This window comes from Proteus faecis (assembly GCF_003144395.1).
GTDB lineage: Bacteria > Pseudomonadota > Gammaproteobacteria > Enterobacterales > Enterobacteriaceae > Proteus > Proteus faecis.
Genome location: NZ_PENZ01000030.1, coordinates 1 through 115,343 on the forward strand (window position 1 = coordinate 1; position 115,343 = coordinate 115,343).

Genomic DNA, 115,343 nt, shown 5'->3' on the forward strand with positions numbered 1-115,343 from the left:
AAGACGGTTTTTATCTTTGTCCGCAGTGGAAGCCATCACCGCACCATCAAGTTGAGTGTGCTCTTTGACGCTGACATCAAAGCCACCTTTGCCGGCAAAAATACCGGTTTGTTCTTTCACACTGTCGTAGTTGCTGTGTATCTTGTCTTTGCTTGCACTGATGTTGATGTTTGGTGTGCCACCTATCGTGTAGCCACCACCGACGCTGACTTCTTGCTGTTTGGCATCATAGCGGTCACTGTCTTGCTCACTTTGTAAGGTGAGGTCGCGACCGACATTGACGGTGACTTGCTCACCGCTGACCTGTGCGCCTTTGAGGGTGGTGTCCTGTCCGCTGTTTAAGGTGAGTTTATGGCCGGCATCCAGCGTGGTTTCGGTGTGGGTATGGCCATTGCCTTTTTCATGCCCCTTACCAACATTAACCCCCGCAGAAACGGTAATGCCATACCCTCCTGAACCGACGCCAATACCGATACCCACGTTACTACCCTGACTGCTGTTTTTACCGGTGGTCTGTTCGGTATTTTGCGCGGAAACCAGATTGATATCTTGTGTGGCAGACAGTGATAAGTCTTTTCCGGCTTTGAGTTCACTGCCGGCGACCGTGATATTGCCGCTGTCTGGGTTGCTGTCTTTATTTTTACCCATTGCGGTAATCGACAGGTTCTGACCCGCGTTTAACGTGCTGCCTTGGGACTGACGGCTATTAGTATAGGTTTCACTTTTCGATGACTGGCTACCGTAAGACACGCTGACGCCAACTGTATTGGTCTCGCCTTTTTGGTAGCCGTCATTGCTCGGTTTGAGATTATTTGCAGTATTGTAGTCATTGGCGGCCTCGGTTTTAAGACCATCCAGTTCATAGGCTTGCTGAGCCTGTACACCGGATAAGACCGCTTTGGTATTTTGCAGAGCACTTAATCGACCATCACTTTCTTTTCTCGCCTGCTGAGCGGTACTCACCGCAGTGTTGAGAGCACCGCCAACCGTGCCTGATAACGCCAGCGTCAGGCCACTTTGTTTGGTTTCAAAGGTTTCAGTACGGGTACGCTCATCATAACCTGGATCTATTTGGACGCTGTCACCGGTGAGGTTTAAGTCTTTCTGGGCAATCAGGTCAGCACCACCCACATGCAGTTTATTCCCCGCGGTGATATTGACATCACCTTGTGTGCTACCAATAGTGCTAACACTCTGACTTTGTGTGGTGCCTTTCTCATCCACTTCATGACGGGTGGATTGTTTACCGAAAGTAAATCCGAGCCCACCGCCACTAAACAGACCGCTTTTCTTCTTCTCTTCCAGAAAGTAATGCGAGTCCGTTTCAGTGGCCGCCGTGATATCCACATTATTACCCGCATTTAACGTGACATCCTGTTCAGCAACCACGGAAGACCCTGTTACAGTTAAGTTATTACCTGCATTAACAGTCACTTTTTCTCCGCTCAGGAGACTCTCTCTTTCACGTGTGGTTTCATCGTTTTGGATAGTATGCTCACTGCGGGAGCTTAAAAAGCCTTTTTTGCTGCGGTGTGTTTCCAGATAGGATTGGGTTTCTTCGGTCGCTGTGTTCAGCACCACATTATTCTGAGCATTAAGATTGACGGCGCCTTTTTCACTGTGAATAGCACTGCCTGTCACGGTAATATCGTCAGCACGCGCCGTGATATCAACACCCTTCTGCCCGCTGAACGTACTACCGGTAACAGTGTGTGATGAGGTTTCATCAATTCGTGAGCCATTGCTCTTCCGACTGAAACGAGTTTTCTCATAATCCTGTGCGGAGATATCCTGTGTAGCAGCAGTAATACTCACCTCTTTCGCACTGACAGCGACGTTTCCTTCACGGCTGTCAACCTGAGCACCTTCTGCGAGGAAATCATTACCTGCATTTAGGGAAACACCTTTATCTCCGCTTAATGTACTGAGTAATAAACGTTCTTCCTCCCGGATATTGCTGACAGAAGATGTTCTGCTACCTGCTTCAAGATGCGTTTTTGTGGTCGTCGTATCAGACAGAATATTGAGATTATGCCCCGCATCCGCAGCGAGTTGCCCACCGGCTTTTGCCTGACTTCCCTGAAGCGTAATATTCTGCCCTGCTTTCAGGGTAAGGTTACCACCAGCATTCAGTTCACTGCCTTGTGATCGCTGCCATTCACCACTGATATGTGCAAGACGATGTTCACCCGCTTTTTCAAGCCCGTCACGGGTACGGTTACCCATCGCCCCCGAAATAACACGGATATCTCCAGAATGTGTGCTTCTTGCAGACGTAATAGATAAATTATCGCGGGCAGTAACACTGATATCGTTTAATGCCGCAAGTTTAGCGCCCTGCAACTGAATATCATGTCCATTGAGACTGATGTCCGTTGCACTTAAAGAAGCCTGGCGTAATGCATCCTGTAGATTGGTGCTCAGCGTAATGCTGTCCGCCTGAATATTAATGCGTTCTGCACCGATATCCCCCCCATGATGTAAGAACTGTTCTGCATTAACTTCCAGCCCTTTGTCAGCGAGGAGTTGCCCTGCGTTATTGACACTTTCAGCTGAAAGTTGCAGATTTTTACCGCTGATCACCGCGCCACTACTCAGCAGACGCAATGTTGTGTTGGCTAGGTAAACCTTTGGAACCCAAACAGTCTGAGGTCCGTTCGCTGTTTCAACCGTTTCACTGACTAACCAGACAATATCCTGCTGTAGAGCTGCAATTTGGGCTGGGGTTAATTCAACCCCAGGACGTAAGCGAAAGTCTTCCGCGACTTTAATCCCGTTATTCATCAGATATTGATACTGGGCCATCGCATCTTCTTCACGCAGAGATGCGCGACCGGTGAGTTTTAATACTTGCTCGCGCACCAGACGTTGCTCATAAAAACCATCGCCTAAACGTTTATGAACATCTGCCGGAGAGTAACCCACACGAGCCAGTAGATAGTCACTGCTGATAAATTTATCCCTGTCAGTAAACCGTTTATCAGTCACCACCAAATATGGACTATCCGGCGTTAAATTCTGACGAAATAAACCATTATCAGGAATAAAGGTGGCAACATTACTGATATGCTGTTTCTTTGTAAGTGCCAGTTCTGAAGGTAGTAAAGGACGCCCAGAGGGCGATATAGCCTCAGAATACGTTAAATCCGATTTATCGCTCGCAGAAAAATCCGCATTCAATATCGGTTTACCAGTACCTTCAATATGAAAAGCCAGCGGATTACGTGCAAACTCAGCACGCTCAGCTTTTACCGCATTTAATGCTGCTTCAATTTCACCGATTTGAGCGGAATTTACTGTTGTATTGGTAATTGACTGACCATTAATAACAACATTTCCGTTACCTGAAATAATACCGTCGATGGTTTTCAGCGCTATCGTTTCATCGTGTTCAAAAGTCGGATACCAATGCCGGGTATCTCTGTCATAGTGATCTACAATATGCTCCCGGCGATGCTCATTCACTGAATAACCTTTATTCTCAAACCGTCCATTTCCCCTCTTATGGAGATCACCGGCAGAAGTGATCGTACTGGCATCATTAAGTAAGGACCCAGTAATAGTCAGCACCATATTCCCACCAGAAAGAATACGAGCTCCCGTTCCTTCCGAAATAAGTTTATCGCGACTGATAGTTCCTTCGACTGAACGCTCGCGTAAGTTGTTATAATCTGTTACATATGGAATATCAGCAAGATCAAGATGTAATGCAGGATCCCATTGTTCAATAAACCCGATGTCATGCTCACGCCACACGGTATTGTGATAAGGCGTAGGAGGGGTATTCTGACGCCAGCCCCGGGTTTCATAGAATGTCATGGTATAACCGCCATCACTGTCAGGCGTTAATGCCAGATAATTGACCCAAACATCCGTTAACTGACCATCCTTATTTTTTACACGTACCTGCGCGCGTTTATTGCTCGCATCAATATTTAATAACGTACCATAAGGATTTGTGGTTGCCGCGATATCGTTTTTAAATGTCAGTTTCTGAGTTGTCGGGTCAATAGTCGTTTTATCGGTATTCACACCAGATCCGTAAGAGCGCCAGTTATAACTATAACGATGCCACCGGTAATCACTTTTTTCTACATCACGTTGAATTTCCAGTCCTTTACGCAAATTATTGAGTAACCGTGCAGTAATGGAAACAGCACCATCGGCCTCAATAAAGCTGGCATTATTTTCAATTAAATTATCACTGGTGAGTGTGAGAGTATCACCACTATAAATCAGCGCCTGATCACGGTTAGTGAGCGTGTTTTCTGTATGCAGGTCAATGTGTTTTGCTGCAGCAATAACCGCCATTTTTCCCTGATTATCCAGAGTGTTAGCTTTAACACGGATATCATCTCCCATTAAAGTGGCGCTATTGTTCAGGGTATCTACATTAAGCGTCATCTTATCGGCTTCTAACCGATTAAGGTTATTCAACTGACCCGTAGTGACTACGAGGTTTTTACTGACCAGCGAGCCTTGGTTAATGAAGTTCAGTCCCGAAAAGGTGAAATCCCCCGGTAATAACCAGTCAGTGAGGTTGGTCAGCGCACCCGCAATATTCAGCGTGACCGATTGATTACTGGTGAGGGTATCGCCTGCGCGGTGCATATAGTCCTGTGCAGCAGTCAACGAAAGTGCTCTCTGGCTTTGGATTGTTCCGTTCTGATTGTTAATGGACTGAGTGTTGATGGCGAGTGCCGAACCACTTTGTAAAGTACCTTGTTGATTCAAAAGAACAAGCTTCGCAGAAGTGGAAGCCTCATCGGTGTTGATTGCAATATTCCCATTAGCTAAAACCTGACCGGATTGATTATTGAGAGTATTCACCCCCGAAAATGTCAGGCTTTCGTTACTTTGCAGTCGACCTGTCGTGTTTTCGATATTTTTGATGGTCAGCGTAGTTTCTTTACTGCCGTGAACCAACCCGTTTTCGCGATTATCTAAGGTATTCAACAACGCCCTGAGGCTACCCTGACTGCTTAGAATACCGTTATGTCGGTTATCCAGCGTGAGCGCAATCAGTTTCAGCGCCTTAGTGGAAACCAGTTGTCCTTGTTGGTTTTGGATATCAGAAGTGGTTAGCGTTAGGGTATCGCCACCATGAATTTTTCCCTGCGTGTTATTGATCTGTGCGATATTGTAAGAGCCCGCCTGCTGACTAATGACAGTTCCCTGACTGTTATCGAGTTGTGTTGCGTTCAGGACAAGTTGATCGAGGCTGCTGACAGTACCTTCACGGTTGTTAAATGTTTTTGTTTCCAGTTGTTGATTTTGATTACTGCGGATCACTCCCGAGGCATTATCAATTCGTTCTGTACCAGTAAGGCTCAACGTTTGCTGGCTTTCGATTTTGCCGGAGGTATTGTCTAATACTTTACTGGTTAATATGAGATTTTCGCCACTTTGCAGTTTGCCCAGAGTGTTATTGAACGCATTTTCAATGGATAACAACAACTGTTTTTGACTATATAGTAAACCACTTTGTGAGTTATCGGCATTCGATACACTGAGCTGTAATGTGCCACCCGAGAGCAATTGCCCTTGCCGGTTTCTGACGGATTGCCCTGTGGCAACGAGGTTTTGCCCCGCACTGATTTTACCTTCAGTATTATTGATTTCGTTAGCAATCAAGAGCGAAGCAGAGGCACCTGCTTGTAATTTACCTTGTAGGTTTCCCAGTGTGTTTGCTGTGAGTTCAATCTCTTTTTGGCTTTGGATTTCACCATTTTGGTTATTAAACATCTGAGCAGTGGCTTTCCAACAGTCCAAACTACCTATCCACCCCTGCTGGTTGAAAATATTTTGTGCTTGTAATGTTTGTGCCTGCTGGCTGAAGATACGCCCATCGCGGTTATCGAGCTGTTGTACTACCCGAACCGTTAAACGCCCAAGGGCATTAAGTACCCCTTTCACATTATTAATGAGGTTTGCATTAATGACGGTATCACCTTGGCTGGTAAAAATACCGGTTTGGTTATTAAAATCACCATTGAGAGTGAATAACAGCGCATTCTGGCTGAGTATCTGACCTTCTTGCTGATTACTCAGTTGTTCTCCCGTCAAGGCTAAGGTGCCACCACTTTGCAACAAACCTGCGTTATTATTGAAAGAGTGACCTTTCCATTGCAATGCGTTACCGGCACTGACTTTACCTTGGCTGTTCTTAAGATCATTTTGTGTGTTTAAGGTGAGCTGGCTACCTGATAACAACTGGCCCTGAGTGTTATCGATGCTTTGTGTACTGAGGTTCGCCTGTTGTCCTGCCTGAATCGTACCTTGCAGGTTAGCAATATCCCTTTGAGTATCGAGGGTTAATTGATTGCCCGCTTCTAATAAGCCAGACTGATTATTCACATCACCTTGACTGATGAGGTTGAGATTTTGGGTTGCAATCACTTTACCGGTTTGGTTATCCAGTTGGGCGGTATGGATATTAACGTTTTGACTGCTGACTTCGCCTTTAGCATTATCAATTTGTGTCGTGGTTGCAATATCGAGTTTTTGGCCAGATAGCACTTGCCCATCACGATTATCCAGTGTGTTGGTGGTGATAGCTGTTTGCTTACCACCTTGCAATAAACCCGCTTGGTTGGAGAGTTGCTGTCCGACAGACGTGGTTAGAATCTCATTGGCAATCACTTTTCCTTTCGTGTTATCTAAAGCATTTTTTACTTTGATATCAACAGTGTTTTCACCAACAATCTGTCCTTGCTGATTTTTAATATTGTCAGCAGTCAGTACAATATCTTTGCCGGAAAGTGCGCCATTTTGGTTATCAAGATCGGTGACCGTATTAAGAACAAGTTGCTTACCGGACAATATGTTGCCACTTTGGTTATCAACACGTTGCGCCCCAACAATAAGCTGAATGTCACTTTGCATTGTACCTTGTTGGTTATTAACCACATCTTGCGCTGTTAAAGTTAATTTATCCCCCGCCCCTATAAACCCGCCGGTGTTATTCACCCGCTGGCGAGCGACAACATCAAGAGTGGTTTGGCTAATCAGTCTACCCAGCGAATTATTGAGATTGCCAGTATTGACGGTAACTTTCTGGCTATTAATGATACCAGATTGATTATTCAGTAATTTGTCTGCCTGCAAATCGACTGAATTTCCTGCGACAAGGTTACCGGTAGTATTATCAATCTGTTGTTTAGCTTCTAAGCTTAAGTGGGTTTGGCTTTTAATCGTGCCTGATTGGTTATCAATTGCGTTTGCGGTAAGGGTTAAGTTCCCATTTGCCCCGATTTCGCCTTGTGGGTTAGTAAGAGTATTTTTGACCAGCCAATCTTGCTGAGTATTGCTTAACGCAACTAATCGGCCAGCTTGATTGTTCAGTGAATCAGCACTGAATTTGAGGCGATTGGCTTCAATCACACCACCCTGGTTATTCAGCTGCCCTGAAAGCGCAAATTGACTCTCGTTTGCCCCAGTTTGTACCCACGCACCTTTCTGATTAAACAGGTTATTTGCATTGACCTGCCACTGTTCTGCTTTGACTTGCACTTGTCCGGCGTGAATATCTCGTGCACTGTGGAATTTGACGTGATTAGCATCAATCTTGTCTTGGATGAGGGCAATGTCCCCTTGTTTGGCGGTGAGTGCCAAAGCAGAGGCGGCGATTTGTGTCTGGCTTAAATCCAGAGATTGACCTGTCGCGGTAACATTTTTTTTACTTAATAGAGCACCTCGGGTACCAATTGTACCATCACTGTTTAGAGCAATATCAGCATTATTGATAATGTTGCTTTTATTATCACTGCCTGCGAGCAGGTTACCCTGACTGAGAATATCGCCTTTCGCATTGATTTTAACATCTTGCAGAGCAGCCAGCGTGCCCGTGTTGCTCACCGAGCCTGTTTGGCTTTCAAGGTTTAAGGTACCGCCACTGTGCAATTTACCTTGGTGCCCAATGGTGTCTTTGGCTATCAAAGTAATATCACTGCCTGCTTGGGTGGTGGCTTGTTGTGATTCGCTTCCCCAAATTAGCTTACCGTTGCTATTAACTGTCAATGTCTTATCCGATTGGATGTGCCCGCCTTGGTTACGCACGCCCACGCCTTTTTCGGTACCCACCATTTGGATATAACCGCTGTACATGCCCCCCATTTGCCCCATGTCGATGGCAAATTTAGGTTGCGCGGTTTGGCTCTCTATCCGAGTGGCTTTATTTTGCGTATCAACTTTGTTTTTACCCGCAACAACGGCGATTTTTTCTTTTGCCCACACGCCTGAGTTAATTTCAACTGCACGGGCAAGCAGGTCAACATATTGAGTATCGTGACGACTGTCAGCATTCAGTCCTCCACCTTCAACGCGAATAATTCCGCGCTCAACCTGATATCCGGCAAGACTGCCATCCGGATTAAATTGGGGTTTACCAGTAGTGAGGGTCATGCGACCTGCGTTGATGGTGCCACAACCATTACAAATAATTCCCGAGGGGTTAGCAACAATCACTTGTGCTTTACCACCGGCGACTTCAAGAAAACCTTTGATCTGGCTCGGGTTATTGCTGTTAACTTCATTGAGAATGATACGAGCAGGCGCTTTGTTTGGATCAAGGTTCGGATTACCCTGGATCACGCCTGCAATTTGTGTTGAAGTCATCACCGCGGAGTTATTGAGCACAGCACCACGATTATCGACATCAAATTGTTTATATTGGTTATGGGAAATTCCCGAATCATTCGGTGCTACAATATTGACTTGTGGAATACCATTTTGCGTATTGATCACCTCAGGGCGCTGGTTTGGAAGTGCATTATTATCGGCAATAATGTTGCCCGCCATGGCAGAGCTTCCCCACAAGGCCAGCCACAGCAGCAACGAAGTACGGCGCAAAGTGACCCACAAGCGACAGCCATTTGCGCCTCGCGTTTGGCCTGAGTCAGTGCTACAGCTTTTAGCTAGTTCCGATACGACACGTAATTCCCCATGAGTGCGACTGAAAATTAAACGATAACAATGCTTATTCATAATGGAATTCCTTCAAGAAACAGTACAAACATGGGTAAAACTGAAAATGTCTACTGGCTATCAAATCAATAAAATGCGATTAAATTTCAAGGTTGAGGCTAAAACCAGCCGTCGCCCCTGATGTATCGAATTTTTTCGGCTTATATAACGGCACGCCGACAAACAGGTCGTAGCTTAAACACGATGAAATTGAGCCACGAAGCCCCAATGCGGTACCCGCGAGTTGACGCCCCACAAGGTATTGAGTACTTTGGCCTTCAACACGCCCGTAATCAGCGGCTAAATACAGCTCTTGTCCTTTAGCAAAAACATTCCAAACCAGTTCGTTGCGCCATAACAGACCTTTTTCACCCGACAGCACTTGCTCACCGTCAAAACCACGAACGGTATAGCGACCACCGATAGACATGCGTTCCTGAGGGGTTAAAGCATGTTGAGTCCATTGTCCTCGTAGTGCGGTATTCCAGCGCCAGGGTTGTTCACCTAATGTGAATGGTTGATTGAAACTGATATCGCCAAGGAAAATACCCACGCGAGCACTGCCGCTGTGAGTGTCTTCTTCTGGTGCACGGCGTGCGCCATAGGCACCTGTTCCGCGACGCCAGTTAACATTGGCATCAAGCGTCGCGTTGCCTAAAAAGCTACGCTGGTTAACACCCACTTCCCATCCCGCGGTACGTCGGCGTTGCTGCTCAATATCAATGTCATTAACTGCATTACTGGCTGTTTTTCGGTAGGTGCGTAAGTTAAGGGTGGTTTTATGAATTTGATTGCGAAACAGTAACCGTGACACCGTAAGTTGTGCGGTATCGCTCTTGCCACTATAACGTAGCACTTCGTTCGCATTAGGAATATTTTGGTGATAATTATATTTATTGTAATTAACGTTAAAGCCCCAATTGCCTACAGGGATAAAATAGTTCAGGGTGTAAGAGCGGTTACCAAAAGGGCCTTTATCAAATAAGTCTTTGCTAATATTGGCATAAAACATATCATTTTGAGCAAATGGCGCATCTATGGCTAAAGTAGTAGAACCTAAATAGCGCCCGGTACTTTTTGAACCACTGTCATCAAGACCTAAACTAAGCCGTACAGGACGTTTTTCCTGCCAGCTGACCACTAAGTCACTGGTACCATCAATCGGACCGGGCTCAATACGAATATCCGCTGTTACATTAGGTACGCGTTTAAAGTTTTCCAGCCCTTGTTCAATATCACGCAAATTCAAAATATTACCGGACGAGGCAGGGATAGCATTCCACAAACGTCCACGCCATGAAGTGCCGTCATTAAAACGAATGGCATTAATTCGTCCTGGCTGAAGCGTGAGAACCAACTCCCCCCGGGTTAAATCCTGCTCTTGTGCCATTACGCGAGTGGTCACATAACCTTTTTCTAAAATGGCATTTTGTACCTTATTAAGAACCAGCAGAACTCCCTGGCTACCAAGGCATCGGCCTTTAGCCTCGTTAACAGCATTCAATGCCCAATGAAAATTCTCAGCTTCCTCACCTACAAGTTGAATGGAAGAAATAGTAAAGCAAGGGTGTTCATTTTGCGGGTAATCCGGTAGTGATAAATCTGGCTGCTGGATATGCATGTCCACAGCGGGCATGTTTTGTTTCTGTAATAAGCGCTCTCTTTCCTGCTGGCGTTGCTGTTCTCTGGCATCAACAGATAATGCGTGTTGCTCCGGTTGATTTAATGGCTCGGCTAACAACGGCATCGCAACAAAACATCCACCTAACAACCACCACTGATACTGCTTTTTATACTTAAAAAGTTTGTTTGTCATAAACCAACCGAAAATTTATCCGTTGACAAGCATTCTCACTGTCAAAAACTGACCTTAAATTTACACTTCATTACATTAATAAAATTAAACTTAACCAAACGTGCTTTAGATCAAATTTCAGAATAAAAGATCGAATTAATAAACTAATTCAAAGTAAAGATCTAAGATATAACACCAAATAAGAGTATTAATCTGTATCATTTTTTTGCGCACAAATTTTTTCTGTGTAAATTGATATGAAAATGAAGAAAAACAGATAAAAAACTGGATACATGCAAGTCTAAATCAGTAAAAAAACTGCTTATTAAAAGAAAGTTTCGATTGAGGATGCTGAAAACAAAAATCGAACGACTTTTGATGGTTAATCAAATAAGGAATAATGATATCAAATGACCTATTTTTACCAGAATTCTCATTCGTATAACATTCATTATATAATGAGACTGATTTGTGTTTTATATTAACTACCGCTCAAACCATTACTGTATTTGAATTTATAAAATTCACATGTGTTTCCCCCATTAGTTATAATACCCCTTCCTTTTTCACATGCGATATCTATTTCAAAGCAAATATTAAAATCAGAAGATGAATTATGTTTTACTATTTCAATAATTCCAACATTATACATAAATACCTGACTATCGCTTTGTTGCAAAAACACATCCAGCAATGATAATCACCGCGCCTATTGCCTGAATAACATCAACTTTTTCCCCTAAAGTGAAGTATCCAAAAACTCCTGTTGATACGGGGATTAATAATTGTGTAACATTGAAAATAGTTACCCCCTGTGTTTTTACAATATAAAATGCCATAAGCATACCTGTGAACATTCCATATATACCAGCAAGAACTAATAATATTAATAGATCTTTAGATGTTACTGATAATTCAGAGATAACACCTGTTTTTATAGCTAATAATAAAAACATCAATCCTGAAATAGTTGCTGTTGACGCACTAATTACAATTGCGGGAAGGTATTGCGCTACTATTTTAACAATGACATTTTGTATCGATTGAATACAAATAGCGATGGTTAAAAAGATAAATCCTATATAATTAAATGAGCTAGAACTTAAAGAGTGGTCATTAAAAATAAAAAGAAACGATCCTAATATTGCAATTAATGCACCTGTTATAAATTTATAGTTAAATGCTCTTTCTCGTTCATCAATAAAAAACAAACTGGCAACGAGAATACCTAGTGGCATTGCCAATATACTAAAAACACTCCCTGATAAGGCTGATGTATTCTTTATCCCATTAATGAAAAAGAACATATTGCATGTCATAAATATGGAAAGAACAAAAAGTAGTAGCGCTGTTTTAATATTTATCTTTTTTAAGTGGTTTTTGTACTTTAATAAACAAAAAATACAAAAAAGAACTCCCCCAGAGATAAATCTGACCGCATTATTATTTAATGTATCAAAGTTTAGGCTCATATATCTCATGATAGGAAAACCTAGTCCCATCAGAATTACATACATACAACGGACTAAAAAATAGTTTTGATTGTTCATCCTTCCTCCTTTATCCTGTATTAATAAAATAAAGTCGCAGGCACGCTGTGCACAGAAAAGCAAGCGCTCTCAATTAATCTTTTATTTGCCAAAAAACTAAAAAATCACAGCCAACTAATAATTATATCAAATGAAGTTTCCATTTTTTAATCCCCCCTCCCCTCCCATGCTATCAATATATTAATTAACTAATAATAATCTTTTTGCTATAAAATTAGAAAAAGATGTAGAAACAATCCCTCTACGTGCCTGTGAATTAAAATGGGAATTTCTTAAGTCCGTGGTCCAATTACTTTTATCTCTCCATGAAGAACCTAAATAACCTTTATATGTTCCATCAGGATCTTCGGAAGGTTCATTAGTTAAACCTCTTTCATTATTTTCTTGAAATTGTAAAAAATAAATTTCTTTATCTTCATGACAGCGATAATTACCATATACAAAGTCATACTCTTTTTTATATTTCTCTTTCCAATACCATGTAGTATCACCACATAGCCAAGGTACTTTATCAATATTATTATCAATACATTGAGCTGAATAATCACTCAAATCATTTCTAAATCTTTCCACCATAGCATTAAATAATTTAGGTTGTTCATAATAATGCTCCGATGCTAAATCAAATTCGCCTTGCATCCAGCAAACCGCTATTAACTTATTTAATGGATTGTAATCAAGAGCAAATTTTACTCTAGTTAATAAATCAAAATATAAAGGTGTATCAATCCCCCAACGTAATGAATCAGGACTGGCTCCTGTAGCTAAATTAAAAGAACCGTTCAAACCAATAGTAAAAGCGGCTCCGCCCCTACAACAAGGAACAAGCAAAATACCTGCGTTGTCAGGTATATATGGAAGAATTTTTTTAGCTATATGCAATCCCTGACCGACACAACCATATTCACCATTTGTTAAGTTAGCTTTAGGATGATGAAATAAGCTCATATCTTGCACATCATGAAGACAATGATCGGCAGGAATAATTTCATTATACTGGCAGGGTTTTCCTCCAGGAGTGATTGTACTTCTTCTAGCCAATTGTTTAATTCTTGGATTCGGGCAGTCAAGCGTTTGCGGGAGTGGAAGCCCCTCCCCATAAGCCATACCATTAGATTGTCCTGCCAGAGGTAGCACATACCAGAATTCAACTTTAGCGCCCCCATTGTTTTTTCCTTCTAAATCAGAGCTATACATACTCTTATATCCTCACTTCATTATTTTGTATAATCTTTAATGTTTTCTTATAATGTGTCACCATTCTCTTTACTATTTTTGGGCGTAAAAATACGGAGTAACAGATGTTGACCACTAAAAGAAAACCACTGGTAACAAAAAAGTTATCTGAAATTGTTGCTGATGAGTTAGAAAGTATGATCCGACGTGATGAGATCAAAGAAGGAGAATATCTTCCTTCCGAACGTGAACTTATGGATTTCTTTGGCGTTGGTCGACCATCAATCAGAGAAGCATTATCTGTATTAAGGCACAAAGGTCTTATAAAATATAATAAGGGTGAAAAAGCCAGTGTATGTCGACCTTCTGCGGAAATGATTATCAACAGTTTATCTGGCATAGTTACCGATTTTCTCTCTACCTCAGAAGGTGTTAGTGACTTTGAAAGACTACGCATATTTTTTGAAACTCATCTAGTCAGATATGCAGCTAAACATGCAACCGAAAAAGATTTAGAAAAACTAGAGAAAATACTAGACATTCATCATAATTCATTAAGAACACCTGATGCCTATGCACAATATGATATTGAATTTCATAAAATATTAGCCGATATTCCACAAAATAAGATCCTCAAAACACTTCACTCTGCACTATCGGAATGGCTTATCTCGGCTAAGCCTCTTGAAAAAAATAAAATGACCTATGAGAATAATAAAAAAACACATACTCAACACATTGAAATCTTTCAAGCTATAGCCAATCACGATGCAGAAAAAGCAGAATTATTGATGGAAAATCATTTAAAACATCGTATCAAATTATGATCCAATAATATTAATGCCTTATACTCAATATATTATTTTTGACTCAATCCAATTTATAAATAGTTCAGGCCATCTTTTTACTGGTAAATCAGAAGTCCATTGAATACCAAAACCATGGCCCCCCTTCTCATAAATATGCATCTCTGTTGGTACATTATATTTTATAAGGGAGTCGAACATTAATAAGCTATTTTCGACAGGCACTAAAGGGTCATCGCAACAATGCAATAGAAAAACGGGTGGTAGTTTTGAATTAACATTACATTCTGCGCTATAATTTTTTATATTAATATCATCAGTATCATGACTAATTAATTTATCTTTTGAGCCTTTATGTGTGATTGAATCACTCATTGATATAACAGGATATATTAATCCGGCAAAGTTAGGCATAATTAAGTTAATATCAATTTTTTCATTAGATAAAATACAACTATCAGCATTATATGCTTGGGTAATAAGCATTGCCGCTACATGACCTCCAGCAGAAAACCCCATAATTCCAATGCGATCTTTTTCAATTTTCCATTTAGATGCATTTTTTCTTATATACATCATTGCCAAAATAGCATCATTAAATGGGCGATTAATATCGTCAGAAAATAAAGGTGACGGTAATCGATATGTCAGAACAAATATTGTGTAACCCTTAGATAAGAAAAAAGGCGCTAATGCAGTACCTTCTTTATCAAACATAACTGCCTGATATCCCCCACCGGGTATCACTAAAATACCACATCCATTAGAATGTTCTGGAGTAAAAATAGTTAATTGTGGATGAGATATATTTGTAACGACTCTATCAAGAGAATATTCACCATTGTGTTCAGGATCTTGATAAACAAGTTCACCTAGAGGTTCATTAAATAGAACATTTGATGTAATTAAATCTATTCTTGTCGATTTTTCAAATAAATCCACCATCATTTCATTTAGTTTTTCATTTATGATTTCCATATACGCCTCGATACCATAATAATAAAAGTTTTAATAAATTAAATTCCAGTAGAGTGATTAATGTTTAATAAAACATCTATATTTAATTTAAAATAAAAGCCTATATTTTTATAATATAGGCTATTTATTATTCTATTTAATGACTTTTACGTCATCACCATTTTGTTTCAAGAAAAATATATCGGATATTGCCTCTCCGTTACCTTTTTCACCACCAATAATAAGCATTCCATCTTTCCACGGAAGTGATACACCGTATGCAATTCCTTCCGGCAAAGAAGCAACTCTGATCCATTTATCATTTCTCAGTTGATAAATATCCTTGGAATAATGTTTTATTAAACCTTTATGAGACCAGTATAACCCTTTGTTATAATTATCAATCGCGCCAGGGAAATAAGCCCCTCCAGCGAGAGTTAAATTACCATTAATAAAAGCACCATATGCTCCAGATACACCATCAGGTACTGCAACAGAAGGAAGTTTTGACCACTCAATAGTTCTATCTTTTATATTACCAGCCCACACAGATGTTGAACGAAGACCTGGCTTACGCTCGCCTGCAAGAAGAAAAATGCGATTATTGTCGGTCACAACAGAAGAACCTGCCGTGCCAGCAAATGGTAATATTCCAAAATTCATCCAAAGATTATTATCAGGACTAAATGAAATAATCTGCTTGTTTAAAAAATAATCTTCCTCAGGTTTACTAAAGTAATTTTCATTTATTTTATCTTTTAGCGAAGTATTATTATTTGCATAATTTATATCATGAAATAATCCATTAAATATATTAGCATTCACTCCACCAAAGGATATTATTTGATCTTTATAGGCAAAAGAAATATGTCCAGCAAGACTCACAGGAGGACGGGTTAATAATTTCTCCCACTTATCCTTTTTGATATCATAAACATAAACATATTCTTGTACTTTTGTCAGGCCCGAATTATCTTTACCAATTCCACCTAAAATATAAATTTTATTATTTAAAGTAATCGCAGTTGCCTGTTCTCTTGGAACATCAGGGAAAGATGCAATTTTGACCCACTGATTATTTTCTGAATTGGCATCTATCTTATACCAATTCTGCCCCATACTTCCTAACCCAACATAAATATTATTATTTACAGCAACACCAACTCCATACTTCAATGGTTCAGGAAGATTAGGTAGAACAGAAGCATACGCACTTACATTACATATTAAAACCAATAGCAAAGTTAATATTCTCATATATTATCCTTACTTATTAAAAGTTTATAAGAACACCAATACGATAACTATTTTCGTGTAAATTATCCCGACCAAGATAGGCACCTTGCTTATCAAGATAGTCATATTCAACATATGGTGTAATAGTTGGTGAGAATTTATATTGAACAACAAATGCATTTTCTGTTGCTGTTTTTTTATGATTCCCGTATCTGAAGTTATTCGCTTTTGTATATGCTGTTGTCTGCCAAGCAAATAACCACGAATCGTTTATCCTGTATGTGAAATATCCATCAATTTGGTATTGATTATTTCTTGAGGAATTTCCATCAAGATCTGTTTGTCGAAACGCTTTCCAATCATAACGAAGACGAACACCGAGATTAATATCAGGATTGACTTGATAAGATAATTTAAGATAAGGATTGTATTGGCTACCTGCAGACATCCATTGAGTTTGGATCCCTGGGATTAAGCTCCACTTATCATTAAGTTTATATGTTTTATTTAAATCTATTTTGCTGTAATTCAGAGCAAGCAATTCATTACTATTGTCATGAATTTTATTCCAACTAGTAGATTCAAAACTCGCCCACCAACCATTGCTCCATCCATGACTAACTTGTACCAATGATTCATAAGCATGACTAGCGCTTCGATATCCTCCTCTTAAGTTTAGCGTTAAAGCCTGCGAACAAAAAGGAATGCTAAGAAGCGCTAATAATAGCGTTGATTTATATTTCATAATTACCCTTATATTTAAAATAAGATTTTTATCATATGAGATATTTCATACAGCATTGTTTTAAAATTTTTTAGCTTCAAACCAATCTAAGAATAAATATTTCCATTTTTCAGAAGGTGTTTTTTTTAATTCAGAAATACCAAAACCATGCCCTCCTTTTTCAAATAAGTGTAAATCAACAGATAATTTCTTTTTATATAACTCCATAAAGAATCGATACGAGTGGTTAAATGAAACATCCGTATCATCTATTGAGTGAATAATAAAAACTGGAGGCATCTCCTCGGGAATGTTTAATTCCGCACTATATATATTTTCTTTTGATGAATTACCTATAAGATTGAATTTACACCCCAAATGTGCAATATCTTTTTGCATAGATATCACCGGGTAAACCAATGCTAAATAATCTGGTTTTATATTTATATCCACCTTATTTAAATAACACTGAATAACCAAATTACTTGCTATATGCCCACCCGCTGAAAACCCCATGACTCCTACACTATTCAACTTAATATTTTGTTTTTCCTCCCATCGTTTTATAAATTGCAACGAATTAAATGCATCAATAAAAGGAAAAGGAAAAGAATTTATTTTAAAATCGGACATTCGATAAGATAAAATAAATGATGTATATCCTTTTGATGCAAACCATTTAGCAACAGATAATCCTTCTATACCATATACAACTCTACGATATCCTCCACCTGGAATAATGATAATACCGTGTTTATTACTTACATATGGCTGAACAACTGTTACAATAGGTTTTTTAATATTGTATAAAATAGCATTTTCACAGAAATGTTCCGTTGACTCGCTAATTGATAACAATTTATCTTTTTCTAAAAAATAATGTTTTATTGTATATTCTTTGAATTTAAGCAGTATATTTCCTTTCATCATAGACCTGCTTTATATATCTATTTTTTGTTTATTCTTTTTAGCTCCATAAAAAGGTTTTCCATCGACTGTATCGAACTCTAAAGCAACCTCTGGATTAATCCAGCGTTGAACTCTTGATGGCATATCAAATCCAATAAGAATCAATACAACAAATGTTAAAATAAACGCAAGAGAACACATTGCGGTTCCTAAACTAAATTGTGATGCGAGCATTGCGCCTAATATAGGTGCACAAGCCCCACCCAAAGAACCGACATTATAGATAAACCCTAAACTTGCAGCTCGTTGTTCCACTTCAAAATAGCCACTAATAATTTTAGGTACCAGAGCACCGATACCCTGACCAAATACCTGTTGAGTGAATATAAGCAGACCGAGTAACCATACATATTCCCTATCTACTAAAAAAACTGGAATTATGACAAGTTGCCCAATAAGAAGAGAAATCACATATGCTTTACGGGTTCCCCACCAATCCCCCATAAATCCGCCAATACAACTTCCAACAGCAGAACCAAAGCCAGCTAATGTAAATATCAACGCAACAGTTTCAGGTGAATACTGCATATCAACCTTCAACCACGTTGGCAGAAACGCCTGTAGTGGCCATCCATAAAGGAAGCAAAACATCACGACTAACATTAGCATGACACCTGTTGGCCAACGTTTTCCCATACTCTGGCAGATAAAGCTAATAAACACCCCAGCACAGCACAATGCCATTATCGTAATTAATAACGCGTTTGCAGTTACACCTGAAAAACAGACATAAAGACAGGTAAATGCAACACCAGACAATAAGATGTTTTTATACTTATTTTTTTCTTTGTATAAAATATCAATCATTGTTCTTATAGGTTTATTTTCAGCCTGACGTTTTTTCCAGTCATCTGATTCTGGTAAATTTTTTCTGAGATAAAATGCAAAGAAAATTGGTATAATTCCAACAAAGAAAAGAGAGCGCCATCCCCATTCAGGAACAATTAAGCTATAAACCTGAGCAGCAAGCCCTCCTCCGATTGAAAACCCCGATATCAAAAAACCACTTGCTTTATTTCTTAACCTGACTGGCCAACTTTCAATAACATATGTGACACTAGAACCATACTCTCCAGCCATTCCAAGCCCAATAACAATACGGGCAATAAACATAACTGTATAGCCAGGTGCTAAACCGCAAGCTAAAGTACCAAGAGAGAAAAGGACAATACTTAAAACCATTGCCATTTTCCGCCCCCACTTATCAGAAAGCGCCCCTATAACCAGCCCACCAAACCATCTAGATATAAATGCAGCAGAGATTAAACTGGCAGCTTCAACTGTTGTCAGTCCAAACTCATGTTGAACCTCTGTAAGAACCAAAGAAATTAATACAAAATCAAAGCCATCAAGTAAATATCCAGTCCATGCTGCTGCAAATATTTTCCATTGTCGAGGCGAGAGATGTTTATACCAAACCTTTTTTTGCATATCAGATTCCATATATGACCCCATATAAATATATAAATGAATAAGGAAGTATATTAAGTTCAAAATATTATTTATTAATCACCTTTAGAGTAGGCTCATTCCATTTAACAAAAACAATAAAATGAGCCTTCATAATAATAAGGATTAATAGCTATTTTTTTCTTCCAATAATTTTCTAGCCAAGATATTTAATTCAGGAAGATATTTTTCATCAACAGGAGAGAATGGCGATCTGCATACAGGATAATTAATTACCCCCATATATTTTAATAAAACTTTAATACCAGCAAGCACACCTGTTTTAATTAATGTATCAATAACTCTATTACAATCACTTTGGATTTTTTGAGCACCTAATACATCACCAGACATTAATAAAGAATATATTTTCTTATAACGCCATCCCATAATATTATAAGTACTACCAATCCCGCCATTCGCACCCGCAATTATTCCAGATGCAAATATTTCATCGAAACCATTATATAGGGTCAAACTAGGATGGGCTCTTCTGATTTGTTCCATTTGAAATAAATCCCCAGATGTTTGTTTTAATGCACATACACCTGGTAATTCAATCAACATATTCATTTGTTCTAAGGATAATCGAACACCACTTAATACTGGTATGTTATAAACTACCATAGGTAATCCATCAGCAGCATTAATAATAGATTTATAGTGCTCACAGATTTCTTGAAATGAAAATGGATAATAAAAAGGAGTCACCGCAGAGACAGCATCAAAGCCATATTTTTTAGCTGCTTTTGCTAATTCCTGACTTTCACGAGAACTAATTCCTCCAACATGTGCAATTAAAGCTAATTTTCCTTTTGCTTCTTCTGCAACAACCTCAAAAACAGCTTCTCTTTCTTTAGCATTTTGCAAAAATGCTTCCCCTGTAGAACCACCTACATATAAACCATGCATATTTTGCTCAATATTAAAGCGTACTAGGCGCCTGAGACTATCCACATCAACATTTTGTTCACTATCAAATGGAGTTGGTAATGCTGAAATAACGCCATTGAGTACTGATGTCATACTTATCTCCGAATTTATCTGTATATAGTTGCTTCTTTGTTTGCAAGGCAAAATTGGTATACCTAGTACACCAATCTATGCCTAAAAAAACCACATAAAAAAAAATATTATGTGATCTTTTTCAAATTATTTTTGCATGAAAAATAAAATATCCTTATAATTCAATTGATAACAAAGAAAACAACGTTCTAAGTATGAAGCTATATTGTTAGCTCAATGACATGAAAATTTAGTGCTCTAGATAAACATATTTTTCTTAATAGTAAATTTACTAATTAAGTGACAGAGATTAATACTATCCAATACCTAAATTTTATAAATAGTGCTCGATATAACCATTCCATCTATTTATAAAATTATTAATACAAATAAAAAAATTTAATTACACGGTACATTTAGCATAAAATTTGAATGATCCATTTATCTAAAAAAATAATAAACTCAAAAAGATAAAATAAAAAAACATTATTCGTACTAATTATTATTTTCATTTAAATCTTAAAATATTTAGTTTTTTTTATATATAAAATAAAAGCGATCTGTTTTATAACATTTATCATACAATTTAAATTCATTTAAGAAATACTCCAGATATATATCTCACTTTAATTAATACCTACCTCACAGAATATGAAATTCCCCCTAATTATCATTGACGAAATATAACTTCAGCAGTAAATATAATAAGTAATGATTATAAAAACAGTGACCATCTTTGAAGATGGCTTTTTTAATCCTCAAATTGTCTCATTTTTTAGACAAAGAGATATTACAGAAACCACGGGAGAATTTTCGTATGACTCAACAAGATACAGCAACTCATTATTCGATTGATGATATGAAAGCATTAATCGAGACAATGCAAATTTATAAAAAAGATAACAGTGGCAAGGGGATCACTCGTATTGCCTATGGCGAAGAAGATGAAGCCGCTCATCTGTATCTTGCTAGTTTAATGAAAGAAGCGGGTCTTGAAGTTTATCGTGATGGTATTGGTACACTTTATGCACGATTACCAGGACAAGATCGTTCACTACCCGCGGTAGGTACAGGATCTCATCTTGATACCGTTCCTCAAGGTGGCGCTTATGATGGAGCATTAGGTGTTATCGCAGGATTTTATGCCTTAATGCAATACAAACCACAACAACTTAAACGTGACCTTGAACTAGTTGTTTTCCGCGCAGAAGAGTCTAGTCGTTTTGGCTTTTCCTGTATTGGCAGTAAAGTATTAACAGGAAAAATAGATAAAGAACGTTGGGAACAAAATAGAGATGATGACGGCAATAACTTCTTTGAAGTGCTAAAATCTTTGGGCTATCAGCATGATAATTTTGATGATTGCTTAATCACAAAAGATCGTTTTAGTGCCTTTGTTGAGCTTCATATTGAACAAGGTAAACGCCTCGAGAATGACAAAAAAACTATTGGTATTGTCAATGGTATTGCAGCACCGACACGTTTTTCAGTTACTGTTAATGGCCATGCTGATCACTCTGGTGCAACACCAATGTATCAACGTCAAGATGCTTTAGTAGCAAGTGCAGAGATTATTACTGATATTAACCGTGCAGCATGTACTGAAGCCGTCTATGGCACAGTAGGTACAGTGGGTAAACTCAATGTTACCCCTAACTCTATGAATGTCATTCCAGGGCAAGTAAAATTTTCGGTTGATATTCGAGGTATTGATACAGAAAGTATTCAACGTGTTGTACAGCGCCTAAATAATAGTGTTGAAAAAGCAGAAAAAGATTTTGGTGTCGCTATTGATGTTCAACCGATTTCTGCTGAATCGCCAGTCAAATTAGATGATTCAATTTGCCAAGTTATTGAAAGCTTGTGCCAAAAACACGATATCAGCTATATGACAATGCTAAGTGGCGCAGGCCATGACTCAATGAATATAGCGCCACTTTATCCGACTGCAATGATCTTTACACCTTCAGTTGCTGGTATTAGTCATCACCCTGATGAATTTACCGAATTTAGTGATATTGCTGTCGCTGCAGATTTATTAGCAGAAACATTAGGCACATTAGCAAATCAATAATTACTAACTATTTGTTTTAAAAGGTTAATTGCATCATTTCCCTTGGTCGCTTTTAACCATAACTTATCAAAAAGAGATTGATATTGAAATATCGCCTCAGTTGAAGAAGTTACAGTGGCAATGCCCGTACTGACATTAGGGAATTCACCTAAGCGGAACGGGCTAACGGCTAGAGAAAGCGGTACTTTATCTTGATAAAATAATTGGAAAGTTAAAGACGGCATAGTGTCTGAAATGATTGCAATATTAAGATAACTATTTTTTTGTTCTAACTTTTCAATTAAATGAAGAATTTCATTTTTTGCCCGTTTTTTTCTTTCTTGTTGCAGTGTTTTAGTTAAATTAACCGAACCTAACATGCCAACATAAAGAAATTTCTCAATTTGTTGCTGGCTAATAAGGTTATAAATATGAGGTGAATGTAAGGACTGATGTTTCTTACGCTCTTTTAAAATAGACAAAACTTCTTGTTGTTTCTCAGACAAAAGGTTTAAAGGTGATGCCTCTGTTAACATTTCAACCAATGTTTTGTCATAACAATCTGAAGTTAATAAGTAAGAGAAAGGTTCGAAGTGGGTATAAATATGTGAAGATTGAGTTTCAAGTTGGCGCATTCGTTCAAAAAAGCCATTTGCACTTGAATAATATTCAGTATTAATGCCCAACAAACTGGTTAATGAGGTATTTAATAATCTAGCAAGATTATCAAGTGTTTCAATTTTAACAATTTCGCCTTTTTCTAACCGATATACAGCAGCACGAGAAATACCCAAGCTTTCTGCTACATCTTCAGCTTTTAATGAAGAGGCTATGCGGTAAGCACGCAAGCGATATCCAATGGATTGGTAATCTATTTTTTCTCTAGGTATGTAAGGCATATTTATAATTGGCTCCCAAATGCACAAAGTACTAGGGTAAAGTAACGGCACAATAATAAGACGTCAGTTCAGATAGTTTAAATTAAACCAAAAATAAAAAGAATCACCTTCCTCACAATGAGGTAAATAAAAGTAGTTTGCAGTAAAAAGTTAGTCTATATCAATAAACCTGCTTTTAGCAGGTAACCTCACCAGGGTTAAAGTAGTAAAAATTAACAATAAAAAAACAAAAAGTGCTGTTAATGGATATAACAGCACTTTTTTATTATTCATTAACTCACATTTATTAATCCATAAAAGATCAATCAAACACATATAAGTTGCTCATTAAATGAGCCCACGATGTAAATGCATAAATAAAAAATCATACAATATCATTATTATATAATAATAAAGTTTATCTTCTTTCACTCTAACACTAATTCACAAGATTAATTAACTTCAAAATAATTTAAAATATTTCTTTTTTGAAAGGCATTTAGCCGGTTATCGATAAACTACCCGCCGCTCAAAAAAATAAAGGAGTATTAATCATGAATAAGTATTCAAAAAATATATCACCTAATTTTCATTACATTTACAACATAATGAAAATAAACGAAAAATATAATAAATGGGATAATTATAATATCGAAAAAGGTTATACTGAAATAACCTATAGCTTTCCTAACTGGTCTGCATTAAGAGGTAATAAATATAAAACAATTACAACATTTACAGAAAAAGGAAAAGATTTAGTTAGAGAAAAACTCCAACAATGGGAAGATGTTGCAAATATTAAATTTATTGAAGTAAGTGGGGAACAAGATACAGACATTAAATTTGGTCTGTATAATAATATTAATGAACTTGGAGGTTACTCAAGCTATACAACAAAAGGATTTGCCTATAAACCAAACAGTTTAGAAAAAAATAATAAAATAATAAAAAATAAAATAGAGAAAGTTGAAGATTATAGTTTTAGTGGACAAGTTTGGATAAATATTTCAGACATGAATGTCATTGAATACATAAGTAAATCAACAATAACCCCTGAACAAAAAATAAGAGTAAATCAATTTAATTCTAAAAATAATAATATTGATTATATAGTTGATGAAAACAATAGCTATTATTTTCTACTAAAAAATAATAATGCTCGGGCTCATATTGATAATACAGAAAATGTACTTAAAGAAGGCTCTAATATACAGCGAGTAATTAATCATGAATTAGGACATGCTCTTGGTTTAAATCATACATTTACTAATAAAAACACAACTAACCATGCAGAAAACACCACTAAATACTCAATAATGGCATATAATTATCCTGAATTTAAAGATGCTGATTTTAAAGGCATGACTCCATTAACCCTTCAGTTAATGGATATTTACGCTATTCAAGAAACATATGGACAGAATAAAGCTACACGCATTGGTAATACCATTTATGGTTTTAATTCTAATACAAAAAAAGATTGTTATTCATTAAAAACATCTGAAGATAAACTTATTACATGTATTTGGGATGCTGGTGGCATAGATACATTAGATTTTTCAAAATATAACGTTAATCAAAAAATAGATCTGAATGAAGGGAGTTTTTCTGATGTAGGAGGATTACGTGCAAATATATCTATTGCCTATGATACTGTTATTGAAAACGCAATAGGAGGTAGTCAAACAGATATCATATCTGGGAATAATGCTAATAACAGCCTATTTGGTGAACTTGGTGATGACACTTTATACGGTAAAAGAGGTAATGATATCTTATATGGTGGAGAAGGAAATGATTATCTTTATGGAGAAGAAGGCAATGATTACTTATATGGAGAACAAGGAAATGATTCTCTGATAGGTTCCGCTGGCAACGATTACTTATATGGTGGGCAAGGAAATGATTATCTTTGGGATCACGAAGGGAATAATACTCTTGATGGTGGATTAGGTAATGATATTTTACTTAGTTCTGAAGGGGATGATGTACTTAATGGGGGAGAAGGCAATGATTATTTAGATGCAGGGATGGGTAATAACAAATTAACAGGTGGTACAGGTTATGATACCTTTAGTTTCAATATTAAAGATAATAATTCTTCAAATTTAATTACTGATTTTGAATCAAGTATTGATAAAATCTTTTTTTATGAAAAAACAGATAATGGTAATATTATAAAGAACATTAATATTGTTAATTCAAATTATCTAAATAATGATGAAGGAAATCTTCATTATGACAATATTAATAACATTACAAAGTTAAAAATAAACACAGCAGATAAATTAACGCCTAAATATTTAAATATTGAACTCGTCGGAAAATACGAACATGAAGATTTATTCTGTTAATTAAAATATCGCTATTACTTCCTATATTACTTGATAATAAATTATCAAGTAATATATTAAACACTTTTAGTTATAAGAATATTCCATAAAAGAATAGAAAGTCTTATTTAAAATAATAATAACAATAAAAAAAATCGCCACAGAAAAAGTAACTTTAGATTTATTTACATCATTAAATTATTCTGACTTAAAACACCCCTGACTTCACAATTATTTAAAATCATATTTTACCCCTCTAGATTAATATCAATAAATGTCTATCTTTATTATTTCTGGCACTAGCCAGATAATAAAACTATTTTCAATGTGAAAATAAACTTAAATTAAACTTGATATCCGGAGGATATTATGGGTTCTTCTTTATTAAAAAAAGCAGTAGGACTATCTAATGTTTCTGATTTATTAGATAAAAGTGATATTTTTTATAATTTCTCAGCTATAACTCTACGTTCTTTTAATTATGATGATGCAGGAAAACATATTGCACGTGAAAATTCCACATGGAATGGAAAGTCTGTTATTGGACAAGCGGCTGAGGTGACATATTCATTCCCAACTTGGGCGGGTAAAAAGTTTAATGATTTCGGTGATAAAGATCCCTATGGATTTAATTCAAAACAAAAAGATCATGCAAGGCAATCTTTAGATGCATGGTCTGATATTGCAAATATCAAATTTACCGAAGTAGCGCCAGATGTAAAATCAGATATTACTTTTGGTAATATTACTGATCCAAACGGCAAATTCCAAGCTTATGCAACACTACCAAACACACCTAGTTATTATGGACGTGATATTTCAGGTCAAACTTGGTTTAGTGACAATTATTATGCAGGTAATACAACACCTGAATTAGGTAATTATGGTCGTTTAACTATTATCCATGAAATTGGTCATGCACTTGGCTTAAAGCATCCTGGCGATTATAACGCAGGGCAAAATGTACCTGGTTATTTAAAATCTGATTACGCTGAAGATAGTCGCCAATATACTGTTATGAGCTATTGGGATGAAAAAGAAACTGGGGCACATTTCCAAGGTGCTTATGCTGGCGCTCCTCTACTTCATGATATTTCAGCCATGCAATACCTTTATGGCGCAAATACAACAACAAGAGTTGGTGATGATGTTTACGGTTTTAATTCAAATACAGGTATTAATTATTACACGGCAACAAGCAGTAATGATAAATTAATATTCTCAGTTTGGGATAGTAGTGGTAACGATACTTTTGACTTCTCAGGATATTATCAAGATCAAGTTATTGATTTACGTGAAGGTCATTTCTCTGATGTTGGCGGACTACAGAAAAACGTTTCTATTGCACAAGGCGTTACAATAGAAAATGCAATCGGTGGCTCTGGTAATGATATTATCTATGGAAATGATGCTGATAATATTCTCATCGGTGGCAGTGGTGACGATCAACTGCATGGTGGCCGTGGTAACGACATACTGTATGGTGGCAGTGGTCAAGATATATTATGGGGCGATGATGGTAGCAATACTTTTATTTATAAAGAAATCTCCGACTCTCTAGCCTATGCTGCTGACAAGATAATGGACTTCAAATCGGGTATTGATAAGATTGATTTATCAGAATTAATCGAAAATACCTTTAGCCATAAATTCCTTAATTTTGTTGATAACTTTACAGATCGCTCGAATGAAGCAACCATTAAATATGATCAATCAGCAAACTCAAGCGAACTCACTATTAATGCTTCTGCTTATGGATATAGCCATGATTTCAAAATTGACATTATAGGATTTGTTAATTACGAAACTGACATTATTGTTTAATTTATAATTGAGTAGGAGAAAGACATTTCTCCTACCTTTCTTTTACCTATAAGGAGTTATTTTTATATTATCTTATTAAAAAAAAGATAGAGTGTTCACTCTTTATTGATAGAAAAAATGCAGTAAATAGCAATAAAACAGATAAAAATAAAATCAGGAATAACATTATGTCAGTAAGCAAAAATAATAATGAAATAACAGATATTATAAAAGAGAGAAAAAAGGTATTTCTTTCCATTGGAATATTTACAGCCTTAATAAATATTTTAATGTTAGTTCCATCCATTTATATGTTACAAGTTTACGATCGAGTATTACCTTCAGGTAATGAAATGACTTTATTAATGCTAACACTTATTATGTTAGCATTATTTATTTTTATGGGAGGGTTAGAATACTTAAGAAGTATTATTGTCATTAGAATGAGTAACAAGCTTGATTTATCTTTAAACTCAAGAATTTATACTGCTGCATATCAAGCAAAATTAAACAAAACCCCCGGAATTAATTCTTCTTTAGCATTTAATGACTTAGTGACTATTAGGCAATTTATTACAAGTCACGCCATTTTTACTTTTTTTGATTTACCATGGTTCCCTATTTACCTTCTTGTTATTGCATTATTTAATCCATGGTTAGGATTATTTGCATTGTGTGGTGCACTCGTTTTATTTTCCTTGGCAATTCTTAATGAATATTTATCTCGATCATCATTAAAAAGCGCCAATGATTTTGCTAATCAAGCACAAGTAATACAAAGTCATCATTTTGAACACCCACAGCCTATTGAAGCAATGGGAATGTTGGGTTATTTACGTAATCAATGGCAAATTACTCACTTTAAATATCTACAGGCACAAACTCACGCGAGTGATAATGCAGCTGGTGTTAATGCAATAACGAAAGTGACTCGAATGGCACTGCAATCTTTAATGCTAGGATTAGGTGGATGGTTAGCAATAGATAATACAATTAGCCCAGGAATGATGATCGCAGGATCAATACTATTAGGTCGTGCTTTAGCGCCAATTGAACAAGTTATTGCTGTATGGAAAAACTGGGATAGTAGTAAAGAAGCTTATAAAAGGTTAACCACACTATTAAAAACGTATCCTGAAGAAAATAAAAAAATGGCGCTACCGGCTCCTAAAGGTGAATTGACAGTAAATATTAATCAAGCTCAATACCCTCAAACAGAACGCACACTATTAAATAATATTCATTTTTCACTAAGTCCCAGCGATGTACTTGGCATTATTGGCCCTAGTGCTTCGGGTAAATCCTCTTTAGCTAAATTTATTGTTGGTATATGGGAAGTTAAAACTGGTGCCATACGTCTTGATAATGCAGATATATATCAATGGAATAAAAGTGAAGTTGGCCAATATATTGGATACCTTCCCCAAGAAATTGCCCTTTTCCCCGGAACAATTGCCGAAAATATTGCCCGATTTTCTGAAATAGATCCTCAAAAAGTCACTCAAGCAGCGATGATGGCAAATGTTCATGAAATGATTTTACGTTTTCCTGATGGCTATGAAACCGTTATTGGCGCTCATGGCGAAGGATTGTCAGGAGGACAACAACAACGTATAGCATTAGCTCGTGCATTGTATGGTGATCCTACTCTAGTTGTTTTAGATGAACCCAATTCTAATTTAGATGACTTAGGTATTAAGGCTTTAATACAAGCAATTCAAATACTTAAACAGAATAAAAAAACCGTCATATTAATCACACATCAAAAACAATTACTCTCAGTAACCAATAAACTCTTAGTACTGTTCGATGGTCACACCAAATTATTTGGTTCAACAACAGCAGTTATTGCAGAGTTAAATAAATCATCAGTAATCAAAAGTACACCAACAACAACGCCTATTACACAAAGCAATATTTAATATTGAGAAGACTATTATGATCACAAAAAAAAATGAAATCGATATTGTTCATGGTATTTCAGATGATCCTAGAAAATTCTTAATAATAGGATGGTCAGTTATTCTTTTAGGTCTTGCTATTTTTATTTTTTGGGCAGCCTTTGCACCTTTAGATAAAGGCGTCTCTACGAAAGGTAATGTTTCAATTTCGGGTAATAAAAAGAGTGTTCAAGCTTCAGTAGAAGGTATTATTACTGACATTTTAGTGAAGAATGGCGATAACGTAGTCGAAGGGCAAACGCTTATTCAATTAAGTCCTATTCAATCAAAAGCCTTAGTAAAATCCTTATCAGAACAATATGATAATTTACTTGTTACTCAACAACGCTTATATGCTCAATTAAATGAAAAAACAGAATTTATCCTAGATCCTAATGAAACGTATTATTCTCATTCAGAAAATTTAAATAAATTATCCCAACTACAAAATAAATTACTTAATGAAAAGTATATTGAATTACATAGTGAAATAAATGGCTACAATGCGATTATTGATGGTATTTCTAATCGCTTAGTTCATTTAAAAAAATCTACGCTAAATAAACAGCATCAAATTAATAGCCTACAAAAACAGATCAAAGATTTATACACACTTGCTAATGAGGGTTATATTCCTCGTCATCGTTATCAAGAAATTGAGCGAGAACTCGCTGAAAATAATAACCATCTTAATGATACATATGGGCAAATAAGTACATTAGAAAAACAAAAATTGGAATACCAGCAAAAAATATTGCAGCGTAATGCTAATTTTTACCAATCAGCACGTACTGAACTTAACCAAGTTCAGTTACAAATAAGTGAAACAGAAAAACAACTTATCATTGAAATAGATAAACTAAAAAAGATGCAAATTACTGCACCCATTTCGGGAATAGTAATGGATTTATCTGTTTTTACTCAAGGTGGTGTTGTAAGAACAGGTCAAACATTAATGGAAGTCGTTCCTCAAGATCATCAATTAATTATTGAGGCACGCTTAGCTCCTCACCTTATTGATAAAGTTACTCTTGGTCTTCCTGTTGATTTAATGTTTAGTGCATTCAATCAAAATACAACACCTAAAATTCCTGGAGAGGTAACATTAATCTCAGCGGATAGACTGATTGATGAAAGAACAACAGAACCTTATTACCAAGTGTTTATTAATGTTAAAGATAATAATCTTCTTACAGATGATAAAAATAAATTAAAGGCAGGAATGCCGGTTGATGTATTTATTAATACAGGTGATCGTTCATTACTAAATTATCTCTTCAAGCCTGTTTTAGATAGGATCCACACTTCATTGACGGAAGAATAATAATGCGAATAAAAAAACTCTCTATCATTTTATTTATATGGATGCTAAGTTTTCACGCTTTTGCGATCACACTTTCCGATCTCTATTTCTTAGCAATAAAAAATGACCCTACATTTAATGCTGCGATTAAAGAGCAGATTGCGGGTAAAGAGTATGAGAATATTGGGTTATCACAATTACTTCCAAGTATACATGTAAACTATCAAAATAACCCTCGAAATTGGCAACGAAAAGTTTATCCTATTAATACGAATCAAGGAGAAATAGAAAGAACAGAATATCAAAACTATCAAAGCCATTCTGTCAGTGCAATTATTAGCCAACCGCTTTTTGATTACACCGCATTTAGTGATTATAAATCATCAATAATCAAAACATTATTATCAGACAGCCGTTATCAAGTGAAATTTTCTGAGCTTGTGATCAGATTAGTGGATAATTATATAGAATTGGCTTATGCGCAGGATAAATTATTATTAAATCTTTCACAGCAAGAAATTTATAAAAAGCAACTAACATCAAGTCAGCGTTTATTCGAATTAGGTGAAGGGACAATAACTGATATTTCAGAGATCCAAACACGATTATATTTAACTCAATCTCAATATACGGATATCCAGCTTGAGTTAGATAATGCTAAAAATAAACTAAGTTCAATGATTGGCACGCCATTGCCTTACGCAGAACATATAGCGAAATTAAGTAATAATAGTTTTATATTACAACCTATCACACCCAATAATTACGAATCATGGGAAAATGAGGTTATGCAAAACAACCTCGATATTCAAACAGCCCGTTATGAAATGGCAATAGCAAAACAAGAAGTAGAAAAAAATAGAGGTGAATTTTTCCCAACAGTGCAACTCTATGCTTCTTATTCTAATAGTGATTCTGATAGCAATAATACCGTAAATCAAAAATATCAATCAGCAAACGTTGGATTTTATGTCAGCTTGCCTTTATTTAATGGTGGAAAAACAACAGCTTCAATGCGTCAATCTACTGCCTTGTATCAAATGAGTGCTTTTGAAAGAGATGCCATTATCCAACAAATCACGCAAGAATTACGTCATCAATACCAAATATGTACAACTAGTAACATTAAATTGAATGCCTATGAGCAATCTGTTTCCTCTGCAAAATTGCAATTAGATGCAACTCAAAAAAGTTATATTGGCGGGCAGAGAACAATGGTTGATGTTCTTAATGCTGAAGAATTATTATATCGTTCTCAACAAGATTTAATTAAAGCTAAATATGATTACATTCAGGCTTGGGCATTATTACATCAATATACTAATACATTAGATATTGAAAAAATAAAATTAATTGAAGGCTATTTTCAATAGAGTTGATAATTTCTTTGATAACATATATGAAGATAATTATAAAAGTCCTAGATCGTGTGTAGATATAGGACTTTTAATTATAAGCAATCGTTAATTACTTATTTTAGCTAGCGGGTATCATCACTTCTTTTTATTACCGTACAACGTTAATACACGGTGAGTAAGAGCAATTGATGCTAGACCGATAAAACACTCAGCTAGGAAAATCAGCATAAATTACCCCCATTCATAAGTACATTTTGTTTGGGCGGGGGTTCTGATAAAGTAAAGTGACTTGTCATATAATGCTTAGCTAACTCCGATTTAATGGACACATTTTAAACCTACCATTAAAACCCAAAAGAGCAAAATATATTTTTCAACAAAATCCATTTTTGGACTTTGATCACATAAAAACAACACAAAAAATCAAATCTATGTCATTTTAAAAGTTAAATTTATTTGCTCTTTTATAACCGCCTTGTAAAAAATAAATAATTTTAAAATCAGTTAATTAAAGAAAACAAATGTTAAATCACCCTGCTTTTCTACAATAGGTTTTACCTTTAACTGGCTTATAATAGATAATATCTCTTTTCGCTCTGGACGAACTAAAATAATCGCAATTCCTTGATAGTTATTCTCTTCAATTAAATTAACTAGTTGCTTAAGATCATAATATTTATTTTGTACATCAGGGTATGCTAGACCATAAGCCAACTCTCCTTTCGTCTCTGTTAAACGAATATCAGTGCGTTTTAAACCCCATGCTAAAGACGTACCAATCCCAACTTCATCTGTTAAAAGATAAGGCTTATTTGCTAGCTCACTATAATAGTGATTAATTACCTTTTCAGGAGTGCTTTTGCTTTCTACTTTATGAGGAATAGCATATCCAATTACTAGACTTAATCCTATCGAGCAAAATAAAGTCAGTAACCGTGTAGGTTTAAAGAATGAAGCAATTCCCATCACACTCCAGCATAAAAAGCCAGCAATACCCAGCAATATTTTATATTGCTCATTGGTTTCATATAACGTAAATCGTGTAGAGAAAAGTGAATAAACAATAATAGAGACACCTACAAGCCCAAAAAGTGTATTTATGATCGCATTAATATTATGAATTTTCTCATTTTGTTTATTTCTTAGTTCTTCTATGTAATGTGCAATCAAGATAGAAAGTGGCACAAAGCAAGGTAACATATAGGTTAATAACTTACCGCTAGAGGCAGAAAAAAAAGCAAAAAATAGAAATAACCAAAACGAAAAATAAAGAGTTCCTTTTTTCAATAAAATAGCTGATTTAATAGCCCCAAATAAGAATCCTAACCAAGGCAAAATACCCAAAATAATAATAGGTAAATAAAACCACATAGGTTGTGATCTTGCTGTTCCTTTTTCAACAAAGCGTTGAACATGCTCAACCCAAAAGAAATAGTGCCAATAATCAGGAGCTTGAAGCGCAACTGAAATAACCCATGGGCCAGCAATAATAAGCATAGAAATAAGCGCTATTGGTGCATAACAAAGGACTTCTTTAAAACGAGATAAGCTAATTGCAGTTACAACAAAAACTAATGCCGGTAATACAACAGCAATAAAACCTTTAGTTAAAAAACCTAATCCACAGAAAACACCAACTAAAAGATAAGCGCTGATTTTTGATTTTCTATTCTGTGCAGATAATCCACTTAAAAAATAATACATCGCAATAGTGACAAACATTGTCACAATAGGATCAAGAATATTATAGGTACCAATAGCTAATACAAGAAACGAGGATAAAAACACGACCAGTGCATTAAACGCCAAATTACGGTTATGCCAAACTAGCATCGCAGCACGATAAACAAATAAGCCAGTTAATAAAGTTGAAGTGACAACGACAATACGAACAGAAAAATTACCACCACCAAATAACCATTGTGCAATACTGTTAAGCCAATACCCCAACACTGGCTTTTCAAAATAGCGAATATCCAGCATGTAAGGTACAGACCAATCACCTGATACAAGCATTTCTCGACTAATTTCAGCATAGCGGATCTCATCTGGTTGCCAGAGTAGTCGCGTTTCGAGAGGAATGAAATAAGTTAAAAGTATAAAAATAAAAAGTAGAAACCATTTATATCTTTCTACAAAATCAACACGCATATATTCCTCGTCAAAATAAAACAATATCACTTTATACAAACCATTCACTTAGAATAGCTATCCTATAAAAGATTCAATTATTATTTATTAAATTATAATTAATTAATGTATTGCTTTATTTTTAACCAAAGATAATGAGTGTCAAAAAGCAGGATCTTCAATATTAATCAATATGATAAACTGTAATTCAGTTTGAAAGTTAAATTATGCATCATTAATCTTTTATTAGTAGCAATGAGTTTTTATCAAACGATTAATCTAATTAGTATTAAAATAAAAAAATAGAAGGTAAAACCAAACATAAACAACAGATAAACAAAAAACCAGAAGGAATTTATTCTGGTTTTTGATTGCTTTATTAAATTATATGATAATAAAGTTCTTATTTACTAAACTCTTTAAAAGCACCCATGGTGTTAGACGCATACATAACTGAAGGGCCTCCGCCCATATAAATAGCAACACCTAATGCTTCAGCGAGTTCTTGTTCTGTTGTACCGAGCTCTACAAGTGTTTTTGTATGAAAACCAATACAACCATCACAACGATTTGCAACAGCAATCGCAATAGCGATCAATTCCTTCGTTTTTGCATCTAAAGCACCTTCTTTACCACCCGCTTTTGTCGTGCTCATAAAAGCTTTCATTACGTCTGGAATATTTTGAGACAATGTCCCCATGTTGCTGGCAATGTCTGTTACTATTTCTTTGTACTTGCTCATTTTTGATCCCTTACAATATATTTATTTATATAATATAAAAACATAATATCAAATTATATAATCTAAGCAAGTCAATTTAATCTAAGGTGATCTTTTCTATTATGATAGTTACCGAAAAAGAGGTTTAAAGTGTCTATTTTAGATGAGTGGGCTGAACGCCATATCGAAAAAGCATTACAAAAAGGAGAACTTTCGTCACTTAAAGGCGAAGGAAAACCGTTGATCATTGATGATAATAGCCATGTTCCAGAGTCATTGAGAGCAAGCTATCATTTATTAAAAAATGCAGGTTTTTTACCCCCTGAAATGCAAGATAGAAAAGAAGCCTTATCTCTAGCTGAGATCCTAAGCACACTAAATGGAACAGGAACAGAACACGAATCACTGCAAAAACGTTTGGCATTACTTGAGTTGAAATTGCAACAGGCAGGCTTAAATACTCAATTTTTACATGCAGACTATGCTACACAACTAACAGAAAAATTGGCAAATCATAAAAAAGAAACCGATCAAAAAGAATGAAATTTCAAAATAGAAAAAGCTTATACATCCTTGTATAAGCTTTTTTCATCGCAGAAAATTAACCTGCTGTTGGAGAATAGTACGTTGGTGAACCTGGCCCTACAGGTAAGTTAAATACAAATACCCATAAGTAGAATAATAATGACCAACCAATTAAGAAAATAATGGAATATGGCAACATCATAGAGATCATCGTGCCAATGCCTGTGTCTTTCTTATATTTTGTTGCAACGGCTAATATCAAACCAAAATAACTCATCATTGGTGTAATGATATTAGTGACAGAATCTCCTATTCGATAGGCTGCTTGGATTGTCTCTGGTGCATAACCTGCAAGCATTAACATTGGTACAAAGATAGGTGCGGTTACCGCCCATTGTGCTGATGCTGAACCAATCATTAAGTTAATAAATGCACAGATTAAAATAAACCCTAAGAACAGTAATCCACTTGGCATATCAATGCTATTAAGTAGTGCTGCACCCTTAACAGCAATAACCTGACCGATATTTGTCCAACCAAAGAACGCAACAAACTGAGCCGCAAAGAAAATAATCACTAAATAGAGCCCAAGCGTACTCATCGAATTCGCCATAGCATCAACGATATCTTTATCTGTACGCATTGTCTTAGCAATCCATCCATAAACAATACCCGGAATTGCAAAGAATAAGAAAATAAAGACAACAATAGATTTTAAGAAAGGAGAATTACCAATTAGCCCTGTCTCTTGGTTTCTCAATATGCCGTTTTCAGGAACAACCGTTAGCGCTAAAATCGCCCCCATAATAATAAAGGTTCCTGTTGCCGCCCATAATGCTCTTTTTTCTAGTGGTGTAACTTCAGCAGCATTCCTTAAATCATTTTCTTCATCATCAAGTTCATTACCGTTATAAGGCCCTAGTTGAGGCTCAACGATTTTTTCTGTAATGAAGTAACCTAAGAAAGTAATAAGGAATGTACTGACAAACATAAAGTACCAGTTTGCTTCAGCACCAACGATATAAGTTGGATCTATAATGCGCGCTGCTTGCTGCGTAATACCTGATAATAATGGATCTATCGTCCCTAAAAGTAAGTTAGCAGAATAACCACCAGAAACCCCTGCAAATGCAGCCGCTAAACCAGCAAGAGGATGCCGTCCTAACGAATGGAAGATAATTGCTGATAACGGTATTAGTACAACATAACCTAATTCAGCCGCAGTATTAGACATAATACCGGCAAAAACAATTGCCATAGTGGTCATTTTACGTGGCGCTTTCATTACCACTAAACGCATAACCGCAGATAATAAACCTGCACGTTCAGCAATACCGACACCTAATAACGCCACCAGCACCGTACCTAATGGTGCAAACCCTGTAAAGTTTGTGACAATATTTGCCAATATACGACGAATACCATCTGCATCTAGCAGACTAATAATGTGAATATAGCCATCTTCTGCGCGTCCTTTGGCACCTTCTGGTCGGGGATCTTGTACCGTAACACCGAAGTATTCACCAACTGCAGAAGAGACAAGTAAAATAGCAATTAAAATAATAAATAAAATAACGGGATGGGGTAGCGCATTTCCAAGCCATTCCACTGTGCGTAGAAAGCGACTGCCTCCCTGTTTTTTTGTTTGCATCATTTATCCTTTTTATAAAAAAAACAGAAAATGCACAGTACACAACCCTTTTTATTATGACTATCTGTTAATCCTATTTATAATCACATTATTTTAGATAAATATCAGTGTAAAATTATCAAATTAAATATTTTTTATGTTAATAAACAATAAAATAAAAGAAATTAATACAATTACAGATCACTTACATTAAAATTAATTTATAATATCTAAAATTAAAAAATGTGCATAAGGTAACATTTTTTAACATATTTGTGATTATTTATTAACCCGCGATAGATAAAAATACCTTAAATTAATAATCAGAAATGATTAAATACTCAGGTAAACCTGATAGTAACGGTTGTAATTACTATAAAAGAAAAAACAATGACGAATAAATGGTCAAATTAGGTTAAAACTTTAGATTATTTGTAACATTTGCAAGTGATTTTGCAGTAGATATTGAACGTATTATTATACATAGAATAAAGAATTGCTGGTCTAAAAAAGAAAATTAGAAATCGTAAAATAGATATAAAAAAAACTATGTCGTAGATATTTTAAAGATAAAAAAGAGGGTAAGAATAACCTTACCCTCTTTATCTACCACTCAATGAGAAAATCTTTGTTGATTAGAAGATAATATCTGGCGTAGATTCCGCCGTAAAGTATATACACTTACTTGCGTGTCTATCTTCAATCTCTTCTTCAATATGAAAACAATCTTCAAAAAACCAGTAAATGGGCGTTTTTAAATAGATGGCCAATATCACAAGGTAACTCAAATCTATTTTATTTAACCCACGCTCATAACGTGAAAACTGTTGTTGGCTAATTCCTAATTTATCGGCAATGTGAACGCCGGTATAGCCAAGCTCTTTACGTTTTTTCTGTATTCTTTTACCAACTAGCTCATTCACATTGATGTTTATAAGATCATAATCCATCATGCTTTAACCTTATATAACCGACTATGGTAATGTTAAAATAAGCGCACCAGAGCCTGAGAAAAATCCTGCATCAACACGACCATTTGTATGTAATACAGAACTGACTGATACCGATGTCGCTCTACCTTTGGGAACAAAAATAATTGCGCCGTCTTCCCCTGGATATTCCCCATTAAGGGTTCCTAAATATAAATTTGCATATAAGCTATTATCTGAGCGTAAAGGTATACGATCACTGACCATACCTGTTGCAATCACTTTTACACTCATATCTTTATTGCATGTGATATTGATATTTTTTGAACGACGTGCATTATTTAATTCGTTTTCATTAATTTCGCCATAGTCTAAATTCACTGAACCATCAATGATTTGACAAGCACCCACTGGAGGAGGCGCTATACCACAAGAGGATCCGGGCAATAGACGGCCACTCTTAGCAATACCACTTGACTCTTCTTGATAAAATAATCCCACACATTCCTGAAGAAGAGAGGGATCAACCCCTCTGTGTACGGCTTTTCTAGGGCCATAAGGTAACGCTAATTTAGCCAAAACGGCTTCGCGTAATTGTTCCATAGTGCGATAATTTTGTGCATTATTTAATATCACTTTTGTTGCTGTACCGCCTGAACCATCAGCTTCGTGTCGGTGGTTAATCGTGATATAACATCTTTTCGTTCCATAACATGGATTTAATGTAGAGGGAGGTTCTGGATCCCAACGTTGAATAATAAAGGTGTAGTCAGCACCTTTTGCACCAACAAGCTTAGATTCAGTTATATAAGAGAAAATTGCCGCCATTGATGATGTTGAAAATAACATCATCATACTAAATACAAATAATGCTGATAATCGTTTTGGGGTAAACATATTAACCTCAATCTTAAGGATTAATCATAATTCAGGTGGAATGTGGCTATTGCACTAAAACGGCCTCGTTTTATTGATTCATTGGCAATAGCATTAGGCTCTGCTTGTATAAAGGCTCGAAACCTTAAAATCGAATCCCCTGAATTTAAGGCGATATTGCTGGTTTCTTGATTAATCCGTAGCGGTGTACCATCTGAGTTTTCCAATCCGATAGCAATACCTTCAGCTTGGCTTCCCGCACTTAAAGCAAGAAACCCCTGCCCAACCATTGCCTGATTTTCAGTACCACTAAATGTCACTCTCACTTTTTTATTAATCGAAAGATCACATTCTGATAAATGAATTTGAAAGTTTTGGCTATTTGTTCTTCCTGCACCAATATAGAATGTTTTATCAGGCACATTACCGAATTCAAGTGAAATGGTTTCATCACCCGGCTTAATCACACAAGGTTCATCAACCAATGTGCCATAAAGTCGCATATTATTCGGTGCTGCATTGGCTGTTGTAAATATTCCTATTAAAAGCGTAAGCCCGCAAATAACAGGAAGCGACAATGTTTTAAGCTTCATTTTCACACTCCTATTGATATTCTGCGAGCAACGTTGCTGTTACTTCAAATGGACCTTCTACTAAGGTACTTCCCGGTTTTTTTACCGGAACAGCTTGAATAATAGGTGGCTTATCCGGTGAGATAACAAAACGCTCATTTAAAATAAAAGGCTCACCATTTCGTGTCATATGAATGGCTAAATCTGTAATATTGGTTTGTAATCCTGCATCATCAAACTGACTTTTGGGACCAATAATAGAAAGCCCCAAATCCCAGCCTTTAATATTGGGATCGCACTTTAATCTATAGTTAACTGGTTGGGTGTAATTAATCCCGTCAATTCTATGAATACCAACATTGTGACCAAAATAAACTTCAATTAAGTTATTATCTTCAATCACACAAGGAGGCGGAATTAATAATGTGCCAAATAATTTCATATTAGGTTCATCTGCTGCGCTCACTGATAATGGGGCTATTACAAGTAGAGTCATCAAACAAACATTTTTCAATTTGCTATACATCATTCAGACTCCTTACTGGTATTCCACACGAAGCGTTGCAGTAGCACTAAAATCACCGCCCGTTAATTTTGCTGAATAATCACGAACAGGAATTGCTTCAAGAGTAGGAGCATTAGGATAAGTAAAGTTTATCGTCTGCCCTAAACGTAATGTTTTATTTTGATAAAGAATACGAACCCCTAATCCTGTGATATTAGTTCTTAACGCATTGCTATCAAAACCTGTACTATTGCCACCTACCGAGATTTTCATCATATTAGTTGGCATTTTTGTACATTCAACTTTATAGACAACAGGCTGTTTATAGTTGCTACCATCAATTCTGGTACTCATTATCTCACCAAAATTAACCTCAACCATTTGCCCATTATTAATAACACAAGGCGGAGGAGCGATAACATAACCTGTAATATTTACAGGAACCATGCCTGGTGAAACGCTAGCCGCTTTAGGTGCGAACATACTTGATGATGTATTTGCAACAGCAGTCGAACTCAGGACACCAGTAAATGTTGTCATTAATAAAATCAACACTGCTTTGCTTGTGTTAAACCGCTGTTCCATATCCATAAATAAACCTATTAATTTCCGATTGCTGTTTCTACAACCTTGCACTCATTACCACTACAACTAAATTTCAAACGAGGGCGTCCACCATAATCGTTGATATAACTTAATACCGGTGAGGCACCAAGTGTAGAGGCTTTCAAATTAAGGTCCGCACTACTTTTTGGATCAACCATTAAAGGCGTAAACCCGGTAATACTTTCACCTTTTAACCCAGTTAACCCATCAACGATTGTTACAAAGTAAGGGGTTGGATTATTAACCTGATAGGTATCCCCTTTTTTCGTTAGGGTAATTTTTTCCTGCCATGGATTTGTTAAATCCGTTTGTGTCGCATAAATCGCAGTAGGGCGATAAAACAATTTAATTCGTGTTTGTAATGCAATTTGCAGTACATTTGGCTTATCACTACGTGGTGGAATCTCACGCAAGTTAAAATAGAACACACTTTCCCTGTCTTGAGGCAATTTAGATACATCAGGCAATGCCTGTATTTTTATTTGGCTTTTATCACCTGGTTCAATACGTTGAATCGGTGGCAGCACGATTAATGGACTTTCCACTTTTTGTCCATTTACATCTTCCATCCAACCTTGAGCTAAATAAGGCAGATCTTTATTTTGATTACTGACATTAAGGCTAACTGATTTATCAGCTCCATTAAAAATGACACGAGTTCTATCCAATGCAATCGCAGCAATAGCTTGTTGAGTAAATACCATGCCCGTCAATAATGTGGTTGCTACAATGAATGAGCGCTTTAATAACATCATCTTTAATTACTCTTTTGTTTATAAAATCGTTTAATTTTCCCTTCTCAACCTTCAGTTTTAATTAACTGTGGTTGAGATGGTGATTCAGTTCTCTCTTGTGCAGAATAAGAGATTGATGGAGTGTCCCCACACGTTAATAATAGAGAAGAGATAAAGAAACCTTCATCTAATTGAGGTATTTGTACTTCACATTGTTTTTTACCACTCCAACGTACATCTAAAATATCACCCGAATTTATTCCACTTAAATAAACATTACCGCTATCATTCACAATACCCAGCTCTCGTCCTTTTGCTGTAGTAATGCTAGCGCCAAATGGTGGGTAACTACCGTCTTTCAAGCGAATAATCGCCATCGCTTTTTGCCCTGAAATAACGTCAAACTCACGGTAGCCTATTGCCCCTTCTGTTAGGGTTAATTGTTGAATTGAACGCACGGCATCAACATCATCAGGTAATTTATCTAAATCAATTGTCGCACTACTACGATAGTAATTATTGATATCTGGCAGTACTGCTTTACCAAAATAGTTAGTATGGCTCACAGCCCCTAAACTTCTAACCGGCACATCAGCCACACCATTAGTATCAACTAATAAACGCGCGGCACCTGGCATTGCGGTACGATGGAATGCTCCACCTTTTGCTGTTAACGTTGCTCCACCTTGTAAAGAAAGTGACGCTGAGGTATTTTCACCTTGAGTATGACTCGCACTTGCTGTTACCAGTGCTGTATCCCCATAACGCGTATAATAAGCATCGGCAGATGGACGACCACGGCTACTTAACCCTGCACCTAAGCGATAGTTATTATTATCATCAAGGCGGTCAAAATAACTTACATTATGTGAGTTACCATGCTTATTAATGACCGTGTTATAACTAATTGTCGCTTTATCACTCCATGGCATACTAACATTCAGATAAACACCATCATCATTCGTGCCATTAAATTTGTTTCGATAAGCAGATAAATTAAAATTGATATTTTTAAAACTACCAATATCCATAAATTTAGATAAAGATAAGTTGTAATAATCGTTATTGGGTTTATTCCAATAGGTTTGGTGATTATAATTAAGATAAGCGCTCATTCCCCAGTCTGGGAATTGCTTACTTAATGTAATCGTATAAAGTTCTTTATTATTATCGCGATTGTTATCACGATAACGACGATCTAAATATTGATCCATACTCATAAAATCACGTTCAGAGAAACGATAACCAGCGAAAGTTACCTGACCATTAATAGCCTCAAAACGTTTAGAGTAACTCACTCGATAAGAGCCACCATGATAGCGTTTATCATCATTTGGAATTTTTGCCCAAGAGTGCGTCGCATCAAATGAAATGGCTCCTAATGCCATCAAATCACGACCAATACCTAAAGAAACAGAGTTATAATCTCCCGCAACTAATGAGCCGCCATAGAGTGACCAACCATTGCTAACCCCCCATGAAAACTCACCCATTGCAAAAACGGGCCCTTCTGTCTTGTGATCCATATCAGAAGGTTTACCTGCTGATAATTTATATTGCACTCGACCCGGACGTGTTAGGTAAGGGATACTTGCTGTATCCATTTGATATTCTTGTACTGAGCCATCCTGCTCTTCAACGCGAACATCCAACTTACCACTGACGGCATCATTAAGATTTTGAATACGGAATGGACCCGGTGCGACCTGTGTTTCGTAGATCACACGACCTTGCTGACTAATTGTCACTTTCGCATTCGTTTTTGCAACACCAGTTACTTCAGGTGCATAACCTCTTAAATTAGGAGGCAACATCTGATCATCTGTTAATAAACTGATACCAGTGAAACGGAAGTTATCAAAAATATCAGAGCGCGAATAAGTCTCACCCATAACAAGGCGAGCCCCCCACTGGGTTATTGCTCTATAAAGATAATATTGACTCCAATCCCAATTATTCTCAGTACTACCACTCACACCTGTTGTGTGTTGATAGTTTGCTTGCCAATCAGCACGAAAACGCCAAACCCCTAAATTAGCACCCGCAGTACCGCTACCCGTAACTTGTTGTCTTTGTTTGCCATTATTGGGATCGGTTACATTTGCATTCAGGTTATAGTCAAAAATAAGTCCTGAAATACCTTCATCCCAACGAGAAGGTGGATCCCAATCTTCAGTAGCATACTCAACATAGGCTTGAGGAATAGTCACAATAAAACTACCTGCACCTAAGTTAGTACTTGTTGTCATACCAGGTATCGATGACTCATCAAGACAGGCACCGCCATCTTTCCAAGTTACCGCTTTGAGCCACTCGGGTTTTAACGTAAATTGATTCACTAATTCGCGAGGAATACAAGGAATACTCGCTTTAGGATCATTTTCGGGAACAATATAATTAATGGTATAGAGATCCGGTAATTCATTATTGTTAACTTTAACAATAAATTCATACTTACCGGGCATAATATAACCAGCACGAGAGAAATCAGATAAGTCGATATTTTGCTTATCTTTTAGATCAAGAATATCAGAGTTAAACTCAATATCACCGGCTGCAAATGCCATGCTAGAGGCGCTGGCCATACCAGCAATAATTAAATAGATCAGTGCTGCAACAGGTCGAATTGTATGCTGATTACTCTTTTTTTCTGCTTTTATTGAAGCAGTTTTGAATGATTTAGCCATAAATAATCCAACCAATCCATTTAATAATATTCGAGTTTAAAACGCAGGGTTGCTTGATAATTACCTGCTCGTGGAATGTCATTATTTTTAACAAGTCGTGCTTGATACAACAAAGACAACGATTTAGTATCGATATCCACAGGAGGTAAAGGCTTCCCTGGTATTGCCAATCTTCCATAACGGTCAGCAATAGCTAACGAAGCACCTTTCGCGTCGCCGAAAAGTTGGAATAATCCGTTCTGTGCAGGGCCTTCAAAAGTAGCAATAAAACGAGGACGTTCAGCTTGTGTACCTTTTTGGTCAACAAGGGAACATTCTGTTAATCGAATAGAGAAATATTCAATAGGTCCTTGGCCTTCAACGGCTAAGGTCGGAATAGACACAGTACTTAAAGAGATAACTTGCTCTCGACTTCCTGCCGAAATAGTACATGTTGGCTCTAATATAGAACCTTGTAGACTCACTACACCGAATCGCTGATGTGATTTTACATCTTGTTTTATGTCAGTCACTGCTATTACAGGCTTAACAAACAATCCTGTTGCAACAAGTAATAATAGTGACACCATTTTGCGATTCATTATTTTCTACTCCATAAGATAAACCATAAAATAAAACTAAAAATGAAGCCCTATACATCCTTATACAGGGCTTAAAAACAGATCTATTATTGGTAAGTTAATGCGAAAGTTGCGATCGCAGTAAAGTCACCAGGTACAGCTGCATCTGTTGCAGAACCTTGTAAGTAAGCAGCAAAGTTCAGGTCATTTGAACCATCACGAATAGTTTGAGCTTTTGTTGGTTCACCTAATTTAATTTGTGTACCACCAGCATCTGTAATAACAACAGCTGCGTTTTTAGCTAAACCTTCGATACCTAAAGAGCCAGGCAGAATAGCCGCTGCTTCAGCACCAGTGAAAGTTGTTTGAACTGTTTTATAAGTTTCAGTAGAGCATTGAAGTAATTTAATTTTAAATGTGTTAGATACGCTACGGCCGCCATCTTTCAGCGCATTTGCTGAAACTTGTCCTAATGGAACACGTTGGTCACCTGAGTTAGGATCAATTGAACATGGAGCATCGATGATTGAACCCCAAAATTCTACAGTACCATGACCTTGATCAGCAGCGAATGCAGAACCAGCAGCAACAGTTAAGCCTAAACCTAAAACTAAACCTAATTTATTTAATTTCATCTTTATGTTTCCTGAAAATATAAGAACGAAGATATTTAAAATAATAAAATTCAATATAAGCAAATTGCTTAAATGAATGACACACTAAATAGAGTTTCTATATTTTGATAAAATTCATCCAGCCAATTTCATATTTAATTATGAAATTAGATAAAGGAATCGAATCAAGTTGGATATATTATTCTCTCCGGTTTTATTTAAGTCAAACCACCCAAATTTCATTAAGTCTATTTTTATTAATTTACTGATATTATGTGTATTTTTTACATTTACATACAAAATATTACTTTTTCAAAACACCTCAAACGGATTTTAAAACCAAAACATTACTCCTAAAAAGAGTAATTTAAGATTTAAATTTTAACAATTTGAAATTTAAAGTGAAAAGATCTAATTGTCTTTTTACGAATAGGAATAATATCCAGTTAAATAACATTTCCTGATTTATCTATTTTAACGCAATATAACCAAATATTTACATAATGAAACAAATCAAATTTAACTAATTGAATTATAAGAAGATCAAAATAATGAATTTGTTAATTTATTTATTATCATTATTTACTCTCATACAAAAAGCACATTAAACAAGCCTTTTAATGATACTCTTAATTTGAATTAAATATTAAAAATAGAATATCAAAAACGTATAACTCATTGTATTTAATGGATTAATCAATAATTACATTTTTTATAATCACATATGTTTATAATATAAAACATAAAAAGTTCAAAAAAAACGTAACTAATTGATTTTAAATTAGTTATATAAATAAGATAATCAAGAATGGAATATTTTGGTAATAATTTAACACTTGAATGTAAGTATTTACACTTAGGAAATTGATGTCAAAAAGTGAGTTTTTTGTACAATTTATATTTTTTGATTCAGAACCATCTCGCAATTTAACTAACTGATAATTCAAAAAAGAAATTCGTGTAACGCCCATTTTTTCCTCAAAAAAAAACAAGATTTTAATCATTTGATTAAGAATAGTTACACGTTTTTTGGGTAAAATTTTTAATGTATTTATTAAGGACTGCTTCAAATATTTAAATTATTTATTTATTAAATTATTGACTATTTTACGTATTACTACTAATTTTATTATTAGCTCATTCATATTATTGCACTCCCATAGAACCCACATATTTTTATCCAAACAGAAACACAATAAAATACACTTTTTTTACATTATAAACATATTGAATTAACATTACTCAGATAATGCGTATACATTTTAGTCATTATTACTCGTTTTTTTAATTATCAAATACTTTTCAATAAGAATATTGGCGTTTTTTTATATTTCAGATAAATTAGGAATTGTTTTACCTTATTTGAATAAAATTAACTCTTTCTAGAATAGTTAATTAATTCTAAGAAGTAAGTTTTAAGGTATATATTGGAAATAACCTTTTATCGACCGAATTATAATAAGTTAATAAATTAAATAAAAATGAAGGATTACATTAATAATATTTAATTATTCAACAAATTGTCTCTTAATAAGAATATCATTATTGGAAGATCTTTATTTAATAAATAAAATTAATATTATTTATCTTTTTCATGATGCAATAAAAAAAAGGCATGTATAGCCTAACAAAAGTCAAAATTTGTCAAATACTCGTTTTAAGAGTATTCCTACCCCGCATTCCAAGAAAAATCCCTGTTTTAGATAATTATCATCATCATAAAATGATAATTTTACCGTTATGACCAATTTTCGTCTCTTATAAAAAAGTAAAAATTGATTATCTATATCTGCTCTTTTGGCTGATTGTGCGATTAATAACTCAAGTTTGGCTAACAGCACTTAGTCTTTTTTGCATAAAAAAAAGCAGGGATGCCCCTGCCTTACCAATTTGGTAATCAATCAAAGAATAAGCATACGCTTTAAAACACCAATTTTGAGTATCCTTTAGTAATATGCACTAGTATGAAAAAACATCAGGTGTTGCTTCAGCGATGATATTGCTACATTTATCAATGCGCGAATGTTCTGATGAAGATTTTGGTATAAAACAGTCTTCAAAAAACCAATAAATAGGTGTATTAAGATAATTGGCTAATAAAACAAGATAACTTAAATCAATTTTATTCATGCCACGTTCATATCGAGAGAATTGCTGTTGGCTTACACCAATTTTTTCAGCAATTTGCATACCGGTGTAACCTAATTCTTTACGCTTTTTCTGAATTCGTTTTCCAACTAACGCATTAACATCAATATCTGTAAAATCGTAATTCATCATATATCCACCTATTATCATGATTAAGGCATCGTTAAAATAATTGAGCCCGAACCAGAGAAATAGCCCGGTGCAACGCGACCATTCGTGTGTAAAATTGATTTAACCTCTACAGGTATGGTTCCATTTGCAGGAACATCAATTACTGTACCTTTTTCACCAGGATAATTATCAAGAAACAAATCGGCATAAAGGCTATTATCAGGTCGCAATGGTACTCGGCCACTGTCTGAGCCTGATGCAATAACCAGAACTTTCATTGCTAAATTACAAGTCACATTAATATTTTTAGCTCGTGTTGCATTTTCTAAACTAACTTCGTCAATATCACCATAATTAAGGTTTACAGCCCCTTCTGTTATTTTGCATGCACCAACAGGTGGTGGTGCAATCCCACATAGTGATCCCGGTAATAAACGTCCATTTGGTGACCAGCCTCCTTCCTTAGATTCATAAAATAGCCCGACACATTCTTGGTTTGAGGTAAGCGGATCACCAACATGTCGCGCAGTGCCTTGTATTGGAAAACTTTCCATTCGCATTACCGCATCACGAACGCCAGCTAAATAACGCTCTTTTTCAACACGGACAATGCTTCTTACTGCAGATCCTGGAGAACCATTAGCATCATGCTTATGGTTAATTGTTATCCAGCATTGACTCCAGCCATAACAAGGATTTGGAGTGTAAGGATCTTCAGGATCCCAGCGTTGAATAACATAGGTATAGGTTGCATTTGCTGGTGTTCCTGTTGATTCGGTTATATAAGAAAAGATAGATGCCATTGCGGGTGCCGAAAACAACAAACCTATTGCAATACATAAAGCCGGAAATCGCTTTAATATGGACATATAAAACCTCAACCCTAATAATTAGTCATAATTCAAATGGAATGTGGCGATTGCACTAAATGGGCCACGTTTAATGGATTGGTTAGCAATCGCATCTGGCTCCCCTTGAATAAAGGCATAAAAATTTAAAATCGTGTCATCCGCATTTAATGACATTTTGTCTGTTTCTTTATTAACAGGTAGCGCATTGCCGTTTTCAGATTCCAGCCCAACAGCAATACCCGACGCTTGACTACTTGGGCTAATGGCTAAAAAACCTTGCCCTGCCATGGCTTGATTTTCATCCCCTTTGAAAGTGATCTTGACGCTTTTACCAATCGTTAAATCACATTCAGACAAGCGTATTTGAAACAACTTGCTTGGCGTTCTTTGATATGCATAAAGGTTTTTGTCCGGAATATTGCCAAAATCCAGCTCAACGGTTTCGTCACCGGGCTTTATGGTGCAAGGCTCGTCAACTAATATGCCGTGAAAACGCATATTGTCTGGCGCTGAAAAAGCCGTTGATGTTAATCCCGTAAATGTGGCTAGACCCAATATGAACGGGATCGATAATCTTTTAATATTCATCAATACGCTCCTATTGGTATTCAGCAAGCAGTGTTGCCGAAACTTCAAAGGCACCTTCGGGCAAAGTGCTACCAGGTCTTTTAACTGGTACCGCTTGGATCACGGGGGGATTATCCGGTGATATCGCAATACGCTCGTTTAATTTAAAAGGCTTACCATCTTGCGTAAGATGAATGCCTAGATCTGGAATATTGGTTTGTAGCGCAGCTTCATCAAACTGTGTTTTAGGGCCAATAATAGAAAGCCCTAAATCCCAACCTTTTAAATTTGGATCACAGACCAATTGATAATTAACCGATTCGGTATAGTTAATACCATCTACTTTATGAATACCTACGTTGTGCCCAAAATAGACATCAATCAGTTCGTTGTTACTAATGACACAAGGAGGTGGTACCAATAATGTGCCAAATAATTTCATATTAGGTGCGTCTGCGCTCATGACAGAATAAGAATTCAGTAATGCAATCAGACATAACTTTAATTTATTCATCTTCTGACCTCTTACTGATAATCCACATGCAGTGTGCCACTTGCGACAAAATCACCACCCACTAAAGATTCATTCAGATCACGAACAGGAATAGCTTCTAATTCAGGTAAGTTGGGATAGGTAAAATTCACCGCCTTACCTAAATCTAATAATTTTCCCTGATACAAAATGCGCACCCCCAATCCAGTAATATTTGTTTGTAGCGCATTTGAATCGAATCCAGTTGCACTTCCCGTAACATAAACTTTCATGGCATTGGTTGGCATTTTTTGGCAAGTCGCTGTGTAGTGGATAGGCTCTTTATAACGAACACCATCAATACGAGTACTCATCACCTCACCAAAATTAACTTCGATCATTTTGCCGTCATTAATTAAGCAAGGCGGTGGCGCAATGACATTCCCCGAAATATTGATATAAACGATCCCAGGAATAGGATTGTTCACCGCTCTAGCGGGTAAATTCGCAACAGCAGTAAAACTTAGGCCTCCAGTAAACGTTGCCAAAATAAGAATCAACACTGCTTTGCTTGGGCTAAACCGCTGTTCCATTTTCATAAAATAGGCCTATTTAGTTTCCTGCTGATGTTTCTGTAACTTTGCATTCATTGCCATTACAGGTGAATTTCATCTGTGGTCGTCCACCGTAATCATTGATATAACTGAGTACAGGTGATGCCCCAAACGCGGAAGCATGCAGATTTATCGTTCCTGTACTTTTAGGGGCAATCATGATCGGTTCAAAACCATCGAGGCTTTTTCCTTGTAACCCTGTTAACCCATCCACTAATGTCACGTAATAAGGTGTTGGGTTATTCACTTCATAGCGATCACCTTTCTTTGTTAAGGTGATTTTTTCCTGCCAAGGATGAGTAAGATCCGTTTGTGTGGCATAAATCGATGCAGGGCGATAAAACAACTTAATTCGTGTTTGTAATGCAATTTGCAATACATTGGGTTTATCACTACGAGGTGGAATTTCACGCAAGTTAAAATAGAAAACGCTTTCTCTATCTTGTGGTAATTTGGCAATATCGGGTAAGGACTGCACTTTTACTTGGCTTTTATCGCCTGGCTCAATACGCTGAATCGGTGGTAAAACTAATAATGGACTGTCAATACGTTCTCCATTTTCATTTTCCATCCAACCTTGAGCCAAGTAAGGTAGCTCTTTGTTTTGATTGCTAATATTTAAGCTAATAGATTTATCAGCACCATTAAAAATGACACGCGTTCTATCTAAAGCAATCGCAGCAAGGGCTTGACTAGTAAAGACCATTCCAGTCAATAAAGTGGTTGTTACAATGAATAAGCGCTTTGATAACATCATTTTAAATTACTCTTTTTGTCTGAAATTATTTTTATCTTTCCCTTCTTTCCTAACCTTATTTCGTAATCAGTTGAGGTTTAGGTAAGGGCTCTGCTCTTTGATTGATTGTCGAAGGTGTTACTTCTCCATCACTACAAGTCAGTAATAATGAAGACATAAATAGCCCTTCAACTAATGTTGGTATACGGACTTTGCACTGATCTTGACCATTCCAACGAACACTCAATACATCATCACTGTTAATCCCCGTCAGATAGACATTCCCACCATCATTGACAATGCCAAGCTCACGCCCTTTCTCAGTTGTGACACTGGCACCAAATGGCGGATAAGTTCCATCTTGTAAACGAATAACCGCCATGGCTTTTTGTCCCGATATCACATCAAAGTGTCGGTAGCCTATTGCGCCTTCTGTGAGGGTGAGTTGCTGAATTGAGCGTAATGCTTCAGCGTTATCAGGCATCTGATCAAGGTCGATGCTGGCACTACTGCGGTAATAATCATTGATATCAGGCAGTACCGCTTTACCAAAAGCGTTGGTACGCGTAATCGCGCCGATACTTTTCACTGGTACATCTGAAATACCATCTGTATCAACCAGTAAACGAGTACTTCCTGTACGACTTGTACGGTGTAATGCACCACCTTTTGGTGTTAAGGTTGCCCCACCTTGTAGTGATAATGTGGCTGATGTGTATTCACCATTAATATGGCTCGCACTCGCAGTAACCAATGCAGCATCCGCGTAATGCATGATATAAGCATCTGCGGATGGTTTACCGTTACTGCTTAAACCAGCCCCAACACGATAGCTACTATTGTCATCAATACGATCGTAATAACTGACATTATGTGAATTACCATGTTTATTAATCACAGTGTTATAGCTAATGGTTGCGCGATCACTCCAAGGCATACTGACATTCATATAAACGCCATTATCATTGGTACCATTGAATTTATTGCGAAACGCCGACAGACTGAGGTTGATATTTTTAAAGCTACCAATATCCATCGTTTTAGCTAATGACAAGTTATAGTTATCGTTATTAGGCTTATTCCAATAAGTCTGATGACTATAGTTTAAGTAAGCACTCAATCCCCATTCAGGGAACTGCTTACTAAACATAATGGTATAAAGCTCTTTATTGTTATCTTCTTCACCACCACGATAACGGCGATCTAAATATTGATTCATACTCATAAAGTCACGTTCAGAGAATCGATAGCCTGCGAATGTCACCTGACTATTTATTTGTTCAAAACGTTTTGAGTAACTTAAGCGATAAGAACCACCGTGATAACGCTTGTCATCACTTGGAATTTTTGCCCAAGAATGTGTCGCATCAAAAGAGATAGCACCCAGCGCCATAAGGTCTCGACCAATACCTGCAGATACCGAGTTATAATCGCCCGAGACTAATGAACCACCATAAAGTGACCAACCGTTACTGATCCCCCATGAGAATTCACCCATCCCAAAAATAGGACCTTCCATATTACGGTTCATATCCGACGGTTTACCCGCAGATAATTTATATTGCACTCGACCAGGACGTGTTAAATAAGGGATACTTGCTGTATCCATTTGGAATTCTTGAACCGAGCCATCTTGCTCTTCAATACGTACATCTAATTTGCCACTTACTGCATCATTGATGTCTTGAATGCGAAACGGTCCTGGAGCAACCTGAGTTTCATAGATCACACGGCCCTGCTGGCTAATCGTCACTTTCGCATTCGTTTTTGCTACACCTGTTACTTCAGGAGCATATCCTCTTAAGTTAGGTGGCAACATATTGTCATCCGTTGACAAGTTAATCCCAGTAAAACGGAAGTTATCAAAAATGTCAGAACGAGAGTAAGTCTCCCCCATCACAAGGCGAGCCCCTAATTGCGTGATTGCTCTATAAAGATAAAGCTGGTTCCATTTCCAACTATTTTCAGTGCTATCAGGAAGCCCCGTTGTATGCTGATAACTTGCTTGCCAATCGGCACGGAAACGCCAAACACCAAGGTTTGCTCCCACGGTTCCTAAGCCTGTAACTTGTTGGCGCTGTTTTCCTTTAGCGGGATCAGTCACGTTAGCATTGACGTTATAGTCAAAAAGCACGCCTGAAATACCGTGATCCCAACGAGACGGTGGATCCCAGTTTGGTGCCGAATATTCAAGATACGCTTGAGGAATAGTAAGAATAAGATTGCCATTTCCCAGACTGGCATTTACCGTCATTCCGGGAATAGAAGAGATATCAAGACAGCTTCCATTATCTTGATATTTAACTTTTTCAGCCCATTCTGGTTTGAGCCCTATTTGGTGGATCAATTCTGGTGGTAAGCAAGCCTCACTACCCTTGGGATCATTGGCTGGTACAACATAATTAATGTTGTAGAGTTCAGGAAGTTCATTATTATTTACGCGAACAACAAACTCATATCGACCGGGCATAATATAGCCGGCACGAGAGAAATCTGATAAGTCAATATTTTGCTTATCTTTTAGATCCAAAATATCGGCATTAAATTCAATATCACTATTTGCTAAAGCTGAACTTGAAATACTGGAAACACCAGTAAGAATTAAATAGATCAGTACAGCAACAGGCCGAATAGTATGTTGTTTTTTCTTTTTTTCCGTCCCTAAACCAACGGTTTTGAATGTTCTAACCATAAGTTATCCAACCCGATCCATTTAATAGTATTCCAGCTTAAATCGCAGCGTTGTTCGGTAATTTCCAGCTTTGGGTATTTCGTTATTTTTGACTATTCGCGCTTGGTAAAGTAACGCCATTGATTTGGAGTCAATACCAACAGGAGGTAATGGCTTACCAGGAATTGCTCTCCTACCATAACGATCAGCTATCGCTAATGACGCACCTCTTGCTTCACCAGAAAGTGCAAAATTACCATTCTCGCTAGAGGGACCTTCAAACGTTGCAATAAAACGAGGGTTGTCCGCTTCCTGACCTTTTTGTTCAATTAGCGTACATTCCGTTAATCTGATAGAAAAATACTCAATAGGTCCTTGCCCTTCAGTCTCCAGCATTGGAATAGAAACAATTGTCAGTGGAATAACTTGTTCACCACTTCCTGCTGCAATCGTGCAAGATGGTTCTAAGATCGAGCCTGAAAGATTAAGTACCCCAAATCGCTGATGCATGTTTTTATCTTGTTTTACATCACTCGCTACTGCCTTTGGTATCAGTAAGCTGGCAATAAGGCATAGCCATAGTGGTGTCATCTTGCGATTCATATTTTTCTCCGTAAGAAAAAAATCGTTAAAAATAGACACAGGAAATAAAGCTCTGTACATCCTTGTACAGAACTTATTTTTTCTTACTGATAAGTCAGTGCGAAAGTTGCGATTGCAGTGAAGTCACCTGGAACAGCGGCTGCTGCAGAAGAACCTTGTAAGTAAGCAGCAAAGTTCAGATCGTTATTACCATCACGTAATGTTTGAGCTGCACTTGGTGTGCCTAATTTGATTTGTTTGCCACCCGCATCGGTGATAACAACAGCAGCATTTTTAGCGATACCTTCAATACCTAAAGAACCCGCTAAGATGTCTGCATCTTCTGAACCAGTGAAGGTTGTTTGAACAGTTTTATAAGTTTCTGTTGTGCAATTCTCTAAAGTAATTTTAAAATCACGAGAATTACTACGACCACCATCTTTTAATGCAGCAGTAGAAATTTGACCTAATGGAACAGTTTGATTTTCTGAATCAGGATGAATAGAACAAGGTGCATCAATAATTGAACCAACAAATTTAACTGTACCGTGACCTTGATCAGCAGCAAATGCAGAACCTGCAGCAACAGATAAACCTAAGCCAAGAACTAACGCTAATTTATTTAATTTCATCTTTTTGTTTCCTAAAATATAAAGGACGAAGACATTAAAAATAATAAATTCATTAGGATTGAATTATTCCTAATTGAATGACTCATTTATTGAGTTTTTGAATTTTGGTATATTGATGCCCGTCCTAAACGCAATTAAATATCGTTAGAAACAAAACAAAATACACCAAATTGTTTNGTGCAAATACTATAATTTGTGAAAAAAGTAAAAAAATTTATTTCTGGATTTTAAACAAAGTAACCAATCATGTTTGTTTTTTAAAATAATGATAAATATCAATATGTTAATTAAATTAAGATATAAGGTTAATATTAAATTTGACTTAAGTGCGAAGCCAGAGAATAATAGTAAACAATTTGGTGTATTCTGTTTATTTCTCTAAAGATGTCTGAATTCCTCTCTTTATTCATTTTTCACTTTTTCAATCAATAACTTTCATTTTCCAAAAATCAATAATCTTTCGATAAACTTGTTTAAAATGAACAAGTAAAAGTGAAAGCATAAAAAAAATATAACCCTTTATTGATGCATATTACTTGTTATAGTGATGCAACAATTGACTTTTGTTCCTTGTTATCTCATTGAAAAGGTTATGAAAAATGAAGCAACGCAAGTTTCTTACACGTTTTGAGATCAATTCTATTTTGAAACAAGCAAAGGAAGGACGGTATCCAGAAAGAGATTACTGCATGTTTTTAATGTGTTTTTTACATGGATTTCGCGTTAGTGAACTATGTAGGTTAACCCTCAGCGATATTGATTTGGAAAGTCGGATACTCTATGTCAGACGTTTGAAAGGAGGGCTATCTACAACACAACCAATTATTGAAGATGAGTATGAAGCATTAGTTAACTGGTTGAAAAAACGGGAAACATGGAGAGAAGCTGATTCTGAATGGGTGTTTTTATCTCAAAAAACAGGTCCAATCTCGCGCCAACAAGTTTATGGATTACTTCGCCGTTTAGGTAAAAAAGCTAATGTATCTATTATTCCTCACCCTCATATGCTACGTCATGCATGTGGCTATGCCTTAGCTGATTTAGGACGAGATACGCGTCTAATCCAAGATTATTTAGGACATCGTAATATTTCACATACTGTTATCTATACCGCAAGCAACTCAAAACGTTTTATTCACATTTGGGACGCAAGAAATTAACAATTATTTTTTTATTAATATGTACAATGAGGATTAATACACTAAATAGAGTAAGCTATATTTTTTCAATAAGAATAAAGTTAATTTTAATATAATTAATAAAATTAGGAATTGTTTTATACTAAAATAAATAACTGCGATTGTAGATATTGATAGGTTATTAATAATTACTTTTCAATTATAGAATCACTTAATATAAGTATTCTTTTTTTGATTATCTTTATTAGTCGAAAATGAGTTTAATATCAGTAATTATTTATTAATAATACTAAACATTTATTGTTTGAATTTTGAGCGAGAAATAAGGACTTAATTTAAAAGTAACTTTAATTCTTTAACTTATATTCATTTGCATACCATGCACACTCTTTCATATCTCACTATCCCCAACGTTATCGTTAGGGGATAGTTATGGATTACCTTAAAAACACCATTATCCTTTTACACAAACAACCTGTCGTAGTGTATGAACTATCTCAACAAGCGATAACTGTGCCTTCATAACAGCATCAATATCCTTATAAGCCATTGGAATTTCATCAATCACATCTTCATCTTTTCGACATTCCACATGTGCAGTTGCTCGAATTTGGTCTTCAACATTAAAGGTTTTTTTCGCAGCTGTTCGGCTCATTACGCGTCCAGCGCCATGACTACATGAACAGAAACTGTCGGCATTTCCTTTTCCTCTCACAATAAAGCTTTTAGCCCCCATTGACCCAGGAATTATCCCCATTTCACCTTTTTGAGCTGAAACAGCGCCTTTTCGAGTCACCAGCACTTCTTCACCAAAGTGCATTTCCTTTTGCACATAGTTATGGTGGCAATTTACCGCCTGTTGTTGTGTTGTAAAAGGTTTCGCTATTTGTGTTGATAATGCCGCCAACACGTGTTCCATCATAATTTCACGGTTATGTCGGGCAAAATCCTGTGCCCACTCTACGGCTTCTATATAGTCATCATAGAAAAGAGTCCCTTCCTTTAAGTACGCTAAGTTTTTATCCGGTAAGTTAGCGATATGTTCTCTCATATCTTCTTGTGCCATTTGTATAAATAGCGTACCAATAGCATTACCGACGCCACGAGAACCACTATGTAACATGACCCAAACATTATCAGATTCATCAAGGCACAACTCGATAAAATGGTTTCCTGTTCCTAATGTACCAAGGTGACAATAGTTATTCGTATTTCGTAAACGTGGGTACTTATCAGTTAAAATCTTAAAACGACCTTCAAGTTGTTGCCAATGTTGATCAACAAGTTTAGGTGGGTTCTTCCATGAACCACGATCATTTCCTGATTGATAACTTGTTCTTCCATGAGGTACAGCTCTTTCTATTGCCGTTCTTATGGCAAACAAATTATCTGGCAGATCATTTGCGTGTAATGATGTTTTCACCGCAATCATTCCACATCCAATATCCACACCAACAGCAGCCGGAATAATCGCACCTTTTGTTGGAATAACACTCCCTATTGTTGAGCCTTTCCCTAAGTGAACATCAGGCATTACCGCCATATGTTTGAAAATAAAAGGCATCTTGGCAGTATTTATAAGTTGCTTTAGAGCATCTGCTTCAACGGGCACACCATTTGTCCACATTTTGATTTCAGCAGTTCCTGCTTCTTTTACTATTTGATGATCCAATATCATGCCTATGCTCCTTTAATTTGTACTAACCCGTTTAATACTTGGTCTAAACCACCATAAACGGAAATCTTATCAATACGTTCTGCAATTCGTTCTACGGTTTCTAGCTCTTTTAATCGTAAGGCTACTGGATTGTTTTCCATCACTTTTGCCGTATTTAATAAAGAGCGTGTCGCGGATGTCTCTTCTCTTCGACGAATAACATTAGCCTGAGCTGATTTTTCTGCCTCAACAACTTGCGCTAAAATCGTTTTCATTTCGCCTGGTAAAACAATATCTTTTACCCCTAATGAAGCCACTTCAATACCATATCCTTTAGTCATTTCACTGATTTTTTCACTCACTAAGCTGTCAATCAGGGTTTTATTTTCTAATAATTCATCCAATGTTCGTGTTCCTACGGCTTCACGTAACGCAAACTGCAACTCTTTATATAAGAACTCAATCGGTGAACTCAGTAATTGATACGCTGAAAGCACATCGCTATAACGCCAGTTTGCTGACAAATTAATGCGCAATGTCACTTTATCTTTCGTTAAGATCTCCTGACCACTCACATCAAGAGTTTGTAAACGCATATCAACAACCTCAACATCAACTTTGTGCTGATAACGCCAATAGCCTTTTAATCCAGGAGGCAATAGTGATTGAGTTTCACCATCAATACGGATAATGCCAGCATGCCATGTCGGAATATCCACACTTAATACACCTTCACTGCCTTTGACAGTCTGGTTACGTAATTTTGGATGCTGCAATTTTTTAACCAAGGTTGGCGAAACTTCCAATTCATTCGCTGACAACACTTCCATTGAGCGTTGTGTATAATTCCAATAGAGACGACGGGTACTCGGCGCTAAGATCTCTTTGAGTGAGCCATTTTCATAAAGTAAGCCAATCTCTTCATCAGATAACACAATATCAAAACAATATTCACGCACCCATTCTGGATGATATTGACGTAAAAATTCGGCTTTCTCTCTTTCAATTTCTGGACCGTTTAACTCCACCAGCTCAACACTTAATTGACGACGAAAATCGAAAAATTTATGCTCACCGGCTGTAAGGACTTCAATATACTCATCGTCCTTCTTTAATAAACCCAGCTGTCCTTGTTTTACTTTTATTGTTGTTTTTATCATCATTGCTTCCTTTTTCTCTTCTTTATTTTTAGCTTTCTTTTATTACCATTTTTATCGTGACTTGCTTTCCACGAACAAACTTGGCGAAATCGAAGGGAAAACAAGAGAGGAACGATACTTTGTTTGTCTCTTCTTCTGCCTCCAATCCAGCGTAGTTGCTGGTGGATAAGCAAGGTGACGGTACTGCTGTCACAACGATTTTTTATATTTAATTTTACATTTGGATTTGTAATGGTTTTGGTGTCAGGAATCGAACCTGAAAATAACCCTCTTCACCTACAGAGTCCCGATGTGAAGGAACACATTTAGATAACACCACAGAGTGTTCTTTATGTGCCTACCAGATTTAAAATCTGCTCAAGACACTAATAATATTGCGAAGATCGTGCCAAGTTTTTAAAACCCGCCCCAAAAAACTTTTAATTTATTGTTTTTATTGAAAATAATATCTTTAATATAAATTTTTACTATTTATACATTGAATTAAAAAAGATAAAAACTTATCTTTTTATCTATATATTTATAAATATAGATAAAATAAATAGAGATAAAATAAATAGAGATAACGTAATGAAACGCAAAGTGGTGATTGGTGTTTTAGGCACAACATTAGATAGACGAGGTAAAAGCCATAAAAGATGGAACTCATGGCGCCCAACAATTTCTATTTGCCATCAAAAAGATTTCCCTGTTAGTCGATTAATCATGATCCACCAGCCTAATGATTCAATGTTAGCGTCAAAAACCATTGAAGATATTCATACCATTTCACCTGATACTGAGGTGTTACCTTACGAAATTGATATTCGCGATCCTTGGGATCTCGAAGAGGTTTATAGTCACTTTCTTGATTTTGCAGTGAATTATCCATTTGATACCGAAAATGAAGAATATTATGTACATATCACCACAGGTACACATATCGCTCAGATTTGTTGGTTCCTACTGACTGAAGCACATTATTTACCGGCAAAACTATTACAAACCTCGCCTTCTTCTAAAATAGAAAATAAAGACGGCATCAAAACAGTACAATCAGCCACGGGTAGTTATGCTGTTATTGATCTTGATTTAAGCCGTTATACCAAGCTAACGAGCCGATTTGAGCATTACCATAATGAATCCCTCTCTTTTTTAAAATCAGGGATCGCCACACGTAATGAACGTTTTAATACTTTGATTGCTCAAATTGAACGTGTTGCATTGCGCTCCGTTGCTCCCATTTTATTAACAGGCCCCACGGGTGCCGGTAAATCATTCCTTGCTCAGCGTATTTATGAATTACGGCAGTCTCGCCATTTTGTAAAAGGCCGTTTTATTGCTGTTAACTGCGCCACTTTACGAGGAGACAATGCGATGTCCACTTTATTTGGGCATGTAAAAGGTGCATTTACAGGGGCATTACAAGCCAGACAAGGCTTATTAAGAGAAGCCGATAAAGGAATTTTATTTCTTGATGAAATTGCAGAATTAGGACTTGATGAGCAAGCCATGTTGCTTAAAGCGATAGAAGAGAAATCTTTTTATCCTTATGGTTCAGATACTGAGGTACAAAGTGATTTTCAGCTAATCGCAGGAACACATCGTGATATGGACAAGCAAATTGCAAAAGGACTTTTTCGTGAAGATCTTTATGCAAGGATCAACTTATGGTCTTTTTCACTACCTGGTTTAGCCGATCGTAAAGAGGATATTGAACCTAATATCGATTATGAATTGCATCACTTTGCAAAATGCCATCAAAAGGCGATCCGTTTTAACTCTGATGCGAAATCACACTATATTCGATTTGCAACATCGGAACAGGCATTATGGCGTGGTAATTTCCGTGAACTTAGTGCTAGTATAACGCGAATGGCGACACTTGCCGAAAATGGTCGTATTACCCTTCCTCTGGTTGATGAAGAAATTAATCGTTTAAAACAAAATTGGGGAATAGCTTCCACCTCTTTATTTAAGAATACTGAGATTGATCTTTTCGATCTGAGTCAACTTAATACAGTGATCAAAACGTGCCAACAATCATCAACTCTCTCAGAAGCCGGTAGAAAACTTTTCGCAGTATCAAGACAAAATAAAAAACAACCCAACGATGCCGATCGCCTACGTAAATATCTAGCAAAATTCGATTTAAGTTGGGAACAAATTCGACATGGAGAATAATATTTCATTATGGAGCTCACTTTTTTAGGCACTAACGCCGGCGTTCCTTCTAAAGATCGCAATGTCACAAGCATGGTGCTTGATTTACAAAATAAACAAAAAAGCATGTGGATGTTTGATTGTGGTGAAGCAACACAACATCAAATATTGCATACCCGTGTGAAACTACCGCGTTTAAATAAAATATTTATTACCCATTTGCATGGCGATCATATTTTTGGTTTACCAGGATTGCTTTGTAGTCGCTCAATGGGAGGAACAGAAACATGTTTAACGGTATATGGCCCTAGGGGTATAAAAGCCTTTATAGAAACAGCACTGACATTAAGCCAATCTTATTTAACTTACCCTATTAATATTATTGAGATTGACGAAGCGGGTTTTCTGTTTGAAGAAGAAGGTATGAAAGTCAGCTGTGAAGTTCTTTCTCATCCCGTACCTTGTTTTGGTTATCGTTTAGAAGAAGAAAACCGTCTAGGTAAATTAGATGCCGAAAAACTGAAGGTTGACAATATTCCAGCGGGTCCTTGGCTACAAGACTTAAAACAAGGTAAAACAATTAAATTGCCAGATGGCAGAGTTATTGACGGCAAAGAGTATATTGGTCCAGAAATAAAAGGTCGTTGTATTGCTATTTTTGGAGATACTCAACCCACACCGAATGCATTAAAGCTGGCTAATAACGCAGATGTTATTGTTCATGAAGCGACGTTTAAACATGAAATGGCAGATCAAGCAAATAGTCGTGGACACTCAACAACAGTACAAGCGGCACAGTTAGCAAAAGAGGCTAATAGCAAAAAGTTGATTATCACACATATTAGTAGTCGCTATTCACCCGAAGAGTGTGTTGAATTACTCAATGAAAGCCAAGAAATCTTTAGCCAGACAGAAATGGCTACTGATTTTGAGGTATTTAAGTTGTAATTACGTCTTTATTAACTAGCAGTGGCGATATTATTTCGCCATTGTTATAAATCACACTCCTCTCATTTACGCATATTTTAGTTATTTATAACGTCGTCCGCTTAATCTTCCCATCTTGTAAAATAAAATTGACCTTTCCATCCCAAAATTCAGCTAAGAAAATATCTTCCGGTTTATCAATATGCTGATTTTTCATCTCTTCTTGAAGCCACGCTTCATCTTTTTCTATTTGCGCTAATTCTGATGTGCGAATAACGCCCTCTTTCATGACAATAATTGAAGGCATTTTTGCACCATCACACACTACGGTGATTTGTCCATCTGGTTCAATTTGCGCATAATTGACCTCTTGAAACGAATGAATACCCTGAGCATGAAGACGAGACGTTATGTTTAAAATGTCTATTTTATTCTTTTTCTCCATGATGTTTTCCATTATAAACTCCCCCTTCTTTATAATAGGAATAGGGTTACCAATGGTCACTGCACGGAAAAAGTTGAATCGTTTACTAATATAATTAAGCAAAGAGATAAAACATACCCCAATTAAAAAGACGATAATATATTGATAAAGAGGAATTGCATCAGTGTAAATGACCCCTCCCATAATGCCACCGAGGACAAAATTACCAATAAAATCAATAGGTGTTAATTGAGAGAGTTGTGTTTTACCTGATAAATTCATATGAGCTAATATGATAGTAAAACCAATAATAAATTTGATAATAACCAGAAAGTAATATTCCATTTGCATCTCACATTTCCAATAATCTCTGCTTTTATTATAAAGCAGAAAATCCCCCTCAGATAAAAATCTAAATTATTTTTGATGATATTTGACTAAGAAAAAACACTTTATATACTTAGAATTGTTGATTTTAAGACTCACACTATACTTATTACTATGGTTTATCTGTAATATCTTATTATCAACTCAATAGCTTCTCGCCTTTTCTAGCTCTTACGCGGGATATCACTGAATTGTTTTTGAATACACATTTGGGAGAAAAAAATGAATAAAAAACTACTTACTTCATTGGTTCTAGCGGGTTTGGTCACTATTACAGCAGGTTGTGATGATTCATCTAAGAAAGTCGATGATAGCATTGATAAAGCAAAAGAAACTGCTACTCAAGTTACTGAAACAGCGCAAGATAAAGCCAACGAATTAACAGAACAAGCCAAAGATAAAGCTGCCGACTTGAAAGAAGATGCGTCAGCAAAAGCAGATGAATTAACAAAACAAGCTCAAGAGTTAAAAGATAAAGCTGAACAAAAAGCGGCTGAGCTAAAAGATGTAAGTGCAGCAAAAGCTGAAGAAATTAAGCAAAGCCTAGAAGCTGAAAGTAATAAATTATCTGAAAAAGCCGCAGAGCTAAAACAAGATGCAAGCAAAACAGCAGATAACCTGATGCAAGAAGCAGACAACAAGATTGATCAGCTAAAAGGCGACGCGTCAAAAACTAGCGATGATGTAAAACAACAGGCTCAAGAGACTGAAAATAAAGCAATTGATAAAGCGGATCAATTAACTGATCAAGCCAAACAAAAAATTGATGATTTAAAAACTGAAAACAAATAATCCGATTTCAGTTTTTTTGATGAATTGAGAGCCAGTAAACTTTCACTGGCTTTTTTTGTACAAAAAAAAGACAAGGGTTGATCGTTTAAGCAAAAAATGTAACCATGTTCTCCTTTTTTCAACAGGAGAAACCTATTAAAGAGCGAAAGCATCTAGAATATAAAGTTATTAATAAATTGATTTAATTGTACTTTTCTTCATCTTGCGGAAAAAATAATTTACTTCCGTTCTTTTATAAAACATTTGTCCAATTTGGTGTTTTATTCAAATTTTCTTATGAACTTTTCTTTTCTGGTAACATAAGCAATCAGATAATGGGTAGCGAAAAGTCTCTTTCTAAGAAAATAACTATAAATAGGTTAACTATGAGTCAACAAAACGATATAACCCCTCAAAAAAAAGTTAGGATGAAAATTAATCCTCCCGTTTTTTATACATCAGCGTTGTTAATTTTACTGGTCGTTGGTTTCTCGGCGTTATTTCCTGAGTTAGCTAATGATAAATTAGGTCATCTTCAGGAAAATCTCTTCAGAAATGCGAGCTGGTTTTACATTCTAGCCGTTGCATTGGTTTTGCTGAGTGTGACTTATTTAGGACTTTCCCGCTTTGGTCAAATCAAGTTAGGGCCAGATCATGCTCGCCCTCACTTTAGTTATTTTGCTTGGTTTGCCATGCTCTTTTCAGCAGGTATGGGGATTGGCTTAATGTTCTTTGGTGTTGCCGAACCTGTTATGCATTACCTAATGCCTCCGACTGGTGAAGCTCAAACCATAGAAGCCGCGAAAGAAGCGATGCGATTAACCTTTTTCCACTGGGGATTACATGCATGGGCAATTTACGCCATTGTCGCGTTGATCTTAGCTTTCTTCTCTTATCGCCATGGTTTACCGTTAACACTGCGCTCGGCACTTTATCCAATTATTGGTGATCGCATACATGGCCCGATTGGTCATGCGGTTGATATTTTCGCCGTTATGGGAACCGTATTTGGTGTCGCAACCTCACTTGGATTTGGTGTTCTGCAAGTTAATGCGGGTTTAAATCACCTCTTTAATGTACCGATTAATCCAACCATTCAAGTAATCTTAATTGTTGTGATCACAGGACTTGCAACCATTTCAGTTGTTTCTGGGTTAGAGAAAGGGATCCGCTTTTTATCTGAACTTAATTTAGGATTGGCGGTTATTCTTCTTTTATTAGTTATTACTCTCGGTCCAACCGTATTGATATTAAAATCATTTGTTGAAAATACGGGGGGATATCTATCCGAAATTGTCAGTAAAACTTTTAATCTTTACGCATATGAACCCAAATCGAGTGATTGGTTAGGGGGATGGACTCTACTTTATTGGGGGTGGTGGCTTTCATGGTCCCCATTTGTAGGGATGTTTATTGCCCGCATTTCTCGAGGCCGTACTATTCGTGAATTTGTTGTAGGTGTCCTGTTTGTTCCTGCTGGCTTCACTTTACTTTGGATGACCGTTTTTGGTAACACTGCGATCCATTTAATCAAAGATAAAGGTGCAGAAGCTCTTGCCAATATCGTACAGCAAGATGTGTCATTGGCTTTATTTGAGTTCTTAAATTATTTTCCATTCTCGACTGTTTTATCCTTCGTTGCGATGTTGATGGTAGTCGTCTTCTTTGTGACTTCAGCAGACTCAGGCGCAATGGTTGTTGATACTTTAGCTTCTGGCGGTGATAGCGAAACCCCCGTATGGCAACGTATTTTCTGGGCTGCCTTAATGGGCATTTCTGCAATTACTTTATTATTAGCGGGTGGTTTAACTGCACTACAAACAGTAACTATTGCAAGTGCACTTCCCTTCTCAATGGTATTACTTGCTTCTATTTATGGACTAATTAAAGCATTACGAGTTGATGTATATAAACGTGATAGCCAACAACTAACGACAATTGCACCACCAGCCAGTCGCAATCCAATTCCTTGGCAACGTCGTTTAAGAAATATTGCCTATTTTCCTAAACGCTCTCATGTAAAACGTTTTATGGATGAAGTCATTCAACCCTCAATGGAAATGGTGTCTGCCGAATTAAGTAAGCAAGCAACGCAATGCATTATCCATAATGAAGAAGATGATCGAATTGGTTTTGAAGTCGATTTAGGCGATGACATGAATTTCTTCTATGAAGTTCGCCTGCGTTTTTATACTCAACCGGCCTTTGCGTTAGCAGGATTAAGTGATGAAGAAAGAGACGAAGAGCATAAATATTACCGTGCTGAAATTCACTTAAAAGAAGGTGGGCAAGATTATGATGTAATGGGTTGGACGAAAGAACAAATCATTCACGATATTCTTGATCAGTACGAAAAACACATTCACTTCTTACACGTATTAGGTAAGCAATAATTTTATCTGCATAATAGCAACAAAAAGGAGATGCCATGACATCTCCTTTTTTCTTATCAAATAACTTATTTCTCTAATTGTTCAATATCATCTAAGTTAAGCGCAATCAGCTCTTTTAATAATCCGGACAACCGTTGTAGTTTTTCAGTCGAAAACTTTTGCTCAAGTAATTGATAGCCTTCTTCAATTTTAGGCTGAATTTTATCGTATAAACTTTGCCCATTAGCAGAAAGTGAAACAAAAAGTTTACGTTGGTCACTTATTGGTTTTAAACGACAAATTAGCTCGTCTCTTTCCATTCTAATAAGAATACCTGTTAGACTTGGTCGAAGAATACACGATTTTTGCGCTAATTCGTGGAAATCAATCGAGCGTTTATCCGCAAGTACACGAATAATACGCCACTGCTGTTCTGTCAGATTATGCTCTTTGAGAACAGGTCTAAAAAAACCCATCGCAGATTCCCGTGCTTGTAATAGCGCGATAGTTAATGATTCATGCATAATCAAGAAACTCTTTATATGGTGTTATAGGTGAAATGACAAAATATCACTCAATATAGACAGTGAAAAAGTACCGCTGTTTATAGTTTATAAATGGCTATATTCTAAGAATAGACTAATTGTTACAATTATTCATATTAACAAATAAATAAAGTTGACTCAATTTTTGCAATTTTCTTCCCTTTCTGCAATTTATCACCCATGCGCCTTTTCAGAGTTAAATTCATCTTCCACAACATCTTGAGCTATACGCAATTTTTATAAATTGGCAATTTGTGTTATCTCTTTACCAATCAAAAAAAGTAGCCTGATTTGCCTATTATCCTATTTCTAAATTAGGAATAATGTCGCTTAGCGATAAGGTTGTCTCACAGTTTTTGAGATAAAGTTAATGGGTTGTAACAAAGAAAGATTGCTATCTTTGTTCATGCGCGGTAGCGTTACAGCTTTAAAACAACGCAACAAAGAAACCGGCAATAGCATTACAACTTTGTTAGCGGAGTAGTCAGATGATTTTTATAGTTATCTAACTAATAATTATTTTAAGTGAAGACGCCCACAGACGAGAAGTCTGGCAGTAGGAGTAAATAATGTCTGAGGAAAAACAGGCTAACCCACTTTTTCGGGATGCAATGGCAAGCTTAGGCGCTGCGGTCAATATCGTGGCAACAAATGGCGATGCGGGATGTTGTGGCTTAACAGCAACTGCAGTATGTTCTGTTACTGATAATCCACCTACCGTAATGGTTTGCATCAACAGTAAAAGTCAGATGAACTCTATTTTTCAAGAAAATGGAAAATTAAGCATCAATATATTAAACCATGAGCAAGAAGAAATGGCATGTCATTTCGCCGGAATGACAGGGCTCGCGATGGCAGATCGCTTTACCCAACCAGGATGGCAAAACGGACAATTACAACAACCCGTATTAACAAATGCGCTTGCCTGCCTCGAAGGTGATATTCATGATGTACGCCAAGTCGGTACACATTTTGTTTATATGACCGAAATTAAGACTATTTCAGTACGTGAAGATGGTGATGGCCTTATTTATTTCAAACGAGGTTTCCATTCTGTTAAAAATAGACAAGCCCCCATCCCTGCTTAAATTTCACCTATTTTACTTCAAGATAAAAACGCACTTTTAATAAGGGCGTTTTTATTGATTATAATCACACCATAGAGTTAAATATTTATCTATATTAAATGAATATTTATTTATCGAAATGGCATTGACTAAGTTTTAGATATTTATTAAACATTTATTAACATCTGTTTGTTATAAAAGAATAATTTTTAATTATAATAAAAAAATTCTTTCTAGAATCAATCAGTCACATAATCAAAAGTATTTTCTTTCTACCTTTCCCCTTTATCTTTATTTAATTCAACCAGATTAAAATATAAACAAATAATAATCTCACTGATTGCATTTTATACAAAAAGTCAATTAAATGACTTTATTTGAAAATAAACTAATGAATATTTTTTTCAATCTGGTATTAATCTTACCCACAGTGTGATCAACCTTTGAGAAGTCATTCCATCAATATATTAGTCTACTCGACTTGCTGATTACCTTCTTAAATTTGCAAACATCACTCTAAATGCAACAGATAATGTTATCGTCGTGTAACATTTCTCGTGAATGTGAGTAAATAACATCGTTGTTGAAAATAAATAATAATTAGGGGCATTACATATATGGATAAACCCGCTCAAGTCGGTTTATTACAACAACCTAAACCATTCTTTATGATTTTCTTTGTGGAATTATGGGAACGTTTTGGTTACTACGGCGTACAAGGTATTCTTGCCGTTTATTTTGTTAGTAAACTCGGTTTCTCTCAAGAACAGGCTTTCATTACTTTTGGTGCATTCTCTGCACTGGTTTATGGGCTGATTTCTATTGGTGGTTATGTTGGTGACCATTTATTAGGAACAAAACGAACAATTGTTTTAGGTGCTATTGTCTTGGCTATCGGTTATTTCATGACTGGTATGTCAATTATGTATCCTAATTTAATTTTCTACGCATTAGGGACTATTGCAGTAGGTAATGGTTTATTTAAAGCCAACCCAGCCAGCCTATTAGCAAAATGTTATCCACCTAAAGATCCACGTCTTGATGGTGCATTTACACTATTTTATATGTCGATTAATATCGGCTCATTAATTTCTTTATCTATCGCCCCTGTACTTGCAGAACGTTACGGATATGCACTGACTTATAATATCTGTGGTATTGGCTTGATCATGGCGTTATTAGTTTATTTCTTCTGTCGTAAAATGGTTGCCAATATTGGTTCTGAACCAGACCATTTACCAATGAGCTTTAACAAACTGTTATTAGTTATTATTGGTTCAATTGCGATGGTATTTATTTGTGCATGGTTACTGCACAACGTGATGATTGCAAATATCGTTTTAGTCAGTCTGTCTATTATTGTTGTCTTTATTTATTTCCGTGAAGCATTTAAACAAAAAGACAGAGTCGCTCGTAATAAAATGTACGTTGCATTTGTTCTGATGTTAGAAGCTGTTGTTTTCTACATTTTATATGCTCAAATGCCAACTTCACTGAACTTCTTTGCTATTCATAACGTTCATCATACGCTTTTAGGCTTTGATATTAACCCTGTAAGCTTCCAAGCACTAAACCCATTCTGGATCATTGTTGCTAGCCCAATCCTTGCTATCGCTTACAGCCATTTTGGCGCGAAAGGTAAAGACTTCTCAATGCCAGCGAAGTTTACCGCAGGTATGCTTCTGTGTTCATTAGGATTCCTTACAGCGGCAGCATCAGGTATGTGGTTTGCCGATGCTCAAGGCTTAACATCGCCTTGGTTTATCGTTCTGGTTTATTTATTCCAGAGCTTAGGTGAACTGATGATCAGTGCGTTAGGTTTAGCAATGGTTGCTGCGTTCGTACCACAATATATGATGGGCTTTATTTTAGGTATGTGGTTCTTAACACAAGCTACAGCTTATCTGTTAGGGGGGTATGTAGCGACCTTCACAGCTGCACCAGAGGGTATTACTGATCCACTACAAACTTTGCCTATTTATACCGATGTATTTGGTAAAATTGGCATAGTAACCTTAATTGTGGGCTTGGTTATGTGGGCAACAGTCCCTCTACTTAACCGAATGATGAAAGAAGAAAGCAAAAACGTTAAAGTCGCTTAATCTTTCAATTTGAATTAAATATTAATAAAAGCGCCTTTAGTAGGCGCTTTTATTTTGCAATAAAAACCATTCTTTCGTTTAAGAGTTACAATGATTTTCTACTTTTCTTGATATATAAAAAAACCCGCCAAATAAGCGGGTTTAATTTAATCATTAAGAATGATCCAATTACAGAACATCAACTGAATTCAGTTCTTTAAATGCTTGTTCTAAACGAACAACCATAGATGATTGTGCGTGACGTAACCAGTTACGTGGGTCGTAGTATTTCTTGTTAGGTTTATCAGCACCTTCTGGGTTACCTAACTGGCCTTGCAGATAGGCTTCGTTCTTTTTGTAGAACTGTAAGATACCATCCCAAGTTGCCCACTGAGTATCTGTATCGATATTCATTTTGATAACGCCATAATCAACAGCTTCTTTGATTTCTTCAGCTGAAGAACCGGAACCGCCGTGGAAAACGAAATCTAAGCTATTGTGTGGTAAATTGAATTTCTGTGATACGTAGTCTTGTGAGTTACGTAGAATTTTTGGCGTTAACTGAACGTTACCTGGTTTATAAACACCGTGAACGTTACCGAAAGATGCCGCGATAGTGAAACGAGGACTTACCGCGCTCAGTTTTTCATATGCGTAAGCAACATCTTCTGGTTGAGTATAAAGTGCAGAGCTGTCCATACCCGTGTTATCAACACCGTCTTCTTCACCACCCGTGCAGCCTAATTCGATTTCTAAAGTCATATCGATTTTAGCCATACGCGCTAAATATTTAGCACAGATTTCAATGTTTTCTTCTAATGATTCTTCAGATAAGTCAATCATATGAGAAGAGAACAGTGGTTTACCTGTTTTAGCATAGTGTTTTTCACCAGCATCTAACAGACCATCAATCCATGGTAATAATTTTTTCGCGCAGTGGTCAGTATGCAGAATAACAGGAACACCATAATATTCAGCCATTTGATGCACATGATGAGCACCAGAAATTGCGCCTAAAATAGCAGCTTGCTGTGGTACATCAGATTTAAGACCTTTACCTGCGATAAATGCAGCACCACCGTTAGAGAACTGTACAATAACAGGAGAACGAACTTTCGCAGCAGCTTCTAACACAGCATTGATTGAGTCAGTACCTACACAGTTAACCGCAGGCAGAGCAAATTTGTTTTCTTTTGCTACTGCAAATACTTTTTGTACATCATCACCAGTGATGACACCCGGTTTCACGAAATCAAAAACTTTAGACATGTAATAAGATCCTATATTTGGAACAGGTAGAAAATAATTTTCTACCTGTATGAGCTGACTTAATTACTGTTTAGCGCGTTCTTCTAACATTGCAACAGCAGGAAGTTTTTTGCCTTCAACGAATTCTAAGAAAGCACCACCACCGGTTGAAATGTAAGAGATTTTGTCTGCGATATCAAATAAATCAATAGCAGCTAACGTATCACCACCGCCAGCGATAGAGAATGCTTCACTATCTGCGATTGCTTTAGCAACGATTTCTGTGCCTTTGCGGAAGTTAGGGAATTCAAACACACCTACTGGGCCGTTCCACAGAATAGTTTTTGCATTTTTCAGAATTTCAGCTAAACGTTCAGCAGTCACATCACCGATATCCAATACTTGTTCATCATCTTTAATGTCATTTGCTGATTTCAATACAGCTTCTGCTGTTTCAGAAAATTCAGTCGCAACACGAACATCGCTTGGTACTGGAATATCACATTTTTCCATTAATTTCTTAGCATCATCAACAAGATCAGCTTCGTATAAAGAACGACCTACAGGATGACCTTCTGCTGCAATAAAGGTATTTGCGATACCGCCACCAACGATTAATTGGTCAGCAATTTTTGATAAAGAATCTAATACAGTCAGTTTAGTTGAAACTTTAGAGCCACCAACAATAGCAACCATTGGACGAGCAGGTTTATCTAAGGCTTTACCTAATGCTTCTAATTCTGCTGATAACAGTGGGCCTGCACACGCAACATCGGCAAATTTAGCCACGCCATGCGTTGATGCTTGAGCACGGTGAGCAGTACCAAATGCATCCATTACAAAAACATCACATAATGCAGCATATTGTTTAGATAGCGTTTCGTCGTCTTTCTTTTCGCCTTTATTAAAACGAACGTTTTCAAGGACAACTAATTCACCTGCATTGACTTCAACACCATTTAAATAGTCTTTAGCAAGGCTAACTGGTGCAGTTAATTTATCTTTCAGATAGTCAACAACTGGTTTTAAAGAGAACTCTTCGTTGTACTCACCTTCGGTAGGACGACCTAAGTGAGAAGTTACCATCACTTTAGCGCCTTGTTTTAACGCTGCTTCAATTGTTGGTAAAGAAGCACGGATACGCGCATCTGAAGTCACTTTACCATCTTTAACGGGAACGTTCAGGTCAGCACGGATAAGAACTCGTTTACCCGCTAGGTCTAAATCGGTCATCTTAATTACAGACATGATGAATCCTCTCATTGATTCTCTAAAATTTAGTAATCTTCTGTTCAGTGCCTTGTATTATTACGCGACACCGTCATTAAAACATGATTATTTAAAACCAGTTGCAGCCATTGCTAACGTTGTATCAAGCATTCTATTAGCAAAGCCCCATTCATTATCACACCAGACTAACGTCTTGATCAGGTGTTGCCCACTGACTCTTGTTTGAGTGCCATCAACGATTGCACTATGAGGGTCGTGGTTAAAATCAGTTGAGACTAATGGCAATTCTGTGTAATCCACTATACCACGAAATGCGCCAGTTGCTGATTTTTGAATTAACCGATTGACATCTAACACATTTACAGCAGTTTTTACAGTGATACTTAAATCAATTGCCGTCACATTAATTGTAGGAACTCGTACAGAAATTGCCTCAAAATGATCCTTAAATTTCGGGAAAATTCGAGTAATTCCTGCGGCCAATTTCGTATCAACAGGAATAATAGATTGTCCTGCAGCACGAGTACGGCGTAAATCCTTATGGTATGCATCAATCACGGGTTGGTCGTTCATGGCTGCATGGATTGTAGTTACTGTTCCTGATTCTATATTAAACGCGTCATCCATCATTTTAATGATGGGGATAATGCAATTTGTTGTACAAGATGCGTTTGAAACAATTCGGTGCTCTTTTTTAAGTTCGTGTTGATTCACACCAAAAACGACAGTTGCATCTAAATCAGTTGTACCAGGATGAGAAAAAAGCACCTTCTTTGCGCCTTGTGCAATATGTGCTTCGCCATCAGCACGGGAGCCATAGGCACCACTACAATCAAGTACGACATCAATACCCAGTTCACCCCAAGGTAAATCAGTAATCTCAACGTGATGAAATAAACGAATCGTATCATCACCTACTTGCAATAAATCGTTGTTAATTCGTACATCCCAAGCAAAACGTCCGTGGCTGGAGTCATACTTGAGAAGATGCCCGATACCTTGTGCATCAGCTAATTCATTTATTGCAACAACCGTTATTTCAGCTCGTTTACCTGATTCATAAAGCGCTCTTAACACATTACGCCCTATACGACCAAAACCGTTAATAGCGACTCTGATTGTCATGTGACTTCCTTGATAACTAGTAATTTGCAACCGCTTAGAATAATAGAGCAAGATACTAATCAACAACGATAAATCAAGTAAATCTAGAAATTGTGCAGTCACCGACATTTTAGGATTAACTGAAACGGTTCAGCTTACTGATAGTCAGATTACGAAAAATGAGAGAAGATCGCAATAGTAAACAAAGATGGAAGGATAAAAAAAGAGCACATCTGAGAAATTCTTCCCAAAAATGTGCTCTTGTTAACACTTATTGATTATTTAAGTAAAGATTTTGCCTGTGTAACCACATTTTCAACAGTAAAACCAAACTCTTCAAATAATTCATTTGCTGGTGCCGATTCGCCGAAGCTATGCATACCAACAATCGCGCCTTCTAAACCAACATATTTGAACCAATAGTCAGCAATACCAGCTTCGATAGCAACACGTGCTTTCACTGATGCTGGCAATACTGCTTCACGGTAATCTGCATCTTGCTTATCAAATGCATCTGTTGCTGGCATAGAAACAACACGTACTTTACGGCCTTCAGCTGTCAGTTGTTCATAAGCACTAACTGCTAATTCAACTTCAGAGCCTGTTGCAATAAAGATTAATTCTGGAGTGCCAGCACAATCTTTCAGGATATAACCACCCTTTTCGATATTTGCCAGTTGCTCTGGAGTACGTGATTGCTGTGCAAGATTTTGACGAGAGAAGATCAGTGCTGTTGGACCATCTTTACGATCAATAGCATATTTCCATGCAACAGCTGATTCAACTTGGTCACATGGACGCCATGTGCTTACGTTTGGAGTGACACGCAGGCTTGCCATTTGCTCAACAGGTTGGTGAGTTGGACCATCTTCACCCAGACCGATAGAGTCATGAGTATAAACAAAGATACTACGGATCTTCATCAATGCAGCCATGCGTACAGCATTACGTGCATATTCCATAAACATCAGGAAGGTCGCACCGTAAGGAACAAAACCGCCATGTAATGCAATACCGTTCATAATTGCAGACATACCGAATTCGCGTACACCGTAATGGATATAGTTACCTGCTTTATCTTCGTTCAGTGCTTTAGAACCAGACCACATGGTCAGGTTACTCGGTGCTAAGTCCGCAGAACCGCCCATGAATTCAGGTAATACTTTACCGAATGCTTCTAATGCATTTTGAGACGCTTTACGGCTTGCAATACTTGAAGGGTTTTGTTGCAGATTTTCAATAAATGCTTTGGCATCTGTTTCCCAGTTTGCAGGTAATTCACCAGAAATACGACGTTTGAATTCAGCGGCTAATTCAGGGAATTCTGCAGCATATGCAGCAAATTTAGCATCCCATGCAGCTTCTTTTGCTTTACCCGCTTCTTTCGCATCCCACTCTTTATAAATTTCTTGTGGAATTTCGAATGCGCCATATTCCCAACCTAACGCTTTACGTGTTTCAGCAATTTCTGCATCACCTAATGGGGAGCCGTGAGAATCAGCAGTACCTGCTTTATGAGGAGAACCAAAACCGATAGTGGTTTTACAAATTAACAGTGAAGGCTTGTCAGTAATTTGTTTTGCTTCTTCAATCGCTGCTTTGATGCTTGCTGCATCGTGTCCATCAATGCCACTGATTACATGCCAGCCATAAGCGTCAAAACGTTCTGCTGTGTTATCAGTAAACCAACCGTGCACTTGACCATCAATAGAGATGCCATTGTCATCATAGAATGCAATCAGTTTACCTAACTGTAATGTTCCAGCTAAAGAACACACTTCATGAGAGATACCTTCCATCATACAACCATCACCCATAAAGGCGTAGGTGTAGTGGTCAACAATGTCATGACCAGGACGGTTAAATTGAGCCGCTAATGTACGTTCTGCAATTGCAAAACCCACTGCGTTTGCAATACCTTGACCTAAAGGACCCGTTGTTGTTTCAACACCAGGGGTGTAACCAAATTCTGGGTGACCAGGTGTTTTAGAATGCAATTGACGGAAATTTTTCAGATCATCTAAAGAAACTTGATAACCAGACAGGTGCAGTAAGCTGTAAATCAGCATTGAAGCGTGGCCGTTAGACAATACGAAACGGTCACGATCAGCCCAGTTAGGGTTAGTCGGGTTATGATTTAAAAAATCACGCCATAATACTTCTGCAATATCAGCCATACCCATAGGGGCGCCAGGGTGTCCTGATTTCGCTTTTTGCACAGCATCCATACTTAAAAAACGGATCGCATTAGCAAGGGTTTTACGAGTGGTCATTTTCTACTCCAAGTCGGATAAAAAGCATCTAGATAGCTGATTCTCTCAATGCAGGCAAAAAACCGCAATATAAAAAATCCGCAAAGGTGGCTATCGTAATTAGCTTAAATCAATAATTCTTTGATTTACACAACATTTTTTACGATAAAATCGGAAAATAACATTATCTCACCGCATTATTGCGCAACAAAAACATTAAATAGACATTATTTGCGCAACCAAGAAATAAGCTATTAAACCTTAGCTTGATACGACTAATCAAGATAAAATTTCTTTATCAAATTATCCATTAAATCAAATAAATATCGTATTTGTTTTAATTATAACCTAATAACTGACTGAGTTTGTTGCAAGGACGTAGAATTATAAGAGCTTAAAAAAGACAAAAAGCAGATAATTCACTGATTCAGTGATAAAAATCTTATTTACATCATATATAGCTAAAAGGAAAAATCAGCGTAACGTAAATGTTACTTATTACCTTAGCAAAATGAGTGAGAAAATAAGTAATTAGGTTATTCCAAGAATGGTTTTTATAAATTTTATTACAATAAAGAATATATTTTTCGTATTTTAACTTTCAATAAGCCTAAAGTTTCTTTTTTCTGTGTTAATTGAATATTTTTTTCTATTATCATTTTTGCAGAAAAATAATTTCAGAAAACAGCTTACTTAATAATACGCGAAAGTTTGCAAAGCAAAAAACCCAGCATAAATGCTGGGGTTTAGTAATGGAAGGCATCCCTCCGAATTGGATTATCATTTAATATGGTTATAACTAACCTTGTTCAGATATTTTTAAAGACAGGTATTTTTCTAACTTCTTTAAGGTAGGCAGTACCTTCAGTATTGCCAGTACCTGGCGAGGTACCCAGCATTTTTACAGCAATACCGTAATGCGACTGCCTCCATATTTTCATGCCTAATCCAAACGACTCCATCGCTTGATGAAAATCGTCTTTATACAAATTATCCTGAGGAATAAGATTAAAAACATCATCAATCGTCTCGGGGTTAGATAAAATCGCCTCGCTTACCTCCGGTACCGCTTGATAGGCTATTGAATTGAATCTTTCGGCATCAGGTCTACTACACAATGATTCAACTTTTTTATAACTGCGTGACTGGATTGCACTAGAGCCTTCGGTATAGTCTCTGAACCTATGAAAACCATCAACCCGCAACGTCGATAACAATGGAAAAAGTGCTGCCATTTCATTCAATCGATTAGCGCTGAGAAACAAGAGTTCAGTTGCTTGTTTCAGATCCGATTTAGCAAAGGCAATAACTTCCGTTAAACAAGAGGCCAGCCAATCAAACAATGTTTCAAAGGCCTGTAATATACGTAGAAAAATGTACTCATCATGATTAATATAAACGGGTATCATAGAGTATTCTAAGCGTAATTTTTCATTATCAGATAAGCGTAAAAACACAGCAGAACAAATTGTGTCGCAGATAGCTATCATATCCCGCTCATTATTTTCCCACTGTATATTCATTCGTTGATATACTTTTCCCATACACTTTATCAGTCGTCGGCAACGCATATTAACAAGTCGCTGATCTGGTGCCATTTCATAGAGCCAACTGCCATTATTACGCAATGCATCTAGCTCAAAGCGGATTAAATCCATAGTAATAATAGTCAATTGCCAATCGATATAATCAGCACTATTTTCTGTGTAATTCTGCCAATGTAATAAATCCAGTGCTAGATAAGATCGATAACTATAAGTGTCATCAAATTTATCCAAGACGACGTTAAGAAAACTTAACATCCAATCACCAGCGGAACTGTGGGCTAATTCATCTCGATATACTGCCAGTTGTTGTAATTTTTGCTGGGTAACAAAATGTTTTCCAACTTTATGAAATTCAGAAAGGATCTCTCTGGCATCACACCGATGACTATTATTCAATAGACTGTCTTCGGCGACCACTCTATAACTCTTTTCACGTTTTGAATCAGCCCCATCAAGATGCTCTTGCTCTGATATTCTATCAGACATAGTTAGCTCCCGGCTCTTTGTTGCATAAATGTCAGGATTTCAAGTTGCTGGGCGAGTAGTTTTATATATTCCATCCCGCTTCACTAATACTGTTGCCTTCGCTACATACCCAGCACTCAATTCACTCGCTGCTTCAGCTAACTCTTCATTTTGAAGTTTCAACCATCGCTCTGTGGATTAATGTATAACCTGAAAGTACCATTCATTAATAATATAAATGTATTTATACAATATAACAGTCATTAAAACCAACAATAATTTAACGTTGAACCAACAACCCTAACTGTAAAAAGACATATTTACCGGAATTACATAAATAAAATCAATCAAGTTAAAAGGAAAATAATTTTATTACATAGGTTGAAAATTCTTTAAATTAATCCACCAAAGAGTAATTAAAGATAATTAAAAGTGATAACTTGCATTATTATAGTTTTTTAGTTCGATTAGTTATTATGATTTATTTTATTATTCTAATTGCTTTAATTATTTTAACGGTAATTTTTCGAAGGGTAACAATTAAAGATATCCCGTCATTAATCACAAGCCAAATAAGCAAATACATAAAATATATTTATACTTTTTTATTAAAGCAATGTTAAAATCTGTTTTATTGGTTTTCAATAATTATTTATATATTCAATCAAACAGCTATGCGGGTCTAATAAACAAGGTGTTACTGGCTAGCTGAGGCTAGTTTGGATATCAACGGGGATCAGTACTGGTGTTACCCGCTTAGTTACCCGCTTAATGGTAGGAGAAAGCCTTGTGTTCTTATATTTAGTTCAATGTTTCTGAACGCACGTTACCGCGTGATTTACGTGAACGATTGGCTTAATTGCGGGTAGAAGGTCGGAAAAGTAGCATACTGCTGTCTGGTATGATGATAAAACCCCAATAGCAAAAACCCCAGCATAAATGCTGGGGTTTGGAATGTTGGCGGAACGGACGGGACTCGAACCCGCGACCCCCTGCGTGACAGGCAGGTATTCTAACCAACTGAACTACCGCTCCGCGCATCCTTTCGGACGGAGTGAATATTACGAATCTCTTGCCTTGTCGTCAACTGTTTTTCTAACAAAAAGATGCATTTGGATAATTTTTAATCTCAACTTACTCTTTGTGCTTTTTTTATATTCAAACAGCCTCATCATTTGATGCTGGACGCCATAAACAATGCCCGCCTTTCTTCTCAACCAAATCTAATCGAGCCTCATGCTCAGCAACTTCTTCTGCAGTTGCTCTTATTACTCTTAATCCTGAAACTGGGCGCTCGATGCGCTGAATATCATTTTGCTCTTGCTCGTTACTTGATTCACCTTCCATTGAAAATGCTAATGCTGTTTGTCCACCGGTCATTGCCAAGTAAACATCAGAAAGTATTTCAGCATCCAATAACGCGCCGTGAAGAGTACGCTTAGAGTTATCTATTAAGTATCTATCACATAAGGCATCAAGATTATTTCGTTTGCCGGGAAACAATTCCCTCGCCATTGCAAGGCTATCGGTAATTTGACAGAACGTTTCGGTAGGCGGAATATCACGATTAAGCTTTCTAAATTCATAATCCATAAAGCCGATATCGAACGATGCATTATGAATGATCAGCTCTGCTCCGCGAATATATTCTAAAAACTCATCGGCAATATCAGCAAAAGAAGGACAATCTTCTAAAAACTCATCACTAATGCCGTGAACTTCAAAAGCTTCAGGATCAACTAATCTTTCAGGCTTAATGTAAACATGGAAATTTCGCCCTGTTAATCGACGATTGATAACCTCTACGGCACCAATTTCAATGATATTATGACCTTCATAATGAACGCCCAGTTTATTCATACCGGTAGTTTCGGTATCAAGTACAATTTGTCGTGTGATTGGAGTGCTCATAATCCGTTTTTATGTCAGACTTAGGGTTAGTTTTTCGTATTAATCAAAAAGGATAAGTCGCCTTTATGCACAAGCAGGTAGAAATATTCACCGATGGTTCATGCTTAGGCAACCCAGGCCCTGGTGGTTATGGCGCTATTTTACGCTATCAACAACATGAAAAAACCCTAAGTGAAGGTTTTTTTATGACCACCAATAACCGAATGGAACTTCTTGCTGCTATCGTAGCACTAGAAACATTAAAATTCCCTTGTAAAATTACACTGACAACAGATAGCCAATATGTCAGACAAGGTATTACACAGTGGATCCATAGCTGGAAAAAGCGTCAATGGCGCAAAGCAGACAAAAGTCCTGTGCTTAATGTCGATTTATGGAAACGCTTAGATAGTGCTATTACTCGTCATGAAATTGAATGGCATTGGGTAAAAGGCCATGCCGGTCATGATGAAAATGAACGTTGTGATGAATTAGCAAAAGCGGCAGCTCAATCACCGACACAAGAAGATACGGGTTATATCGAAAGCCAAAAAGATAAAACACAATAAATCATGTTTTATGGCTCTGAATGATTGCGTGTGGCCCCTAAAACTCGACCTTTTACACTCATTCTTGGCAATGCAAATTTCAATGCAGTGGGTGTTAAAGGAAGTGTTCTTTTACGAGCAATAATTAAATTTAAACAGCCACCAGTGTGATAGCGGCTACCATCACGTTTTATTGGTCTTGAAAATGGCATAATATGGAAATTCTGTTGTGTCATCACTTCGTAATTTAGCACACTAAGCCAATCGATTTGGCGTCGAAGTGAAAACATGCGACTTGAATAAGGCTGCTTTTGTCGTAAAAGAGGCGTGCATTTGCCCAACCCTAATAAACTAATCGGGTTAAAGCTTGTTAATACTATCCAACCATCATCAATTAAAACACGATCAGCTTCTCTTAGTAGCCAATGGGGATCTGCACTATAATCAAGCACATGAGCCATAAGACAAACATCAATCGATTTATTTTCAAAGGGTAGATAATCTAAAGACGCGATAACATCCGCATTTAATGCATTCGATGTCACATTGACTTGATGCGAAACGATACTTAATTTGGTATCCAGTTCAGCACTGAGTTGACCGAGTTTCAGCAAATGAAAGCCATACATTTTTGGCCACCAGTTTTGTAAACGCAATTCAATCGCCATGCGATAATATTCCCCCCAAGGAATATCACGCCAAGAATTTGGCATTGTAATCGGTTTTACTGAACGCGCTGCTTTCATCGTTTAACCCTTTATATTTTATAAGTAAGGTAACTTATATGGAGCTTATCAGAATTCCTGCTTTATCAGATAACTACATTTGGCTATTAAGTAATGAAAATAGTGAATGTGTGATTGTGGATCCGTCACAAGCCAAGCCTGTTATTGAAATGCTTTCACAACGCTCGCTAACACCTATCGCAATTTTATTAACCCACCATCATGATGATCATGTTGGTGGCGTTGCTGAACTTGTAAAAAAATATCCTAACATTGACGTTTTTGGCCCACAAGAAACACAAAGTAAAGGGGCTGAAAATATTATTCATAATCAAGAACGCATTATTGTTAGCACGTTCACTTTTAATGTGATTGGCACACCCGGCCATACATTGGGTCATGTTGCTTATTATTGTGAACCTTATTTATTTTGTGGCGATACACTTTTTTCTGGTGGTTGTGGTCGCTTATTCGAAGGTACCGCACAACAAATGTTTAGTTCATTACAAAGATTGAGTGCGTTACCAGATAACACATTAATTTGTTGTGCTCATGAATACACCCTATCAAATATGACCTTTGCACATCATATCATGCCAGAAAATGCACTTATTACCGATTATTTAGCCCAAGTTAGTGAAATGCGTAAAAATTTGCAACCAACTGTGCCAATAACACTGAAAAACGAAAAGAACATTAATCTTTTTTTGAAATCTGACGATATTGATTTGCAAAGGATTTTAGGTATAACCACCAATACTTACGCTCCAATTAAGACATTTACAAAATTAAGAGAGTTAAAAGACAATTTTTAAATTCTATTGATTGTTTTATTTTGGCAGACTAAGTATCATTTGGTTCAAAAAACACACAGGATGAATTTTTCTATTATGAAGACAAAAGCGATTTTGTTCTCCATATTGCTATTGGCGGGCTGCCAGCAATCTGAGAACATTAAACCTAATTTGTCTGCGATCACACCAACGTCAACGAAAGGGACTTCAACTTCTCACCAACCTCAATATGATGTAAAAACCAATTTATGGGGTTATGTGGTAAGTGAATTGAAAATGGACCTCCCTGAAAATGAAAGGATCTCGCAGCAAGAATTATACTTTTTAAATAATCCCAAACATATACAGAGCGTTGCTTCTCGCGCTGAACCTTATATGTATTCGATTATTGATGAAATTGAAAAACGTGAATTACCAATGGAACTGGCACTTGTTCCTGTCATTGAAAGTGCGTTTAATCCTCATGTTACCTCTTCTGCAAATGCCGCGGGTTTATGGCAATTTGTACCAATAACCGGTAATTACTATGGTTTAGCACAGAACCAATGGTATGACGGCCGTCGTGATGTCATGGCATCAACGAAAGCTGCCCTTGATTTACTAGAGCGCTTGTATGTGATGTTTGATAGTGATTGGGCACTTGCCCTTGCTGCTTATAACGCGGGTGAAGGCCGTGTCATGCAAGCAATAAAGGCAAATGAGAGTCAAAACTTACCAACAGACTATTGGTCGCTTTCTTTACCTAAAGAAACGATGAATTATGTGCCGAAAATTCTCGCATTGAGCAAAGTTATTCGTGAAAACGAACAAACTATTACTTTCCCCAAAAGTAATTATCGCGATAAAGCATTAGCCTCATTTGATGTCGGCGAGCAAATCACGTTAAATAAAGTTGCTGAATTAAGTCAGTTACCTATTAATACCGTGAAAGATTATAATCCCGGCTATAAGCGCGGAATAACCGCACCAAATGGCCCTCATGTCATTATGCTGCCTCGCAATAAGCTTGACCAATTCCGTACCGCTTTTGAGGATGAAGCGATATTAGAAACTATTCGTTTAGCTGTTGCCAAAACGAATCAGTCTATTAAGCAAGAAGGCGTTTATAAGGTTCGTTCTGGGGATTCGTTTTACGCTATTGCTCGTCGCTACAATATGAGTATAAAAGACTTACAGCGTATTAATGGATTGAATGCAAAGAGCACATTGCTAGTTGGTCAGACATTAAAAATTCATAATGCAGGCAGTGCCACAACAACGAAACCAGCGAAACCGTCACCAAGCTACTATAAAGTACGCCAAGGTGACTCTTATTACAGCATTGCCCGTCGCCATGGCATTAATCTAAAACAGTTAATGAGCTGGAACGCTGACATTAAAATGTTAAAGCCAGGTACGCAATTAACACTGTATATAAAATAGTTTTCTACACTTAAGCTTCTTTAAAGCCATCAATATATTAACACCTTAAAGGTGATAAATAGAGATGGCTTTTTTCTTTCCTGTCAATTAGTCCCCCTTTCCAAGAAAACCGCTCTTTTCTTCCTTTTCATCCATGCCTTCTATTTTATTTTGTTTGAATATGCTCCCTTTACTCTTCCAAATATTAGACAATAAAAAAAGCGCCTGATATTTAACTATCAAGCGCTTTGTTTTTATCTCTATGAATTAATTTAGCATACTAACTTATAGCCAGAAGAACCAAGCAAACAGAGAGATAACAAAGATACATACTAAGTTTAGTACACCACCAACTCGCACCATTTCAGTCTGTTTAATATAACCAGAACCAAAAACAATCGCATTTGGCGGTGTTGCGACAGGTAACATAAATGCACAAGATGCACCGATACCAATAATCATTGTCAGCGCCATTACTGGCATACCTAACGCTTGTGCAACGGTTGCAAAGATAGGTACTAATAACGCAGCACTCGCTGTATTACTGGTGAACTCTGTTAATACAATAATAAAGGTTGTTACCGCCAGAATAATCACAAACCAATGACTGTTACCGAAAGTATCTTTCATAAAGTCAGCCATAACTAAGCTTGCACCAGAAGATTGTAAAATTGCGCTTAGTGTTAAACCACCACCAAACAGCATTAATACACCCCACTCTGTATTTTCTTGGATCTGGCTCCAACTAGCTACACCGGTAACCCCAATAACAATGGCGGCACTAACAGCAATAACGGTATCTAAATCTTTCACACCACCAAAAGCGCTACTGATAAAAGAACTAAAGATCCAGCAAAATACCGTCACTAAGAAGATAATCATGGTAATAACACGCTTGTTATTCCACTCTAAGACTTCTAATTTCAGATCAAACTTATGTTTCAAGTTAGGACGCAACATTAGGTACATTACAATAAACATGATAGGTAATAACACCAACATGATTGGAACACCATACTTCATCCACGTAATGAAATCTAAGTTCAGTTGAGCAGCGGCAATCGCATTTGGTGGGCTACCAACTAACGTACCTAAACCACCAATACTGGCACTATAAGCAACACCTAGTAATACGAAGACGAAAGTATTACGTTCTGAACGAATATCTAAGTTAGATAAAATACCTAATACTAGAGGCAGCATCATCGCAGCTGTTGCTGTGTTACTGATCCACATTGAGAGTAATGCAGTAACACCAAATAACAGCAATACAGCGATTGACAGTTTACCTTTTGCGATCATCAGCAAGCGGTTAGCAATTAAGCGATCTAGCCCTTGGATATGAAGTGCTGTCGCTAATGCAAAGCCACCGAAGAATAAGAAAATGATAGGGTTTGCAAATGATTTTAATGACTCATTAGTATTCATTAGCCCAAGCACAACGGCTAATATAGGTATAAATAATGCTGTTATAGTCACGTGAATAGCTTCTGTCAGCCATAACACACCCACAAACACCATTAATGCTAAACCTGCATTTGCCTTTGGATCATAAGGTAAAAATTCTAGCAAAAGTAGTAATAACACCACATCAATAGCCAGAATAATTAACCCTCGCTTGTTTATCGGACTAGACTTCGCCGACGGGGCTAAATTGGATGCGTCCATGATAATACTCCACATTAGCTGATATGAACATTGGATTCACTAAGCTTAAATTGTTAACGAAATAGGTTATATGTGAAATATAAAAACATTTCCCTTCATTGAAAATGCGCAAAAGCTATATTTGAGATCTGTTCCACGAGAATTAACCAATTTATTAATAAAAGAGTAATAATTGAACACTATTTTCTCTTATACATCACACTTTTTTCAAAGTTGTTAAAAATAAATATTCTATTTTTTCTGTAAAAAAATAAAAAAAAGAGGAGAACTCAAGGTTCTCCCCTTTCAGATTAATAAATTTTTTTAATCAAAGATGCAAGATTATGCTTGGCCTTTAACTTCTTTCAGACCGTTGAAAGGTGCTTTGTTACCTAATGCTTCTTCGATACGGATCAGTTGGTTGTATTTAGCAACACGATCAGAACGGCTCATAGAACCTGTTTTGATTTGGCCAGCTGCGGTACCAACTGCTAAGTCAGCGATAGTTGCATCTTCGGTTTCACCTGAACGGTGAGAGATAACAGCTGTGTAACCTGCATCTTTCGCCATTTTGATTGCTGCTAAAGTTTCTGTCAGTGAACCAATTTGGTTGAATTTGATCAGAATTGAGTTAGCAATGCCTTTGTCGATACCTTCTTTTAGGATCTTAGTGTTAGTTACAAACAGGTCGTCACCAACCAGTTGGATTTTGTCACCAAGAACTTTAGTTTGGTATGCGAAACCATCCCAATCAGATTCGTTTAAACCATCTTCGATAGAAACGATTGGGTATTGTTTAGTCAGTTCTTCTAAGTAATGAGTGAACTCTTGTGAAGTGAAGGTTTTGCCTTCGCCTTTCAGTTCATAGTTACCCGTTTCATTGTTGTAGAACTCAGAAGCAGCACAGTCCATAGCCAGAGTAACGTCTTTACCTAAAACGTAACCTGCTTTCTCAACGGCTTCTTTGATAGCAGCTAATGCAGCAGCATTAGATTCTAAGTTAGGTGCATAACCACCTTCGTCACCTACTGCAGTGTTCATGCCTTTTGCTTTTAACACTTTTGCTAAGTGATGGAAGATTTCTGAACCCATACGCACTGCTTCTTTCAGAGTAGGTGCGCCAACAGGTTGGATCATGAACTCTTGGATATCAACGTTGTTATCTGCGTGCTCACCACCGTTGATGATGTTCATCATTGGCAGAGGCATAGAATATTGACCGTGAGTACCGTTCAGATCAGAAATGTGCTCGTACAAAGGCATACCTTTTGCAGCAGCAGCCGCTTTTGCGTTTGCTAAAGAAACCGCTAGGATTGCGTTTGCACCAAAGTTTGATTTGTTTTCAGTACCATCTAAATCGATCATGATTTTATCGATGTTAGCTTGGTCTTTTGCATCCTGACCAAGGATCGCTTTAGCGATTGGACCATTAACAGCAGCAACCGCTTTCAGAACACCTTTACCTAAGAAACGTGATTTATCACCATCACGTAATTCTAAAGCTTCGCGAGAACCTGTTGATGCACCTGATGGAGCCGCAGCCATACCAACAAAACCACCTTCTAAGTGAACTTCTGCTTCAACTGTTGGGTTGCCACGAGAATCAATAATTTCACGACCAAGTACTTTAACGATTTTGGACATTCGGTTTTCCTCTGTACAAGTTAAATTTCCGAGAAGAGATACTCTATCTCTTCTCATATATCCTATTTCAGCAGGCCTTTTTGGTTATCAAAGGCTGCTTTCACAAAGCCTGCAAATAACGGATGGCCGTCACGCGGCGTTGAGGTAAACTCTGGGTGGAACTGACAAGCAACAAACCAAGGATGGTTTGGATTTTCAATAATTTCCACCAGTTTGTTATCTACTGAACGACCTGCAATACGTAAACCCGCATCTTCAATACGTTTTAATAGTAGATTATTTACTTCATAACGGTGACGATGGCGCTCTGTAATGGTGTTTTTGCCATACAGTGTACGAACTAAGCTATCGCCACTTAAATGGCAAGGCTGAGCACCAAGTCGCATCGTACCACCTAAATCACTATCTTCTGAACGCACTTCGACATTACCGTCTTCATCGCGCCATTCAGTGATTAATGCAATAACTGGATATTTGCAATCTGGTGCAAATTCAGTGGAGTTTGCACCTTCCATTCCAGCAACATTACGTGCAAACTCAATCATAGCAACCTGCATACCTAAGCAAATGCCTAAGTAAGGGATTTTATTTTCACGTGCATATTGAGCAGCCATAATTTTGCCCTCAACACCACGTTCACCAAAACCACCTGGTACTAAGATTGCGTCTAACCCTTTAAGCATTTCTACGCCACGAGTTTCAACGTCTTGTGAATCAATTAGTTTGATATTTACAGCAACACGGCTTTTGAAACCACCATGTTTTAATGCTTCAATCACTGATTTATAGGCATCTGGTAATTCAACATATTTACCAACCATACCAATGGTCACTTCGCCTTCAGGATTAGCTTCTTCATAAATAACTTGTTCCCACTCTGCAAGATTTGCGACTGGGCAATCTAAGCTGAATCGTTTACAGATATAATCATCTAATCCCTGTGATTTCAATAGTGCAGGGATTTTATAAATGGAATCGACATCTTTTAATGAAATAACCGCTTTCTCTGGTACATTACAGAATAGTGCAATTTTGGCACGTTCGTTTGCAGGAATAACGCGGTCTGAACGGCAAATCAACGCATCAGGCTGGATACCGATCGACAGTAATTCTTTTACAGAATGCTGAGTTGGTTTGGTTTTCACTTCACCAGAAGCGGCTAAATAAGGCACCAATGTTAAATGCAGATAGAATGTGTGCTCGCGGCCCACTTCTGCTGCCATTTGGCGAATCGCTTCTAAGAATGGTAAGGATTCGATATCACCAACTGTCCCGCCAACTTCAACTAAAACGACATCATGACCTTCACCGCCACGGATGATGCGTTCTTTGATTTCATTAGTGATATGAGGAATAACTTGAATTGTAGCCCCAAGATAGTCACCACGACGCTCTTTGCGTAATACTTCAGAGTATACGCGACCTGTCGTGAAGTTATTACGACGAGTCATTTTCGTGCGAATAAAGCGCTCATAGTGTCCTAAGTCGAGATCAGTTTCAGCACCATCGTCAGTGACGAAGACTTCCCCGTGCTGAATTGGGCTCATAGTACCTGGATCGACGTTGATATACGGATCCAACTTCATCATGGTGACATTGAGTCCACGGGCTTCGAGTATAGCCGCCAGAGAGGCTGCGGCAATGCCTTTACCCAGAGAGGATACGACCCCGCCGGTCACAAAAATATAATTCGTTTTCATGCTGAACCTGAAAGTTTAGGTGTATTAGGATGATGGATATAACTGGACGGGAACACAGTATACCCGAACCTTATTTTCGCTACAAACATTCTTAGTAGTATAAAGTTCTTTTTCATCACGCCACTTATCCGTTTAAACACGAAAAAACAGTAAAAATTCAATTAACTAAACCCGTGAAAATATTTCACAAGCATTTTAGCTTAATCCTTTCAGCTAAGCTATCACTTTTAGAGAAGAGATGCTTTATTTTTTCATAATATTAAGTGTAGCAGGTTTATAGCGAGATCTTTTGCTTATGATCATACGTTTAATTTTTTTGAGATTAATCACATTTTTAATGTAATAGAATGCAAATACAAAACTTTAAATTACCCAAAAACAAAAAAACGAAATTACATCTTATAATTTTTCTTTTTAAATATTTTTATAAAAACAGCTGAAAAAACGAGATGTTACAAGCTATTTTTATCGCACTTTATGTCATGTTAGAGTTAATTTGCGTGTCACAATTCACTCAATCGGTTGTTTTTTTGCTTTCTGCCAATAGATCTCCATCTCTTCCAATGAGGCATTTTCTATGCCAGTGCCTTTTTCTGAGAGCATTTTTTCAACAAAACGAAAGCGTTGTTCAAATTTTCGGCATGCTCGATTTAATGCTTGCTCGGGTTTTTGTTTTAAATGACGTGATAAATTCACCACAGAAAACAATAAATCACCTAACTCATCTTCAATTCGAGAGGCATCTTGAAGCTCTTTTTTCACCTCAGCTATCACTTCATCAATTTCTTCATAAACCTTACCCAAGACAGGCTCTAATTCATTCCAATCGAACCCCACTGAAGCACAACGTTTTTGGATTTTTTCGGCTTTCATTAAAGCAGGTAATGTAGCGGGAATATCATCTAATAATGAAAACTGAGCTTTAGCTTCTCGCTCTTGAGCTTTAAGTTTTTCCCAACGATATTTTTCTGTGACTAAATTATTGTCACTTTCAGTGGCAAAGATATGAGGATGACGGCGTTCTAGCTTATTACTGATAGCTTCACAAACATCATTAAAATCAAATAATTTTTGCTCTTGCGCCATACGTGAATAAAAAACAACCTGATAAAGCAAATCGCCTAACTCTTCTTTTAAATCAGCAAAATCTTTGCGTGTAATGGCATCTAATACTTCATAGGTTTCTTCTAATGTATAAGGTGCGATAGTGTCAAAAGTCTGCACTTTATCCCATTCGCACCCTGTTTCAGGATCACGTAGTTGCGCCATAATTTCTAATAAACGAAAGATTGCACGATTTTCTGACATCATATTGCCTTTTAAATAAGAGTTAGCTTTATCCTGTTTAACACATTTCTAGATAAAAAATGCCGAGAACAGTTGTCTCGGGATCTTATCATTTCAAGCTCAAGATCTTAAAAATAACTTTTTTGAAAGAATAATGACATTTTAAATTGAACTATAAATTTGTTATTTACAAATATACTCCTCGCTATAAATCCACGTTTCAACACCATATAAATACATCATTTTTGTTAAAGGTTTAATAAAATGAGTGAAAATATAATTCAATTTAGTACATTAACTGTAACGCCACATAATACTTATATTCCTGAGTATGCTTTTAATAATGGTTTTTCTTTTAATCAAGCTACAAATATTATTTGTAATAATTTTATGCAGGATAAAAAACAAGAATGCCCTGTTTGCGGAAAGAAAAATTGCCCTGCGTTTAAAAATGAATGTAAATCTTACTTAAAACAGAAAACCGAATTAGCATTAAAAAAAGCATTAATAATGCGACCTTATGGCCGTGCTTTAATGCATAGATCTAACGAGTTTAATGAAAGTTCTCCATTGCTATTATTAAATATGGAAGAAAACAACATTCCATTAAATAATGAAAATATAAGTCGTATATTTGAAGCAGATCTGAATCTAAGTAGAATGTTTTACCAAAAAATGAACTATATAAATGGTTTTCTCTTTGATATTCATTTTAGTCCTCATCCAGATCCTATGTTACAAAATATAGGTGAAAAATTTGGGGAATATTCCCGCTGGCTACCCTCAGTACGATTAGCCTTACATGCCTTATATGCAGATAAAGGCGCAGACAATATAAATAATTTTCCTGAGATGCAAAAATATATTAGAGAACAAGATTTTAAATCCGCATGCCAAGATTTCCATAATAATATGACGTTTACATATCGCAATTTCCAAATTGCTGATATTTTAGCTCAACAAGCAAATAAAAAAGAACAAACAAACGATGATTTTAAGCAATTGCATGATTCAATAAAGTTTACTGCTGATTTTTATAAAGAAGTGTTTAATGCTTATGGTGATAAAGCAAGGAAATTAGCGGAGTCTTTAGCACAACAAGCCAGAGGAAAAACCATCCGTAACGTTGATGATGCGCTAAAAGCTTACGAAAAATACAAAGCGAATATCAATAGAAGAATTAATGCCAAAGATCGTAAAGCTATTGCAACTGCATTGGAATCGATCAAACTCGATGATATAGCTCAAAAATTAAAAAAATTTAGTAAAGGTATGGCCTATACTGGTTACGCTATTAACTTTGCAGATTGGGCTACCGAATTACATAAAGCAATACAAACCGATAACTGGCGTCCTTTTTTTGTCAAAACAGAAACGCTTATAGTAGGAATGGCAGCTACATCTGTAGCTGGATTTACATTTAGTGTGCTTCTAGGTGGTCCTATAGGTATATTAGGCTATGGATTAATCATGGCTGGTGTTGGTGCATTAATAAATGATGATTTAGTTGAAAAAGCCAACCAGTTCTTGGGAATTTAACTTTATATAATGAAAGGTTACTTATTTAATAAGTAACCTTTCATTAACAAAACTATAATATAAATAATTGTAATTGGAATAGTCAATAAAAAAACGACTCCATGATATACCGCTATCCCTCCCATTTTTCCTGGTGTATCCATAAATACCCCCTTATTCCAAAACTCTCTTGTAGTAAACTTAAGAAAGAAACTCTCAACTGCCCATTTAGATACGGAAAAGAATATAATTCCATAAATATTAATAATTAAATAAATAGTCTTATACCTAAATTCATCATTCCAAAATAGATATAAAAAACATAAACCAATAAACCATCCCCAACACATATTCTTAATATAATATTGTTTAGTTATCTTCATATTTATCTACTAGATCCCTTTTATTTAAAACTATATTTATTTTAAATAAACCCTAGCAATTAAATCACTAACTAAATATACAGTTTTTCTGATTTTTAGATAAAAAAATGCCGAGAACAGTTGTCTCGGCATCTTATCATTTTAATGTTTTAGTGAGAAAAGCGTTTCGCTTCTATCACATCAGGCAACTGATTAAGTTTTGCCAAAATACGACTTAATACTTGGAGGTTATAAATCTCAATATTCATATCAATGGTCGCAATTTGTTGCTTCACATCACTACGGCTACTGACACCAAGTACATTCACTTTCTCATTGGCTAAAATAGTCGTGATATCACGTAATAATCCACTACGATCATTCGCAACAACACGCACTACTAATGAATAACCGCTGGAATAATTCTCTCCCCATACCGCATCAACAATACGCTCTGGCGCATGAGAAAGTAATTCAGCAAGTTGCTCACAATCAGCACGGTGAATCGAAATACCACGACCTTTGGTAATAAAACCAACAATATTGTCACCCGGAATAGGCTGGCAACAACGTGCAATATGGTGCATTAAGTTACCCACCCCCTCAACGACAATACTACTACCTGAACCAGTGGTTCTTGGTGCTGGCGTTTTGCTTTCGAGTGTCCGCAGTGCTTCTTTATCTTCATCTTCCGCAGTGGCTTTATTTAATTTACTTTGAATAAAGTTCACTAATTGATTAATTCGGATATCACCGACACCAATCCCAGCTAATACTTCATCAACACTATGCACGTTATAACGCACAATCAGCAGTTTTTCTGCTTCTTTCATATTGATATCCATATGCGCCAATTCGTTATCTAAAATCTGACGCCCTGCAAGAATATTTTTATCGCGATCCTGCTTGCGGAACCAATTGTGAATTTTTGCACGTCCACGGCTTGTCGTGACATAACCTAAATTAGGATTTAGCCAATCGCGGCTCGGGTTAGGATGTTTTTGCGTGATAATCTCAATTTGATCGCCCATTTGTAGCTGATAGCTAAAGGGCACAATGCGCCCGCCAATTTTCGCTCCAATGCAGCGGTGCCCCACATCACTATGAATATGATACGCAAAATCAAGCGGTGTTGATCCTGCCGGTAAATCAACCACATCACCTTTTGGTGTAAAGACGTAAACCCTATCATCAAACACTTGGCTACGAACTTCATCCAGCATTTCGCCAGAATCTGCCATCTCTTCTTGCCATGCAATCAGTTTGCGTAACCATGCAATACGGTTTTCATAACTTCCTGTACCGCCTTTCGTTGTCGCGCCTGTGGCGCCTTCTTTGTATTTCCAGTGCGCAGCCACACCCAGCTCGGCATCTTCATGCATTTGGCGAGTACGAATTTGAATTTCAACCGTTTTACCTTCTGGCCCTAACACAACGGTATGAATAGATTGATAACCATTTGGCTTTGGATTTGCCACATAATCATCAAATTCATCAGGTAAATGACGAAAATGAGTATGCACAATCCCTAATGCTGCATAACAATCTTGAAGACGTTCAACAACAATACGTACCGCTCTTACATCAAATAATTCATCAAATGCCAAGTTCTTTTTCTTCATTTTGCGCCAGATACTATAGATATGTTTGGGGCGACCATAGATATCTACATCAACATTCTCTTCTTTCATATAACCACGTACCGTACTGACAAAATTATCAATATACTGTTCGCGATCGATACGACGCTCATGAAGCAAGCTTGCTATTTTTTTGTATTCATCAGGATGAAGATAACGGAAACAAAAATCTTCTAATTCCCATTTTAATTGACCAATACCCAATCGGTTGGCTAACGGCGCATAAATATTAAAACACTCTTTAGCAGCCAGTACGCGCTCATCTTCTGTGGCATCTTTGACTTCGCGTAAATGGGCTATACGCTCTGATAGTTTAATGACTACACAACGGAAATCTTCTACCATAGATAACAGCATACGACGCACGTTATCTACCTGAACTGAGCTTGTTTCATTGGTATGTGTCGCTTTTAATTGGCGTATGGCGTCCATTTCCATAACACCACGTACTAAGCTCCAAATAGCATCACCAAAGTGTTCTGTGACGATTTCCTGATCAATAAGATTTTCTTCAGCAAGAGGGAAAAGAAGCGCTGCCCTCATGCTGTCTTTATCCATGCTGAGTGTCGAAAGAAGCTCAACCATTTCAACACCACGCCACAATAACCGTTCGGCATCTTCACGCCCTTGAACAGTACGATGGCAGTATTCCCAGGTTTGCATGATTTCACTACCCGCATTGGCATGAGTTAAGTTCAAGCTGTTAACCCATTTATCAACAGCAAACTCTCCCGCAGGTGTTAAGTGAGCACTTCTTACTGCAACCATATTCTCTCCCTACACGGTATAAATCTTATTTGCGACTTATTTACTGGCTAACTGTTTATTATCGACTCAAATTATTTTCGACTAAACTGTGCCATTGATTCCAGATGACCCGTTTGTGGAAACATATCCAACATTTTTAAACCGGTTAGCTGATATCCAGAATCTAATAATATCTTACTATCTCTGGCTAACGTGGTCGGATTACAGGAGACATACACGATTTTTTCTGCAGATAACTTCACTATGTGTGACATTACCTCCAGCGCTCCTGCTCTTGCAGGATCTAACAACACTTTGTTAAACCCTTCTTTCGACCACGACATCGCAGAAAAATCAGCCGATAAATCTGCATGCCAAAAATGCGCATTACCTAGTTGGTTTAGTTTTGCATTCTTTTTCGCCATTTCAACCAGTGCAGGTACACCTTCTATACCCACAACTTCACTGACACGTTTTGCAATAGGTAAAGTAAAGTTACCCATACCACAAAACAGATCTAACACGCGATCTTCTAGCGATAAATCAAGCCATTCAATAGCTTGAGCAACCATCTGAGAATTTATTTCATCGTTTACTTGAATAAAATCAGTGGGTGCAAAACGTAAATTTAGACCTTCTATTTGATAGAAGGGTTCCTGCTCAATTGGAGTTAATCGTGCTATCTCGCTATTATCACCTGCAAGATACATCGTAACTTGATAAGTTTGAGAGAAATCACGCAAACTCTGTTTATCATGCTCAGGCAATGGAGATAAATGACGTAAAATAACTAATGGTCCATTATCAGCAAGCACCATTTCAACATGCCCTAAATCACGCGCTGATGTTAATTTGCTAAGGCATGTCCAAAGAGGAGGCAATAAATCATTTAATTGAGTTTTTAACACTGGGCATTTTTTTATCATCACCAAATCGTTCGAGCGCTCTTGGCGAAAGCCCATTACCAACCCTTTTTCAGGTTGATAGCGCAATCCTAATCTTGCTCTACGACGATAACCATATTCAGCGCCTGCAATAACAGGTTCCGCTGAAATAATCACCCCAGTTTCACGCTTAATAAGGTGCGATAACACACTGGCTTTTGTTGTACGTTGTAGCGCAATAGGCACATGTTGCTGCTGACAACCACCACAACGATCATAATATTCACAATGCGGTTTTATGCGCTGTTCACTGGTCGTTAAACGCTTAATAACTTCGCCTTTAGCAAACTGGCGCTTTTCTTCTGTTAAACGAATACGAGCAGTTTCTTGTGGGAGTAATCCTTTTACAAAAATTGTTTTGCCCTCAGCATGAGCAATACCTTGACCATTTGCATCCAATGCACTGGCGGTCACTTCCAGAATCATCGCCTGTTTTTTCGCAGGACGTTTTTTAGGGGAATAAAACTGCACCATAGTATTAAATTAAGTATCAATAATGAATTAACAGTGAAATGACATCGTTTTAAAATACGCTGTATTTTTTCAGCGTGACATGAATGACTATGCATTTCAGAAGAAAACATAAAGAGAGTATAACATCGAACAAGTTATTTACTTAACTGATATAAGCAATATTTTTGTTAATTTGATAAATCTTTTAATGATAACAACCTAAGGCACTCGTTTTATGAATTTTATATTGTTCTATAACTAACAAATATTATATATAACTTTTATATTGAATATATTTACAATTAATAACATCTGTTTTCTGTTATTTTAATAAATCTTTATTATCACTAAGAAAAGTCTAAAATTTATCACCAATCAATTAGATAGCGTTTTTCTTAATGATTACAAATTAATCACAAACCATTAATTTTCTATATTCTTCATAAGCATAATGATCTGTCATTCCACTGATATAATCTTGAATTAATCTTGTACGATAATAAAACTCTAAGACTTTACCTTTTTCAGTATTTATATCATTTAGCTTTTCTAACATTTCGTTATAAGCTAGTTTATGTTTCACAGAAAGCTTATGATATAAACGCGTCTCAATAACATATTTAGGATGTTCGTTATATTTATGCAATCTTAAAAAATCTTCCGTTGATAATAAAAGCAAGGGTTTATAGATATCAAGTAACCCACTAATCACGCGATATCCTTTCATTTCAAGTTCTTCAACTTCAGGATGGCTAAACACCCATTTTTTAGCCACACTTTTTAATGTTGTTAATAAACGGTGCTCAGCACTATCCCCTTCCAATAAGGCGTGGTTAAAACTCCCTTCATAAACTTGAGGAAGATTTTTTATAAAACGGTAGGCAGTATAAGGGACTAATTTCCCTGTAATATAAACTCGTAAATACATAAAGAACTGATCTTGCATACTGCGCTTAGCTTCATTTTGATCGACTTTTTTATAAGCACGATTAACGGTTATATCAAATAAATCACCTTCAGTGACATCGCCATTTTCACGCCATGCATCACGTAAAAGCTGAACAAGACGGTTAATATCAAAAATTCCCTTTTCTACCGCATCATCTAAATCCGCAATACAATAAGAGATGTCGTCAGCAGCTTCCATAATATAAGTGAGGGGAAAGCGACAAAATTCCCCCATATCTAATTTTTGTTGTACTTCTTTTACAAATGCTAATTCAGACCAATAATACCCTGGTTTTTTCATTAAATAGCTATATTCTTTAGGAACATCACCTTGCCAATAAGCAGGACGAGTGTATTTCAATACACACCCAATTTGCGCATAGGTTAAATTCAATTTAAGCAGATGATGTGCCATTCGGATAGCTTGCGCATTACCTTCAAATTGACATAAATCTTGGCGTAAAGTTTGTCGCAATTCATTTAATTGCACTTTAGCTGAATACTGCATAGGGATAAATGGGCAACGGTCGAATTCGGCCGTCGCCTCTGGTGATAATACTTTTTGAAACCAATGTTTAATTGCCGCTTCACCAAAATGGCCAAAAGGTGGGTTACCAATGTCATGCATTAAACACGCCATCTCAATTAAACTCTCAAGGCTATCAATACGCTCATTTAAGCCATACACTTCAAGCTTATTTTGTTTTTTTAACTCACCAATAATTTGCTTAGCGATATAACGCCCTATTTGTTGAACTTCGAGAGAATGAGTAAGGCGACTGCGTACTGCGGAATTTGTCTCTAAGGGAAAGACTTGTGTTTTTTGTTGTAAACGACGAATAGCGGCTGAGTTAATAATACGCCCTCGATCACTTTCAAATTGTCGAGAAACCTGAATTTCATCATTAATATCGATGTCACTGCTGTTGTATTTACGTTGATAATTTAACTTCAGCTTAAAATCGATCATTCCTATCCTCTTTCTGGCTTAAATGAAACGAATTCTCTATTCTTTGTGTTATATCGTGTTTTTCCGATAGATGTTAAACTCTATTTAAATTTTATTTATTCTTAACCTACAAGTGAGTATGACACAATGAGAGTTGGCGTAATAGGTGCAATGGAGCAAGAAGTCACACTTCTGCGTGATAAAATTGAAGATTGCCAAATCTTATCCCGTGGCGGTTGTGAAATCTATACAGGTAAAATTAACGGTGTTGATGTTGCATTACTAAAATCAGGTATTGGTAAAGTTGCAGCCGCGATCGGCACAACATTATTACTTGAGCATTTTCGTCCTGATGTCGTTATCAATACTGGCTCTGCGGGTGGCTTAGACTCAAGATTAAATGTCGGTGATATCGTTGTTTCAACAGAAGTGCGTTATCACGATGCTGATGTGACTGCGTTTGGTTATGAACCTGGTCAAATGGCACAATGCCCTCCCGCTTTTATTGCAGATCCCAAACTTATTAGCATCGCAGAAGAGTGTATTGAATCACTAAAATTAAATGCAGTTCGTGGTTTAATTTGTAGTGGTGATGCTTTTATTAATGGTGCAGAACCTTTAGCTCGGATCCGTCGCACATTCCCAGATGTTGTGGCCGTAGAAATGGAATCAACCGCAATTGGCCATGTTTGCCATCAGTTCGATACACCATTTGTTGTGGTTCGTGCTATTTCTGATGTGGCTGATAAAGAATCACACTTAAGTTTTGATGAATTTTTATCTGTTGCCGCAGAACAATCAAGCTTAATGGTGACAGCGATATTGGATAAATTAAAAGACTAATTAAGTCGAGATAATCTTAATACCGCTTTATCAATACCCCGCCTTTCTTTTTTACTTATTCTAAGATAAAAAATAGGTGGGTATTTTTTTATTATTGGAAAAGTAATGCGTTTATTTATTAATCTTGGGTTATTACTCTGCCCATTATTTTGGCTCAATTTTGCTATTGCTACCACGCCTGTTGATCGTGTTATTACGCTATCGCCTTCAGCCACTGAAATGGCTTATGCTGCGGGTATGGGTAATAATATTGTCGGAGTTAGTGCTTACTCTGATTATCCGGAGGCGGCTAAAAGTATTGAACAAGTGGCCAATTGGCAGGGCATTAATATCGAGCGCATTCTATTATTAAAACCTGATTTAATCATTGCATGGCGAGGCGGTAATCCACAACGTTCGTTAGATCAATTAAAAGCCTTGGGTATTCCTATCATTTATTCTGATCCACAAAGTATTGAAGAAATCGCAGACGATCTTATTACTCTTTCCAGTTATAGCCATCATCCTGATATTGCTTTAAAAAATGCCCAACAATTGCGCCAGCAATATCAGGCATTACAGCAACAATATGCATCAAATATATCGCATCACGCCAAGAAAAAAGTATTTATTCAATTTGGGATGCAACCATTATTTACCACATCAAATAGCACATTACAGAGCCATATTACGGAACTTTGCGGTGGAGAGAATATCTTTGCTAACAGCCCGGTGGCATGGCCTCAAGTAAGCCGAGAGCAAGTACTTACAAAGCAACCTGATTTGATTATATTCAGTGGTAAGGCAGAGCAAATACCTACAATAAAAGCATTTTGGCAACCTCAACTCACTGTACCCGTTATTGCCATTGATGAAGACAGTTTTAGCCGACCTGCACCACGTATTATTAATGCAGTACAGCAAATTTGTGAGGCAGTGGCGAAAAGTTAAATTACGTTTTGTTGAAAAACGAGAAAGGATTTAACAATAGGAAATTGAAAGTTTAAGGTTTTATTCTTAGGTTTTATTCTTAGGTGTTGTTCTTAAAAATTTATCTTTAAAAAATCCCACCGACAAAAGTCGTGAGCGAGCAGTGCAACAAAGCAGGTAGCCTGCAGTAAGCGAAGCATACATTAGTATGTGAGTATTACGAGCACAGCTCTAACGCCGTGGCATGCTACACAGCCACGACGCCAAAGAAAAATCAGATACTAAAAGAAGAACCACAACCACACGTACTCTTAGCATTAGGATTCGTCACAATAAAACGCGACCCTTCCAATCCTTCGGTATAATCCACACAACCGCCCACTAAATACTGCAAGCTCATTGGATCAACCACTAAAGCAACGCCTTGTTTTTCTATGGTCATATCACCTTCATTCATTGCATCATCAAAGGTAAAACCATACTGGAATCCGCTACAACCGCCACCCGTGATATAAACACGTAAACGCAGATTTGGATTTTCTTCATCTGCAATCAGATCTTTTACTTTATTTGCAGCCGCGTCAGTAAATTGTAACGGCAGAGCCATATCATCACTCATTGTTCACTCCAGACTGGGTATTCCAGCAAAAAAACAGCCAGCAAAAAATTTATATTTCTTGCTGATATAATGTGATGATTATCTAATACCTGCTCATAACCTTCAAGTTTGTTGTGGACAAAATACACTTTTTGCTACCTATCACTTTTTACGATAAACCACGTACCCACAATAACAGTGAGAAATCAAAATCTTGTTGCCGTAATTTGGCTTCATCTGCGTGGTGCTTTAGAATACGCCTTAATCTTACGCTCACCCATCATTAGGAGTCTGACATGAGCAAGTCTGAAACGCTTTATAATCTCGCACAACAAGTGATCCCTGGCGGTGTCAACTCACCTGTTAGAGCATTTAACGGTGTAGGTGGAACCCCTCTTTTTATTGAACGTGCTAATGGTGCGTATATTTATGATGCCGATGGACGTGCTTACCTTGACTATGTTGGCTCATGGGGACCAATGGTTCTAGGTCATAATCACCCTGCTATTCGTGATGCTGTTACTGATGCGGTACAAAAAGGATTAAGTTTTGGTGCACCAACAGCAGCTGAAGTTGAAATGGCTAACCTCGTTACCGAACTAGTACCTTCAATGGATATGGTTCGTATGGTGAACTCAGGCACAGAAGCAACAATGAGCGCGATCCGCCTTGCTCGTGGTTATACTGGCCGTGACAAAATCATTAAATTCGAAGGTTGCTACCACGGTCATGCAGATTGCTTATTAGTAAAAGCAGGTTCTGGTGCATTAACTATGGGCCAACCTAATTCACCGGGCGTACCCGCTGATTTTGTCAAACACACTTTAACTTGCACTTACAACGATTTAAATTCTGTACGCCAAGCCTTTGAAAACTACCCAGAAGAAGTCGCTTGTATCATTGTTGAACCAGTTGCGGGCAATATGAACTGCGTACCCCCTAAAGCAGACTTCTTACCCGGTTTACGTGCATTATGTGATGAGTTTGGTGCTTTACTGATCATTGATGAAGTAATGACAGGCTTTCGTGTAGCATTAGGTGGAGCACAAGCTTATTACGACGTTGATCCTGACTTAACCTGCCTCGGTAAAATCATCGGTGGCGGTATGCCGGTTGGTGCATTTGGTGGGCATATGGAAGTGATGTCTAAACTGGCACCTATTGGCCCTGTTTATCAAGCGGGAACCTTATCAGGCAATCCAATTGCAATGGCAGCAGGTTTAGCGTGTTTACACGAAGTATCACAACCGGGTGTTCATCAGACATTAGATGAGCTAACAACTATGCTCGCTGAGGGTTTACTGGAAAAGGCGCAACAAGCAGGCATTCCAATGGTTATCAACCATGTTGGAGGTATGTTTGGTCTGTTCTTTACAGATGCAAAAGAAGTGACTTGCTATCAAGATGTAATGAATTGTGATGTTGAGCGCTTTAAGCAATTCTTCCACTTAATGTTAGAAAAACGCATCTACCTTGCTCCTTCTGCATTTGAAGCAGGCTTTATGTCTATCGCACATACCAAAGAAGATATTCAACGCACTATTGATGCCGCGGAATATGCATTTGGAAAAATGAAACGCTAATACCTATCTATTTTGACAAAAAACAAACGGCACTGACGTGCCGTTTTTATTTTAGCTAATCTACGTGATCACTTACTCAGAAAACAGATCTTGTAACCACTTTGGTGCGCCACTTTCATCGGTATCTTGCTGAACAGGTGTGCACAATCCATCTGGATTGGCTGTCCATACAGGTAAAGTACGAACACCACCGCCATAACAAGCAAAGTTCCCTTGAGCATCAACAGACATCTCTGCGATATCTTCTGGTGCTGGTGGATTTAGTTTCAGCGGTGCCTGATTCTCTAAATAGTTACGATACAGCAACAATGCCCCTGTTGACCCCGTTAAATTCGTTGGGCCATTATTATCGCGCCCCATCCATGAGATCGTCACTTCCTTACCATCAATCCCTGCAAACCAACTATCGCGGAGATCGTTTGTCGTACCCGTTTTACCAGCAAGATTGTAATTACCAAATTTTGGTTTTAATACACGCCATGCTGTCCCTGAATTCACGACTTGTTGCATACCAAACAACGTCATATAAGCCGCTTGAGGTGAAACCGTCGTTTCCGCTTGAGGATAACTTTGGTAAAGCACGGTACCATTTTGAGCAATAACAGAACGCAATGATGATAGTTTTGCTCGATTACCTAAACTACCAATTGTTTGGAAGGTTTGAGCGACTTCCATTGGTGTTAAGTTTAATGCGCCTAATAGCATCGCTGGCACTTTTTCCAGATTTTCTGCGGGTGCACCTAAGTTAATCCAAGTTTGGATCACGCGATCTAACCCGACTTCTAAACCAAGATTTACAGTCGGTATATTGCGTGAAGTCGCTAATGCATCCACCAACATTAATTTACCTTTATAACCACGATCATAGTTACGAGGTTGCCAAGGTTTGCCTCCTGGAATAGGCACAGATATTGGCTCATCAGCAAGCCATGTATTTAAACGAAAACGCTCAGGTTCACTTAATGCCGTTAAGTAGGTCGCAGGTTTTGCCAAAGAGCCAATAGAGCGACGAGCCGATAATGCACGGTTAAAGCCCGCATATTGTGGTTGAGAGCCACCCACTAATGCTCTCACCTCACCACTTAAGCGATCCACAACAACCATCGCCCCTTCAAGATCGTCAATCTTACGCACTTTACGTATATCGGCAACGCCCACTTCAACTGCTTTTTCAGCGGCATCTTGCGAGACCGGATCTAATGTAGTGAAAATTTTTGTACCCGATAAATCTTTTACTTTATCGCCTAGGGTTGTTTGTAACTCTTGACGAACCAATTGCATAAATGCCGGTTGAGGCGTTAACGCTTCACTACGTGGTTTCACACCTAAAGGACGAGCACTCAGCACATTGTAAAGCTCTTGGTCGATTATCTCTTGGGTTTGCAGCAGTTTTAATACCACATTACGACGCTCTAACGCAGATTTTGGGTTACGCCATGGGTTATAAGCAGACGCACCTTTAACCATACCCACTAAAAGAGCTTGCTGATCAAGGCTTAATTCATCAACGGGACGACCAAAATAGTAAAGGCTAGCTAAAGGGAAGCCTCGAATTTGTTCATCACCACTTTGCCCTAAAAAAACCTCATTAAGATACAGTTCTAAAATACGATCTTTGCTATAACTCGCATCCATAATGATCGCCATATAGGCTTCATTAAGCTTTCTTTTTAACGTTCTTTCGTTAGTCAAAAATAGGTTTTTCACTAACTGTTGCGTTAAGGTACTCCCGCCTTGAACCGCTTTACCTGCGCTAAAGTTTGCTAATACTGCGCGTCCAATCGAATAAAGGCTAATGCCATCATGCTCATAAAAACGGCGATCTTCTGTTGCAATTAGCGTATCCACTAATAATTGTGGAAATTTATCTCTTGCTAAGAATAAGCGTTGTTCACCATTTGCAGATTGCATCATGGTAATTAACTTAGGATCAAGACGGAAAAAACCAAACTGCCGTTGATTATCCATGTTAGTAATACTAACCAATGAATTCTGCTCAAAGGCTAATTTAGCTAAAATTTGCTCTTCACGACCATCAGGAAAATCGAAAGGTCGGCGCAACATCTCAATCGTGTTGCCTCTTACCACAAATTCGCCAGGACGAGTGATTTTGTTAACATTGCGGTATTGCATACCCTCGAGTAAGCTCACCATCTCTTTTTGGCTATAATTCATGCCCGGCTCTAAGTTAACTGTACGTCCGTAAACCGCAGCGGGTAATTCCCAAACATTGCCATCAAGGCGCTCTTTGATTTGAGAATGTAAATAAACCCCATAAATCCCCATTAAAACCGCAACCACAATGGCGATTTTGACAAATAACCAAAACCAAGAACGACCTCTTTTGGTTTGTTTCACTGGTCTTTTCTTTCTACTCATGAACGGTATCTCTCATTAAAACCCCTTTATCACGGGATAAAGAAGCCTAACATTGTCGCTATTTTTCTGTGTGATCCCACAAGAAAGCTCTCAAATAGGGATAATCTACGATAAAAACTTAAATTAACTTATTGGCTATATTTTTTTACTCGTCGAGTCGGTGCCGTATTCGCCGGATCATCAGGCCATAAATGCTTGGGATAACGTCCTTTCATCTCTTTTTGCACTTCTTTATAACTTCCTGCCCAAAATGTCGCCAAATCGTGTGTTTTTTGGATAGGACGATGGGCTGGTGACAATAATTCCATGACGACAGGCAATTGACCATTCGCAATAATAGGGCTTTGTTGTTCGCCATAAACTTCTTGAATACGAATAGCAATCACCGGAGGTGACTCCAAATCATAAGTAATCATCACTTTTGTTCCTGTTGGCGCCAAATAATGCGTCGGAAATAAGCGTTGAAGCAACTGATTTTCATGCCAAGTTAATTGATTTTTAATAATTGTATTAATATCAATTTGTTGTAATGCTTTTAATGTCTGAATTTCCCCTAGTTCAGGTAAAAGCCATGTTTCTAAATTTTCAAGTAACACTGTTTCTGCTAAATCAGGTAATAAGGCTTCTGGACACCATTTTTTCGCTAAAGCAAGTCGTATAAAAAGCTGTTGAGTCTCTTCACTCAGCGCTAAAGCCTTTAAACCGTTATCTCTCAGCCAATTCAATAATGCTTGTTGCATTTGTTGCTTATTTGGTTTGTCTAGTTGTCGCTGACTTAAAGTTAATCGCCCTAATTGACGCTGTTGCCATGCAACCAATGTGCCTCGTTTTTCATCCCATTCAACTGTGGTATTATTTTCAATAAGCTCAGGAAAGATAGCTGATATTTCATCGATATCAATGGGTAGCGCTAATAAAATGCGCACATCGGCATAATGTACATTTTGTAGTAATAACGGCGCTAAGATCCACTGAGTATTACTCATAGCGTGCGCATCATCCATCATGGCACCTTGCCCATTTGCCAAACGAAAACGTCCTTGATTATCACGATTTTTAGCAATCCTATCAGGAAATCCAACCGCTAATAGTACACCTAACAATTCAGGACAAAACGTCCCTTTCCGATGTTGAGAAAGCTGTTTTTCACGTCGTGTCCAGAACATGTTTTTCTGCTGAGAAACCCATTCTAGATTAATTTCCTGTCCTCGTGGAGGCTCTTCTAAGATTGCACATAAACGTGCAGCTGTCGCAAGGTGATTGTCACTTAGCTCACTCGCATAATCCAAAATCGCCGCTAATCGAGGTTCAATCCCCCATTGCGCCATGCGTGTTCCCCGATGTGTTAATCCACCTTGTTTATTTATCGCACCTAAACGATACAGTAAATCTTTAGCTGCATATAATGCTTGTGGGGTTGGTGTATCCAACCAACTCAACTGATTAATGTCACGACATCCCCACTGCAAGACGGAAAGCCATAACGACGATAAGTCACTACTTAAAATTTCAGGTATTTGGTGAGAAGCAACACGCTCTGCCTGCTCTTGGCTGATTAAATGCCAGCAAATACCTGCCTCAAGACGCCCAGCTCGCCCAGCTCGTTGTGTTTGTGACGATTGGCTAATCCTTTGACGCAATAAGCTAGTGACACCACTTTTCAAATCAAATTGAGCGCGTTTTTCAATGGCACTATCTAGGACTAAACGGATCCCTTCAATAGTCAGACTGGTTTCTGCAATATTGGTAGCAAGTACGATCTTTCGATAACCTTTTTCTGTTGGCTCAATCGCTTTTTGTTGTTCCGCTAATGAAAGAGCACCATAAAGTGGGAAGAGTAAAATATTGTCATCCACTTTATCCTTTAGAATATCTGCAACGCGTACTATTTCTGCACTTCCCGGCAAGAATATCAGCATAGAGCCGGTTTCTTGCGCCAATAATCGCAACGCCATTGTGGCAATTTCTTGTTCGAAGGGTTGATACGAATTGATAGGAAAATAGGCTCTTTCAACGGGATAACTACGCCCTTGCGCACTGATCATAGGGGCATCAGGTAGTAGTGAGGTAATTTTTTGATTATCTAAGGTCGCGGACATAATCAAAACACGCAAATCATCACGTAATCCCATCTGTACATCGAGCAATAGCGCTAGTGCTAAATCCGCTTGTAAACTACGTTCATGAAATTCATCTAAAATCACAAGGCTTACGCCAGTCAACTCCGGATCTTGCTGTAACATCCGGTTTAATACGCCTTCTGTTACTACTTCAAGTCGAGTTTTTGAGCTAACTTTGCTTTCCGCTTTCATACGATAACCTACCGTATTTCCAACTTCTTCATTTAGCTGATTTGCTAAACGGTAAGCAATACTTTTAGCGGCTACTCTCCTTGGCTCTAATAAAATTATTTTTCCATCAAAACAATTTTGCTCCAGCAAATAGAGGGGTAACGCCGTGGATTTACCGGCACCTGTAGGTGCATGAAGCAAAACTTGTGGGGATTGTTTTAACGCAGTAACGATTTTTTCTGTTACATCAAAGATTGGCAATAAATGCACACGGGCTCCATGGCTCATTAACTTTCTTGACTAGGCATTGTAGCATTAGCGCTTTATTAAAGGTCATACTTTCATCGGAGTGATCATGAAATTTGAGCAACCGCTACAATCTGCCACTTTACTAAAACGATATAAGCGTTTTTTAGCAGACGTTGTTACCCCTAATGGGGAAGAATTCACGCTTCATTGTGCCAACACAGGTGCAATGACGGGATGTGCAACACCGGGTGATACCGTTTGGTACTCCACCTCTTTGAATGCAAAAAGAAAATATCCACACAGCTGGGAACTGACTCAAACTCAAACCGATGATTGGATTTGTGTAAATACCTTAAGAGCGAATGGGATAATTGCTGATGCGATTGAGGCAGGTGACATTCCAGAATTATCCGAGTATGACGAGATAAAACGAGAAGTGAAATACGGTAGTGAGAATAGCCGTATTGATATTTTACTTAAATCAAATCATAAAGTTGACTGTTATATTGAAGTGAAGTCAGTCACCTTACTCGACAACGGTATGGGTTATTTCCCTGATGCAAAAACAGAACGTGGTCAGAAACATCTTCGAGAGTTGACCGCTATCGCAAAATTGGGTTTAAGGGCTGTCTTATTCTACGCAGTTCCCCATACTGGAATTATGGAAGTGACTGTTGCTAAAGAGATTGATCCTAACTATGCTTCACTGCTAAAAGAAGCATGTGATGCGGGGGTTGAAATCTTGTGTTATCGCATCAATATTAGTGAATACAATTTAACAATCGGACAGCAATTACCTTTTATTTCAAATGGTTAATTGAAATTCATGGTGTTAGTTAATCATTTTTTAACTAAAAAGGGATATTTACTTGCGTGCCTTCACACCATGAGAAAACTTATTAAAGGAATAATTGCTATCCTCGCGGGCATCTGCTATTTATAGCGCCCTATTTTTTCCCCTTCCTATTTTTAAGGTGGGGATTATTCAGAAATGCGTATGTAGGAGAAGCATTATGCAAGAAGGGCAAAAGCGTAAAACATCGTCCATGAGCATTCTCGCTATTGCTGGCGTTGAGCCATATCAGGAAAAAGCGGGCGAAGAGTACATGAACGAAGCCCAATTAGCGCATTTTAAGCTAATACTTGAATCTTGGCGCAATCAGCTCAGGGATGAAGTCAACCGCACCGTTACTCATATGCAAGATGAGGCGGCAAACTTCCCTGATCCCGTTGACCGAGCTGCACAAGAAGAAGAATTCAGTCTTGAGCTGCGTAACCGTGATCGTGAACGTAAACTCATTAAGAAAATCGAGAAAACACTGAAGAAAGTCGAAGATGATGACTTTGGTTTCTGTGAATCTTGTGGAGTTGAAATCGGCATTCGCCGTTTAGAAGCTCGTCCTACAGCCGATTTATGCATCGACTGTAAAACATTAGCTGAAATCCGTGAAAAGCAGATGGCTGGCTAATAATGAGCAGACGCCTCAACCTAATACGTTGAGGCGTTAATCTGAATCTTTCGATGCACGAGATTACAGACTATATTGGGCGCTTTGCGCCATCACCAACGGGTCAACTTCATTTTGGCTCATTGGTTACTGCACTTGGCAGTTATCTTCAAGCTCGTGCACACCACGGGCGTTGGCTTCTGCGCATCGATGATATCGACCCTCTTAGAGAACCTCCCGGCACTGCATTCCAAATTATTCGCACATTAGAACATTATGGTTTGTTTTGGGATGAAGAGATCCTCTATCAATCGCAACGCCATGATGCTTACCGTGAAATTTTACACACCCTTTGGAAAGAAGGTGTTTGCTACCACTGTCATTGTAGCCGTCATCGTTTACATGACTTAGGGGGAGTGTATGATAACCACTGCCGTCATCGCGAGCCACTAACGAATAATGTTACACCTTTCGATAAAGAGAGTGCATGGAGATTGATCCAACAGCATCCCGTTTATCATTTTGAAGATGTCATTCAAGGTACATATTATTCAAAAAGTACGTCTATCGTATTAGAAGATATGATTATTCACAGAAAAGGTAACTTATTTGCGTATAATCTAGTAACAGTGATTGATGATAATTATCAGGGTGTAACCGAAGTTGTTAGAGGTGCCGATCTACTTGATCCCACGCTGCGACAAATCAGTTTACATAAACAACTGAATTTACCTATCCCACGTTATGCTCATTTACCTTTAGTAATAAATCATGACGGTAATAAATTATCAAAACAAAATCACGCGCATGCGTTACCAGATACTGATCCAAGACCTGTCATTATCGATGCTTTACGGTTTCTTAATCAGCCCATTATTGCAGGTTGGCAAGATTATTCGTTAACATCATTGCTAGAGATTGCGATAGCACAGTGGTCACCTTCTGAGATTTTAAAACAAAATCATCAGCAACAAAGGTATGAATAAACCACACAAAGCATTCTCAAAAAATGTTCAGTAGGCTATGATTAGCCGCTTAATTTTTTAATTATTAGAATTTATTATTCGAGGTGTCATATTTTTAATCGAGTAGCACATTTCTGCCGTAATCTGCTAGGGCGACAAACACCGTCATCAGACACACAACCGGTAGCAAGTGAAAGGCCAGTCACTGCATCTGACCGACCAATACAAGAAACACAGAAACCTGTGCGTCGGCGTCCTGCTATATCCGCAGACCGTCCCCGTAAGAAAAAGAGTAATAAAGAAAAGGCGAACGGGAGTGATTTGCCAATGACTGTGATCCCAAGAGATCAACACCCAATTTCACGTAAAGACATCAGTGATAATGCATTAAAAGTGCTTTATCGACTAAATAACTCTGGTTTTCAGGCTTATTTAGTGGGAGGTGGTGTCCGTGACTTATTACTGGGAAAAAAACCAAAAGATTTTGATATTGCCACTAATGCAACACCTGAAGATGTACGTCGATTATTCCGTAACAGCCGTTTAGTCGGTCGTCGTTTTCGTCTTGCTCATATTATGTTTGGCCCTGAAGTGATTGAAGTTGCGACTTTCCGTGGTTCTCATGAAGATCATGAAGTTTCAGACAACAACCAATCCCAGCAAGCACAAAGTGGCATGTTACTGCGTGACAATATTTTTGGTTCAATTGAAGAAGATGCCATTCGCCGTGACTTTACATTAAACAGTCTCTATTACGGCGTTGATGATTTTGCTGTACGTGATTACGTTGGCGGTTTAGCGGATCTGAAAGCAGGTATTATTCGTTTAATAGGCGATCCTGAAACGCGTTATCGCGAAGACCCTGTCAGAATGCTTAGAGCAATTCGCTTTGCTAGTAAATTGGATATGCAAATTGCGCCAGAAACTGCAGAGCCTATTAGCCGATTAGCTCCTTTATTACGTAATATTCCATCGGCTCGTCTTTTTGAAGAGTCGCTAAAATTATTACAAACAGGGCAAGGCTACAAAACTTACAAGTTAATGTGCCGTCATCAATTACTTGAACCACTGTTTCCGCTAATTGCGTCTAAAATGACAGAGCAACATGATACGCCAATGGAGAGAATGATAGATCAAATTCTCAAAAATACAGACTACCGCATCAATAAAGAGATGCGAGTCAATCCGGCGTTCTTATTTGCGGCAATGCTGTGGTATCCATTAATTGAACATGCCGAAAAATTAGTCCAAGAAAGTGGTCTTTCTTACTATGACTCTTTCTCTATGGCAATGAACGATATTTTAGATGAGCAATGCCGTACTATTGCGATCCCAAAACGCATTACCACAACCATGCGTGATATCTGGCAATTACAGCAACGTTTACCTAAACGCCAAGGCCGTCGTGCAAATAAATTACTTGAGCACCCTAAATTCCGTGCAGCGTTCGATTTACTGGAATTACGAGCCAACGTACAACGCAATCCAGAGCTTGAAGCGTTAGCAAGTTGGTGGGCTGATTTCCAAGAGTCTAACAATACACAACAGCGCTCAATGGTGTCTGAATTAGGTCAAGCGCCGGTTCGCAGACGTCCACGTCCACGTAAACGCCCTCGTCATCCAAGTGCAAAACCAGCATCCAGACAAGAGAGTACCAATGAATAAACAAAAAAAACGTGTTTATATCATTTTGGGAAGTAATTTGAATTCACCTGAAAACCAGGTGAATTCAGCGATTAAAGCAATTAGTGAGATCCCACAAACAACATTAATTGCACAATCATCTTGGTATCGTACTCGCCCGATGGGACCACAAGATCAGCCTGATTATCTTAATGTCGCGGTTGCGGTTGATACAACATTAGCACCAGAAGAGCTACTTAATAACACGCAGGCTATTGAATTAGCACAAGGTCGCGTTAGAAAAGAAGGCAATCGTTGGGGACCAAGAACGCTTGATCTTGATATTATGTTATTTGGTAATGACGTGATCCAAACCGAGCGATTAACCGTACCTCATTACGGGCTTAAAGTGCGTGAATTTATGCTTTATCCTTTAGCAGAATTAGCCCCTGACCTTCGTTTTCCTGATGGTGAGTTATTAGCAGATAGATTGGCGTTAGTGCCTAAAAATGGCATGGAAAAGTGGTAATTTCACACTAATACGTTCTTAATGCTAAAGGTTGATACTGTAAAAAATAGACACAGTATCAGCCTATCTCTTCTCTTTAGCTTTCCCTCGATTTTTCAAACTTAACTCTCCTTCTCAATTTTTAAACTCTTTTGTATTTATTTTTTACATATAACAAACTGATAAATATAAACAAAAATTATCATTTGTTATTTTTTATTACTCATTTAACTACTTTTTCTTCGTTTTTAGCCCTTAGATGCTACAATCGAAAGCGGCTTTATTTTGATAATCTAATATTTTCTTTAATAAACAAATAATTATGTGAAGTAATTAATTTTATCTACACACCAAAAACAACACTGATGGAGTTTTTTACAATGAAACCCACTACGCTTTCAACGCTGAACCGCTATAAGCAAGAAAAGAAAAAATTTGCCACACTCACTGCTTATGATGCAAGTTTTGCTCGCCTTTTTGCACAAGAAGGTATTCAAGCCATGTTGATTGGTGATTCCTTAGGAATGACACTACAAGGTCATAACAGCACCTTACCCGTTACTGTTGAGCAAATTGCCTATCACACCCGATGCGTAAGAGCCGGTGCGCCTAATGCCTTCTTAATTGCAGATATGCCCTTTATGTCTTATTCAACACCTGAACAAGCTTGCCTTAATGCCGGCATTTTAATGCAAGCAGGGGCTAATATGGTAAAGATTGAAGGGGGTAGCTGGTTAATACCGACAGTAAAAATGCTCACCGAACGTGCTGTTCCGGTCTGTATTCATTTAGGATTAACACCACAATCCGTGAATGTGTTTGGTGGTTATAAAGTTCAAGGCAGAGAACTAGCAGCCGCAGAACAATTAAAACAAGATGCCATGTCACTTGAAAGTGCAGGTGCCCAACTGGCTGTTTTAGAATGTGTTCCCGTTACTCTAGCTAAGGCAATTACAGATGTATTGACCATGCCGGTTATTGGCATTGGTGCGGGAAATGTTACTGATGGCCAAATTCTCGTTATGCATGATTTATTAGGATTAACGCCACAGCCTCCAAAATTCTCTAAAAACTTCTTGCAAGAAGCAGGCTCTTTGCAAGGCGCCGTTAGCCTGTATGTTCAGCAAGTAGAGCAAGGCCTATTTCCACAAGAACAACATACATTTAACTGATTTATTATCTTAATTTATAAACATCGTTTAAAGGAGTCACGCCATGCTAATTATTGAAACTACGCTTATCTTACGCAGAGAAATCAAGCGATTAAAACAAGAAGGTAAACGCATTGCATTGGTTCCAACTATGGGTAATCTTCATGAAGGTCATCTGAAACTCATTGAAGAAGCCCGTATTCACGCGGATGTCGTGATAACGTCTATCTTTGTTAATCCACTTCAGTTTGATAGAGAAGCAGATTTAGCAAACTACCCTCGTACTTTACAAGAAGATTGCGAGTTACTGCGTGATAAACATGTCGATATTATCTTTGCACCTTCAGCGAAAGAGATGTATCCACACGGAATGGAAAACCAAACCACTGTTGATGTGCCTGTATTGTCTACAGTATTAGAAGGTGCAAGTCGTCCAGGTCATTTCCGTGGCGTCACAACAGTTGTCAGTAAACTTTTTAATCTTGTACAACCTGATGTCGCGATGTTTGGTGAAAAAGACTTCCAACAACTGCAAATTATCCAAAAAATGGTAAACGATTTATGTATGGATATCAGCATCGTTCCTGTTGCTATCGTACGTGACAAAAATGGTTTAGCACTCAGTTCGCGCAATCGTCTATTATCTGATAATGAAAAACAGCAAGCTCCTGCACTTTACCAAGCAATGCAAGAAATCGCAGAACAATTAAAGTCGGGGGATCATGATGTTAATCATCTACTGCAAAATGCAAAAAACACTTTAGAACAAAAAGGTTTTCGTGCAGATGAATGCTTTATTTGTGACGCAGATACACTCACACCATTAAATGAAGAGAGTCGTCGAGCTGTGATTTTAATGGCTGCATGGCTGGGTAACACTCGTCTTATTGATAACCAACAAGTTAACCTTGTTTAATCTTCATTATTAGAAAAATAGGAAACACAACTATGCTACGCACTATGTTACAAGGCAAACTTCATCGCGTAAAAGTCACACAAGCAGATCTTCATTATGAAGGCTCTTGCGCGATTGATCAGGATTTTATGGATGCGGCAGGCATTCTTGAAAATGAAGCGATCGATATTTATAACGTAGATAATGGAGAACGCTTTTCAACTTACGCCATTTGTGCGGAAAGAGGTTCACGAATTATTTCAGTTAATGGTGCGGCTGCACGTAAAGCTGCGGTTGGCGATCGCTTAATTATTTGCTCTTATGTCCAAATTCCTGATAGTGATGCGCGTAGCCATAAACCCAATATCGCCTATTTTGAAGACAACAATGAAATGAAGCGCATAGCCAAAGCCGTACCAGTTCAAGTTGCTTAATCAATAAAATATTGCATCTTCCCATAGGCAGAAGCGCCCTGCTTATGGGAATAATTCACAAGAACAATAAATAATCCATTATTATTTGCTTGTCACGATTCACCTTGATAGAAACGAGATATAAGGTTTAAAACCGAGTTTCTTCTCCATTTTTCCTCGCTTATCTTTCTGTAGCTTGTTATAAATCATATAAGTATTGTCTGACTACTCCCTGACTAATAAAAAATTATGATAAAAGTTGCTTTAGTAGATGATCACATTGTTGTGCGTTCTGGTTTTGCACAACTCCTAATGCTAGAACCCGATATTCACATCGTGGGTGAATATTCTAATGGGCAAGAAGCATGGCCTTATTTAGCACATGACGATATTGATGTTGCCGTGATGGATCTCTCAATGCCCGGCGAAAGTGGTCTACAACTACAAAGTCGTTTAAAACAAAAACGTCCTGATTTTCGCACGATCATTTTAAGTATTTACGATACCCCTGCCTTTGTTCAAAGCGCACTTGATTCAGGCGCTCGCGGTTATTTAACCAAACGTTGTGGCCCTGAAGAATTAGTGCAAGCCGTGCGCGCTGTACATCAAGGTGGCTGTTATCTTTGTTCTGATGCGATGAAAGCATTGCGACAAACACCCGAAAAAGAAGATGCACTCCATGCTTTAACCCCCCGAGAAAGAGAGATTTTTAATCTTTTAGTTCAAGGTGTGAACGTCAAAACAATCGCTGTGCAACTTAATCTTAGCCATAAAACCGTACACGTTCATCGCGCTAATGTACTAGGCAAATTAAGCTGTGAAACGACCATCGATTTAGTTCATTTCGCCTTAAAAAATCAGTTGATCACAGGATCGCTGTAACATGAAAAGGGGACTGCGTTTTCTTCTTCAATCCCTCTTTTTATTACTCACCTATTCTTTACTTTGGCTATCACTTTGGGTGATTGGCTTCTATTTAAGTAAAAATGGACAACAAGCGGCTCTTTTCTTACCTCAAGGTCTCCGATTAGCCCTAATCATTTTACTCTGGCGCCGTTTTTGGCTACCGATGTTATTTGCAGAATGGGGGCTTTATTACTGGTTAGCACAAGAGCAATTAATTACCCACGCCATCATTTATCTCTCACCAATACTCAGCCTTGTTGTTGCGCTAGAAGTTCAGCGTATTTGGTGGCGATACCCTCTTTACTGGCAACGCTTAACCCTATTAATTGGTGCTGTAGGCTTTAATAGCCTGCTACAAGCCTTTATTCTCAGTTTCTTTATTAATACCACCAGCGGGATTTTCCTCACATCTGTAACCGGAGGCATATTACTCGCACCTTTTGTCTTTTTACTTTATGAATATCTTCGTGAATTACAAAGTCGCGCCTTAGTTTCTGATGGTACTCCCGATCCTCCGCTAAGAACCTCCTTGCTAATGTGGGGATTTCTATTTTGTCTTATCGGATTAAGTGCTCAGTTTTTCTTAACACCCGAAATAGAACGTTTATTAGTTATCCTTGTTTTTATTCCTAATGTCTTTATGGCTTATCGTTATGGTTGGCAAGGTGGCGTATTATCCGCACTATTAGGCAGTTTAATTATTACTTTTGCTCGCCAAGTTAATGGCGCATTTAATGATTTGCGTGAGTTAGAAATGTTCTTAACCACACAAGCTATTATCGGTATTGGTTTAGGGATTGCGATTAGTCGCCAACAGCAACTTGCTCATAATTTACGTCATTATCGTTTACGTCTAGAACAAGAATTACAAGCCCGTCGTGAACTAATGGAAAAACTGGTTCATACCGAAGAAGATGTTAAAAAAGCCATTGCTCGCGAATTACATGATGAAATTGGACAAAATATTACAGCGATCCAAATTCAATCAATGCTAATCAAAAGAACCGCAGATAACGACAAAACACGTCAAACCGGAGAGCAAATCGAACGGCTTGCACTACAAATTCATCAATCTACACGTCAACTACTCCGACAATTACGCCCTCCTGTTTTAGAGGAAATGTCGCTTGAGAAAGCCCTTCATCATTTAATCAATGAATTTGCTTTTGATGACAACGGTATTACTTGTAATTTTAATTACTCATTAGATAAAGAGCCTGAAAACGAAACCATTATTTTTACCCTCTATCGTTTAGTACAAGAGCTGTTAAACAATATTAGTAAACATGCTAATGCAACCTATATTGACGTTTCATTAACCCAAAACAAAAACCGTCTACGGCTGATCATTAGTGATAATGGTATTGGTATGCTCCCCACATCATTATCAACACAACAAAGTAGCGGTTTTGGATTACGTGGCATTGAAGAACGCATTCGCGCTTTAGGCGGAGAATGGGAAGTGATAAATCATCACGGTACGAAAATAATTGTTAACTTACCCACAAATTCAAAAGAAAACAATGAAAACTAAGAATAAGTCTTAGTCATCTACAACCTTATCTCATTCTTTTTCTCGACATTTTTTTTACATTTGCAACATCAAAGAGGATGTTATGTCAGGTAAAAATTCGGCATCAATTAATAAGACCTATAACTTTTGGCGCAAAAATTTAATGCTGTCGATGATTATCGGTTATGCCACTTTCTATCTCACACGTAAAAGCGTCAACTTTGTGATGCCCGTTATGCAGGTGGAGTTAAATTTAGATAAAGGGGATATCGGTTGGATAGCCAGCCTTTTTTATCTCACTTACGGTTTATCTAAATTTGTTTCCGGTATTTTTCATGACAAATGGGGATACCGCTGGTTTATGGGTATGGGATTAGTGATGACTGGCATTATGAATATTATTTTTGCCTATTGTCTCTCGTTCCCTGCACTGCTTTTGGTCTGGGCACTAAATGGTTTCTTTCAAGGCTTTGGATGGCCTCCTTGTGCAAGGTTGTTAACACACTGGTATTCGCGTAATGAACGCGGTTTCTGGTGGGGGTTATGGAATATCTCAATCAACCTTGGCGGGATGAGTCTTCC

The 115,343-nt window shown here is 37.4% G+C and carries 86 protein-coding genes, 1 tRNA gene and 1 pseudogene (1 of these 88 running past the window's edge); 33 read left to right on the plus strand and 55 right to left on the minus strand.

Annotated elements, in window-relative coordinates; all coding sequences use genetic code 11:
- From DK858_RS08245 to DK858_RS08260, 4 genes are all read right to left on the minus strand, one after another.
- The coding region (locus DK858_RS08245) for a hemagglutinin repeat-containing protein (protein ID WP_109396996.1) at positions 1-8,985 on the minus strand (8,985 nt) is incomplete at its 3' end.
- Between the two features lie 79 nt (positions 8,986-9,064).
- Positions 9,065-10,711: a ShlB/FhaC/HecB family hemolysin secretion/activation protein gene (locus DK858_RS08250; protein ID WP_109397077.1), complete on the minus strand. Its 1,647-nt coding sequence runs from the start codon at positions 10,709-10,711 to the stop codon at positions 9,065-9,067.
- A 710-nt stretch (positions 10,712-11,421) separates the two neighbouring features.
- Positions 11,422-12,309 (minus strand): DMT family transporter, encoded by an 888-nt coding sequence (locus tag DK858_RS08255; protein WP_109396997.1) that lies wholly within the window; start codon positions 12,307-12,309, stop codon positions 11,422-11,424.
- Positions 12,310-12,489: 180 nt separating this feature from the next.
- Positions 12,490-13,506: a sialate O-acetylesterase gene (locus tag DK858_RS08260; RefSeq protein WP_109396998.1), complete on the minus strand. Its 1,017-nt coding sequence runs from the start codon at positions 13,504-13,506 to the stop codon at positions 12,490-12,492.
- Positions 13,507-13,610: 104 nt separating this feature from the next.
- On the opposite strand from DK858_RS08260, the gene nanR reads away from it, so the two are divergent.
- The gene (nanR, locus tag DK858_RS08265) at positions 13,611-14,312 is read left to right on the plus strand and encodes a transcriptional regulator NanR (protein WP_109396999.1); all 702 of its coding nucleotides are present in this window, start codon (positions 13,611-13,613) and stop codon (positions 14,310-14,312) included.
- A 24-nt stretch (positions 14,313-14,336) separates the two neighbouring features.
- On the opposite strand, the gene DK858_RS08270 is transcribed toward nanR, so the two are convergent.
- From DK858_RS08270 to nanA, 6 genes are all read right to left on the minus strand, one after another.
- Positions 14,337-15,269 carry an alpha/beta hydrolase gene (locus DK858_RS08270; RefSeq protein WP_228407245.1) on the minus strand — a complete coding sequence of 311 codons (933 nt, stop codon included), beginning with the start codon at positions 15,267-15,269 and terminating at the stop codon, positions 14,337-14,339.
- Positions 15,270-15,401: 132 nt separating this feature from the next.
- Positions 15,402-16,505, minus strand: a complete 1,104-nt coding sequence (locus DK858_RS08275) for an N-acetylneuraminate epimerase (RefSeq protein ID WP_109397000.1) — start codon at positions 16,503-16,505, stop codon at positions 15,402-15,404.
- Positions 16,506-16,521: 16 nt separating this feature from the next.
- Positions 16,522-17,229, minus strand: coding sequence for an oligogalacturonate-specific porin KdgM family protein (locus tag DK858_RS08280; RefSeq protein ID WP_109397001.1), 708 nt, complete (start codon positions 17,227-17,229; stop codon positions 16,522-16,524).
- 60 nt (positions 17,230-17,289) lie between these two features.
- On the minus strand, positions 17,290-18,135 hold the full coding sequence (locus DK858_RS08285) for an alpha/beta hydrolase (protein ID WP_162556468.1): 846 nt from the start codon (positions 18,133-18,135) through the stop codon (positions 17,290-17,292).
- Between the two features lie 12 nt (positions 18,136-18,147).
- Complete coding sequence (locus DK858_RS08290; RefSeq protein ID WP_162556466.1) at positions 18,148-19,620, minus strand: MFS transporter; 1,473 nt, start codon at positions 19,618-19,620, stop codon at positions 18,148-18,150.
- Between the two features lie 132 nt (positions 19,621-19,752).
- Entirely contained in the window at positions 19,753-20,652 is a 900-nt protein-coding gene (nanA, locus tag DK858_RS08295; protein ID WP_109397004.1) for an N-acetylneuraminate lyase, read from the minus strand.
- 796 nt (positions 20,653-21,448) lie between these two features.
- Here nanA and DK858_RS08300 point away from each other — a divergent pair.
- Entirely contained in the window at positions 21,449-22,705 is a 1,257-nt protein-coding gene (locus DK858_RS08300; RefSeq protein WP_109397005.1) for a Zn-dependent hydrolase, read from the plus strand.
- Here DK858_RS08300 and DK858_RS08305 read toward each other — a convergent pair.
- Positions 22,699-23,583 (minus strand): helix-turn-helix domain-containing protein, encoded by an 885-nt coding sequence (locus DK858_RS08305; RefSeq protein WP_109397006.1) that lies wholly within the window; start codon positions 23,581-23,583, stop codon positions 22,699-22,701. The two genes, DK858_RS08300 and DK858_RS08305, sit on opposite strands and share 7 nt — an antisense overlap.
- Positions 23,584-24,116: 533 nt before the next feature.
- Between DK858_RS08305 and DK858_RS18440 the strand changes: the two genes are divergently transcribed.
- From DK858_RS18440 to DK858_RS08330, 5 genes are all read left to right on the plus strand, one after another.
- Positions 24,117-25,916, plus strand: a complete 1,800-nt coding sequence (locus tag DK858_RS18440; RefSeq protein WP_109397007.1) for a M10 family metallopeptidase C-terminal domain-containing protein — start codon at positions 24,117-24,119, stop codon at positions 25,914-25,916.
- 348 nt (positions 25,917-26,264) lie between these two features.
- A complete protein-coding gene (locus DK858_RS08315) occupies positions 26,265-27,719 on the plus strand; it encodes a serralysin family metalloprotease (RefSeq protein WP_109397008.1) in 1,455 nt (484 codons plus the stop codon).
- A 167-nt stretch (positions 27,720-27,886) separates the two neighbouring features.
- Positions 27,887-29,620, plus strand: coding sequence for a type I secretion system permease/ATPase (locus DK858_RS08320; protein WP_109397009.1), 1,734 nt, complete (start codon positions 27,887-27,889; stop codon positions 29,618-29,620).
- 16 nt (positions 29,621-29,636) lie between these two features.
- Positions 29,637-30,962 carry an HlyD family type I secretion periplasmic adaptor subunit gene (locus tag DK858_RS08325; RefSeq protein WP_109397010.1) on the plus strand — a complete coding sequence of 442 codons (1,326 nt, stop codon included), beginning with the start codon at positions 29,637-29,639 and terminating at the stop codon, positions 30,960-30,962.
- Positions 30,963-30,964: 2 nt separating this feature from the next.
- Positions 30,965-32,314: a TolC family outer membrane protein gene (locus DK858_RS08330; RefSeq protein ID WP_228407247.1), complete on the plus strand. Its 1,350-nt coding sequence runs from the start codon at positions 30,965-30,967 to the stop codon at positions 32,312-32,314.
- Positions 32,315-32,803: 489 nt separating this feature from the next.
- On the opposite strand, the gene arnT is transcribed toward DK858_RS08330, so the two are convergent.
- Both arnT and DK858_RS08340 read right to left on the minus strand, forming a co-directional pair.
- The gene (gene arnT, locus DK858_RS08335; protein ID WP_109397012.1) at positions 32,804-34,450 is read right to left on the minus strand and encodes a lipid IV(A) 4-amino-4-deoxy-L-arabinosyltransferase; all 1,647 of its coding nucleotides are present in this window, start codon (positions 34,448-34,450) and stop codon (positions 32,804-32,806) included.
- 382 nt (positions 34,451-34,832) lie between these two features.
- Positions 34,833-35,171: a carboxymuconolactone decarboxylase family protein gene (locus DK858_RS08340; RefSeq protein ID WP_109397013.1), complete on the minus strand. Its 339-nt coding sequence runs from the start codon at positions 35,169-35,171 to the stop codon at positions 34,833-34,835.
- Positions 35,172-35,300: 129 nt separating this feature from the next.
- Here DK858_RS08340 and DK858_RS08345 point away from each other — a divergent pair, with 129 nt between their 5' ends.
- Entirely contained in the window at positions 35,301-35,693 is a 393-nt protein-coding gene (locus tag DK858_RS08345) for a DnaJ family domain-containing protein (RefSeq protein ID WP_109397014.1), read from the plus strand.
- 58 nt (positions 35,694-35,751) lie between these two features.
- Here the strand turns inward: DK858_RS08345 and DK858_RS08350 are convergent, their stop codons facing one another.
- The 19 genes from DK858_RS08350 to DK858_RS08445 form a co-directional block, all read right to left on the minus strand.
- Positions 35,752-37,326, minus strand: a complete 1,575-nt coding sequence (locus tag DK858_RS08350) for an AbgT family transporter (protein WP_109397015.1) — start codon at positions 37,324-37,326, stop codon at positions 35,752-35,754.
- 614 nt (positions 37,327-37,940) lie between these two features.
- Entirely contained in the window at positions 37,941-38,258 is a 318-nt protein-coding gene (locus tag DK858_RS08355) for a helix-turn-helix domain-containing protein (protein WP_109397016.1), read from the minus strand.
- Positions 38,259-38,279: 21 nt separating this feature from the next.
- Entirely contained in the window at positions 38,280-39,131 is an 852-nt protein-coding gene (locus DK858_RS08360; RefSeq protein ID WP_109397017.1) for an MrpH family fimbial adhesin, read from the minus strand.
- A gap of 20 nt (positions 39,132-39,151) precedes the next feature.
- Positions 39,152-39,703 (minus strand): fimbrial protein, encoded by a 552-nt coding sequence (locus DK858_RS08365; RefSeq protein WP_109397018.1) that lies wholly within the window; start codon positions 39,701-39,703, stop codon positions 39,152-39,154.
- 10 nt (positions 39,704-39,713) lie between these two features.
- The gene (locus DK858_RS08370) at positions 39,714-40,178 is read right to left on the minus strand and encodes a fimbrial protein (RefSeq protein WP_369961648.1); all 465 of its coding nucleotides are present in this window, start codon (positions 40,176-40,178) and stop codon (positions 39,714-39,716) included.
- A gap of 42 nt (positions 40,179-40,220) precedes the next feature.
- Entirely contained in the window at positions 40,221-40,778 is a 558-nt protein-coding gene (locus tag DK858_RS08375) for a fimbrial protein (RefSeq protein WP_109397020.1), read from the minus strand.
- Positions 40,779-40,789: 11 nt separating this feature from the next.
- Entirely contained in the window at positions 40,790-41,548 is a 759-nt protein-coding gene (locus DK858_RS08380; RefSeq protein WP_109397021.1) for a fimbria/pilus periplasmic chaperone, read from the minus strand.
- 44 nt (positions 41,549-41,592) lie between these two features.
- Entirely contained in the window at positions 41,593-44,214 is a 2,622-nt protein-coding gene (locus DK858_RS08385) for an outer membrane usher protein (RefSeq protein ID WP_109397022.1), read from the minus strand.
- 20 nt (positions 44,215-44,234) lie between these two features.
- Complete coding sequence (locus tag DK858_RS08390) at positions 44,235-44,795, minus strand: fimbrial protein (RefSeq protein ID WP_109397023.1); 561 nt, start codon at positions 44,793-44,795, stop codon at positions 44,235-44,237.
- Between the two features lie 86 nt (positions 44,796-44,881).
- Complete coding sequence (locus DK858_RS08395; protein ID WP_109373867.1) at positions 44,882-45,409, minus strand: fimbrial protein; 528 nt, start codon at positions 45,407-45,409, stop codon at positions 44,882-44,884.
- Between the two features lie 1,938 nt (positions 45,410-47,347).
- A complete protein-coding gene (locus DK858_RS08405; RefSeq protein ID WP_109397025.1) occupies positions 47,348-47,668 on the minus strand; it encodes a helix-turn-helix domain-containing protein in 321 nt (106 codons plus the stop codon).
- Between the two features lie 20 nt (positions 47,669-47,688).
- Positions 47,689-48,516, minus strand: a complete 828-nt coding sequence (locus DK858_RS08410) for an MrpH family fimbial adhesin (RefSeq protein WP_109397026.1) — start codon at positions 48,514-48,516, stop codon at positions 47,689-47,691.
- Positions 48,517-48,537: 21 nt separating this feature from the next.
- A complete protein-coding gene (locus DK858_RS08415; protein ID WP_109397027.1) occupies positions 48,538-49,086 on the minus strand; it encodes a fimbrial protein in 549 nt (182 codons plus the stop codon).
- A gap of 10 nt (positions 49,087-49,096) precedes the next feature.
- Positions 49,097-49,579 (minus strand): fimbrial protein, encoded by a 483-nt coding sequence (locus tag DK858_RS08420; RefSeq protein WP_109397028.1) that lies wholly within the window; start codon positions 49,577-49,579, stop codon positions 49,097-49,099.
- A gap of 11 nt (positions 49,580-49,590) precedes the next feature.
- Positions 49,591-50,136 carry a fimbrial protein gene (locus DK858_RS08425; RefSeq protein WP_109397029.1) on the minus strand — a complete coding sequence of 182 codons (546 nt, stop codon included), beginning with the start codon at positions 50,134-50,136 and terminating at the stop codon, positions 49,591-49,593.
- Positions 50,137-50,149: 13 nt separating this feature from the next.
- Positions 50,150-50,908 carry a fimbria/pilus periplasmic chaperone gene (locus tag DK858_RS08430; RefSeq protein WP_109397030.1) on the minus strand — a complete coding sequence of 253 codons (759 nt, stop codon included), beginning with the start codon at positions 50,906-50,908 and terminating at the stop codon, positions 50,150-50,152.
- A gap of 55 nt (positions 50,909-50,963) precedes the next feature.
- On the minus strand, positions 50,964-53,579 hold the full coding sequence (locus DK858_RS08435; protein ID WP_109397031.1) for an outer membrane usher protein: 2,616 nt from the start codon (positions 53,577-53,579) through the stop codon (positions 50,964-50,966).
- A 21-nt stretch (positions 53,580-53,600) separates the two neighbouring features.
- Positions 53,601-54,161, minus strand: a complete 561-nt coding sequence (locus DK858_RS08440) for a fimbrial protein (RefSeq protein ID WP_109397032.1) — start codon at positions 54,159-54,161, stop codon at positions 53,601-53,603.
- Between the two features lie 83 nt (positions 54,162-54,244).
- Positions 54,245-54,772, minus strand: coding sequence for a fimbrial protein (locus DK858_RS08445; protein WP_006534899.1), 528 nt, complete (start codon positions 54,770-54,772; stop codon positions 54,245-54,247).
- Between the two features lie 599 nt (positions 54,773-55,371).
- Between DK858_RS08445 and mrpI the strand changes: the two genes are divergently transcribed.
- A complete protein-coding gene (gene mrpI, locus DK858_RS08450; RefSeq protein ID WP_109397033.1) occupies positions 55,372-55,932 on the plus strand; it encodes a phase variation DNA invertase MrpI in 561 nt (186 codons plus the stop codon).
- 433 nt (positions 55,933-56,365) lie between these two features.
- Here the strand turns inward: mrpI and DK858_RS08455 are convergent, their stop codons facing one another.
- Both DK858_RS08455 and DK858_RS08460 read right to left on the minus strand, forming a co-directional pair.
- Positions 56,366-57,589 (minus strand): RtcB family protein, encoded by a 1,224-nt coding sequence (locus tag DK858_RS08455; RefSeq protein ID WP_109397034.1) that lies wholly within the window; start codon positions 57,587-57,589, stop codon positions 56,366-56,368.
- A 2-nt stretch (positions 57,590-57,591) separates the two neighbouring features.
- On the minus strand, positions 57,592-58,725 hold the full coding sequence (locus tag DK858_RS08460) for a slipin family protein (protein WP_194294832.1): 1,134 nt from the start codon (positions 58,723-58,725) through the stop codon (positions 57,592-57,594).
- A 573-nt stretch (positions 58,726-59,298) separates the two neighbouring features.
- Between DK858_RS08460 and rtcR the strand changes: the two genes are divergently transcribed.
- Together rtcR and rnz are read left to right on the plus strand one after the other, a co-directional pair.
- Positions 59,299-60,891, plus strand: coding sequence for an RNA repair transcriptional activator RtcR (gene rtcR, locus DK858_RS08465; RefSeq protein WP_109397036.1), 1,593 nt, complete (start codon positions 59,299-59,301; stop codon positions 60,889-60,891).
- A gap of 9 nt (positions 60,892-60,900) precedes the next feature.
- The gene (gene rnz / locus DK858_RS08470; protein ID WP_109397037.1) at positions 60,901-61,818 is read left to right on the plus strand and encodes a ribonuclease Z; all 918 of its coding nucleotides are present in this window, start codon (positions 60,901-60,903) and stop codon (positions 61,816-61,818) included.
- An 85-nt stretch (positions 61,819-61,903) separates the two neighbouring features.
- Here rnz and DK858_RS08475 read toward each other — a convergent pair whose 3' ends face one another.
- The gene (locus DK858_RS08475) at positions 61,904-62,566 is read right to left on the minus strand and encodes a DUF421 domain-containing protein (RefSeq protein ID WP_109397079.1); all 663 of its coding nucleotides are present in this window, start codon (positions 62,564-62,566) and stop codon (positions 61,904-61,906) included.
- A gap of 264 nt (positions 62,567-62,830) precedes the next feature.
- On the opposite strand from DK858_RS08475, the gene DK858_RS08480 reads away from it, so the two are divergent.
- Entirely contained in the window at positions 62,831-63,400 is a 570-nt protein-coding gene (locus DK858_RS08480) for a hypothetical protein (protein WP_109397038.1), read from the plus strand.
- Positions 63,401-63,765: 365 nt separating this feature from the next.
- Positions 63,766-65,772: a choline BCCT transporter BetT gene (gene betT, locus DK858_RS08485; RefSeq protein ID WP_109397039.1), complete on the plus strand. Its 2,007-nt coding sequence runs from the start codon at positions 63,766-63,768 to the stop codon at positions 65,770-65,772.
- A 65-nt stretch (positions 65,773-65,837) separates the two neighbouring features.
- On the opposite strand, the gene hpaR is transcribed toward betT, so the two are convergent.
- Positions 65,838-66,275, minus strand: coding sequence for a homoprotocatechuate degradation operon regulator HpaR (hpaR, locus tag DK858_RS08490; RefSeq protein ID WP_109397040.1), 438 nt, complete (start codon positions 66,273-66,275; stop codon positions 65,838-65,840).
- A gap of 590 nt (positions 66,276-66,865) precedes the next feature.
- Here hpaR and hpaC point away from each other — a divergent pair.
- Entirely contained in the window at positions 66,866-67,384 is a 519-nt protein-coding gene (gene hpaC / locus DK858_RS08495; RefSeq protein WP_109397041.1) for a 4-hydroxyphenylacetate 3-monooxygenase, reductase component, read from the plus strand.
- A gap of 596 nt (positions 67,385-67,980) precedes the next feature.
- Positions 67,981-69,465, plus strand: coding sequence for a dipeptide/tripeptide permease DtpB (dtpB, locus tag DK858_RS08500; RefSeq protein ID WP_109397042.1), 1,485 nt, complete (start codon positions 67,981-67,983; stop codon positions 69,463-69,465).
- 168 nt (positions 69,466-69,633) lie between these two features.
- Here dtpB and fbaA read toward each other — a convergent pair whose 3' ends face one another.
- From fbaA to dnaQ, 7 genes are all read right to left on the minus strand, one after another.
- The gene (gene fbaA / locus DK858_RS08505) at positions 69,634-70,713 is read right to left on the minus strand and encodes a class II fructose-bisphosphate aldolase (protein WP_006534914.1); all 1,080 of its coding nucleotides are present in this window, start codon (positions 70,711-70,713) and stop codon (positions 69,634-69,636) included.
- Positions 70,714-70,776: 63 nt separating this feature from the next.
- Positions 70,777-71,940, minus strand: a complete 1,164-nt coding sequence (pgk, locus tag DK858_RS08510; RefSeq protein ID WP_109397043.1) for a phosphoglycerate kinase — start codon at positions 71,938-71,940, stop codon at positions 70,777-70,779.
- An 87-nt stretch (positions 71,941-72,027) separates the two neighbouring features.
- Entirely contained in the window at positions 72,028-73,047 is a 1,020-nt protein-coding gene (gene epd, locus DK858_RS08515; protein WP_109397044.1) for an erythrose-4-phosphate dehydrogenase, read from the minus strand.
- Between the two features lie 257 nt (positions 73,048-73,304).
- Complete coding sequence (gene tkt / locus DK858_RS08520; RefSeq protein WP_109397045.1) at positions 73,305-75,299, minus strand: transketolase; 1,995 nt, start codon at positions 75,297-75,299, stop codon at positions 73,305-73,307.
- Between the two features lie 788 nt (positions 75,300-76,087).
- Complete coding sequence (locus DK858_RS08525) at positions 76,088-77,311, minus strand: hypothetical protein (RefSeq protein WP_109397046.1); 1,224 nt, start codon at positions 77,309-77,311, stop codon at positions 76,088-76,090.
- Positions 77,312-78,248: 937 nt separating this feature from the next.
- Positions 78,249-78,325 (minus strand) — tRNA-Asp (locus tag DK858_RS08530).
- A 123-nt stretch (positions 78,326-78,448) separates the two neighbouring features.
- Positions 78,449-79,201 carry a DNA polymerase III subunit epsilon gene (gene dnaQ, locus DK858_RS08535; RefSeq protein ID WP_109397047.1) on the minus strand — a complete coding sequence of 251 codons (753 nt, stop codon included), beginning with the start codon at positions 79,199-79,201 and terminating at the stop codon, positions 78,449-78,451.
- 65 nt (positions 79,202-79,266) lie between these two features.
- Here dnaQ and rnhA point away from each other — a divergent pair, with 65 nt between their 5' ends.
- Positions 79,267-79,749: a ribonuclease HI gene (gene rnhA / locus DK858_RS08540; RefSeq protein ID WP_099074311.1), complete on the plus strand. Its 483-nt coding sequence runs from the start codon at positions 79,267-79,269 to the stop codon at positions 79,747-79,749.
- Positions 79,750-79,757: 8 nt separating this feature from the next.
- Here the strand turns inward: rnhA and DK858_RS08545 are convergent, their stop codons facing one another.
- Positions 79,758-80,474 carry a methyltransferase domain-containing protein gene (locus tag DK858_RS08545; RefSeq protein WP_109397048.1) on the minus strand — a complete coding sequence of 239 codons (717 nt, stop codon included), beginning with the start codon at positions 80,472-80,474 and terminating at the stop codon, positions 79,758-79,760.
- 38 nt (positions 80,475-80,512) lie between these two features.
- Between DK858_RS08545 and gloB the strand changes: the two genes are divergently transcribed.
- Both gloB and mltD read left to right on the plus strand, forming a co-directional pair.
- Positions 80,513-81,268 carry a hydroxyacylglutathione hydrolase gene (gloB, locus tag DK858_RS08550; protein ID WP_072063584.1) on the plus strand — a complete coding sequence of 252 codons (756 nt, stop codon included), beginning with the start codon at positions 80,513-80,515 and terminating at the stop codon, positions 81,266-81,268.
- A 75-nt stretch (positions 81,269-81,343) separates the two neighbouring features.
- Positions 81,344-82,669: a murein transglycosylase D gene (gene mltD, locus DK858_RS08555; protein ID WP_109397049.1), complete on the plus strand. Its 1,326-nt coding sequence runs from the start codon at positions 81,344-81,346 to the stop codon at positions 82,667-82,669.
- A 264-nt stretch (positions 82,670-82,933) separates the two neighbouring features.
- On the opposite strand, the gene DK858_RS08560 is transcribed toward mltD, so the two are convergent.
- From DK858_RS08560 to mazG, 4 genes are all read right to left on the minus strand, one after another.
- The gene (locus tag DK858_RS08560) at positions 82,934-84,316 is read right to left on the minus strand and encodes an SLC13 family permease (RefSeq protein ID WP_109397050.1); all 1,383 of its coding nucleotides are present in this window, start codon (positions 84,314-84,316) and stop codon (positions 82,934-82,936) included.
- A gap of 321 nt (positions 84,317-84,637) precedes the next feature.
- Positions 84,638-85,939, minus strand: coding sequence for a phosphopyruvate hydratase (eno, locus tag DK858_RS08565; protein ID WP_036911952.1), 1,302 nt, complete (start codon positions 85,937-85,939; stop codon positions 84,638-84,640).
- A 62-nt stretch (positions 85,940-86,001) separates the two neighbouring features.
- Complete coding sequence (gene pyrG / locus DK858_RS08570) at positions 86,002-87,639, minus strand: glutamine hydrolyzing CTP synthase (RefSeq protein WP_109397051.1); 1,638 nt, start codon at positions 87,637-87,639, stop codon at positions 86,002-86,004.
- A 510-nt stretch (positions 87,640-88,149) separates the two neighbouring features.
- Positions 88,150-88,947 (minus strand): nucleoside triphosphate pyrophosphohydrolase, encoded by a 798-nt coding sequence (mazG, locus tag DK858_RS08580; protein WP_109397052.1) that lies wholly within the window; start codon positions 88,945-88,947, stop codon positions 88,150-88,152.
- A gap of 243 nt (positions 88,948-89,190) precedes the next feature.
- Here mazG and DK858_RS08585 point away from each other — a divergent pair, with 243 nt between their 5' ends.
- Positions 89,191-90,465 (plus strand): colicin-like pore-forming protein, encoded by a 1,275-nt coding sequence (locus tag DK858_RS08585; RefSeq protein ID WP_228407251.1) that lies wholly within the window; start codon positions 89,191-89,193, stop codon positions 90,463-90,465.
- 17 nt (positions 90,466-90,482) lie between these two features.
- On the opposite strand, the gene DK858_RS08590 is transcribed toward DK858_RS08585, so the two are convergent.
- The 4 genes from DK858_RS08590 to dgt form a co-directional block, all read right to left on the minus strand.
- A complete protein-coding gene (locus DK858_RS08590) occupies positions 90,483-90,827 on the minus strand; it encodes a colicin E1 family microcin immunity protein (protein WP_109397053.1) in 345 nt (114 codons plus the stop codon).
- Between the two features lie 149 nt (positions 90,828-90,976).
- The gene (gene relA, locus DK858_RS08595; RefSeq protein ID WP_109397054.1) at positions 90,977-93,214 is read right to left on the minus strand and encodes a GTP diphosphokinase; all 2,238 of its coding nucleotides are present in this window, start codon (positions 93,212-93,214) and stop codon (positions 90,977-90,979) included.
- Positions 93,215-93,285: 71 nt separating this feature from the next.
- Positions 93,286-94,611 carry a 23S rRNA (uracil(1939)-C(5))-methyltransferase RlmD gene (gene rlmD / locus DK858_RS08600; protein ID WP_109397055.1) on the minus strand — a complete coding sequence of 442 codons (1,326 nt, stop codon included), beginning with the start codon at positions 94,609-94,611 and terminating at the stop codon, positions 93,286-93,288.
- 388 nt (positions 94,612-94,999) lie between these two features.
- Positions 95,000-96,508 carry a dGTPase gene (gene dgt / locus DK858_RS08605; protein WP_109397056.1) on the minus strand — a complete coding sequence of 503 codons (1,509 nt, stop codon included), beginning with the start codon at positions 96,506-96,508 and terminating at the stop codon, positions 95,000-95,002.
- A gap of 126 nt (positions 96,509-96,634) precedes the next feature.
- Between dgt and mtnN the strand changes: the two genes are divergently transcribed.
- Positions 96,635-97,330, plus strand: a complete 696-nt coding sequence (gene mtnN, locus DK858_RS08610) for a 5'-methylthioadenosine/S-adenosylhomocysteine nucleosidase (protein ID WP_109397057.1) — start codon at positions 96,635-96,637, stop codon at positions 97,328-97,330.
- A gap of 105 nt (positions 97,331-97,435) precedes the next feature.
- Positions 97,436-98,260, plus strand: a complete 825-nt coding sequence (gene btuF, locus DK858_RS08615; protein WP_109397058.1) for a vitamin B12 ABC transporter substrate-binding protein BtuF — start codon at positions 97,436-97,438, stop codon at positions 98,258-98,260.
- Between the two features lie 253 nt (positions 98,261-98,513).
- On the opposite strand, the gene erpA is transcribed toward btuF, so the two are convergent.
- Entirely contained in the window at positions 98,514-98,858 is a 345-nt protein-coding gene (gene erpA, locus DK858_RS08620) for an iron-sulfur cluster insertion protein ErpA (protein ID WP_006534944.1), read from the minus strand.
- Positions 98,859-99,133: 275 nt separating this feature from the next.
- Here erpA and hemL point away from each other — a divergent pair, with 275 nt between their 5' ends.
- On the plus strand, positions 99,134-100,420 hold the full coding sequence (gene hemL, locus DK858_RS08625) for a glutamate-1-semialdehyde 2,1-aminomutase (protein WP_109397059.1): 1,287 nt from the start codon (positions 99,134-99,136) through the stop codon (positions 100,418-100,420).
- Between the two features lie 72 nt (positions 100,421-100,492).
- Here the strand turns inward: hemL and mrcB are convergent.
- Both mrcB and hrpB read right to left on the minus strand, forming a co-directional pair.
- Positions 100,493-102,799: pseudogene (mrcB, locus tag DK858_RS08630) on the minus strand (bifunctional glycosyl transferase/transpeptidase); the annotation flags it as partial.
- A gap of 128 nt (positions 102,800-102,927) precedes the next feature.
- A complete protein-coding gene (gene hrpB, locus DK858_RS08635) occupies positions 102,928-105,360 on the minus strand; it encodes an ATP-dependent helicase HrpB (RefSeq protein ID WP_109397081.1) in 2,433 nt (810 codons plus the stop codon).
- A gap of 85 nt (positions 105,361-105,445) precedes the next feature.
- Between hrpB and sfsA the strand changes: the two genes are divergently transcribed.
- The 11 genes from sfsA to uhpC form a co-directional block, all read left to right on the plus strand.
- Positions 105,446-106,156, plus strand: coding sequence for a DNA/RNA nuclease SfsA (gene sfsA / locus DK858_RS08640; protein ID WP_109397061.1), 711 nt, complete (start codon positions 105,446-105,448; stop codon positions 106,154-106,156).
- A gap of 196 nt (positions 106,157-106,352) precedes the next feature.
- The gene (gene dksA / locus DK858_RS08645; protein ID WP_023580786.1) at positions 106,353-106,808 is read left to right on the plus strand and encodes an RNA polymerase-binding protein DksA; all 456 of its coding nucleotides are present in this window, start codon (positions 106,353-106,355) and stop codon (positions 106,806-106,808) included.
- Positions 106,809-106,861: 53 nt separating this feature from the next.
- Positions 106,862-107,773, plus strand: coding sequence for a tRNA glutamyl-Q(34) synthetase GluQRS (gene gluQRS / locus DK858_RS08650; protein ID WP_109397062.1), 912 nt, complete (start codon positions 106,862-106,864; stop codon positions 107,771-107,773).
- Positions 107,774-107,863: 90 nt separating this feature from the next.
- Positions 107,864-109,417 (plus strand): polynucleotide adenylyltransferase PcnB, encoded by a 1,554-nt coding sequence (gene pcnB / locus DK858_RS08655; protein ID WP_369961646.1) that lies wholly within the window; start codon positions 107,864-107,866, stop codon positions 109,415-109,417.
- Positions 109,410-109,904 carry a 2-amino-4-hydroxy-6-hydroxymethyldihydropteridine diphosphokinase gene (gene folK, locus DK858_RS08660; RefSeq protein WP_109397064.1) on the plus strand — a complete coding sequence of 165 codons (495 nt, stop codon included), beginning with the start codon at positions 109,410-109,412 and terminating at the stop codon, positions 109,902-109,904. The genes pcnB and folK overlap by 8 nt, the downstream gene beginning before the upstream one ends.
- Positions 109,905-110,263: 359 nt before the next feature.
- A complete protein-coding gene (gene panB / locus DK858_RS08665; RefSeq protein ID WP_109397065.1) occupies positions 110,264-111,055 on the plus strand; it encodes a 3-methyl-2-oxobutanoate hydroxymethyltransferase in 792 nt (263 codons plus the stop codon).
- A 43-nt stretch (positions 111,056-111,098) separates the two neighbouring features.
- Positions 111,099-111,950: a pantoate--beta-alanine ligase gene (gene panC, locus DK858_RS08670; RefSeq protein ID WP_109397066.1), complete on the plus strand. Its 852-nt coding sequence runs from the start codon at positions 111,099-111,101 to the stop codon at positions 111,948-111,950.
- Between the two features lie 32 nt (positions 111,951-111,982).
- Positions 111,983-112,363 carry an aspartate 1-decarboxylase gene (gene panD, locus DK858_RS08675; RefSeq protein WP_036932765.1) on the plus strand — a complete coding sequence of 127 codons (381 nt, stop codon included), beginning with the start codon at positions 111,983-111,985 and terminating at the stop codon, positions 112,361-112,363.
- Positions 112,364-112,591: 228 nt separating this feature from the next.
- A complete protein-coding gene (locus tag DK858_RS08680; protein WP_109397067.1) occupies positions 112,592-113,224 on the plus strand; it encodes a response regulator transcription factor in 633 nt (210 codons plus the stop codon).
- A 1-nt stretch (position 113,225) separates the two neighbouring features.
- Positions 113,226-114,782, plus strand: coding sequence for an MASE1 domain-containing sensor histidine kinase (locus tag DK858_RS08685; RefSeq protein ID WP_109397068.1), 1,557 nt, complete (start codon positions 113,226-113,228; stop codon positions 114,780-114,782).
- A gap of 67 nt (positions 114,783-114,849) precedes the next feature.
- Positions 114,850-115,343: the start of an MFS transporter family glucose-6-phosphate receptor UhpC gene (gene uhpC / locus DK858_RS08690; protein ID WP_228407259.1), read on the plus strand. It continues 859 nt past the right edge of the window; 494 of the gene's 1,353 nt are visible here — the first part of the coding sequence; it begins with the start codon at positions 114,850-114,852; its stop codon lies beyond the right edge, outside the window.

Bases quoted from the DNA above. Each gene is read 5' to 3' on its own strand.
- DK858_RS08250 (WP_109397077.1), bottom strand. From the start codon at position 10,711: ATGCCGTTGTTAGCCGAGCCATTAAATCAACCGGAGCAACACGCATTA.
- DK858_RS08255 (WP_109396997.1), bottom strand. From the start codon at position 12,309: ATGAACAATCAAAACTATTTTTTAGTCCGTTGTATGTATGTAATTCTG.
- DK858_RS08260 (WP_109396998.1), bottom strand. From the start codon at position 13,506: ATGTATAGCTCTGATTTAGAAGGAAAAAACAATGGGGGCGCTAAAGTT.
- nanR (WP_109396999.1), top strand. From the start codon at position 13,611: ATGTTGACCACTAAAAGAAAACCACTGGTAACAAAAAAGTTATCTGAA.
- DK858_RS08270 (WP_228407245.1), bottom strand. From the start codon at position 15,269: ATGGAAATCATAAATGAAAAACTAAATGAAATGATGGTGGATTTATTT.
- DK858_RS08275 (WP_109397000.1), bottom strand. From the start codon at position 16,505: ATGAGAATATTAACTTTGCTATTGGTTTTAATATGTAATGTAAGTGCG.
- DK858_RS08280 (WP_109397001.1), bottom strand. From the start codon at position 17,229: ATGAAATATAAATCAACGCTATTATTAGCGCTTCTTAGCATTCCTTTT.
- DK858_RS08285 (WP_162556468.1), bottom strand. From the start codon at position 18,135: ATGAAAGGAAATATACTGCTTAAATTCAAAGAATATACAATAAAACAT.
- DK858_RS08290 (WP_162556466.1), bottom strand. From the start codon at position 19,620: ATGGAATCTGATATGCAAAAAAAGGTTTGGTATAAACATCTCTCGCCT.
- nanA (WP_109397004.1), bottom strand. From the start codon at position 20,652: ATGACATCAGTACTCAATGGCGTTATTTCAGCATTACCAACTCCATTT.
- DK858_RS08300 (WP_109397005.1), top strand. From the start codon at position 21,449: ATGACTCAACAAGATACAGCAACTCATTATTCGATTGATGATATGAAA.
- DK858_RS08305 (WP_109397006.1), bottom strand. From the start codon at position 23,583: ATGCCTTACATACCTAGAGAAAAAATAGATTACCAATCCATTGGATAT.
- DK858_RS18440 (WP_109397007.1), top strand. From the start codon at position 24,117: ATGAATAAGTATTCAAAAAATATATCACCTAATTTTCATTACATTTAC.
- DK858_RS08315 (WP_109397008.1), top strand. From the start codon at position 26,265: ATGGGTTCTTCTTTATTAAAAAAAGCAGTAGGACTATCTAATGTTTCT.
- DK858_RS08320 (WP_109397009.1), top strand. From the start codon at position 27,887: ATGTCAGTAAGCAAAAATAATAATGAAATAACAGATATTATAAAAGAG.
- DK858_RS08325 (WP_109397010.1), top strand. From the start codon at position 29,637: ATGATCACAAAAAAAAATGAAATCGATATTGTTCATGGTATTTCAGAT.
- DK858_RS08330 (WP_228407247.1), top strand. From the start codon at position 30,965: ATGCGAATAAAAAAACTCTCTATCATTTTATTTATATGGATGCTAAGT.
- arnT (WP_109397012.1), bottom strand. From the start codon at position 34,450: ATGCGTGTTGATTTTGTAGAAAGATATAAATGGTTTCTACTTTTTATT.
- DK858_RS08340 (WP_109397013.1), bottom strand. From the start codon at position 35,171: ATGAGCAAGTACAAAGAAATAGTAACAGACATTGCCAGCAACATGGGG.
- DK858_RS08350 (WP_109397015.1), bottom strand. From the start codon at position 37,326: ATGCAAACAAAAAAACAGGGAGGCAGTCGCTTTCTACGCACAGTGGAA.
- DK858_RS08355 (WP_109397016.1), bottom strand. From the start codon at position 38,258: ATGATGGATTATGATCTTATAAACATCAATGTGAATGAGCTAGTTGGT.
- DK858_RS08360 (WP_109397017.1), bottom strand. From the start codon at position 39,131: ATGTTTACCCCAAAACGATTATCAGCATTATTTGTATTTAGTATGATG.
- DK858_RS08365 (WP_109397018.1), bottom strand. From the start codon at position 39,703: ATGAAGCTTAAAACATTGTCGCTTCCTGTTATTTGCGGGCTTACGCTT.
- DK858_RS08370 (WP_369961648.1), bottom strand. From the start codon at position 40,178: ATGACTCTACTTGTAATAGCCCCATTATCAGTGAGCGCAGCAGATGAA.
- DK858_RS08375 (WP_109397020.1), bottom strand. From the start codon at position 40,778: ATGGATATGGAACAGCGGTTTAACACAAGCAAAGCAGTGTTGATTTTA.
- DK858_RS08380 (WP_109397021.1), bottom strand. From the start codon at position 41,548: ATGATGTTATTAAAGCGCTCATTCATTGTAGCAACCACATTATTGACG.
- DK858_RS08385 (WP_109397022.1), bottom strand. From the start codon at position 44,214: ATGGCTAAATCATTCAAAACTGCTTCAATAAAAGCAGAAAAAAAGAGT.
- DK858_RS08390 (WP_109397023.1), bottom strand. From the start codon at position 44,795: ATGAATCGCAAAATGGTGTCACTATTATTACTTGTTGCAACAGGATTG.
- DK858_RS08395 (WP_109373867.1), bottom strand. From the start codon at position 45,409: ATGAAATTAAATAAATTAGGTTTAGTTTTAGGTTTAGGCTTAACTGTT.
- DK858_RS08405 (WP_109397025.1), bottom strand. From the start codon at position 47,668: ATGATGAATTACGATTTTACAGATATTGATGTTAATGCGTTAGTTGGA.
- DK858_RS08410 (WP_109397026.1), bottom strand. From the start codon at position 48,516: ATGTCCATATTAAAGCGATTTCCGGCTTTATGTATTGCAATAGGTTTG.
- DK858_RS08415 (WP_109397027.1), bottom strand. From the start codon at position 49,086: ATGAATATTAAAAGATTATCGATCCCGTTCATATTGGGTCTAGCCACA.
- DK858_RS08420 (WP_109397028.1), bottom strand. From the start codon at position 49,579: ATGAATAAATTAAAGTTATGTCTGATTGCATTACTGAATTCTTATTCT.
- DK858_RS08425 (WP_109397029.1), bottom strand. From the start codon at position 50,136: ATGAAAATGGAACAGCGGTTTAGCCCAAGCAAAGCAGTGTTGATTCTT.
- DK858_RS08430 (WP_109397030.1), bottom strand. From the start codon at position 50,908: ATGATGTTATCAAAGCGCTTATTCATTGTAACAACCACTTTATTGACT.
- DK858_RS08435 (WP_109397031.1), bottom strand. From the start codon at position 53,579: ATGGTTAGAACATTCAAAACCGTTGGTTTAGGGACGGAAAAAAAGAAA.
- DK858_RS08440 (WP_109397032.1), bottom strand. From the start codon at position 54,161: ATGAATCGCAAGATGACACCACTATGGCTATGCCTTATTGCCAGCTTA.
- DK858_RS08445 (WP_006534899.1), bottom strand. From the start codon at position 54,772: ATGAAATTAAATAAATTAGCGTTAGTTCTTGGCTTAGGTTTATCTGTT.
- mrpI (WP_109397033.1), top strand. From the start codon at position 55,372: ATGAAGCAACGCAAGTTTCTTACACGTTTTGAGATCAATTCTATTTTG.
- DK858_RS08455 (WP_109397034.1), bottom strand. From the start codon at position 57,589: ATGATATTGGATCATCAAATAGTAAAAGAAGCAGGAACTGCTGAAATC.
- rtcR (WP_109397036.1), top strand. From the start codon at position 59,299: ATGAAACGCAAAGTGGTGATTGGTGTTTTAGGCACAACATTAGATAGA.
- rnz (WP_109397037.1), top strand. From the start codon at position 60,901: ATGGAGCTCACTTTTTTAGGCACTAACGCCGGCGTTCCTTCTAAAGAT.
- DK858_RS08475 (WP_109397079.1), bottom strand. From the start codon at position 62,566: ATGGAATATTACTTTCTGGTTATTATCAAATTTATTATTGGTTTTACT.
- DK858_RS08480 (WP_109397038.1), top strand. From the start codon at position 62,831: ATGAATAAAAAACTACTTACTTCATTGGTTCTAGCGGGTTTGGTCACT.
- betT (WP_109397039.1), top strand. From the start codon at position 63,766: ATGAGTCAACAAAACGATATAACCCCTCAAAAAAAAGTTAGGATGAAA.
- hpaR (WP_109397040.1), bottom strand. From the start codon at position 66,275: ATGCATGAATCATTAACTATCGCGCTATTACAAGCACGGGAATCTGCG.
- hpaC (WP_109397041.1), top strand. From the start codon at position 66,866: ATGTCTGAGGAAAAACAGGCTAACCCACTTTTTCGGGATGCAATGGCA.
- dtpB (WP_109397042.1), top strand. From the start codon at position 67,981: ATGGATAAACCCGCTCAAGTCGGTTTATTACAACAACCTAAACCATTC.
- fbaA (WP_006534914.1), bottom strand. From the start codon at position 70,713: ATGTCTAAAGTTTTTGATTTCGTGAAACCGGGTGTCATCACTGGTGAT.
- pgk (WP_109397043.1), bottom strand. From the start codon at position 71,940: ATGTCTGTAATTAAGATGACCGATTTAGACCTAGCGGGTAAACGAGTT.
- epd (WP_109397044.1), bottom strand. From the start codon at position 73,047: ATGACAATCAGAGTCGCTATTAACGGTTTTGGTCGTATAGGGCGTAAT.
- tkt (WP_109397045.1), bottom strand. From the start codon at position 75,299: ATGACCACTCGTAAAACCCTTGCTAATGCGATCCGTTTTTTAAGTATG.
- DK858_RS08525 (WP_109397046.1), bottom strand. From the start codon at position 77,311: ATGTCTGATAGAATATCAGAGCAAGAGCATCTTGATGGGGCTGATTCA.
- dnaQ (WP_109397047.1), bottom strand. From the start codon at position 79,201: ATGAGCACTCCAATCACACGACAAATTGTACTTGATACCGAAACTACC.
- rnhA (WP_099074311.1), top strand. From the start codon at position 79,267: ATGCACAAGCAGGTAGAAATATTCACCGATGGTTCATGCTTAGGCAAC.
- DK858_RS08545 (WP_109397048.1), bottom strand. From the start codon at position 80,474: ATGAAAGCAGCGCGTTCAGTAAAACCGATTACAATGCCAAATTCTTGG.
- gloB (WP_072063584.1), top strand. From the start codon at position 80,513: ATGGAGCTTATCAGAATTCCTGCTTTATCAGATAACTACATTTGGCTA.
- mltD (WP_109397049.1), top strand. From the start codon at position 81,344: ATGAAGACAAAAGCGATTTTGTTCTCCATATTGCTATTGGCGGGCTGC.
- DK858_RS08560 (WP_109397050.1), bottom strand. From the start codon at position 84,316: ATGGACGCATCCAATTTAGCCCCGTCGGCGAAGTCTAGTCCGATAAAC.
- eno (WP_036911952.1), bottom strand. From the start codon at position 85,939: ATGTCCAAAATCGTTAAAGTACTTGGTCGTGAAATTATTGATTCTCGT.
- pyrG (WP_109397051.1), bottom strand. From the start codon at position 87,639: ATGAAAACGAATTATATTTTTGTGACCGGCGGGGTCGTATCCTCTCTG.
- mazG (WP_109397052.1), bottom strand. From the start codon at position 88,947: ATGTCAGAAAATCGTGCAATCTTTCGTTTATTAGAAATTATGGCGCAA.
- DK858_RS08585 (WP_228407251.1), top strand. From the start codon at position 89,191: ATGAGTGAAAATATAATTCAATTTAGTACATTAACTGTAACGCCACAT.
- DK858_RS08590 (WP_109397053.1), bottom strand. From the start codon at position 90,827: ATGAAGATAACTAAACAATATTATATTAAGAATATGTGTTGGGGATGG.
- relA (WP_109397054.1), bottom strand. From the start codon at position 93,214: ATGGTTGCAGTAAGAAGTGCTCACTTAACACCTGCGGGAGAGTTTGCT.
- rlmD (WP_109397055.1), bottom strand. From the start codon at position 94,611: ATGGTGCAGTTTTATTCCCCTAAAAAACGTCCTGCGAAAAAACAGGCG.
- dgt (WP_109397056.1), bottom strand. From the start codon at position 96,508: ATGATCGATTTTAAGCTGAAGTTAAATTATCAACGTAAATACAACAGC.
- mtnN (WP_109397057.1), top strand. From the start codon at position 96,635: ATGAGAGTTGGCGTAATAGGTGCAATGGAGCAAGAAGTCACACTTCTG.
- btuF (WP_109397058.1), top strand. From the start codon at position 97,436: ATGCGTTTATTTATTAATCTTGGGTTATTACTCTGCCCATTATTTTGG.
- erpA (WP_006534944.1), bottom strand. From the start codon at position 98,858: ATGAGTGATGATATGGCTCTGCCGTTACAATTTACTGACGCGGCTGCA.
- hemL (WP_109397059.1), top strand. From the start codon at position 99,134: ATGAGCAAGTCTGAAACGCTTTATAATCTCGCACAACAAGTGATCCCT.
- sfsA (WP_109397061.1), top strand. From the start codon at position 105,446: ATGAAATTTGAGCAACCGCTACAATCTGCCACTTTACTAAAACGATAT.
- dksA (WP_023580786.1), top strand. From the start codon at position 106,353: ATGCAAGAAGGGCAAAAGCGTAAAACATCGTCCATGAGCATTCTCGCT.
- gluQRS (WP_109397062.1), top strand. From the start codon at position 106,862: ATGCACGAGATTACAGACTATATTGGGCGCTTTGCGCCATCACCAACG.
- folK (WP_109397064.1), top strand. From the start codon at position 109,410: ATGAATAAACAAAAAAAACGTGTTTATATCATTTTGGGAAGTAATTTG.
- panB (WP_109397065.1), top strand. From the start codon at position 110,264: ATGAAACCCACTACGCTTTCAACGCTGAACCGCTATAAGCAAGAAAAG.
- panC (WP_109397066.1), top strand. From the start codon at position 111,099: ATGCTAATTATTGAAACTACGCTTATCTTACGCAGAGAAATCAAGCGA.
- panD (WP_036932765.1), top strand. From the start codon at position 111,983: ATGCTACGCACTATGTTACAAGGCAAACTTCATCGCGTAAAAGTCACA.
- DK858_RS08680 (WP_109397067.1), top strand. From the start codon at position 112,592: ATGATAAAAGTTGCTTTAGTAGATGATCACATTGTTGTGCGTTCTGGT.
- DK858_RS08685 (WP_109397068.1), top strand. From the start codon at position 113,226: ATGAAAAGGGGACTGCGTTTTCTTCTTCAATCCCTCTTTTTATTACTC.